The 109536-nt window shown below is 71.2% G+C and carries 117 protein-coding genes and 1 pseudogene (2 of these 118 cut by a window edge); 53 read left to right on the top strand and 65 right to left on the bottom strand.

Annotation, left to right across the window (positions count from 1 at the left end; genetic code table 11):
• Window positions 1-515 carry the 5' portion of an RNA polymerase sigma-70 factor gene (locus ACQPXG_RS10900; RefSeq protein ID WP_433467522.1) on the bottom strand. Its footprint begins 391 nt before the window's first position, so the window shows 515 of its 906 coding nt (coding positions 1-515); it begins with the start codon at window positions 513-515; the stop codon falls past the left edge of the window.
• Window positions 516-615: 100 nt separating this feature from the next.
• Between ACQPXG_RS10900 and ACQPXG_RS10895 the strand changes: the two genes are divergently transcribed.
• The gene (locus ACQPXG_RS10895; RefSeq protein WP_433467521.1) at window positions 616-1914 is read left to right on the top strand and encodes a magnesium transporter MgtE N-terminal domain-containing protein; all 1299 of its coding nucleotides are present in this window, start codon (window positions 616-618) and stop codon (window positions 1912-1914) included.
• On the top strand, window positions 1911-2408 hold the full coding sequence (locus tag ACQPXG_RS10890) for a DUF1003 domain-containing protein (protein ID WP_433467520.1): 498 nt from the start codon (window positions 1911-1913) through the stop codon (window positions 2406-2408). The genes ACQPXG_RS10895 and ACQPXG_RS10890 overlap by 4 nt, the downstream gene beginning before the upstream one ends.
• Here ACQPXG_RS10890 and ACQPXG_RS10885 read toward each other — a convergent pair.
• Window positions 2405-2863 carry a MarR family winged helix-turn-helix transcriptional regulator gene (locus ACQPXG_RS10885; RefSeq protein ID WP_433467519.1) on the bottom strand — a complete coding sequence of 153 codons (459 nt, stop codon included), beginning with the start codon at window positions 2861-2863 and terminating at the stop codon, window positions 2405-2407. The genes ACQPXG_RS10890 and ACQPXG_RS10885 overlap by 4 nt on opposite strands.
• A 110-nt stretch (window positions 2864-2973) precedes the next feature.
• Between ACQPXG_RS10885 and ACQPXG_RS10880 the strand changes: the two genes are divergently transcribed.
• Window positions 2974-4113, top strand: a complete 1140-nt coding sequence (locus ACQPXG_RS10880; RefSeq protein ID WP_433467518.1) for an Mrp/NBP35 family ATP-binding protein — start codon at window positions 2974-2976, stop codon at window positions 4111-4113.
• A gap of 156 nt (window positions 4114-4269) precedes the next feature.
• Here ACQPXG_RS10880 and ACQPXG_RS10875 read toward each other — a convergent pair whose 3' ends face one another.
• From ACQPXG_RS10875 to sigE, 5 genes are all read right to left on the bottom strand, one after another.
• Window positions 4270-4620, bottom strand: a complete 351-nt coding sequence (locus ACQPXG_RS10875; RefSeq protein ID WP_433467517.1) for a sec-independent translocase — start codon at window positions 4618-4620, stop codon at window positions 4270-4272.
• A gap of 130 nt (window positions 4621-4750) precedes the next feature.
• Window positions 4751-6556, bottom strand: a complete 1806-nt coding sequence (locus ACQPXG_RS10870) for a trypsin-like peptidase domain-containing protein (protein ID WP_433467516.1) — start codon at window positions 6554-6556, stop codon at window positions 4751-4753.
• A gap of 103 nt (window positions 6557-6659) precedes the next feature.
• Window positions 6660-7814 (bottom strand): sigma-E factor regulatory protein RseB domain-containing protein, encoded by a 1155-nt coding sequence (locus ACQPXG_RS10865; protein WP_433467515.1) that lies wholly within the window; start codon window positions 7812-7814, stop codon window positions 6660-6662.
• The gene (locus ACQPXG_RS10860; RefSeq protein WP_433467514.1) at window positions 7811-8452 is read right to left on the bottom strand and encodes a zf-HC2 domain-containing protein; all 642 of its coding nucleotides are present in this window, start codon (window positions 8450-8452) and stop codon (window positions 7811-7813) included. The genes ACQPXG_RS10865 and ACQPXG_RS10860 overlap by 4 nt, the downstream gene beginning before the upstream one ends.
• Window positions 8453-8515: 63 nt before the next feature.
• Complete coding sequence (gene sigE / locus ACQPXG_RS10855; RefSeq protein ID WP_433467513.1) at window positions 8516-9268, bottom strand: RNA polymerase sigma factor SigE; 753 nt, start codon at window positions 9266-9268, stop codon at window positions 8516-8518.
• A 171-nt stretch (window positions 9269-9439) separates the two neighbouring features.
• Between sigE and ACQPXG_RS10850 the strand changes: the two genes are divergently transcribed.
• Window positions 9440-10099, top strand: coding sequence for an O-methyltransferase (locus tag ACQPXG_RS10850; RefSeq protein WP_433467512.1), 660 nt, complete (start codon window positions 9440-9442; stop codon window positions 10097-10099).
• A gap of 19 nt (window positions 10100-10118) precedes the next feature.
• Entirely contained in the window at window positions 10119-10718 is a 600-nt protein-coding gene (locus tag ACQPXG_RS10845) for a hypothetical protein (RefSeq protein ID WP_433467511.1), read from the top strand.
• Here ACQPXG_RS10845 and ACQPXG_RS10840 read toward each other — a convergent pair whose 3' ends face one another.
• A complete protein-coding gene (locus ACQPXG_RS10840) occupies window positions 10719-12230 on the bottom strand; it encodes a leucyl aminopeptidase (RefSeq protein WP_433467510.1) in 1512 nt (503 codons plus the stop codon).
• Window positions 12231-12337: 107 nt separating this feature from the next.
• Window positions 12338-12505: a DUF3117 domain-containing protein gene (locus ACQPXG_RS10835; protein ID WP_083980698.1), complete on the bottom strand. Its 168-nt coding sequence runs from the start codon at window positions 12503-12505 to the stop codon at window positions 12338-12340.
• 260 nt (window positions 12506-12765) lie between these two features.
• Between ACQPXG_RS10835 and ACQPXG_RS10830 the strand changes: the two genes are divergently transcribed.
• From ACQPXG_RS10830 to ACQPXG_RS10815, 4 genes are all read left to right on the top strand, one after another.
• A complete protein-coding gene (locus ACQPXG_RS10830; RefSeq protein WP_433467509.1) occupies window positions 12766-13551 on the top strand; it encodes an enoyl-CoA hydratase-related protein in 786 nt (261 codons plus the stop codon).
• 127 nt (window positions 13552-13678) lie between these two features.
• Window positions 13679-14443 carry an ABC transporter ATP-binding protein gene (locus ACQPXG_RS10825; protein ID WP_433467508.1) on the top strand — a complete coding sequence of 255 codons (765 nt, stop codon included), beginning with the start codon at window positions 13679-13681 and terminating at the stop codon, window positions 14441-14443.
• A gap of 5 nt (window positions 14444-14448) precedes the next feature.
• Complete coding sequence (locus ACQPXG_RS10820; RefSeq protein ID WP_433467507.1) at window positions 14449-15783, top strand: ABC transporter permease; 1335 nt, start codon at window positions 14449-14451, stop codon at window positions 15781-15783.
• Complete coding sequence (locus tag ACQPXG_RS10815) at window positions 15705-17030, top strand: ABC transporter permease (protein WP_433467506.1); 1326 nt, start codon at window positions 15705-15707, stop codon at window positions 17028-17030. Before ACQPXG_RS10820 ends, ACQPXG_RS10815 begins: the two co-directional genes overlap by 79 nt.
• Window positions 17031-17062: 32 nt before the next feature.
• Here ACQPXG_RS10815 and ACQPXG_RS10810 read toward each other — a convergent pair whose 3' ends face one another.
• The 5 genes from ACQPXG_RS10810 to ACQPXG_RS10790 all read right to left on the bottom strand — a co-directional run bounded on the left by ACQPXG_RS10810 (window position 17063) and on the right by ACQPXG_RS10790 (window position 21065).
• Window positions 17063-17638 (bottom strand): DNA-3-methyladenine glycosylase I, encoded by a 576-nt coding sequence (locus tag ACQPXG_RS10810; RefSeq protein ID WP_433467505.1) that lies wholly within the window; start codon window positions 17636-17638, stop codon window positions 17063-17065.
• A gap of 14 nt (window positions 17639-17652) precedes the next feature.
• A complete protein-coding gene (locus ACQPXG_RS10805) occupies window positions 17653-18081 on the bottom strand; it encodes an SRPBCC family protein (RefSeq protein ID WP_433467504.1) in 429 nt (142 codons plus the stop codon).
• Window positions 18078-18509 (bottom strand): hypothetical protein, encoded by a 432-nt coding sequence (locus ACQPXG_RS10800; RefSeq protein ID WP_433467503.1) that lies wholly within the window; start codon window positions 18507-18509, stop codon window positions 18078-18080. The genes ACQPXG_RS10805 and ACQPXG_RS10800 overlap by 4 nt, the downstream gene beginning before the upstream one ends.
• Window positions 18510-18715: 206 nt before the next feature.
• On the bottom strand, window positions 18716-20032 hold the full coding sequence (locus ACQPXG_RS10795; protein ID WP_433467502.1) for an alkaline phosphatase PhoX: 1317 nt from the start codon (window positions 20030-20032) through the stop codon (window positions 18716-18718).
• 127 nt (window positions 20033-20159) lie between these two features.
• Window positions 20160-21065 carry a Cgl0159 family (beta/alpha)8-fold protein gene (locus tag ACQPXG_RS10790; RefSeq protein WP_433467501.1) on the bottom strand — a complete coding sequence of 302 codons (906 nt, stop codon included), beginning with the start codon at window positions 21063-21065 and terminating at the stop codon, window positions 20160-20162.
• A 115-nt stretch (window positions 21066-21180) separates the two neighbouring features.
• Here ACQPXG_RS10790 and ACQPXG_RS10785 point away from each other — a divergent pair, with 115 nt between their 5' ends.
• On the top strand, window positions 21181-21903 hold the full coding sequence (locus tag ACQPXG_RS10785; RefSeq protein WP_433467500.1) for a GntR family transcriptional regulator: 723 nt from the start codon (window positions 21181-21183) through the stop codon (window positions 21901-21903).
• A gap of 13 nt (window positions 21904-21916) precedes the next feature.
• On the opposite strand, the gene ACQPXG_RS10780 is transcribed toward ACQPXG_RS10785, so the two are convergent.
• Both ACQPXG_RS10780 and ACQPXG_RS10775 read right to left on the bottom strand, forming a co-directional pair.
• Window positions 21917-22738: an inositol monophosphatase family protein gene (locus ACQPXG_RS10780; RefSeq protein ID WP_433467499.1), complete on the bottom strand. Its 822-nt coding sequence runs from the start codon at window positions 22736-22738 to the stop codon at window positions 21917-21919.
• A gap of 33 nt (window positions 22739-22771) precedes the next feature.
• Window positions 22772-23245: a CBS domain-containing protein gene (locus ACQPXG_RS10775; RefSeq protein ID WP_433467498.1), complete on the bottom strand. Its 474-nt coding sequence runs from the start codon at window positions 23243-23245 to the stop codon at window positions 22772-22774.
• An 81-nt stretch (window positions 23246-23326) separates the two neighbouring features.
• Between ACQPXG_RS10775 and ACQPXG_RS10770 the strand changes: the two genes are divergently transcribed.
• Both ACQPXG_RS10770 and ACQPXG_RS10765 read left to right on the top strand, forming a co-directional pair.
• A complete protein-coding gene (locus ACQPXG_RS10770) occupies window positions 23327-24346 on the top strand; it encodes an SDR family oxidoreductase (protein WP_433467497.1) in 1020 nt (339 codons plus the stop codon).
• Window positions 24347-24398: 52 nt separating this feature from the next.
• Window positions 24399-26204 carry a thiamine pyrophosphate-requiring protein gene (locus ACQPXG_RS10765; protein ID WP_433467496.1) on the top strand — a complete coding sequence of 602 codons (1806 nt, stop codon included), beginning with the start codon at window positions 24399-24401 and terminating at the stop codon, window positions 26202-26204.
• A gap of 4 nt (window positions 26205-26208) precedes the next feature.
• Here the strand turns inward: ACQPXG_RS10765 and ACQPXG_RS10760 are convergent, their stop codons facing one another.
• From ACQPXG_RS10760 to ACQPXG_RS10740, 5 genes are all read right to left on the bottom strand, one after another.
• The gene (locus ACQPXG_RS10760) at window positions 26209-26811 is read right to left on the bottom strand and encodes a TIGR00730 family Rossman fold protein (protein ID WP_433467495.1); all 603 of its coding nucleotides are present in this window, start codon (window positions 26809-26811) and stop codon (window positions 26209-26211) included.
• A 26-nt stretch (window positions 26812-26837) separates the two neighbouring features.
• The gene (locus ACQPXG_RS10755) at window positions 26838-28496 is read right to left on the bottom strand and encodes an ABC transporter permease (RefSeq protein ID WP_433467494.1); all 1659 of its coding nucleotides are present in this window, start codon (window positions 28494-28496) and stop codon (window positions 26838-26840) included.
• Complete coding sequence (locus ACQPXG_RS10750; RefSeq protein WP_433467493.1) at window positions 28496-29419, bottom strand: ABC transporter ATP-binding protein; 924 nt, start codon at window positions 29417-29419, stop codon at window positions 28496-28498. Before ACQPXG_RS10750 ends, ACQPXG_RS10755 begins: the two co-directional genes overlap by 1 nt.
• Window positions 29416-30084 (bottom strand): TetR/AcrR family transcriptional regulator, encoded by a 669-nt coding sequence (locus ACQPXG_RS10745; RefSeq protein ID WP_433467492.1) that lies wholly within the window; start codon window positions 30082-30084, stop codon window positions 29416-29418. Before ACQPXG_RS10745 ends, ACQPXG_RS10750 begins: the two co-directional genes overlap by 4 nt.
• An 80-nt stretch (window positions 30085-30164) precedes the next feature.
• The gene (locus tag ACQPXG_RS10740) at window positions 30165-31232 is read right to left on the bottom strand and encodes a S1C family serine protease (protein WP_433467491.1); all 1068 of its coding nucleotides are present in this window, start codon (window positions 31230-31232) and stop codon (window positions 30165-30167) included.
• Window positions 31233-31413: 181 nt separating this feature from the next.
• Between ACQPXG_RS10740 and ACQPXG_RS10735 the strand changes: the two genes are divergently transcribed.
• The gene (locus ACQPXG_RS10735) at window positions 31414-32061 is read left to right on the top strand and encodes a fasciclin domain-containing protein (protein WP_433467490.1); all 648 of its coding nucleotides are present in this window, start codon (window positions 31414-31416) and stop codon (window positions 32059-32061) included.
• On the opposite strand, the gene ACQPXG_RS10730 is transcribed toward ACQPXG_RS10735, so the two are convergent.
• Window positions 32030-33229, bottom strand: a complete 1200-nt coding sequence (locus tag ACQPXG_RS10730) for an MFS transporter (RefSeq protein WP_433467489.1) — start codon at window positions 33227-33229, stop codon at window positions 32030-32032. The two genes, ACQPXG_RS10735 and ACQPXG_RS10730, sit on opposite strands and share 32 nt — an antisense overlap.
• 129 nt (window positions 33230-33358) lie before the next feature.
• Here ACQPXG_RS10730 and ACQPXG_RS10725 point away from each other — a divergent pair, with 129 nt between their 5' ends.
• Genes ACQPXG_RS10725 through ACQPXG_RS10715 form a run of 3 tightly spaced genes read left to right on the top strand, consistent with a single transcriptional unit; the run spans window position 33359 to window position 34870 of the window.
• Window positions 33359-33889, top strand: coding sequence for a hypothetical protein (locus tag ACQPXG_RS10725; protein WP_433467488.1), 531 nt, complete (start codon window positions 33359-33361; stop codon window positions 33887-33889).
• A 56-nt stretch (window positions 33890-33945) separates the two neighbouring features.
• Window positions 33946-34461, top strand: a complete 516-nt coding sequence (locus tag ACQPXG_RS10720) for a nitroreductase family protein (protein WP_433467487.1) — start codon at window positions 33946-33948, stop codon at window positions 34459-34461.
• Window positions 34445-34870, top strand: coding sequence for an archease (locus ACQPXG_RS10715; RefSeq protein ID WP_433467486.1), 426 nt, complete (start codon window positions 34445-34447; stop codon window positions 34868-34870). Before ACQPXG_RS10720 ends, ACQPXG_RS10715 begins: the two co-directional genes overlap by 17 nt.
• A 5-nt stretch (window positions 34871-34875) precedes the next feature.
• Here the strand turns inward: ACQPXG_RS10715 and ACQPXG_RS10710 are convergent, their stop codons facing one another.
• The gene (locus ACQPXG_RS10710) at window positions 34876-36294 is read right to left on the bottom strand and encodes an RtcB family protein (RefSeq protein ID WP_433467485.1); all 1419 of its coding nucleotides are present in this window, start codon (window positions 36292-36294) and stop codon (window positions 34876-34878) included.
• 74 nt (window positions 36295-36368) lie between these two features.
• Between ACQPXG_RS10710 and ACQPXG_RS10705 the strand changes: the two genes are divergently transcribed.
• On the top strand, window positions 36369-37334 hold the full coding sequence (locus ACQPXG_RS10705) for an SDR family NAD(P)-dependent oxidoreductase (RefSeq protein ID WP_433467484.1): 966 nt from the start codon (window positions 36369-36371) through the stop codon (window positions 37332-37334).
• Here the strand turns inward: ACQPXG_RS10705 and ACQPXG_RS10700 are convergent, their stop codons facing one another.
• From ACQPXG_RS10700 to dapE, 3 genes are read right to left on the bottom strand one after another with little or no spacing between them, the layout of a single operon-like run.
• Window positions 37335-38330, bottom strand: coding sequence for a LacI family DNA-binding transcriptional regulator (locus tag ACQPXG_RS10700; RefSeq protein WP_433467483.1), 996 nt, complete (start codon window positions 38328-38330; stop codon window positions 37335-37337). It abuts the gene before it with no gap.
• 54 nt (window positions 38331-38384) lie between these two features.
• The gene (locus ACQPXG_RS10695; RefSeq protein ID WP_433467482.1) at window positions 38385-39185 is read right to left on the bottom strand and encodes a TIGR00730 family Rossman fold protein; all 801 of its coding nucleotides are present in this window, start codon (window positions 39183-39185) and stop codon (window positions 38385-38387) included.
• Entirely contained in the window at window positions 39182-40258 is a 1077-nt protein-coding gene (gene dapE / locus ACQPXG_RS10690) for a succinyl-diaminopimelate desuccinylase (RefSeq protein ID WP_433467481.1), read from the bottom strand. The genes ACQPXG_RS10695 and dapE overlap by 4 nt, the downstream gene beginning before the upstream one ends.
• Before the next feature lie 29 nt (window positions 40259-40287).
• Here dapE and ACQPXG_RS10685 point away from each other — a divergent pair, with 29 nt between their 5' ends.
• The gene (locus ACQPXG_RS10685) at window positions 40288-40965 is read left to right on the top strand and encodes a 4'-phosphopantetheinyl transferase family protein (RefSeq protein WP_433469939.1); all 678 of its coding nucleotides are present in this window, start codon (window positions 40288-40290) and stop codon (window positions 40963-40965) included.
• On the opposite strand, the gene ACQPXG_RS10680 is transcribed toward ACQPXG_RS10685, so the two are convergent.
• Complete coding sequence (locus ACQPXG_RS10680) at window positions 40955-41791, bottom strand: 2,3,4,5-tetrahydropyridine-2,6-dicarboxylate N-succinyltransferase (protein ID WP_433467480.1); 837 nt, start codon at window positions 41789-41791, stop codon at window positions 40955-40957. The two genes, ACQPXG_RS10685 and ACQPXG_RS10680, sit on opposite strands and share 11 nt — an antisense overlap.
• A 44-nt stretch (window positions 41792-41835) precedes the next feature.
• Here ACQPXG_RS10680 and ACQPXG_RS10675 point away from each other — a divergent pair, with 44 nt between their 5' ends.
• The 5 genes from ACQPXG_RS10675 (at window position 41836) to ACQPXG_RS10655 (ending at window position 47032) form a co-directional block, all read left to right on the top strand.
• The gene (locus ACQPXG_RS10675; RefSeq protein WP_433467479.1) at window positions 41836-42753 is read left to right on the top strand and encodes a hypothetical protein; all 918 of its coding nucleotides are present in this window, start codon (window positions 41836-41838) and stop codon (window positions 42751-42753) included.
• A 427-nt stretch (window positions 42754-43180) separates the two neighbouring features.
• Window positions 43181-43558 (top strand): hypothetical protein, encoded by a 378-nt coding sequence (locus ACQPXG_RS10670; protein ID WP_433467478.1) that lies wholly within the window; start codon window positions 43181-43183, stop codon window positions 43556-43558.
• A gap of 381 nt (window positions 43559-43939) precedes the next feature.
• Window positions 43940-44473 (top strand): hypothetical protein, encoded by a 534-nt coding sequence (locus ACQPXG_RS10665; protein ID WP_433467477.1) that lies wholly within the window; start codon window positions 43940-43942, stop codon window positions 44471-44473.
• Window positions 44474-44606: 133 nt separating this feature from the next.
• Window positions 44607-45779 carry a glycosyltransferase family 4 protein gene (locus ACQPXG_RS10660; RefSeq protein WP_433467476.1) on the top strand — a complete coding sequence of 391 codons (1173 nt, stop codon included), beginning with the start codon at window positions 44607-44609 and terminating at the stop codon, window positions 45777-45779.
• Complete coding sequence (locus ACQPXG_RS10655) at window positions 45758-47032, top strand: MFS transporter (RefSeq protein ID WP_433467475.1); 1275 nt, start codon at window positions 45758-45760, stop codon at window positions 47030-47032. Before ACQPXG_RS10660 ends, ACQPXG_RS10655 begins: the two co-directional genes overlap by 22 nt.
• Here ACQPXG_RS10655 and ACQPXG_RS10650 read toward each other — a convergent pair.
• On the bottom strand, window positions 47025-48494 hold the full coding sequence (locus ACQPXG_RS10650) for an MFS transporter (protein WP_433467474.1): 1470 nt from the start codon (window positions 48492-48494) through the stop codon (window positions 47025-47027). The two genes, ACQPXG_RS10655 and ACQPXG_RS10650, sit on opposite strands and share 8 nt — an antisense overlap.
• A gap of 14 nt (window positions 48495-48508) precedes the next feature.
• A complete protein-coding gene (locus ACQPXG_RS10645; RefSeq protein WP_433467473.1) occupies window positions 48509-49141 on the bottom strand; it encodes a hemerythrin domain-containing protein in 633 nt (210 codons plus the stop codon).
• 164 nt (window positions 49142-49305) lie between these two features.
• On the opposite strand from ACQPXG_RS10645, the gene sigJ reads away from it, so the two are divergent.
• Window positions 49306-50208 (top strand): RNA polymerase sigma factor SigJ, encoded by a 903-nt coding sequence (gene sigJ / locus ACQPXG_RS10640; protein WP_433467472.1) that lies wholly within the window; start codon window positions 49306-49308, stop codon window positions 50206-50208.
• Between the two features lie 84 nt (window positions 50209-50292).
• Here sigJ and ACQPXG_RS10635 read toward each other — a convergent pair whose 3' ends face one another.
• The 3 genes from ACQPXG_RS10635 to ACQPXG_RS10625 are packed head-to-tail and all read right to left on the bottom strand — an operon-like array spanning window position 50293 to window position 52947.
• Window positions 50293-51135, bottom strand: a complete 843-nt coding sequence (locus tag ACQPXG_RS10635) for an ABC transporter permease (RefSeq protein WP_433467471.1) — start codon at window positions 51133-51135, stop codon at window positions 50293-50295.
• Window positions 51128-51907 carry an ABC transporter ATP-binding protein gene (locus ACQPXG_RS10630; protein ID WP_433467470.1) on the bottom strand — a complete coding sequence of 260 codons (780 nt, stop codon included), beginning with the start codon at window positions 51905-51907 and terminating at the stop codon, window positions 51128-51130. The genes ACQPXG_RS10635 and ACQPXG_RS10630 overlap by 8 nt, the downstream gene beginning before the upstream one ends.
• Window positions 51907-52947: an ABC transporter substrate-binding protein gene (locus ACQPXG_RS10625; RefSeq protein ID WP_433467469.1), complete on the bottom strand. Its 1041-nt coding sequence runs from the start codon at window positions 52945-52947 to the stop codon at window positions 51907-51909. The genes ACQPXG_RS10630 and ACQPXG_RS10625 overlap by 1 nt, the downstream gene beginning before the upstream one ends.
• A 149-nt stretch (window positions 52948-53096) precedes the next feature.
• On the opposite strand from ACQPXG_RS10625, the gene ACQPXG_RS10620 reads away from it, so the two are divergent.
• Complete coding sequence (locus ACQPXG_RS10620) at window positions 53097-54002, top strand: TauD/TfdA dioxygenase family protein (RefSeq protein WP_433467468.1); 906 nt, start codon at window positions 53097-53099, stop codon at window positions 54000-54002.
• A gap of 50 nt (window positions 54003-54052) precedes the next feature.
• On the opposite strand, the gene ACQPXG_RS10615 is transcribed toward ACQPXG_RS10620, so the two are convergent.
• Window positions 54053-54532, bottom strand: coding sequence for a carboxymuconolactone decarboxylase family protein (locus tag ACQPXG_RS10615; protein WP_433467467.1), 480 nt, complete (start codon window positions 54530-54532; stop codon window positions 54053-54055).
• Window positions 54529-55608 (bottom strand): NAD(P)H-dependent amine dehydrogenase family protein, encoded by a 1080-nt coding sequence (locus ACQPXG_RS10610; RefSeq protein WP_433467466.1) that lies wholly within the window; start codon window positions 55606-55608, stop codon window positions 54529-54531. Before ACQPXG_RS10610 ends, ACQPXG_RS10615 begins: the two co-directional genes overlap by 4 nt.
• A 137-nt stretch (window positions 55609-55745) precedes the next feature.
• On the opposite strand from ACQPXG_RS10610, the gene ACQPXG_RS10605 reads away from it, so the two are divergent.
• Entirely contained in the window at window positions 55746-57365 is a 1620-nt protein-coding gene (locus ACQPXG_RS10605) for a GMC oxidoreductase (protein WP_433467465.1), read from the top strand.
• A 60-nt stretch (window positions 57366-57425) separates the two neighbouring features.
• Here ACQPXG_RS10605 and ACQPXG_RS10600 read toward each other — a convergent pair whose 3' ends face one another.
• The 3 genes from ACQPXG_RS10600 to ACQPXG_RS10590 form a co-directional block, all read right to left on the bottom strand.
• Entirely contained in the window at window positions 57426-58769 is a 1344-nt protein-coding gene (locus ACQPXG_RS10600; protein ID WP_433467464.1) for a hypothetical protein, read from the bottom strand.
• Between the two features lie 102 nt (window positions 58770-58871).
• Entirely contained in the window at window positions 58872-59246 is a 375-nt protein-coding gene (locus ACQPXG_RS10595; RefSeq protein ID WP_433467463.1) for a glyoxalase superfamily protein, read from the bottom strand.
• 194 nt (window positions 59247-59440) lie between these two features.
• The gene (locus ACQPXG_RS10590; protein ID WP_433467462.1) at window positions 59441-60175 is read right to left on the bottom strand and encodes an AraC family transcriptional regulator; all 735 of its coding nucleotides are present in this window, start codon (window positions 60173-60175) and stop codon (window positions 59441-59443) included.
• Between the two features lie 67 nt (window positions 60176-60242).
• Between ACQPXG_RS10590 and ACQPXG_RS10585 the strand changes: the two genes are divergently transcribed.
• Window positions 60243-61607, top strand: coding sequence for an MFS transporter (locus ACQPXG_RS10585; protein ID WP_433469938.1), 1365 nt, complete (start codon window positions 60243-60245; stop codon window positions 61605-61607).
• Window positions 61608-61750: 143 nt separating this feature from the next.
• On the opposite strand, the gene ACQPXG_RS10580 is transcribed toward ACQPXG_RS10585, so the two are convergent.
• Window positions 61751-62719 (bottom strand): NAD(P)-dependent alcohol dehydrogenase, encoded by a 969-nt coding sequence (locus ACQPXG_RS10580; protein WP_433467461.1) that lies wholly within the window; start codon window positions 62717-62719, stop codon window positions 61751-61753.
• A 694-nt stretch (window positions 62720-63413) separates the two neighbouring features.
• Window positions 63414-63905: a hypothetical protein gene (locus tag ACQPXG_RS10575; protein ID WP_433467460.1), complete on the bottom strand. Its 492-nt coding sequence runs from the start codon at window positions 63903-63905 to the stop codon at window positions 63414-63416.
• A 60-nt stretch (window positions 63906-63965) separates the two neighbouring features.
• Between ACQPXG_RS10575 and ACQPXG_RS10570 the strand changes: the two genes are divergently transcribed.
• Both ACQPXG_RS10570 and ACQPXG_RS10565 read left to right on the top strand, forming a co-directional pair.
• Complete coding sequence (locus tag ACQPXG_RS10570; protein WP_433467459.1) at window positions 63966-64619, top strand: response regulator transcription factor; 654 nt, start codon at window positions 63966-63968, stop codon at window positions 64617-64619.
• A gap of 5 nt (window positions 64620-64624) precedes the next feature.
• A complete protein-coding gene (locus ACQPXG_RS10565) occupies window positions 64625-65905 on the top strand; it encodes a sensor histidine kinase (protein ID WP_433467458.1) in 1281 nt (426 codons plus the stop codon).
• On the opposite strand, the pseudogene ACQPXG_RS10560 reads toward ACQPXG_RS10565, so the two are convergent.
• The 3 genes and pseudogenes from ACQPXG_RS10560 to ACQPXG_RS10550 all read right to left on the bottom strand — a co-directional run.
• Window positions 65890-67497 (bottom strand): annotated as a pseudogene (locus tag ACQPXG_RS10560) (FtsX-like permease family protein); the annotation flags it as partial. The gene ACQPXG_RS10565 and the pseudogene ACQPXG_RS10560 sit on opposite strands and share 16 nt — an antisense overlap.
• 596 nt (window positions 67498-68093) lie before the next feature.
• Entirely contained in the window at window positions 68094-68852 is a 759-nt protein-coding gene (locus ACQPXG_RS10555; protein ID WP_433467457.1) for an ABC transporter ATP-binding protein, read from the bottom strand.
• A 165-nt stretch (window positions 68853-69017) separates the two neighbouring features.
• On the bottom strand, window positions 69018-70025 hold the full coding sequence (locus ACQPXG_RS10550) for a MarR family transcriptional regulator (protein WP_433467456.1): 1008 nt from the start codon (window positions 70023-70025) through the stop codon (window positions 69018-69020).
• A 117-nt stretch (window positions 70026-70142) separates the two neighbouring features.
• Between ACQPXG_RS10550 and ACQPXG_RS10545 the strand changes: the two genes are divergently transcribed.
• On the top strand, window positions 70143-70715 hold the full coding sequence (locus ACQPXG_RS10545; RefSeq protein ID WP_433467455.1) for a TetR/AcrR family transcriptional regulator: 573 nt from the start codon (window positions 70143-70145) through the stop codon (window positions 70713-70715).
• Here ACQPXG_RS10545 and ACQPXG_RS10540 read toward each other — a convergent pair.
• From ACQPXG_RS10540 to fdxA, 8 genes are all read right to left on the bottom strand, one after another.
• A complete protein-coding gene (locus ACQPXG_RS10540; RefSeq protein WP_433467454.1) occupies window positions 70712-71854 on the bottom strand; it encodes an acyl-CoA dehydrogenase family protein in 1143 nt (380 codons plus the stop codon). The genes ACQPXG_RS10545 and ACQPXG_RS10540 overlap by 4 nt on opposite strands.
• Window positions 71855-72002: 148 nt before the next feature.
• Complete coding sequence (locus ACQPXG_RS10535; RefSeq protein ID WP_433469937.1) at window positions 72003-73538, bottom strand: polyamine aminopropyltransferase; 1536 nt, start codon at window positions 73536-73538, stop codon at window positions 72003-72005.
• 86 nt (window positions 73539-73624) lie between these two features.
• Window positions 73625-74062, bottom strand: a complete 438-nt coding sequence (locus ACQPXG_RS10530; RefSeq protein WP_433467453.1) for a DUF350 domain-containing protein — start codon at window positions 74060-74062, stop codon at window positions 73625-73627.
• A 10-nt stretch (window positions 74063-74072) separates the two neighbouring features.
• Window positions 74073-74507 carry a DUF4247 domain-containing protein gene (locus ACQPXG_RS10525; protein ID WP_433467452.1) on the bottom strand — a complete coding sequence of 145 codons (435 nt, stop codon included), beginning with the start codon at window positions 74505-74507 and terminating at the stop codon, window positions 74073-74075.
• On the bottom strand, window positions 74504-75010 hold the full coding sequence (locus ACQPXG_RS10520) for a DUF2617 family protein (protein WP_433467451.1): 507 nt from the start codon (window positions 75008-75010) through the stop codon (window positions 74504-74506). Before ACQPXG_RS10520 ends, ACQPXG_RS10525 begins: the two co-directional genes overlap by 4 nt.
• 2 nt (window positions 75011-75012) lie before the next feature.
• On the bottom strand, window positions 75013-75633 hold the full coding sequence (locus ACQPXG_RS10515; RefSeq protein ID WP_433467450.1) for a DUF4178 domain-containing protein: 621 nt from the start codon (window positions 75631-75633) through the stop codon (window positions 75013-75015).
• 166 nt (window positions 75634-75799) lie between these two features.
• Window positions 75800-76885, bottom strand: coding sequence for a succinyldiaminopimelate transaminase (gene dapC, locus ACQPXG_RS10510; RefSeq protein WP_433467449.1), 1086 nt, complete (start codon window positions 76883-76885; stop codon window positions 75800-75802).
• 195 nt (window positions 76886-77080) lie between these two features.
• A complete protein-coding gene (gene fdxA / locus ACQPXG_RS10505; RefSeq protein ID WP_132203056.1) occupies window positions 77081-77407 on the bottom strand; it encodes a ferredoxin in 327 nt (108 codons plus the stop codon).
• Between the two features lie 113 nt (window positions 77408-77520).
• On the opposite strand from fdxA, the gene ACQPXG_RS10500 reads away from it, so the two are divergent.
• Window positions 77521-77781, top strand: a complete 261-nt coding sequence (locus ACQPXG_RS10500; RefSeq protein WP_433467448.1) for a hypothetical protein — start codon at window positions 77521-77523, stop codon at window positions 77779-77781.
• Here the strand turns inward: ACQPXG_RS10500 and ACQPXG_RS10495 are convergent.
• From ACQPXG_RS10495 to ACQPXG_RS10485, 3 genes are all read right to left on the bottom strand, one after another.
• Entirely contained in the window at window positions 77778-78668 is an 891-nt protein-coding gene (locus ACQPXG_RS10495; RefSeq protein ID WP_433467447.1) for a polysaccharide deacetylase family protein, read from the bottom strand. The genes ACQPXG_RS10500 and ACQPXG_RS10495 overlap by 4 nt on opposite strands.
• A gap of 110 nt (window positions 78669-78778) precedes the next feature.
• Complete coding sequence (locus ACQPXG_RS10490; protein WP_433467446.1) at window positions 78779-79651, bottom strand: enoyl-CoA hydratase-related protein; 873 nt, start codon at window positions 79649-79651, stop codon at window positions 78779-78781.
• A gap of 57 nt (window positions 79652-79708) precedes the next feature.
• On the bottom strand, window positions 79709-80047 hold the full coding sequence (locus ACQPXG_RS10485) for a hypothetical protein (RefSeq protein ID WP_433467445.1): 339 nt from the start codon (window positions 80045-80047) through the stop codon (window positions 79709-79711).
• 45 nt (window positions 80048-80092) lie between these two features.
• On the opposite strand from ACQPXG_RS10485, the gene ACQPXG_RS10480 reads away from it, so the two are divergent.
• Window positions 80093-80899, top strand: coding sequence for a class I SAM-dependent methyltransferase (locus ACQPXG_RS10480; protein ID WP_433467444.1), 807 nt, complete (start codon window positions 80093-80095; stop codon window positions 80897-80899).
• 20 nt (window positions 80900-80919) lie between these two features.
• Window positions 80920-81627 carry a hypothetical protein gene (locus ACQPXG_RS10475; protein WP_433467443.1) on the top strand — a complete coding sequence of 236 codons (708 nt, stop codon included), beginning with the start codon at window positions 80920-80922 and terminating at the stop codon, window positions 81625-81627.
• Here ACQPXG_RS10475 and ACQPXG_RS10470 read toward each other — a convergent pair whose 3' ends face one another.
• A complete protein-coding gene (locus tag ACQPXG_RS10470) occupies window positions 81628-83535 on the bottom strand; it encodes a glycohydrolase toxin TNT-related protein (RefSeq protein ID WP_433467442.1) in 1908 nt (635 codons plus the stop codon).
• 126 nt (window positions 83536-83661) lie between these two features.
• Here ACQPXG_RS10470 and ACQPXG_RS10465 point away from each other — a divergent pair, with 126 nt between their 5' ends.
• On the top strand, window positions 83662-84834 hold the full coding sequence (locus ACQPXG_RS10465; RefSeq protein WP_433467441.1) for an alpha/beta hydrolase family protein: 1173 nt from the start codon (window positions 83662-83664) through the stop codon (window positions 84832-84834).
• On the opposite strand, the gene ACQPXG_RS10460 is transcribed toward ACQPXG_RS10465, so the two are convergent.
• Window positions 84818-85774, bottom strand: coding sequence for a zinc-binding dehydrogenase (locus ACQPXG_RS10460; protein ID WP_433467440.1), 957 nt, complete (start codon window positions 85772-85774; stop codon window positions 84818-84820). The genes ACQPXG_RS10465 and ACQPXG_RS10460 overlap by 17 nt on opposite strands.
• 156 nt (window positions 85775-85930) lie before the next feature.
• On the opposite strand from ACQPXG_RS10460, the gene ACQPXG_RS10455 reads away from it, so the two are divergent.
• The 3 genes from ACQPXG_RS10455 to ACQPXG_RS10445 are packed head-to-tail and all read left to right on the top strand — an operon-like array spanning window position 85931 to window position 89063.
• Entirely contained in the window at window positions 85931-86524 is a 594-nt protein-coding gene (locus ACQPXG_RS10455) for a hypothetical protein (protein WP_433467439.1), read from the top strand.
• Window positions 86525-86544: 20 nt separating this feature from the next.
• Window positions 86545-87315, top strand: a complete 771-nt coding sequence (locus ACQPXG_RS10450) for a hypothetical protein (RefSeq protein ID WP_433467438.1) — start codon at window positions 86545-86547, stop codon at window positions 87313-87315.
• Window positions 87312-89063, top strand: a complete 1752-nt coding sequence (locus ACQPXG_RS10445; RefSeq protein ID WP_433467437.1) for a serine/threonine-protein kinase — start codon at window positions 87312-87314, stop codon at window positions 89061-89063. Before ACQPXG_RS10450 ends, ACQPXG_RS10445 begins: the two co-directional genes overlap by 4 nt.
• 55 nt (window positions 89064-89118) lie before the next feature.
• Here the strand turns inward: ACQPXG_RS10445 and ACQPXG_RS10440 are convergent, their stop codons facing one another.
• Window positions 89119-89436, bottom strand: coding sequence for a hypothetical protein (locus tag ACQPXG_RS10440; protein WP_433467436.1), 318 nt, complete (start codon window positions 89434-89436; stop codon window positions 89119-89121).
• A 183-nt stretch (window positions 89437-89619) separates the two neighbouring features.
• On the opposite strand from ACQPXG_RS10440, the gene ACQPXG_RS10435 reads away from it, so the two are divergent.
• Both ACQPXG_RS10435 and ACQPXG_RS10430 read left to right on the top strand, forming a co-directional pair.
• The gene (locus ACQPXG_RS10435) at window positions 89620-90399 is read left to right on the top strand and encodes a maleate cis-trans isomerase family protein (protein WP_433467435.1); all 780 of its coding nucleotides are present in this window, start codon (window positions 89620-89622) and stop codon (window positions 90397-90399) included.
• Window positions 90400-90521: 122 nt separating this feature from the next.
• On the top strand, window positions 90522-90860 hold the full coding sequence (locus ACQPXG_RS10430) for a hypothetical protein (RefSeq protein ID WP_433467434.1): 339 nt from the start codon (window positions 90522-90524) through the stop codon (window positions 90858-90860).
• Window positions 90861-90880: 20 nt separating this feature from the next.
• Here the strand turns inward: ACQPXG_RS10430 and ACQPXG_RS10425 are convergent, their stop codons facing one another.
• The gene (locus ACQPXG_RS10425; protein ID WP_433467433.1) at window positions 90881-91726 is read right to left on the bottom strand and encodes an NAD(P)H-binding protein; all 846 of its coding nucleotides are present in this window, start codon (window positions 91724-91726) and stop codon (window positions 90881-90883) included.
• Window positions 91727-91895: 169 nt separating this feature from the next.
• Here ACQPXG_RS10425 and ACQPXG_RS10420 point away from each other — a divergent pair, with 169 nt between their 5' ends.
• The 5 genes from ACQPXG_RS10420 (at window position 91896) to ACQPXG_RS10400 (ending at window position 95952) form a co-directional block, all read left to right on the top strand.
• Entirely contained in the window at window positions 91896-92759 is an 864-nt protein-coding gene (locus ACQPXG_RS10420) for an AraC family transcriptional regulator (protein WP_433467432.1), read from the top strand.
• Window positions 92760-93003: 244 nt separating this feature from the next.
• Window positions 93004-93336 carry a hypothetical protein gene (locus tag ACQPXG_RS10415; RefSeq protein WP_433467431.1) on the top strand — a complete coding sequence of 111 codons (333 nt, stop codon included), beginning with the start codon at window positions 93004-93006 and terminating at the stop codon, window positions 93334-93336.
• Window positions 93337-93524: 188 nt separating this feature from the next.
• Window positions 93525-94355 (top strand): NmrA family NAD(P)-binding protein, encoded by an 831-nt coding sequence (locus tag ACQPXG_RS10410; protein ID WP_433467430.1) that lies wholly within the window; start codon window positions 93525-93527, stop codon window positions 94353-94355.
• Window positions 94356-94404: 49 nt separating this feature from the next.
• Window positions 94405-95184, top strand: coding sequence for a class I SAM-dependent methyltransferase (locus ACQPXG_RS10405; protein ID WP_433467429.1), 780 nt, complete (start codon window positions 94405-94407; stop codon window positions 95182-95184).
• Window positions 95185-95214: 30 nt separating this feature from the next.
• Complete coding sequence (locus ACQPXG_RS10400; RefSeq protein ID WP_433467428.1) at window positions 95215-95952, top strand: VOC family protein; 738 nt, start codon at window positions 95215-95217, stop codon at window positions 95950-95952.
• Between the two features lie 40 nt (window positions 95953-95992).
• Here the strand turns inward: ACQPXG_RS10400 and ACQPXG_RS10395 are convergent, their stop codons facing one another.
• The 3 genes from ACQPXG_RS10395 to ACQPXG_RS10385 form a co-directional block, all read right to left on the bottom strand.
• Window positions 95993-96694: a hypothetical protein gene (locus ACQPXG_RS10395; protein ID WP_433467427.1), complete on the bottom strand. Its 702-nt coding sequence runs from the start codon at window positions 96692-96694 to the stop codon at window positions 95993-95995.
• Between the two features lie 128 nt (window positions 96695-96822).
• Window positions 96823-97995, bottom strand: coding sequence for an MFS transporter (locus tag ACQPXG_RS10390; RefSeq protein WP_433467426.1), 1173 nt, complete (start codon window positions 97993-97995; stop codon window positions 96823-96825).
• Window positions 97996-98041: 46 nt separating this feature from the next.
• Complete coding sequence (locus ACQPXG_RS10385; RefSeq protein WP_433467425.1) at window positions 98042-98386, bottom strand: VOC family protein; 345 nt, start codon at window positions 98384-98386, stop codon at window positions 98042-98044.
• Between the two features lie 55 nt (window positions 98387-98441).
• Between ACQPXG_RS10385 and ACQPXG_RS10380 the strand changes: the two genes are divergently transcribed.
• The gene (locus ACQPXG_RS10380; RefSeq protein ID WP_433467424.1) at window positions 98442-98885 is read left to right on the top strand and encodes a MarR family winged helix-turn-helix transcriptional regulator; all 444 of its coding nucleotides are present in this window, start codon (window positions 98442-98444) and stop codon (window positions 98883-98885) included.
• A 207-nt stretch (window positions 98886-99092) separates the two neighbouring features.
• Here the strand turns inward: ACQPXG_RS10380 and ACQPXG_RS10375 are convergent, their stop codons facing one another.
• Window positions 99093-99737, bottom strand: a complete 645-nt coding sequence (locus tag ACQPXG_RS10375) for a TetR/AcrR family transcriptional regulator (protein WP_433467423.1) — start codon at window positions 99735-99737, stop codon at window positions 99093-99095.
• A 94-nt stretch (window positions 99738-99831) separates the two neighbouring features.
• On the opposite strand from ACQPXG_RS10375, the gene ACQPXG_RS10370 reads away from it, so the two are divergent.
• Entirely contained in the window at window positions 99832-101283 is a 1452-nt protein-coding gene (locus ACQPXG_RS10370; RefSeq protein ID WP_433467422.1) for a DHA2 family efflux MFS transporter permease subunit, read from the top strand.
• Between the two features lie 297 nt (window positions 101284-101580).
• Window positions 101581-102462, top strand: coding sequence for a hypothetical protein (locus ACQPXG_RS10365; protein WP_433467421.1), 882 nt, complete (start codon window positions 101581-101583; stop codon window positions 102460-102462).
• Window positions 102463-102675: 213 nt separating this feature from the next.
• Here ACQPXG_RS10365 and ACQPXG_RS10360 read toward each other — a convergent pair whose 3' ends face one another.
• From ACQPXG_RS10360 to ACQPXG_RS10350, 3 genes are all read right to left on the bottom strand, one after another.
• Entirely contained in the window at window positions 102676-103152 is a 477-nt protein-coding gene (locus tag ACQPXG_RS10360; RefSeq protein ID WP_433467420.1) for a hypothetical protein, read from the bottom strand.
• A 224-nt stretch (window positions 103153-103376) separates the two neighbouring features.
• On the bottom strand, window positions 103377-103637 hold the full coding sequence (locus ACQPXG_RS10355; protein WP_433467419.1) for an ATP-binding protein: 261 nt from the start codon (window positions 103635-103637) through the stop codon (window positions 103377-103379).
• A gap of 44 nt (window positions 103638-103681) precedes the next feature.
• The gene (locus tag ACQPXG_RS10350; RefSeq protein WP_433467418.1) at window positions 103682-104593 is read right to left on the bottom strand and encodes a LysR family transcriptional regulator; all 912 of its coding nucleotides are present in this window, start codon (window positions 104591-104593) and stop codon (window positions 103682-103684) included.
• 305 nt (window positions 104594-104898) lie between these two features.
• Between ACQPXG_RS10350 and ACQPXG_RS10345 the strand changes: the two genes are divergently transcribed.
• From ACQPXG_RS10345 to ACQPXG_RS10325, 5 genes are all read left to right on the top strand, one after another.
• Window positions 104899-105372 (top strand): carboxymuconolactone decarboxylase family protein, encoded by a 474-nt coding sequence (locus ACQPXG_RS10345; protein WP_433467417.1) that lies wholly within the window; start codon window positions 104899-104901, stop codon window positions 105370-105372.
• A 100-nt stretch (window positions 105373-105472) separates the two neighbouring features.
• Window positions 105473-106048, top strand: a complete 576-nt coding sequence (locus ACQPXG_RS10340) for a YceI family protein (protein WP_433467416.1) — start codon at window positions 105473-105475, stop codon at window positions 106046-106048.
• 81 nt (window positions 106049-106129) lie between these two features.
• Complete coding sequence (locus ACQPXG_RS10335; RefSeq protein WP_433467415.1) at window positions 106130-106564, top strand: ester cyclase; 435 nt, start codon at window positions 106130-106132, stop codon at window positions 106562-106564.
• 123 nt (window positions 106565-106687) lie between these two features.
• On the top strand, window positions 106688-107149 hold the full coding sequence (locus tag ACQPXG_RS10330; protein WP_433467414.1) for a hypothetical protein: 462 nt from the start codon (window positions 106688-106690) through the stop codon (window positions 107147-107149).
• Complete coding sequence (locus ACQPXG_RS10325) at window positions 107142-108728, top strand: multicopper oxidase family protein (protein WP_433467413.1); 1587 nt, start codon at window positions 107142-107144, stop codon at window positions 108726-108728. Before ACQPXG_RS10330 ends, ACQPXG_RS10325 begins: the two co-directional genes overlap by 8 nt.
• Window positions 108729-108828: 100 nt before the next feature.
• Here the strand turns inward: ACQPXG_RS10325 and ACQPXG_RS10320 are convergent, their stop codons facing one another.
• On the bottom strand, window positions 108829-109380 hold the full coding sequence (locus ACQPXG_RS10320; RefSeq protein ID WP_433467412.1) for a TetR family transcriptional regulator C-terminal domain-containing protein: 552 nt from the start codon (window positions 109378-109380) through the stop codon (window positions 108829-108831).
• Window positions 109381-109517: 137 nt separating this feature from the next.
• Here ACQPXG_RS10320 and ACQPXG_RS10315 point away from each other — a divergent pair, with 137 nt between their 5' ends.
• On the top strand, window positions 109518-109536 hold the beginning of the coding sequence (locus tag ACQPXG_RS10315; protein WP_433467411.1) for a maleylpyruvate isomerase family mycothiol-dependent enzyme. 557 nt of this gene lie beyond the right edge of the window; the window shows 19 of its 576 coding nt (coding positions 1-19); the start codon lies at window positions 109518-109520; its stop codon lies off the right edge, out of view.

Below are 109536 nucleotides of genomic sequence, written 5' to 3'. Positions count from 1 at the left end.
TCGGCGCCGCCCGCCTCGAAGCGGGGCCGCCGCGCCTCCACGTGCTTGCGGGCGCGGGTGCCGAGCTGCCGCACCGACACCTCGGAGCGGTCCAGCGCCTTCGCGATCTCGGCGTAGGGGTAGCCGAAGACCTCCTTGAGGACGAACACGGCGCGTTCGAGGGGGCTCAGCGTCTCCAGGACGACCAGCATCGCCATCGACACCGACTCCGACAGCTCGGCGTCCTCGGCGACGTCCGGGGAGGTCAGCATCGGCTCGGGCAGCCACGGCCCCACATACGTCTCGCGCCGGACCTGTGCCGAGCGCAGCCGGTCGAGCGCGACGTTGGTGGTGATCCGGACGAGGTACGCCTTGGGGTCGGCCACGCCGGACCGGTCGGCCGCCGACCAGCGCAGCCAGGCGTCCTGCACGGCGTCCTCGGCGTCCGCCGCGGTGCCGAGCATCCGGTAGGCCACCGCGAAGAGCAGGTTCCGGTGCTCCTCGAAAGGTTCCTCGAACGCTTCGCTCACGGTCATCAACCCTTTCATGTCCCTCTCGCCACCAGGACGGCAGGGGCGGGCGCGATGTGACATACCGGTCCGGATCAGGCGGGAGATCATGGGTAGTGTCCTGGCCATGAGCGGAGCTCCGACACGGGTGTTCATCGCCCGGCTCGCGGGCATCGCGGTCTTCGACCCGGCGGGCGACCAGGTCGGCCGGGTGCGCGATGTCGTGGTCGCGCTGCGCCTGGCGCCGCGCCCGCCGCGGGTGCTCGGGCTGGTGGTGGAGGTCGCGTCCCGCCGCGCGGTGTTCCTGCCGATCACCCGCGTGACGGTGATCGAGGCGGACGCGATCATCTTCGACGGGCGGCTGAACGTGCGCCGGTTCCAGAAACGCGGGTCGGAGACGCTGGCCATCGCCGAGATGCTGGACCGGACGGTCCGGTTCCGCGATGACGGCGAGCAGGTCTCCGTCGTGGACGTGGCGATGGAGCCGACCCGGACCCGCGACTGGCATGTCACCAAGGTCGCCGTCCGCCGCCGGACCGGCCGGGGCCTGCGCAAACGCGGGGAGAGCCTGGTCGTGGACTGGGACGCCGTGGAGGGGTTCTCCGCCGTCGAGCACGGGCAGGGCGCCGCCGGGCTGATCGCCGCGTTCGAGCGGATGAAGCCCGCCGACCTCGCCAACATCGTGCACGAGCTGCCCGAGAAGCGCCGCACCGAGGTCGCGGTCGCGCTGGACGACGAGCGGCTCGCGGACGTCCTGGAGGAGCTGCCCGAGGACGACCAGGTCGAGATCCTCGGCAAGCTCGGCGTGGAGCGGGCCGCCGACGTCCTGGAGGCCATGGGCCCGGACGACGCCGCCGACCTGCTCGGGGAGCTGCCGACCGAGCAGCGGGAGCGGCTGCTGACGCTGATGGAGCCGCAGGACGCGGCGCCGGTGCGGCGGCTGCTCACCTACGCCGACCAGTCGGCGGGCGGGCTGATGACGACCGATCCGGTGATCGTCGCGCCGGACGCGACGGTCGCCGAGGCGCTCGCGCTGATCCGCAATCCCGACCTGAACCCGGCGCTGGCCGCGCAGGTGTACGTGTGCCGGCCGCCGACCGCGACGCCGACAGGCCGGTACCTCGGCACCGTCCACTTCCAGCGGCTGCTGCGGGAGCCGCCGCCGACGCTGGTCAGCGGGATCGTGGACGCCGAGCTGGATCCGCTGCGGCCCACCATGTCGCTGGAGGCCGTCGCGATGTTCCTGGCCACCTACAACCTGGTCGCGGGCGCCGTCGTGGACGAGACCGGGCATCTGCTCGGCTCGGTGACGATCGACGACGTCCTCGACCACCTGCTGCCCGAGGACTGGCGGGAGACCGCGATGGAAGCGAGCGCCGAGGGGTCCGCCGATCCCGAGGAAGAGGCTCTCCGGGGGACGACATGATGACGACACGCCAGCTGACCTCGCGCCTGGACCAGCCGCGGGAGCTCCGCCGGACGCTCCTGCCGCGCCCGCACTACGATCCCGAGTCGTTCGGGAGGCTGTCGGAACAGATCGCGCGGTTCCTCGGGACGGCCAGGTTCATCGTCTACATGACCGTGTTCGTCGCCGTGTGGATCGTGTGGAACCTGTTCGCGCCGCCGGCGCTGAAGTTCGACCCGTACCCGTTCATCTTCCTGACGCTGATGCTGTCGCTGCAGGCGTCCTACGCGGCGCCGTTGATCCTGCTGGCCCAGAACCGGCAGGACGACCGGGACCGCGTCCAGTACGAGCAGGACCGGGCCCGCAACGACCGGAGCATCGCCGACACCGAGTACCTCACGCGGGAGATCGCCGGGCTGCGCGTCGCGCTGAGCGAGGTCGTGACCCGCGACTTCCTGCGCTCGGAGCTCCAGCAGATCCTCAGGGAGCTGGACGCCAAGGAGCCGATCCCCTAGAGGGGAGCCCGCTCGTCGGCGAGCTTGTCCAGGATGTGCCGGAGGGTGCGGAGGTCGGGCTCGTCCAGCCTGCTCAGCACGTAGTCGCGGACGCCCTGCCGGTACGTGGGGGTGGCCTCGGCGAGCCGGTCCCGGCCGGGGCCCGTGAGGGCGGCGAACAGCCCGCGGGCGTCGCTCGGGCAGGACTGCCTGATCACCAGCCCGTCCCGCTGCAGCCGGTCGACGAGCCTGGTCAGCCCGCTGCGCGACAGAAGCACGCGGTCGGCGAGATCGTTCATCCGCAGCCGCCCGTCCGGTACCTCGCCGAGGTGCATGAGCACGTCGTAGGAGCCGAGCGCGAGGTCGTGGCGGGCCAGCAGGTCGGCCTGCAGCCGGCGGGAGATCAGCGCCTCGGCGCGCAGCATCGTCCGCCATGCGATCAGCTCGGCGGCGGCCGAGAGGGTACCGCTTGTCACGGACCGATGGTACGGCCGGGCGGCCGTCCGGCGCGATGGGGACGTACACGGCGTGTGAGGACGGACACCCTGATTGGCGAGCATCGGCTTCGGGTTCATACCATGGACGCATGGCCTCCCAGTTGACGACCGAGCGGGTGAACGCCGCGCTTGCCACGGTGCTCGATCCTGAGATCCGCAAGCCCATCACCGAGCTCGACATGGTCAAGAGCGTCGACATCGACGCGGACGGCACCGTCCGCGTCGGCGTCTACCTGACCGTGGCCGGATGTCCGATGAAGGACACCATCACCAAGAACGTCACGGAGGCCGTCGCCAAGCTCGACGGGGTGTCCTCGGTGCGCGTCGAGCTCGACGTGATGAGCGAGGAGCAGCGCAAGGAGCTGCAGACCAAGCTGCGCGGCGGGCAGCCCGCCAAGGAGATCCCGTTCGCCCGGCCGAACTCGCTGACCAAGGTGTACGCGGTGGCGAGCGGCAAGGGCGGCGTCGGCAAGTCGTCGGTGACGGTGAACCTGGCCGCCGCGCTGGCCGCGCAGGGCCGCAAGGTCGGGGTCGTGGACGCCGACATCTACGGCCACTCGGTGCCGCGGATGCTGGGCGTGGACAACCCGCCCACCAAGGTCGAAGACATGATCATGCCGCCGTCCGCGCACGACGTGAAGGTGATCTCGGTCGGCATGTTCACCGCCGGGAACCAGCCGGTCGTGTGGCGCGGGCCGATGCTGCACCGGGCGCTCCAGCAGTTCCTCGCGGACGTCTACTGGGGCGACCTCGACATCCTGCTGATGGACCTGCCGCCCGGCACCGGCGACATCGCGATCTCCGTCGCGCAGCTGCTGCCGTCCGCGGAGATCCTCGTCGTCACCACGCCGCAGCAGGCCGCCGCCGAGGTGGCCGAGCGGGCCGGCGCGATCGCCGCCCAGACCCACCAGCAGGTCGTCGGTGTGATCGAGAACATGTCCTACCTGACCTGCCCGCACTGCGGTGAGCAGCAGCACATCTTCGGCGAGGGCGGCGGCCAGACGGTCGCGGACGCGCTGACGAAGACGCTCGGGACCCGCGTCCCCATGCTCGGCCAGGTGCAGATCGACCCGCGCCTGCGCGAGGGCGGCGACAACGGCGTCCCCCTGGTGCTCTCCGACCCGGACGCCGGCGCCGCCAAGGAACTCCGCACCATCGCCGACGAACTCGGCGGCCGCACCCGAGGCCTGGCCGGCATGTCCCTCGGCATCAGCCCAAAGGGCCGGTAACGCCCGCAGCCCCGGCCACGGGCCGGGTGGCCGGAGGGCGTTCTACGCCCGGAGGTCGCCCGGCCCGCCGGGCGGGAGGCAGTTTCACGAGACGCGGAGCGGATCGGGAAGCGGTCTTCCGCCCGTAACGGGGGTTCCAGGGGGTCGCCCCCTGGGTTAAGTCGCCTCGTTGTCGAACGGGGGCTTTTCGCCGTGGTCCAGGTCGCCGGCGGTGGTGGCGTATGAGGGCTCGTCGTCGAAGAGGCCGGAGTCGTTCTTCAGGAAGGTGTCGTCGTCCTCAAGGAGGTGCTTGCGGACGAACGTCTTCGGGTTGAGGTCGTTGAGGTCGAAGTCCTTGAACTCGGGCCCGAGCCCTTCCTGCAGGTCGGCCTTGGCGGTGTTGGCCATCTCGCGGAACTGCCGCAGCATGCGGCCGGCCTGCCCGGCGACCTGCGGCAGTTTGTCCCCGAAGATGACCAGGGCCAGGACGACGAGCACCGCCATCTCACCGAGTCCGACGTCGAACAACCCGTCCTCCACACAGCCAAGGGGACCGGCCCTGCGGCGGGCCGGTCCCTTTAGCGTATCCCCAGCCCGGATGAACCAGGTCTGAACATTCGTGCCCTTCGTACGGGGACGCCCCCGCGCGCCGGGCCGGTCAGTCGGCGCCGAGCGTGACCTCGGCCGTGCTCTCCTTGCCGCCCCGCTGGTAGGTGATCTTGATGCGGTCGCCGGGGGCGCGGCTGCGGATCTGCGCGATCAGGTCGGTGGCGTCCTCGATCGGCTTGTCGTCGACCTTGGTGATCACGTCGCCGGGCTTCAGGCCGGCCTTGTCGGCCGGGCCGCCCTTGGTCACCGGGTCCTGCCCGTTGACCGGCTGCGGCATGATCCGGGCGCCGCCCTCCTGGTAGCGCGGGTCGGGCAGCACGCCGAGCTTGGCCTGCTTCACCGTCCCGCTCCGGATGATCTCCTCGGCGACCCGCTTGCCCTGGTTGATCGGGATCGCGAAGCCGAGGCCGATGCTGCCGCTCTGCTGCTCGCCGCCGAGCGACTGGCCGCCGAGCGTGGCGATCGCGGTGTTGATGCCGATCACGCGGCCCTTGGCGTCCACCAGCGGGCCGCCCGAGTTGCCGGGGTTGATCGCGGCGTCGGTCTGGATCGCGTTGAGGTAGGACGCGTCGGCGCCGCCCTCGCCCTGCGTCGGCACGGCCCGGTTCAGCGAGCTGACGATGCCGGTGGTGACCGAGCCCTGCAGGCCGAGCGGCGAGCCGATCGCGATCACCGGGTCGCCGACGGCGATGGCGCTGGAGTCGCCGACGGCCAGCGGGGGCAGCGAGTGCTGGCCCTCGGGCTTCAGCACGGCCACGTCCGAGCTCGGGTCGGCGCCCTTGACGGTGGCGGGCAGCGTCTTCTTGTCGTTGAAGACGATCTGGATCTGCCCGGAACCGCCGCCGGTGCCGGCGACGACGTGGTTGTTGGTGATGACGTAGCCGCCGTTGACGATGAAGCCGGTGCCGCCCACCTCGCCCTGCGAGGACTGGACGCGGATCATCACGACGCTCGGCAGCACCCGCTGCGCGACGCCCGCGACCGAGTCGGGCGGGCGGCTCTGCACCTTGGTGTCGTTGCTGTCGTTGCCGCCGAGGCTGACCGAGCCGCCGTTGTCGTCGTCGGTCGCGATGACGCCGATCCCGGCGCCGACGGCGCCGGCGACGAGCGCGACGATCAGCGCGACGACGGCGAGGAGCCCGAGGCCCGGGCCGCCGCGCGACGACGACGGGAGCGCCGGGACGGGCGCCCAGTTGGGGCCGGCGCCGCCGGGCGGCATCCCGAAGCCGGCCATGGGCCGGGGACCGCCTGGCGGCGGCGGGCCCGGTGGCGCGGGCGGCGGGCCCATCGGCGGGCGGCCGGGCGCGGGCGGCGGCGGGCCCTGGTGGGAGCGCTGCGGCCAGCCCCCGTACGGGGGCCCCTGCGCGGCCCGCGGGTCCTGGTTGTGCGGGACGAACCCGGGGCGCTGACGGTCGTCGGGGGTGTCCACCGGCGGCTTGTCGAGCTGGACGGGCGGCGGGGGCTGCGGCATGTCGTGCGACGCGACCTCCTGCAGCGGTACCTCCTGCGGCCCCATGTCGGCGCCGGACAGTACGTCCTCGCTGGTGTCGGGCGGGCCGCCGAGCGAGTCCGGCGGCGCGAATCCCCCGGCCACCAGGCGGTCCCCGTCCTCGCCCGTGTCGCGGGCGGGCTCCGGCTCGGCCTCGTCGGCGGCACCCGGCTCGGGGTCGTCGACCGCGTCGGCCGGGAAGCTCTGCCCGGGCTCGGGGTCGTCCGCCGGCTGCTCCAGGGGGATCTCCCGGTCGGTCACCGTCTCGGGAGGAGCCGCCGCCTCCTGCCGCTCAGGCTCCTGGCCGGGGACGACGTCGTCGTCCTCCGACGGCGCCCCGCTCGGGCCGCGGTTGTCTTCCGTCATCCCCATCTCTCCTACCGAGCATGGTCCTCGTTATCCGTGCTCATGCTGCCCCGTAAGGCATGTGGCGAGCATAAGACCTAATGCCAATTACTCTCATCTCGCCTTAATCGAAAGGATTCGCCTTCGATGCGAGGCGGCGGGCACCGCGGGAGAGCCTGGTCCAGAACGGGGCAGAGTCGCGCGGCATGCTCACCGCCACCGCCACGGCCGTGCTCTGCGGCGCGTCCGTCACGACGGTGTAGACGTAGCCGTTCCCGGCGGACACCGCCCAGTGCCGCAGGGACTCGCGGCGGAACACCGTCCGCCCCCTGCGGACGGTCTTCTGCCAGCCCGTCAGGCCGCGTTCGTCCAGGCTGCCGCGCTGCACGAACACCGAGACGGCGGCGAGGCCGTCGGAGTAGCTGAGGTGAAGGGCGCCGCCGCCGCTCTCCCGGCGGGCGTCGTAGAGGGCGAGCCGGCCCGGCAGGCCCTCTGGGACGGGCCAGCCCCGGTGGCGGAGGCCGGCGAGGACGGTCCGGTCGAGCGCCTCGCCCCACGGGCTCACGGTGTCCTGGGCGCCGGCGTTCTCGACGGGCCCGTCCGCACTGGACCCGGGGAAGCGGGACGGCCCGCCGCGCGGCCGGGCCAGCGTGACCGGCTCCGCCGCCGGTGTGAAGCTGATCTCGGTGAAGCCGGTGGCGATCACCGGGCGGCCGGTGGCGTCGATCAGCTCGCGGTGCAGCATCAGCCCGGTCTCGCGGTCGATCCAGAAGCGCCCGGCGGGGCTTCCGTCCGCCCGGCGCGCCTCCACGACGCGGGCGGAACGGCCGCAGACCGACGCGTCCGCGGCGCGGACCACCGAGTAGTTGCGGGTCAGCAGCGTCAGCGTCGCGGGGGTGAAGCCGGTCGTGTCGCCGGCGGCGGAGTCGGCGCGGTACGCCTCCCCGGTCGTCCCGGACCGGTACCGGACGCTCCCGCCGGGCGTGTGCGAGACGGCGACGCGGGACGTGACGGCCCGGCCGCGGTTCCGGGTGGTGAGGAACCGCCGGCCCTCGTAGGGGACGCGGCGTGCCGCGTCGGCGGCGGCGCGCAGCAGGCCGACGGCGCCCGGATCGCTGCGGGCGCCGCGCGCGGCGGCAGGGTCGCCGGGGAGCGTCCCGGCCAGCGCGAGAGCGCCCGCGAGCCCGCCGGCCAGCACCGCGCTGCGCCGGGCGCGCCGATCGGCGGAGCCGTCCCCAGAGGGCCTCCGGGGACGGCCCGGCGCGGTCGGCGCGGTCACGGCCCCGGGGAGACCTGGACCTGGTTGACCGGGTCGGTGAGCGGGTCCGTCATCGGCGCGTCACCGGACGTGAGCGCGTGCTCGACGGCGAACCGGTCGAACGCGGGGGTGACGGCAGGGGCGTCCTGCCGTCCGCCCGCGACGTAGGAGGCGGTGCCGAGGCCGAGGAACAGGGTGGCGGCGCCCACGACCAGGTAGCGGCGCCGGGGCTGCGCGCCGATGGCGGCGGCGTGCCCGGCCGGGCGGGTGTCGCGCGGCCGTCCGGCGGAAGCGGGCCGGACGGGGCGCGTCGATGATCGAAGGGGCCGGGACGGGCGCCGCGCCGGGGTTCCGGTGGGCGCCGCGGACTCCGGCGGTGCGCCGCCGGACGCGGGCGAAGAGGCGGACTCGGCGGGAAGGCCCGTGGACGCGGGCAGGGAACGCAGCCGGCTCAGGAAGTCGCCGGACGGGAGGTCGTCGGTGCCGTCCGAGGCGGGCATCCCGGACAGCCCCCGCAGCCGTCCCTTGAGCCGGCGCATCTGGTCCGCCTCGTCCCGGCAGCGAGCGCATCCCGCGAGATGGGCGAGGGCGCGTTCGCGCTCCTCATGCCCCAGCTCACCGTCGACCAGAGCGGTCAGACGCTCCCCCAGACAACTCACGCCGCCTCCGTCGGTTCCGTTCGGTCAGGCGCGCGGTCCCGCCCGCGCGCGGCAAGTACGGCTTTACACGCCCTCCGGCAGCGGCCTGACGCCGCCCGCCGCGTGCTGCTCCCGACGCGCCTCGCCCCGGACCTCCGCATCGCGTGCGGCCCCCTCGTCCTCGGCGAGCGCGGTCTGGTAGTCGTTCCGGGTCCCCGGCCGGCGCCGGGTGGGCGCCCGGTGCTCCAGCGCGGCCCGCAGCTGCGCCCGCCCCCGGTGGATGCGGCTGCGCACGGTGCCGAGCTTGACCCCGAGGGTCGCGGAGATCTCCTCGTAGGACAGGCCCTCGATGTCGCACAGCACGACGGCCGCGCGGTACTCGGGGGCCAGCGCGTCGAGCGCGGCCTGGACGTCGGCGTCGAAGTTGCTGTCGTCGAACGCCTGCGCCGGGGTCGGCTCGCGGCCCTGGAGGCGCTCGGCGGCGTCGTCGGCGAGCCCCTCGAAGCGGATGCGCTGGCGGCGCCGCGCCATGTCGAGGAAGAGGTTCGTGGTGATGCGGTGCAACCAGCCCTCGAACGTCCCCGGTGTGTAGTTCGACAGCGAACGGAACACGCGGACGAAGACCTCCTGCGTGAGGTCCTCGGCGTCATGCTGGTTACCGGTGAGGCGGTAGGCGAGCCGGTAGACGCGGGCCGAATGCTCGCGAACGACCTCGTCCCAGGACGGCGGTGCCCACTCGGCCTCGGGGGCGTTCTCGCGGGTGCGAGCGGCGTTCCCGAGCCCCTGCCTGGGGCCGACCCCCACAGCGCTTCTGAAACTGAGTGCTGCGACTCCCATGGTGCCGGGCTGTTCCTCTCTCGTGAGCCAAGGCTCTCGCCTTGGAACGGCACGGTCTCGCCTGGGCTGGGGCGGTTCTGGACCGACTCTGTGCTTGTGCTTGCGCTGGTTACAACGCGCTGAAACGCCAGTTGGTTCCCTGTCAACGATATGGTCTTTCCAGCATGAGCCATGCGGGGGTCCCGCGAGGAGGCAGCCATCGACGCCATTGAGGCCACCCGGGCCTATGTGGAGGATTTCCTCCCCGAAGACGAGCCGCTCCTGGACGCCAGGCGCCGCGGCACGGAGGTCGGCGCGATGCCGATCGGCCCGGCCGGCGGCGCGGCGCTGCGGTTCCTCGCGACGCTGATCGGTGCCCGGACGGTCGTGGAGGTCGGCTCCGGGTGCGGCGTGTCCGGAGTCTGGCTGATGCGCGGCATGCCGAAGGACGGGGTGCTCACGAGCGTCGACATCGAACCGGAGAACCAGCGGCTGGCGAAGCAGGCGTACCGGGAGGCGGGCCTGTCCGGCTTCCGCACCCGGATGATCATCGGGCCGGCACTGGAGGTGCTGCCGCGGCTCACCGACGGCGCCTACGACATGGTGTTCTGCGACGCTGCGAAGCGGGAGTACCCCGAGTACCTGACGGACGCGCTGCGGCTGCTGCGGCCGGGCGGCGTCGTCGCGTTCGACAACGCGCTGTGGCACGACCGGGTCGCCGACCCCGCCCGGCGCGACCCCGAGACCGAGGCGATCCGCGAGGTGCACCGCATGATCCGCGAGGACGATCGGCTCGTCCCGCTGCTGATCCCGGTCGGCGACGGCCTGATCTGCGCCGTGAAACGCGACTGACCCGCGACCGCTCATGGACGTGACCGGGACGCGCGAGGTCTTCGCGGTGCGGAACCGGGTCACGTGGCGCGGGATCTGGCAGCTGGCGGCGTTCGTGATCCTGTTCCTGGCGTCGGTGGCGTTCATCGCGGGCGGGGTGCTGCGCGGCGCCGGCGTGGGCAGCGTCGCGATCATGATTCTCGGGGTGGCCGGGCTCGTGCTGTTCGGCGCGGGCCTGCTCGTGTCGGCCGGCGGGATGCTGGCGCGCCGTCCCGTCCTGGAGTTGGACGGCGACGGGGTGCGGCGCCCGGCACGGTGGCCGCTGCCCCGGCGGGCCGGCCGGACGCTGGCCTGGGACGACGTGACGGCGATCACGGCGCTGCGGCGCGGCGTCGGCGGCACCCGCAGGGGCGAGCAGGACTATCTCGTGTTCCTGCCGACGCCGGAGCTGGCGGAGCTGGCCCGCACGTCGGAGCGGCCGCCGCTGGTGGCGCTGACGATGCGGGACGTGCCGTCCACGGCCGCGGCGGTGCCGTGGTGCTTCGCGGTCGAGGCGGGCTGGGACGCGACGCTCCCGGAGATCGTCAAGCAGGCCAGGCGGCGCCGCCGCGTCCCGGTGATCGACCGCCGGACGAAGTGATCAGGCGGATCGCCTCTGGGGGTACGACCCCCCAGACCCCCCGTCGCTTCGCGGGTCGAGGAGCCAGTCCAGCAGCAGCCGGGTGCCGAAGCCGGTGGCGCCGCGGGTGATCTCGGCGTCCTCGGCGGTGGAGCGGCCCGGACCGGCGATGTCGAGGTGCGCCCAGGTCCGGTCGCCGGCGAACTCGCGCAGGAACAGCGCCGCGGTGATGGATCCGCCACCGTAGCCGCCGCGCCCGATGTTGTTGATGTCGGCGAGGTCGGAGTCGATCGCGGCGCGGTAGTCCTCCACGAGCGGGAGCCGCCACACGGGCTCGCCCGCCGCCGTCCCGGACCGGGTGAGCGCGGCGGCGAGGGCGTCGTCGTTGGAGAACAGCGCGGCGTGCCGCAGCCCCAGGGCGACCTTCGCGGCGCCGGTCAGGGTGGCGACGTCCACGACCACGTCCGGGTCGAGTTCGGCGTCGGCGTACGCGAGGGCGTCGGCGAGCACGAGACGCCCCTCGGCGTCGGTGTTCAGCACCTCCGAGGTCGTCCCGCCGAAGTGGGTGATCACGTCGCCGGGGCGCATCGCCGACCCGGACGGCATGTTCTCCGCCGCGGCGACAAGGCCGGTGACGCGGGCGCGGACGCCGAGGCCGCGCAGCGCGCTCATGACGGCGATGACCACGCCGCCGCCCGCCATGTCGGTCTTCATCGTCTTCATGTTGTCGTTCGGCTTCAGCGACAGGCCGCCGCTGTCGAACGTGATGCCCTTGCCGACGAGCACCACATGCCGCCCGTCCGGCTCCTCCGGGTCGTACGAAAGCTCGATCAGCCGGGGTGGCCTGGACGACCCGCCGCCGACGGCCAGCAGCCCACCGAAACCCTCGTCCACCAGCTCCTTCTCCCCGCGCACGCGGACGGTGAGGCCGACCTCCGCGGCGACCCGCTCTGCCTGGGCGGCGAGCCACGACGGGTCCTTCTCCCGGGCCGGAGTGTTGGCGAGGTCGCGGGCGAGCGCGGTGGCCCCGGCCCGCGCGGTGCCGAGCTCGATCGCCGGGGCGTCGGAGTCGGGCCCGGCCTCGGTCAGCACGGCGAGGATGCCGAGCGCCTTCCGGGCGGGCGCGGCGCCGATCTTGAACTCGTAGCAGGCGAGCAGCGCGCCCTCGACGAAGGCGGCGAGGTCGCCGGCCGGCACGCCCGCGACCAGCGCCGTCCGGCCCCTGCCGCGGCGGGCCAGCGCGGCGCCGGCCCTGCGCAGGTCGGCCGGGGCCGCATCGCCCACCCCGTAGAGCAGCAGTTCGCGAACTTGGTCACCGACGCGCACCTGCGCGGCCGTGATCTCCCCGGGCTCGCCCTTCGCCCTGTGCAGCGCCAGCAGTTCGTCCAGCGTGAACGGCAGCGACGCCGCCACCTCGGCCGCCGGGGCGACCGGCCCTGAGCGGACCGGAACCGCCACCACCTCGGCCCCGAGGTCGGCCGCGGTCTGCGACACGGTGCCGCCGGCGCCGTGCACGCGGGTCTCGATGGGCATGGCGGTAGGTCCCCCCCTGATCGGTGACGCTGTCTTCTACGGGAAATGGCAAGGGCCCCGGCGGCATCGCCGGGACCGTCACCAACAGGCCGGAAGCGGCCGGGGCGTCAGCCCACGACGTCCTTGAGGGCCTCGCCGAGCTCCTTGGCCTCGTCCGCGGAGAGTTCGACCACGAGGCGGCCGCCGCCTTCCAGAGGGACCCGCATGACGATCCCGCGTCCCTCCTTGGTCACTTCGAGCGGACCGTCTCCCGTCCGCGGCTTCATCGCCGCCATGCGTGCATCCCCTTCCTGCGTAGGGCCGCGGCCTCGCGCACCTCTGGCCGCGTGGCCGCGTGTCGCATCCGCGTCATCAGTAGTGGTCCATTATCTCGTCTTCCGGGCGCGAAGTGGTAACGATCAGCCTCCAGATCAGCAGACCGTGCGCAGGAAAGGCCGCCGAGCGGGGGCGGCGCGTGCGGGCCGGGGCTTGCCCGCCGCGTCCTGGTTCGTCGATGGTTGCCGGGGAAGATCTGTCCAGGACCGGGAGGACGACGATGTCTGAGACCGTGCTTTACGACGTGAGCGACGGTGTGGGAACGATCACACTGAACCGTCCCGACGGGATGAACTCGCTTACCGCCGAGATGAAGGAGGCGCTGCGCGCGGCGGTCGTGCGCGCCGCCGCCGACCCGGCCGTCCGCGCGGTCGTCCTGACCGGTGCCGGACGCGCCTTCTGCGCGGGTCAGGACCTCCGGGAGCACGGCGACAACCTCGCCGCGGGCAAGGGCCTGGACGACACCGTCCGCAGGCACTACAACCCGATCGTGCTGGCGATCGCGGGGATGCGGAAGCCGGTGGTGGCGGCGGTGAACGGCGTGGCGGCGGGCGCGGGCGCGTCGCTGGCGTTCGCGTGCGACCTGATCGTCGCGTCCGACAGGGCCCGCTTCGCGACCGCCTTCACCGGCATCGGCCTCGCCCCCGACAGCGGCATGTCGTGGACGCTGCAGCGCCTCGTCGGCCGCGCGAAGGCCGCCGAACTGCTGCTGCTCGGCGAGCCGGTCAAGGCGCCGGAGGCCCTGGAGATGGGCCTGGTGACGCGGGTCGTCCCGGCGGACGAGCTGGCCCCGGCGTCGGTGGAACTGGCGCGGCGCCTCGCGTCCGGCCCGACGGTCTCCTACGGCGCGGTCAAGGCGGCGCTCGACTTCGCGGCGACGCACGACCTGTCGTCCGCCCTCGAACGGGAGGCCGAGCTCCAGGACGAGTGCGAGAAGACCAGCGACCACCACAACGCGACCGAGGCGTTCCTGAAGAAGCAGCAACCGGCCTTCGAGGGCCGTTAGCCGCCGTTCCCCCGGGGGCCACGTCTGCCTCGGGCCTTCCGTCGGGTGGAGGTAGGGCCTTCCCCCGCATGGGGAGGGGAGTCCGCGCCACTGTGGGTGAGGGGTCCGCGGCGGTTTGCTGGACGGCATGACGCAGACGACCGCCGCACCCCCTGCCGGGCAGGTTCACGACCATGTCGCCGTGGCGCGCGACGTGGTGAAGTCGTACGGGACGGGCGACGGCGCGGTGACCGCGCTGCGCGGTGTGTCCGCGGCCTTCCCGCGGGGCCGGTTCACCGCGATCATGGGCCCGTCCGGTTCCGGGAAGTCGACGTTCCTGCACTGCCTGGCCGGGCTGGACACCGTCTCGTCCGGCTCGGTGCTGATCGGGGACGTCGACATCACCAAGCTGTCCCGGACGCGGCTGACGAAGCTGCGCCGCGACCGTCTCGGGTTCGTGTTCCAGTCGTTCAACCTGCTGCCGATGCTGACGGCGGAGGAGAACATCCGGCTGACCGGGCGGCTCGGGAACCGGCGGGCCGACCGCGAGTGGTTCGCCGCGATCGTGGACGCGCTCGGGCTGCGGGAGCGGCTGGCGCACCGTCCGGCCGAGCTGTCGGGCGGGCAGCAGCAGCGGGTCGCGGTGGCGCGGGCGCTGCTGACCCGGCCGGAGGTCCTGTTCGCGGACGAGCCGACCGGCAACCTCGACTCCCGGTCGGGCGCCGAGGTGCTCGGGTTCCTGCGCACCGCCGTGGACGCCTACCGGCAGACGGTGATCATGGTGACGCACGATCCGGGGGCCGCCGCGCACGCCGACCGGGTGCTGTTCCTGGCCGACGGGGCGATCGTGCACGAACTGCTTCAGCCCACGATCGACCGGGTGCACGCCGTGATGCGCCGGATGGAGGGCTGACCGGCATGTGGCTGATCGCGCGCCGCTCCTTCGCCGAGGGCTGGATGCGGCTGGCCGCCACCCTGCTGGCGGCCGTCTTCTCGATCGGGCTGATCGCGGGCTCCCTGCAGTTCACGCTGCGGGCGCAGGAGGCGGTGTCGGGCAGCGACGCCAGCGAGTACTCCCGCGCGGACGTGCTCGTCCAGGGCGGGTCGGCCGACCCCGACGACCCGTACTCGGCGCCGGACGGCCGGGTCGCGCTCGCCGAGGTGGCGGGACGTCCCGGTGTGGCCGGGGTGGCGGGGGACGCGATGGTCCCGGTGACCGCGACCGGTTCCGGCGGCAAGACGATCCTGCCGCCGGCCGGCGCCCGGACGACGCTGCGGCCCTGGACGTCCGACGACCGCCTCAACCCGTACCACCTGGAGTCGGGCCGCGCGCCCGCCGCCGACGGCGAGGTCGCGGTCACCCGGCACGTCGCCCGCGCGGGGAAGCTGGACGTCGGCGACCCGCTGCAGGTGATGCTCCCGAAGCAGAGCCGGAAGATGCGGATCGTCGGGATCGTCACCGTGCAGGGGCACAGTGCCGTGGCGAGCGGGGATCTGCTGCTGGCACCGCCGGAGACCGTCCGGCAGGCGGCGGGGCTTCCGGCGGGGACGTGGCAGAGCGTCTGGGTGAGATCGGCGGGCGGTCCGCCGGCGAGGCTGCGCGGCGACCTGGCCCGCGACCTCGGCAAGGACGTGACCGTCCGGACGGCGGCGGGCGTCCGGCATGCCCAGTCGGCCGACCTGCAGGGCGCCGGCGCGTCGGTCGGCGGCGCCATCGGCATGCTCTCGTCCGTCGCCGTGTTCGTGGGGCTGTTCGTCGTCGCCAACACGTTCGGCACGCTCGTCCGGCAGCGGACCCGGCGCCTGGCGCTGCTGAGCGCGCTCGGCGCGACGCCGCGGCAGATCAAGCGGCTGATCCGGTTCGAGGCCCTCGCGCTCGGCGTCGTCGCCTCGGCCGGCGGCGTGCTGCTCGGCTACCCGGTGTCGGGCCTGCTCACCCGGCTGTTCGCCGAAGACGGCTTCGACATCACTGCGGCCGACGCGCAGTTCGGCTGGATCGCGCTCGCGGTCCCCGCCGCGGCGGGGGTCTTCGTCACGCAGCTGGCGGCCTGGCGGGCCGCGCGCCGGGCCGCCCGGATCTCGCCCATGCAGGCGCTGCGGGCCGCGAGCGCGGACACGCCCGGCCGCCGCTGGCCCCGCCTCCTCGGCGCGTTCGCGGTGTCGCCTGCGCGTGGATGTTCTTCGGCCCGGTGTGGGCGATCAGGGCCGAGGAACCGCCCGGCCCCGAACGCACCGTCGGCACCTGCGTGCTGATCCTGATGGGCTGCATGACGACGGTGGCGGCGCTCGCCGTCCTCGCCCCGTTCTTCGTCGGCCCCCTCGGCGGCCTGGTCGGGCGGCTCGGGACGGCCGTCAGCGGCGAGGCCGGGCGGCTCGCCCGCGCCACGATCACCCGCAGCCCGCGCCGCGTGTCGTCGGCCGCGTCGTCCCTCATGCTCGGCGTCGCGCTGGTCGGCGCGACCGCGCTGATCGTCCTGACGGTGGACGCGCGGTTCGACGCGACCGGCCGGCAGGTGATGCGGGCCGACCACGCGATCGCCGCGGCCGGCATGACGTCCGACGGCCCGGCGCCCCTCCCCCGCGACACGGTGGCGAAGGCCGCCGCCGTGCCCGGCGTGTCCGCCGCGGCGGCGCTCACGGTGTCGGACATCAAGCTCGTGTCGCCCGCGCCCAAGCGACCGTCGCCCGAGGAGGACCCGGAACCCGTCTACCTCACCGTGATGGGCGCCGACCAGGACGCGCTGCCCTCCGTCCTGAGGTTCGGCGGGCGCCTCCCCCGACTGGGCCCCGGCGAGATCGCGCTCACCTCCACGATCATGAAGGGGCAGAAGATCGGGAAGGGGCAGAAGATCGTCGTCCGCGGCGCCCAGGGCAGAGTCACGCTCACCGTCGCCGCCGCCTACCACGACCCGTCCCACCTGTTCGCGGACCAGGCGATCGTCTCGCCGGCCACGATGGACCGGCTGGACCCGGACGCGTCCACCCAGGCCGTCCTCGTCCGCGGCGGCTCCGAACGGGCCCTGACCCGCGCGTTCGCCGACGTTCCCGGCGTGGAGGTCCTGGACAGGTCCGGTTACGTGAAGACGGCGTCCAGCGCGATGACGAAGGGCATGCGGGTCATCTACGGCTTCATCGGGATGGCGCTCGTCCTCGCCCTCTTCGGCATGGCGACCACCGTCTCGATGAGCGTCGGCGAGCGGACCCGCGAGTTCGGGCTGCTCGGCGCGGTCGGCGCGACGATGGCGCAGATCCGCTCGATCGTCCGCTGGGAGGCCGCGACGGTCGTGCTGCTGGGCAGCCTGCTCGGCATCGGCACGGCCCTCGGCACCGTCTTCCTGATGCATGTGGCCACGGGCAGCTCGTTCCTGGCGCCGAACCCGCCGTGGTGGCTGTTCGCGGCGGTCGTCGCCGGCGCCGCCGCCGTCACCCTCGCGACCTCCGCCCTCCCGGCCCGCAGAGCCGCCGCGGTCCCCGTCCTCGAAGCCGCCAAAGCCGAGTAGTCACCTGTAGGCGTGGTCACCTGTAGGCGTGGTCACCTGTACGCGTGGTGGCGGTGGCATCCGGTGAGGTGGTCGTCCACCAGGCCGCAGGCCTGCATGAGGGCGTAGGCGGTGGTGGGGCCCACGAAGCGGAAGCCCTGTTTCTTGAGGTGCTTGGCAAGGGCCTTGGAGGCGTCGGTGGAGGCGGGGACGTCGGCCATGTCGGTGTAGGCCGGGGAGTCGGGGTCGGCGTAGCGCCAGACGGTCTCGGCGAGGCCGCCGGAAAGGTCGAGGGACGCGCGGGCGTTGCCGATGGCGGCGTCGATCTTCGCGCGGTTGCGGACGATCGCGGCGTCGCCCATCAGGCGGTCGACGTCGTCCGGGCCGAACGCGGCGACCTTCTCGGGGTCGAAGCCGCAGAACGCGGCCCGGAAGCCCTCGCGTTTGCGCAGGATCGTCAGCCACGACAGCCCCGACTGGAACGCCTCCAGGCACAGCCGCTCGTAAAGGCCCTGGTCGTCGCGGACCGGCCGGCCCCACTCCTCGTCGTGGTAGGCGACGTAGTCGGGTGCCGACAGGCCCCACGGGCAGCGGGCCAGCCCGTCCTCGCCCAGAATCGCGGTGCTCACCCGCCCGTTCTACCTCACGCCTGCGACAGAACGGCCAGCCGGCGGAGCCCGACGGTCATGAACGCCTTCACGACCGGTCCCGCGACCAGCCATCCGGCGCGCCCGAGCGGGCCGAGCGGAAGGTCGACGCGCTCCGCCCAGATGACGCGGCTGCCCGATCCCGCTGGGACGATCTTGAAGAACGCCTCGCCGCGCACCACCCGGCCGGTGTGCCGGACGGCGACGCGGCGCCCCTCCCGCCAGTCGGTGATCACCATGGTGTCGAGGAAGCCGACCGGGCCGATCCCCGTCCACGCCTTCAGCTCGTCGCCGGTCTTGTCGCCGCCTTCGGCGCGGGTGAACGGCATCCACTCGGCATGTCGCGGCCAGTCGGTCAGGACCTCGAAGACACGCTCGGGCGGAGCCTGCGAGAGCGCCTCGGCATGCACGGCGACCTGGCTCACTGCTGCTGTTCCTCCGTCGCGGTCTCCGGCTCCACGGTGTCCTTGCCGAGCAGTACCCCGTTCGCCGAGGGCTCCTCGATGCCGTGCAGCGCACCGACCGGGCGGGCCGACTCCCCCTCGCCGATGCGGCGCCGCAGGTCGCGCAGCTGCCGTTCCAGCTCGGCCACGCGGTCGTCACGCTCGTGCAGGGCTTCGGTGAGGCGGTCGACGGCCTCGTCCGTCACCTGCATCTGGTAGCCCCAGATGGTCGCGGGGAACCGGAACCGGGAGCCCACCCGGCCGAGGATCGGCCGTCCCCGGGCGTCCTCCCGGAGCGGCGCGTAGTCGGGATGGGTCTCGGCCAGCTCGCCGCCCCTGCCCATGGCGAGGACGACGACGGCGCCCAGCACGGCCACGCCGGCCAGGACGAGAACCACGACCACGATCACGCTCCGATCTCACGGCACCCCATAGGGGAGACGAATCCCAGTCCCCGATCGTGCCACGCCTGGCGGCAAGGGTCGCAAGAGCGGGCGGACCTTTCGCGGGACGCGCCGTCGGGCACCGGGCACGTTTGACGCGAACATGGACGCGGACGCGGGCGCGGGCGCGGCGCCCCGGCGAACCGTGCGGAACGGCCCGCCGGGGGTTCCGCCTAGCCTCGGAGCTGGTGCCAGGGACCGGTGATGGCGAACGTCGCGCCCGGGTCGGACTGGCGGTTGGCGAACAGGATGCGCCCGTCCGGGGAGAACGTGACGCCGGTGAACTCGCTGCCGTTGAGGGCGTTGCGCGCCATCGCGAACGGCTTGTTCTCGCGGGTGGTGCCGATGAGGTACTGCTCGCCGTCGCCGTCCTCGGCCAGAATCACGCCGCCGCCGTACGGGGAGACGGTGATGTTGTCGGGGCCGTCGAAACGCCCGCCCGGCTTGAAGATGAGCTGCAGCTCGATCTCGTTCTTGTGCGGGTCGTACGTCCAGACCTGTCCGGCGTGGTCGGCTGCGCCGCCGTCGGCCTTCTTGGAGTAGCTGCAGACGAAGTACGCCTTGCCGTGACCCCACCAGGCGCCTTCGAGCTTCTGGCTCCGGGTGATCGTGTCGAACTGCTTGCGGACGGACGTCGACTTCGCCGACGGGTCCGGGACCTCCACCCACTGGGCGCGCAGCCGCGTCCCGGGCTCCTGCACGGCCGACAGGTCCGGGACGCCGCGGACGTTGAGGGCCTCCAGCTTCCCGCCCGCCATGTAGGCGTGGTAGCCGCCGCGGTGGGCGCGGGGACGGAACCGGTAGAACAGCCCGAACGGCTTGGCGGCGTCCTCGGTCAGGTACGCGGTGAGGGTGTGCGGGTCGACGGCGACGGCCTCGTGCGCGAACCGGCCGAGCCCCGTCAGCGGAACCGGTTCGGTGCGCCGGCCCTCCGGGTCGACCTCGAACACCCAGCCGTGGCTCTTGGTCTCGCCGGTGAACCCCTCGGTCTCCTCGCAGGTCAGCCACGTTCCCCAGGGGGTGCGGCCGCCGGCGCAGTTCGTCGACGTCCCGGCGAGGCTGACGTACTGCGACAGCAGGTTGCCGCGGCTGTCGACCTCCAGCGTGGTGGTGCCGCCGTTGGCCGCCGGGTCGTAGGTCAGCTCGGCGGGCGCCACGGCGCGGGTGCCGTTGTTGCTCTGCTCGTGGTTGCGGACCAGCCGGGTGCGGCCGTGCCTGCCGCCGGGGAACGTGGCCGTCCCGTCGTGGTGCCCCGGGACGACGACGCCGTCGGAGATGGGATCGCCCTCGACCGACAGCGTCTTGTAAGAGAAACCCTTGGGCAGGTCCAGGACGCCTTTGGGGTCGGGAATGAGCGGGCCGTAGCCGTACGCCTCCCCTGTTTCAGCACCCGCGGAGGTCTGGAAGATTCCGTCCAGGCTTCCGGCGAGGGCGATGGACAGCGCGCCGGCCGCGCCGCCCTTGACGACTCCGCGACGGGTCACGGACATGGGCACTCCTTCGTGAGGGGATCACGCGGGAGCCTGGTCGCCGCCCCTGAACCGGCGGTGAACGAGCACCGGCCGGACGGCAAACCCCCAGGACAATCTTGCTCTGGGCGCCGCCCGGCCGTGCGTCCTACAGGGCCTCCACCGCGGCGTCCACGGCCGCCGCGACGTCACCGTCCGGGGGGTAGAGGAGCGAGCGGCCGACGACGAGGCCCCGGACGGTGGGGAGGCGCAGCGCGCGGCGCCACCCTTCGAGGGCGGCGCGCGGGTCGGCGGAGACTTCGCCGCCGAGGAGCAGGGCGGGCAGGGTGGAGGCGGCCATGACGCGCTCCATGTCCGGGACGACGGGGACCTTCAGCCAGGTGCGCGCCGAGGTGGCGCCGAGGCCGGAGGCGATGGCGATCGCACGCATCATCGCCTCGGGAGACAGGTCGTTGCGGACGCGGCCGTCGACGCGGCGGGAGACGAACGGCTCGACCATCGCCATGAGCCCGTGCCCGGCGAGGTCCGTCACCGCGCGGGCGCAGCCCTCCAGGGTGTCCGCGGTGGCCGGGTCGTCGGCGTCCACGCGCAGCAGCATCTTGCCGCCGTCGAAGCGGGACGCGGCGATGGCGCCGGCGCTGTAGGCGGTGAAGCGGTCGTCGATCTCGAAGGACGCCCCGGCGAGCCCGCCGCGGTTCATCGAGCCGATCACGATCTTGTGCTCCAGGACGCCGAGGAGCAGCAGGTCTTCGAGCACGTCGGGGGTGGCCATCACACCGTCCACGCCCGGCCGTTCCAGCGCGGTGCAGATCCGGTCGAGCAGCTCGCCGCGGTCGGCCATGGCGACCGGGTCGCCGCCGGCCGCGAGGGCGCCGCGCGCGGGATGGTCGGCGGCAATGATCATCAGCCGTCCGGTCTCACCGAGCAGCGCCGGGCGCCGGGCACGCCGCCCGGCCGCCTCGGCGATGGACTCCGGCCGCACGGCCCGGGTCTCGGTCAGCCCCGCGATCCGCCGGGCGCGCGTCCCGGCCGGGGACTCCGTGTCGAGCGTCATACCGCCACCTGCCTCACTGAAACTTTGTCATGACATTAGGAGGTAATAAGTTAAGCACACAACGGAAGGTACGATCGTCCCGGGACGAGAGGGGGCCTGGGTGTACCGACCGCGCGTGACCGTGGACCGCGGCAGCCCGGTGCCGCTGTACTACCAGCTCGCGCAGCACCTGGAGGCGGCGATCCGGGCCGGCGAGCTGACCCCGGGCACCCGGCTGGAGAACGAGGTCGAGCTCGCCGGCCGCTGCGGGCTGTCGCGCCCGACCGTCCGGCAGGCGATCCAGCACCTCGTCGACCGGGGGCTGCTCGTGCGCAAGCGGGGCGTCGGCACGCAGGTCGTGCAGTCGGAGATCCGCCGCCCGATCGAGCTGACCAGCCTGCACGACGACCTCGCGGCGGCCGGCCGGGAACCGCGCACCGAGGTGCTCGAACTCGGCCCGGTCCCCGCCTCGGACGGGGTGGCCAAGGAGCTGGGCGTTCCGCCCGGCGCCGAGGTCACCCGGATGCGCCGGATCCGTTTCACCGGTGACGAGCCGCTCGCCCTGCTCACCAACTACCTGCCGGGCGGCGTGCTCGCGGTGACCGAGGACGACCTCGCCGGGCACGGCCTGTACGAGCTGCTCCGCTCGACCGGCGTCAACCTGCGCATCGCGAACCAGACCATCGGCGCACGCGGCGCGACGGCGGCCGAGGCCCGGCTGCTGGACGAGCGGCGCGGCGTCCCGCTGCTGACCATGACCCGCACCGCCTACGACGACAAGGGCGCCGCGATCGAGCACGGCAGCCACGTCTACCGCGCCGACCGCTACTCCTTCGCGCTCACCCTCGTCGAGCGCTGACCGCCGGCGGTGCTCACACGCCCTTCAGGTCGGTGACGCCGGCCATGACGGAGCCCTCCAGGTCGAAGCCGCCCACGCACGCCAGGTATCCGGGAGCGTCCCAGTCGTCGCCGCCCGGCTCGCCGCGGAGCGGGACGTACGTGCCGCCGGCCTGCCTGACCAGCAGCATGCCCGCCGCGATGTCCCACGCGTTGATGGACGAGTCGTAGGCGACGTCGGTCCAGCCGGCGGCGACGTGCGCGAGGGTGAGCGCGGCGCTGCCGGGGCGGCGCACGGTGGCGAACGCGTCCACCATCAGGCCGAAGCGCCGCAGCGCCTCCTCCCGGTCACCGCTCAGGTCGTGCGCGCTCGGGAAGGACGTGGCCACGACGGCGGTCTCGTCGCGGGGCGCCCCGCGGCTCCGCATCGGCTCGCCGTTGCAGGTGGCGCCGCCGAGGGACGCGGTGAACATGTCGTCCCGCACCGGGTCGTACACCGCGCCGGCGACCAGCTCACCGCCCGCGACGGCGCCGATGGAGACGCAGAAGAACGGCAGGCCGACGGCGAAGTTGGCGGTCCCGTCGATCGGGTCCACGTACCAGCGGACGTCGTCGGACTCGCCGCGCGCGCCGCCCTCCTCGCCCACGACGACGCTGCCCGGCGTGTGCTTGCCGAGGACCTCCCGGATGGTCTCCTCCGCCGCGCGGTCGTGCTCGGTCACCGGGTCGTGCATGTCGCGCTTGGTGTCGACCTGGGGCCGCGAGCGGAACGCCGTCCGCAGCCGGTCGCCGGTGGCGCGGGCGGCGATCTCGGCGATTCCGGCGAGCTCCCGCGAGGCGGGGACATCGACGCTCATTCGTCTCCTTCGATGGCGTGGGTGAACGGCCGGTCAGGCGTCGCCGGCGGCCGGGAGCAGGCGGTCCAGCAGGTGGGCGGCGGTGACGACGCCGATCACCGCGCCCTTCTCGGGGTGCCGTTCGTCGTCGGAGACGGCGACCACGGGGCTGCGGGCGCCGGCCATGACGCTGGCGATCTCCATCACGGTCGCGTCCGCGTCGACGACCGGGAGCGGCGTCCGCTCGTCTTCCAGCAGGTCGGCGACGGTGCGGTCGGCGAGCTTGGCGCAGAGCCGGTCGGCGTGCCGCTCGTCGTAGACGCGGGCGAGGTTCGGATCGTCCCGGACGTGCGGCGGGACGATCTGGCGCAGCAGCCGCGAGCCCGGGACCACCGCGACCGCGCGGCGCCGATCGTCCACGACGACCAGGCCGGGCAGGCCCCGGCCCGCCAGGAGCCGGGCCGCGTCCATCGCGGTGTCGTCCGGTGTCACGGTGGGGTACTCGATGGCGAGGTCGCGGGCGCGCACACCACGACGGTATCCGAGCCGCGCCCGGCGCCATGGCGGGGCTTGCGTTACAGAGCCCTTGTCACGGGCAGTGGGGATGAGATGAAGCACAGGATCGGTAAGGACACCGTCGTCGCGGTGACGGGCGCCACCGGCGGCATCGGCCGCGCCACCGCGGTGGCGTTCGCGCGGCGCGGTGCACAGGTCGCCCTGCTCGCCCGCGGCGAGGAAGGGCTGGACGGCGCCGCCGACGACGTCACGTCCGCCGGCGGGCGCGCCCTCCCGATCGGCGTGGACGTGGCCGACCCCGGAGGCGTGGACGCGGCGGCGCAGCGGGCCGAGGACGAGCTGGGCCCGATCGACGTGTGGGTCAACGTGGCCTTCTCCTCGGTGTTCGCGCCGTTCTGGGAGATCGAGCCGGACGAGTTCAAGCGCACCACCGAGGTCACCTACCTCGGCTACGTCAACGGCACCCGCGCCGCGCTGAAGCGGATGATGCCGCGCGACCGCGGCGTGATCGTCCAGTGCGGGTCGGCGCTGGCCTACCGGGGCATCCCGCTGCAGAGCGCCTACTGCGGTTCCAAGCACGCCGTCCAGGGGATGCACGACTCCCTGCGGGCGGAGCTGATGCACGAGCGCAGCGGCGTGAAGGTAACGATGGTGCAGATGCCGGCGGTCAACACGCCGCAGTTCGACTGGGTGCTCAACCGGCTGCCGCGCCGCCCCCAGCCCGTCCCGCCCATCTACCAGCCGGAGGTCGCGGCGGACGCGCTCGTCTACGCCGCCGAGCATCCGGGGCGCCGCGAGTACTGGGTCGGCGGCAGCACGGTCGGGACGATCCTCGCGAACAAGGTCGCGGCCGGGCTCCTGGACCGCTACCTGGCGCGGACCGGGTTCAAGTCGCAGCAGACCGAGAAGCGCACCCGCGCGGACCAGCCCGCCAATCTCTGGGAACCCGCCGACGACACCGCCGACCACGGCGGCCACGGCCGGTTCGACGAGCAGGCCCACGCGCGCAGCCCGCAGGTCTGGGCGGGGCGCCACAAGTACCTGGTGGGGGCGGCGACGGCCGGCGCCGCCGCGGGCGCGGCGGCCGGCGCGGCGAAGCTGCTGCGGCGCTGACGGGCCGCTGCGGCGATGACGCACGACGAGTTGACGAGGAGAGGAGACTTCGATGGCGCAGCAAGTGGCCGACTACGTCCTCCACCGGCTGACCGAATGGGGCGTGGACCGGGTCTACGGGTACCCGGGCGACGGCATCAACGGAATGCTCGGCGCGTTCGACCGGGCCGAGGGGAAGCCGGAGTTCATCCAGGCGCGGCACGAGGAGATGTCCGCGTTCATGGCCTGCGGCCACGCCAAGTTCACCGGTGAGGTGGGCGTCTGCACGGCCACGTCGGGACCGGGCGCGATCCACCTGCTGAACGGCCTGTACGACGCCAAGCTGGACCACCAGCCCGTGGTCGCGATCGTCGGGCAGCAGAAGCGCCTCGCCCAGGGCACGCACTACCAGCAGGAAGTGAACCTGGAGAACCTGTTCTCCGACGTCTCGGAGTACTGCCAGATCGTGATGCACCCCGGGCAGATGCGGCACGTGATCGACCGGGCGTTCAAGACGGCGCTGACCACCCGCGGTGTCGCCGCGATCATCATCCCGGAGGACGTCCAGGAGTCGGACGCGATGCCGTCGCCGCCCAAGGAGCACGGCTCGGTTTACTCCAGCGTGGGCTGGAGCCGGCCCCGCGTCCTGCCGAACAAGGAGGAGCTGCGGAAGGCCGCGGACATCCTCAACGAGGGCGGCAAGGTCGCCATGCTCATCGGCCAGGGCGCCGCGGACGCCGAGGCCGAGGTGATCGAGACCGCCGAGCTGCTCGGCGCCGGGATCGCCAAGGCGCTGCTCGGCCGCGAGGTCGTCCCCGACGACCTGCCGTTCGTCACCGGGCCGATCGGGCTGCTCGGCTCCAAGGCCAGCGACGAGATGATGATGAACTGCGACACGCTGTTCATGATCGGCACGAGCTTCCCGTACGCCGAGTGGCTGCCGGACGAGGGCAGCTGCCGCGGCGTCGAGATCGACATCGACGGCCGCATGATCGGCATCCGCTACCCGATGGACGCGCACGTCGTCGGGGACGCCGCGGAGACGCTCCGGGAGCTGATCCCGCTGCTGCGGCGCAAGAAGGACCGCGCCTGGCGCGAGGAGATCGAGGAGAACGTCCGCGCCTGGGACGCCGTGATGGCGAAGCGGGCGGGCCAGAGCTTCGAGGGCAAGATCAATCCGCAGGCGGTCGCGCACGAGCTGTCCCCGCTGCTGCCGGACGGCGCCATCCTCACCGCGGACTCCGGGTCGGCCACCAACTGGTGGGCCCGGCACATCAAGCTCCGGGACGGGATGCGGGCGTCGCTGTCGGGCACCCTCGCCACGATGGGGCCCGGTGTCCCGTACGCGATCGCGGCCCGGTTCGCCTACCCCGGCCGCCCGGTCATCTGCTTCGTCGGCGACGGCGCGTTCCAGATGAACGGCATGAACGAGATGATCACCGTGAAGCGGTACGCCGAGCGGATGGCCGGCTCACCGCCGCTGATCTTCGCCGTCTTCAACAACCAGGACCTCAACCAGGTGACCTGGGAGCAGCGCGCGATGGGCGGCGACCCCAAGTACGAGGGGTCGCAGAGCATCCCGGACTTCCCGTACGCCAAGTACGCCGAGCTGGCGGGGCTCCGGGGCATCTACTGCGACGAGCCCGGGAAGGTGACCGACGCGTGGCGGGAGGCCCTCGCCAGTGACCGGCCCGTCGTGCTGGAGTTCGTGGTCGACAACGAGATCGCCCCGATCCCGCCGCACATCATGAAGGACCAGGCCAAGAAGGCGGTCAAGGCCGGGCTCAAGGACCCGCAGAAGATCGGCATCGCGGCCCGCGGCTTCCGCCAGAAGCTCACCGACATGTACGAGAACATGCCGGGCCGCAAACACGACTGACGGGCTAGAGTTCCGCCTCCGCGTAGTCCTCGGGGGAGAACTCGATGCGGGGCTGCGACCGCTCCAGGAGGTCGAACGCCTCGGGGACGGAGTTCGTCCAGCCGATGGCGTCCCAGATCTTGGGGCGGGCGAAGCCCTGCTCGGTCAGCCCGGTCATGAGCTCGCGGAGCGGCTCGTAGACGCCGGTCGGGTCGAGGATGACGACCGGCTTGTCGTGCATGGCGAGGGCGCGGGCCGTCCAGACCTCGAACAGCTCCTCCAGCGTGCCGATGCCGCCGGGCAGGATGAGGAACGCGTCGCTGCGCCGGTCCATCTCGCCCTTGCGGTCCCGCATGTCCGCGGTGACGATCAGCTCGTCGTTGTCCTCGTCGGAGATCTCGGCGCTGACGAGGCCCTCGGGGATCACGCCGACGGTACGGGCGCCGCCCTCCCGCGCGGCGCGGGCGACGGCGCCCATGCACGACACCCGGCCGCCGCCGCTGACGAGGCTGTGCCCGCGCCGGGCGAGCTCGGCGCCCGCCTCCGCGGCGAGATCGACGTAGCGGCGGTCGATCTTGCCGCTGGAGGAGCAGAACACACAGATGGCGAGGGGTTCAGGCGCTGTCACCCCGTCAATCTAACCGGTTCCCCCGGTCAGCTCGACGCAATATCGCGGCGGCGGAACCCGGCCATGCCCAGTGCGGCCAGGGCGGCCGTGAGCGCCACGAGCCAGATCATGGGCGTGGCCGTGAACGACCGTCCCGGCAGCTTCGGGATGTGGGTGAACGGCGAGACGTCCAGGGCCCACTGGTCCAGGTTCAGCCCGGCTCCGAAGAGCGTGATGACCGCGAACACGCCGACCGCGGCCCAGGCCGCGCCGGTGAACCGGGGCGCCAGCCCGAACACGGCGAGCGCGATCGCCGCGACCAGCCAGACGGCGGGCAGCTGTGCGAGCGCGGCGCCGAGGACGCACGGCACCTCGCGGCCGGGGTCGCCGGTGTCCAGGCCGTGCGCCACCCCGGCGGCCAGCCCCGCGACGCCGAGCGCCGCGACCGGCCCGAGCAGGGCGAACACCAGATGGCTCGCCGCCCACCGGAGCCGTCCCGCCGGGGTGGCGAGCAGCGGCTCGGCGCGCTCCCCGGACTCCTCGGTGCGGAGCCGCAGCGTGGCCGACACCGCGTAGGCGGCGGCGATCAGGCCGAGGGTGCTCATGATCGAGGCGAAGTACGCATCGGTGATCCCGCTCTGCCCGCCGATCCGGGTGAAGATCTTCTCCAGGTCGGGGTTGTCCTTCACCATGTCCCCCACGCCGCCCGCGACCGCGCCGTAAACGACGCCGAGCGCGGCGAACCCGGCGAGCCATCCGTAGAGGGGACGGCTCTGCAGCCGCCAGCCGAGACCGAACGGCCCCGACAGCCGGCGCGGCGCGTCGGCCGGGCCGAGGCTCGGCGGCAGCACCCCCGCGCCCACGTCGCGGCGGGCCGACAGCACTCCGGCGGCGGCCACCAGGACGGCCACGAGCGCGACGATCAGCAGGAACGTCCACCAGCGCTCCCCGCCGTAGGCGCGCACCCGGTTGCCCCAGCCGAGCGGCGACAGCCAGCCGAGCCACGACAGCCCGTTGCCGTCGCCGCCGACGTCGGCGGCCATCCGGACCACGAACGCGGTGCCGAGCACGGCGATGGCGGTCCCCCGCGCGGCGCCGGCGCTCTCGCTGAGCTGGGCGGTGACGCCCGCGACGGCGGCGAAGACGCATCCGGCGGCGGCGAACTGCAGCCCGACCGCCAGCGAGCCCGCGACGGGCAGGTCCTGCCCGGCCATGCCCGCGGTGAGCAGGACGGCGAGCACGAGGTTCGCCGCCATGGTCACGATGAGCGCGGCGGCCAGGCCCGCGCCGCGCCCGGTGACCGTGGCGCCGAGCAGCTCGCGGCGCCCCGCCTCCTCCTCGGTCCGGGTGTGCCGGACGACGGTGAGCGCGCTGATCAGCCCGATGACGACGGGGATGAAACCGACCCGCTGCGCGACGATGCCGCCGAGGTCGGAGCTGTACATCGGCCCGTACAGCGCGAGGAACGTCGGATTCGTTCCGGTGGTGTGCGCGTACTCCAGACGGTCCGCGGCCGCCGGGTAGAGGCTGTCGGTGGCCTTCACGAAGTTGACCGGGATCAGCGTCAGCAGAAGGACCCACGCCGGGAGGACGAACCGGTCGCGCCGCAGGATCAGCCTGATCAGGGCGCCGGTCCCGACCAGTGCGCCCAGCCGTGTCCGCCGCGGGGCGAGGACCTCCGCCCTCGTCTTCGCCACCGTGCTCATCAGACCGCCTTCCGGTGCCCGTTGTCCGCGGCGAGCTCGTCCTTGTAGTGGCGCAGGAACAGCTCCTCCAGCGTCGGCGGACGGCTGGTCAGGCTCCGCACGCCCGCCTCGGTGAGCTGCCGCAGCGCGGCGTCCAGGGCGGAGGTGTCGACCTCGAACCGGATCTTGTTGCCGTCGATGCGGACGTCGTGGGCACCGGGCAGCGGAAGCCCGTCGGGCGGCGACGCCAGCTCCGCGTCGATGGAGGTGCGGGTCAGGTGCCGCAGCTCGGCGAGCGTCCCGGACTCGGCGGCGACGCCCTTCCGGATGATCGTCACGCGGTCGCAGAGCGCCTCGACCTCGGACAGGATGTGGCTCGACAGCAGGATGGTCCGCCCTTCGCGCCGCTCCTCCCGGATGCACTCCTGGAACACCTCCTCCATGAGGGGGTCCAGGCCGGATGTGGGCTCGTCGAGGAGCAGCAGCTCGGCGTCGGACGCCAGCGCGGCGATCAGCCCGACCTTCTGCCGGTTGCCCTTGGAGTAGGCGCGGCCCTTCTTGCGCGGGTCGAGCTCGAACCGGTCGAGCAGCTCGGCCCTGCGGCGCGCGTTCGTCCCGCCGCGCATCCGGCCGAGCAGGTCGATCACCTCGCCGCCGGACAGGTTCGGCCACAGCGTCACGTCGCCGGGGACGTAGGCGAGCCGGCGGTGCAGCTCCGTCGCGTCCCGCCACGGGTCGCCGCCGAGCAGCCGGGCCGTGCCCCCGTCGGCGCGCAGCAGGCCGAGCAGGATCCGGATGGTGGTCGACTTCCCGGCGCCGTTCGGGCCGAGGAATCCGTGCACCTCGCCGGGCCGGACGGTCAGGTCCAGCCCGTCCAGCGCGCGGGTCCGGCCGAAGTTCTTGACCAGGCCGGACACGGATACGGGGGGCTCGTTCGTTGTCACCGTTTCTCCTCGTGGGGCGGCTGCCCACCGGCGGCGGGCAGGGATCTCAGCGCGGCGCGCACCTGCGCGGTCAGCTCGGGCGACATGATGTTGTCCTCGAGGACGTCCAGCATCGCGAGGGCCATCCGGGGGTAGCCCTCGCCCATCAGCACGTTGCCGCCCAGGCCGCGCGACAGGTGTTCGTGGAGGACGATGAGGCCGAAGCTCATGGCGGTCATGACGGTCGCGTAGCCGTGCAGGTCGTCGGTGTTCGGCGTGGAGATCCCGGGTCCTCCGCGTTTCAGGAAGTCCTCGCTGAACGCCACGGCGTCGTCGAACAGGGTGCGCGCGGCCGCCGAGTCGTCGGTCAGCACGCGGGCGATGTAGCGCTGGACGGGCAGCGCCGTCCGCATGGCGACCGACAGGAAGCCGGGGCTGGAGATCCCCCCGTCGAGCGCCTCCCGCTTGGTCTCGCCGATGGTCTCGATCACGTACTCGTCGCACGCCTCGCGCAGCGCGTCCTTGGTCCCGAAGTGGTGCTGGACGAGGGCGGGCGACACCCCGGCGGCCTTCGCGATGCCCCGGATCGTCGCGCCCTTCACCCCGTGCTCGGCGAACTCCAGCAGTGCCGCGTCCCTGATGCGGGCGCGTCCGGTCAGATCCTCGGCCCGCTCACTCGGCGCCATCCCCACCCCTGTACCAATGTTCAGCAACCTGTACGCTTGTACACTGTACCCGCGTACAGGCCCCTGTCAATGGCCGGGGATCAGGCCCCGCCGGGAAGTTCGCCGAGCTTCACGTCCACCTGCTTCTTGGAGCCGTCCTGCTTCTGGATCTCGACCTTCACGGTCTGGCCCGGCTGGAGGTTCGCCAGGATGGACGACAGCGCCGTCTGGTCGGGCGTCGCGGTGCCGTTCACCGAAAGGATCAGGTCCCCGGCCTGGATCCCCGCCGCGGCGGCGCCGCCGCCCTTCTCGACCTCGACCACGGCGACCGCCGACCGCTGCCCGCTCTGCGGGTCGACGATCGTGCGCACCACCACGCCGAGCGCCGCCCGGCCCGAGTTCGACACCTTCCCCGTCTGGATGAGCTGCGGGACGATCCGCTTCACGGTGTCGCTCGGCGTCGCGAAGCCGATGCCGGCCGCCGCACCGCCGATCTGCGGGTCGGACGCGGCCGCGGTGGGGACGCCGATCACCTGCCCGTCCAGGGTGACGAGGGCGCCGCCGCTGTTGCCCGGGTTGATCGCCGCGCTCGTCTGGATGGCGTCGGCGATCGTCGAGCCCTGGAAGGAGCCCTCCCCCTTGGTCGTCACCGTCCGGTGCAGCGCGGAGACGATGCCGTTGGTGACGCTCCCGGCCAGCCCCAGCGGGTTGCCCATCGCGAGGACGATCTGGCCCACTTCGGTCTTGCCGGAGTCACCCCACGACGCCGGTTTCAGCGACCCGCCGTGCACCTTGACGACGGCCAGGTCGTCGGCGGCGAACGCGCCGACGGGGGATGCGTCCAGCGGGGACCCGCCGCTGGAGGACGTGACCTGGATCCTCTTCGCGCCGGCGACCACGTGCGCGTTGGTCACAATGTCCCCCTGGCCGTCGAACACGACGCCGGACCCTTCCCCCTGGTCGGTCTGGATCTTCACGACCGACGGCAGGACGGCGTCCACGACCCTCTCGTACTGCTGCTGCAGGTCCGAAGCCCCGCCCGAGACCGGCGCCGACGTCCGCACCGCGGCCGACTCGGCGTTCTTGTCGTCCCCGCCGCTGCACCCGGCGAGCACCAGGACCGCCGCCACCACCGCCGCGCTCGCCTTGACCTTCGCGTTGCTGTCCACGCTCCACCTCCAGAGGGAACACTTCCCTCCCTCCGCGGAAACGCCCTGGTCAGGCCGCGATTTTGCGACGCCGTGCCACGGCCCGGAGTCGCAGCTGGGTTTGCGGGGAGGTGGCCACCGTGACCTGATCGCTGCAAGCTGTCCAGACCGGTAGTTCATCGACCGCCAGAGGAGTTCACCCATGCATCGCCTCGGAATCGCCGTCGGCATCCTGACCGCGGTGGCCCTGCCGGCCGCGCTCAGTGGCTGCGGTGACGACGCCTCCGGCGTAGTGTCGCCCAGCTCCTCCGCCCCGCCCAGCTCGTCCGCCCCGCCCAGCTCGTCCGCCCCGGCCGGCACCGGCGACAGCCCGATGGGCCTGCCGTTCGGCCCGGCGTGCGCGGGCATCTCGACGACCGGCCCGGACGGCTCCAGCGGCATGTCCGCCGAACCGGTCGCGACGGCCGCGTCGACCAACCCCATGCTGTCCAGGTTGGCCGACGCGATCGAGAAGGCGGGCCTCACCGGCACGCTCAACTCCGCCAAGGACATCACCGTGTTCGCGCCGGCCAACAGCGCCTTCGCGAAGATCCCGAAGAACAGGCTCGACAAGTTGCTGGCGGACAAGAAGACGCTGACCAGCATCGTCAACTACCACGTCGTCGGCCGGAGGATCTCGCCGAGCGGCCTGGGGACCGGCAGTTTCAAGACCCTGCAGGGCGGCACGCTCACCACCAGCGGCTCGGGCGACTCCTACACGGTCGGCGCCGCGAACGTGGTCTGCGGCAACGTCCAGACCGCCAACGCGACCGTGTACATCATCGACTCCGTCCTGATTCCGCCGACGTGAGCCGTGGACGGCCGACGGACGGCCAGAGCATGGCGAGCGCCACCGCCTGGACGGCGATCACCACCGGAGCCAGCGCGGCCGGCGCGTGCCCGTAGAGGGCTCCGAGCGCCGCCCCGCCGGCCAGCCACGCGACGCCGTAGACCGCCGCGAAGGCGCCGTAGGCCGTCGGTCTCCGCGCGGCCGGGACGAGGTCGGCGACGGCGGCGCGCATCGTGGACTCCTGGACGCCCATCGCCGCTCCCCACAGCCCCGCCCCGGCGAGGGCGAGGACGACCGAGCCGGTCAGCGCGAGGACCGTCCCGGCGCCCGCCAGCACCGGCAGCACCACCAGGACGCGCAGCCCCCACCGGTCGAACAGGCGGCCCGTGGCGAGCGCAGCGACCGCGTCCACCGCCATGGCCACCGCGTACACCACGGGGACCAGCTCCGGCCGGAGCAGCCCGGCGTCCACCAGATGGAACCCGATCAGGCCGAACGTGGCGAACCCCGCCATGGTCGCGGCCGAGAAGGCCGCGTAACGCCAGAAGACGCCGCCCAGTCCGGCGAGCGGCGCGCCCCGATGCCCGCCCGCCGCCCGCGGACCCTCGGCCCCGGTCTCGTAGACGGAGGGGTCGGGGACGCGGCGGGCGAGCCACACCAGCACGGCGAGAACCGCCACGCCGGGGAGCACGAGCACGCCGAATCCCGCGCCGTACCCGTGCCAGGCGATGGCTCCCGCCACGATCAGCGGGCCCGCGAAGGCGCCCGTCTGGTCCAGCGCCTCGTGTACGGCGAAGGCCGTCCCGCGCCCCATGGGGGTGCCGGCGTGCGAGAGCAGGGTGTCCTTGGCCGGGCTGCGCGTCGCCTTCCCGACCCGCTCGGCGATCACGAGCACGCAGGCGCCGGCCAGCCCGACCGGGAGCGCCAGCGCGGGCACCGCCACGACCGTCAGGCCGTAGCCGGCGATCGTCCAGGCCCAGTACCGGCCCGTCCGTTCCGCCCCCGGGCCGCTGACCAGCCGCAGCACCAGGCCCGCGGCCTCGCCCGCCCCGGTCACCACCCCGACCAGCGTGGCGCCGGCGCCGAGCGACCCGAGGAACGGGCCGGTGATCGACCGCGCGCCCTCGTACACGACGTCGGCCAGCATGCTGACCACGCCGAACACCACGACGAACCGCCACGGCGACATGGCTCCATGTTCGCCGAGGAAACCGATGATCGCCTCCGCGACGGCCGACGAGGCGGGACCGGTCCCGCGGCGGATGCCTAAGCTCGGCGGCCACGAACCTCCCGCGTCGAAAGGAGCGATGGACCTGCCATGACGACACACTCATCGCCCGGTCTGACCGTCCGCGCAGCGTGCAGTCTGCTGGCCGGTGTCGCGGTTCTGGCACTGCCGGGCTGCGGATCGGGCGGGGACGGATCCGGATCCGCCGACGGCACGACGTCCTCGACGCCCACATCGCGAGCGGCCGCGGACGGAACCGATCTGAACGCCTGCAAGGGCGGCACCTGCGAGGTGAAGGTGACCGGTCCGGCGACGCTCCCGGTGGACCGGAAGAAGTTCAAGATCGGCAAACTGGAGACCAAGGCGGTGAAGGGCGGCACGGTGTCGTTCACCATCACCGATTCCGGGAACTCCTTCACCGCCGTTCAGGTCTGCGGCACCAGCGGTAAGTGCCTCAACCTCGGCGGGGGCGGCTACTCCTCCGGAGGCGACGATCAGTCGGGGCGGTCGAGTACATGGTGGACGGCGGGCGTGGGTACGCGCGCCACGGCCAACGGGATCGTCATCACCGTGCTCTCAGCCGCCGACGGGTCCGCGATCCTCCACCTGACCCCGGCGTAGCGCCGGGAGGCGCCCGGCTCCGGTTTCGGGGGGCCGGGGCCGGGTAGCCGACCGGCGTGGAGACTTGGGAAGCGCTCACCTCGCGGCGCAACGTGCGGGCCTACCAGGACGAATCGCTGCCGCGCGAGCAGCTCGACCGGATACTGGAGGCGGGCCGCCGGGCCCCTTCGGCGAACAACTGGCAGCCGTGGGACTTCGTCCTGGTCACCGACCAAGAGACGCTCCGGGAACTGTCGAAGGTATGGCAGGGGGCGGGCCACGTGGCCGGGTCGGCGGCCACGATCGTGCTGGTGGCGCAGATCGAGGAGGACGCCGGGCGGCGCGACAGGCTGCGCTTCGACCTCGGCCAGGCCACGATGGCGATGATGCTGGCCGCCGCGGACCTCGGCATCGGCAGCGGCCACGCGAACGTCTCCGACCAGGAGCGGACCCGTGAGCTGCTCGGGATCCCGGACGACCGGTTCGCCGCCGTGATGATCGCGCTCGGCCGCCCGGCGGACCGTCCGCTGCGGCCGATCGGGCGGCCCGACCGCAGGGCGTTCGACGATGTCGTCCATGCCGGAAGGTGGTAGCGGGCATCGCGGTGTTCCGCATGCGGCGGATCTGCGGATCGAGGCGTGGGCGCCGACGCGGGAGGGGTGCGTCGGCGAGGCGGTCGCCGGGCTCGTGGAGTCCTTCGCCGACGTCTCCGGTGTCCCATCGTCGCGCGAGATCCGGGTGGACGTCCCCCCGGCGCCGGACGCCGACCTGCTCGTGGCCGTGCTGGACGAGGTGATCTACCGGCTGGACGCCGACGGGTCCCTCGTCCTCGGCGCCGAGATCACCTCGACGCCGGACGGCGGGCTGCACGTCTGGCTGGCGGCCGGAGACGCCGGGGCGGCCACCGGGGTGGGCGCGGTGCCCAAGGCGGTGTCACTGCACGAACTGCGTTTCGGCCGGGACGCCCGCGGCTGGTCCTGCGTGGTGACGATCGACGTGTGACGCCATCAGCCCTTGACGACCCCGAGGGGCACGAGACGGGCGATCTTCCGGCAGAGCCCCGCCCCCTCACCGGCCTCCACCACGGCGGACACGTCCTTGTAGGCGTCCGGCCCCTCCTCGGCCAGGCCGCGCCAGGACGACGGCCGCACCGCGATGCCCTGCCCCTCCAGCGTCGACCGCAGCCGCTCGCCGCTAACGCCGCGGGCGGCCTGGTGGCGGCTCAGCACGCGTCCGGCGCCGTGGCAGGCCGACGCGAAGGCGGGCCCTCCCGGTACCCCGGTGAGCACGTAGGACGAGGTGCCCATCGTCCCGGGGACCAGCACCGGCTGGCCCGCCTCGCGCAGGTCGGGCGGCAGGTCGGGATGGCCGGGCGGCAGCGCCCGGGTGGCGCCCTTGCGGTGCACGCACAGCCGCCGCCGTTCCCCGTCCACGACGTGCTCTTCGAGCTTGGCCAGGTTGTGCGAGACGTCGTAGACCAGGTCGAGCCGGACCCCGGCGGCCCGCTGGAAGACCCTCCGCGCCGCCTGGGCGAGCAGTTGCCGGTTGGCGCGGCCGTAGTTGGCCGCCGCCGCCATCGCGCCGAGGTAGGCGCGGCCCTCGCCGGAGCCGACCGGGACGCAGGCGAGCTGCCGGTCCGGCACCTCGATGCCGTACCGCGGCATCCGCCGCTCCATCGCCCGGACGTGGTCGGTGCAGATCTGGTGTCCCAGCCCGCGCGAGCCGCAGTGGATCATCACGCAGACCTGGTGCGGGCGCAGCCCGAACGCCTCGGCCACGTCCGGGTCGTACACCTCCGCGACCTGCTGCACCTCAAGGAAGTGGTTGCCCGACCCGAGGCTGCCGACCTGCCGGGCGCCGCGCTCCACCGCCCGCTCGCTCACCTGCCCCGGGTCGGCGCCGGCGACCGACCCGGCGTCCTCGCAGCGCAGCAGGTCGCGCTCGTCCCCGTGGCCCTGCTCCACCGCGTACCGCGATCCGCCGGTGAGGATGCCGGTCAGCTCCCGCCGTCCGGGCAGATGCCAGACGGCGCCCTTGCCCATGCCACGCGGAATGACGGGGTCGAGCCCGTCCATCACGGTCTCCAGGACGGGCTTGAGCCCGGACGCGTCGATGTCCGCCGCCATCAGCCGGACGCCGCACGAGATGTCGAAGCCGACGCCCCCAGGCGAGATCACACCGCCGTCGTCCGGGTCCGTGGCCGCCACGCCGCCGATCGCGAAGCCGTACCCGAGATGGATGTCGGGCATGGCGTACGAGGCGTCCACCACCCCGGGGAGCGTGGCGACGTTGGCGACCTGCTGGATCGCGTTCGCGGCCGGTTCCAGCAGTTCCCGTGACGCGAACACGACCCCGGGCACGCGCATGGCTCCGGCCGGCTCGATCCGGAACCGGTACGGCCCGTCCTCCACGACGTCCACGTCCACAGGCCGGGAGTACCCGCCGGCCGGTCTCCCATGCGGTTGACCTGGAGTGTGCTCCAGCTCGTACGTTCGGTCCCATGACGACTCGGCAGCACAAGATCGGTTCAGGTTTCGTCGCGCACAGCACCGCCGCGGACGTCCTCGCGGGCATCGACCTGTCGGGGCGGCTCGCGATCGTCACCGGCGGCTACTCCGGACTGGGCCTGGAGACCACCCGGGCGCTGGCCGCCGCCGGAGCGCGGGTGGTCGTGCCCGCCCGGCGGCGCGAGGTCGCCGAGGAGGCCGCCGGCGGGATCGACGGCGTCGAGGTGGACGAGCTCGATCTCGCGGACCAGCGGAGCGTGACCGCCTTCGCCGAGCGCTTCCTCGGGACCGGGCGCGCAATCGATCTGATGATCGGCAACGCCGGGATCATGGCCGCCCCGGAGACGCGTGTCGGCCCGGGCTGGGAGAGCCAGTTCGCCGTCAACCACCTCGGCCACTTCGCCCTGGTGAACCGGCTCTGGCCGGCGATCCGGGAAGGGCGGGGACGGGTCGTGTCGGTCTCCTCCAGAGGCCATCAGCTGTCCGGCATCCGCTGGGACGACGTCCACTTCGAGCGCGGCTACGACAAATGGGAGGCCTACGGTCAGGCGAAGACGGCCAACGTCCTGTTCGCCCTGCACCTGGACTCCCTCGCCCGGGATGCGGGGGTGCGGGCCTTCTCGCTCCACCCGGGCACCATCAGGACCGCCCTGGGCCGCCACATGTCGGAGGACGAAATCGCCGGGCTGAGCACGAGGATCGACGAGGGCGCGTCCGGCAGCGTGTGGAAGACCCCCGAGCAGGGCGCGGCGACGCAGGTGTGGGCGGCGACGTCCCCGCAGCTGGACGGCATGGGCGGCCTGTACTGCGAGGACTGCGACATCGCCGAGCCCGCCGAACCCGGCACCGTCCTCGGCTACGGGGTCAACACGTGGGCCACCGACCCGGACCAGGCCGCACGGCTGTGGCGGCTCTCGGCCGACCTCACGGGAGTGGACGCCTTCGCAACGGCCGGTTGATCAGCGAGGCGGCGCGGTGGAGGCCCGGACGACCAGTTCCGGCGCGATCGTGATGACGTCGGGGGCGGGCGCGCCGAGCAGCTCCCAGGCCCGCCGGCCGAGGTCCTGCTTGCTGACCCGGACGGTGGTCAGCCGCGGGCTGACCAGCCGGCTGAGCGAGGTGTCGTCGAAGCCGGTGAGGGAGACCTCGCCGGGGACGCCGACCCCCAGCTCGTCCAGCCGGGCCAGCACGCCCAGCGCCACGTGGTCGCTGAACGCGACGACGGCGGTCGCACCGGTGGCGAGGGCGGCGTCGGCGGCGCGGTACCCGTCCAGGTCGCCCGACCCGCACGGGACCTGGGCGACCTCGAAACCGGGACCGGCCGCCGCGCGCAGCGCCCGCTGGCGGGCACGCTCCGACCAGGCCCTGGACGGCCCGCGCAGGTAGACGACGCGGTGGTGGCCCAGGCCGCGCAGGTGCCGGCACACTGCGGCGACCCCGGCCTCGAAGTCGACGACGACGGCCGGGACCGTCCGTCCCCGGCCGAGCCGGTTCACGCACACCAGGCGGGGCGCCCGGTCCGCGAGTGCGGCCAGGTCGGCGTCGGGCATGCGCGGGGAGCACAGCACCACGCCGTCCGTCCAGCGCGCCAGCTCCAGGGCGGCCGCGCACTCGGCGTCCGGGTTCTCGCCCGTGTCGGAGACGAGCGTGCGGAAGTCCGCCGCCTCCGCCGCGGTCGTGACCCCCTTGAGGACCTCCGCGAAGTACGGGTTGCCGAGGTCGGGGACGACCATCCCGATCGTGTGCGTGGCGCCCCGGAGCAGGCCCTGCGCCGCCGGATTGGGGCGGTACCCCAGCCGCTCGACGGCCGCGCGGACCCGCCGCTCCAGATCGGCGGAGACCGCCTTGGTGCCCGTCAGCACCCGGGAGACGGTCGCCGGCGAGACGGCGGCCTCCCGCGCCACGTCGTTGATCGTCGCCCGGAACGGCCGCTCCCCGGCGCGCTCACTCCCCATGGCCGAATTGAACCGCATGCCCTGCCGCGCCACCGCTGGCGCGACGGCCACGGGTCACTCGCCGGCCGTCTCCGCGGCCTCGGCCTGGGCGCGGGCCTCGATGATCTCCTGCTCGGCCCGGGTGTGCCCCTCGTGGATGATCTTGACGACCTCCTCGGGGTCGTCGGTCAGGTGGATCAGGTCGATGTCCTGCGGCGAGATCTTGGCGCTGGTCAGCATGGACTTCTTGATCCACTCGATCAGCCCGCCCCAGAACTCCGTGCCGACCAGGACGATCGGGAACCGGGTGATCTTCCCGGTCTGGACGAGGGTGATCGCCTCGAACAGCTCGTCGAGCGTCCCGAAGCCGCCGGGGAGGACGACGAACGCCTGCGAGTACTTCACGAACATCGTCTTGCGGACGAAGAAGTAGCGGAACTCCAGGCCGATGTCGAGATGGTCGTTGAGCCGCTGCTCGAACGGCAGCTCGATGCCGAGCCCGACCGACAGGCCGCCGTTCTCGTCGCAGCCCTTGTTGGCCGCCTCCATAATCCCCGGCCCGCCCCCGGTGATGACGGCGTAGCCGGCGTCGTGCAGCCGGGCGCCGATGTCCACGGCGAGCTCGTACTCCGGGGAGTCCGGCTTCGTGCGGGCGCTGCCGAAGACGCTGACGGCCTTCGGCAGCTCGGCGAGGAGGCCGAAGCCCTCGACGAACTCCGCCTGGATCCGCAGCACCCGCCACGGGTCGGCGTGCACCCAGTCGGCCGGGCCGCGGCTGTCGAGGAGGCGCTGGTCGGTCGTCGTCGGCGGGACGGCCCGCCCCCGCAGCATGGCCGGACCCTGCCGGCGCGATCGGGGATTCACTTCCATGGTCATGGAGCCACGGTAGTCGGAGCCTCCAGCCACGTGCGCATACGTTGCTCACACTCGGCGATCAGCGGGATCTCGACGTACTCGTCCTTCGTGTGGGCGAGGGTGGGCTCGCCGGGGCCGAAGTTGACGGCCGGGACGCCGAGCTCGGCGAAGCGGGCGACGTCCGTCCAGCCGAGTTTGGCGCGGACCTCGGCCCCGCTGGACGCGGTGAACGCGGCGGCGGCCGGGTGTGTCAGCCCAGGCCGGGCGGCGGACGCGGAGTCGGTGATGGTCACCTGGAAGCCGGCGAAGGTTTCCCGAAGGTACGCCTCGGCGTCGGCCGGCGACTTGTCGGGCGCGAACCGGTAGTTCACGGTGACGATGCATTCGTCGGGGATGACGTTTCCGGCGACGCCCCCGGAGATGAAAACGGCGTTCAGGCCTTCGTGGTACTCAAGGCCGTCCACAACCGGCCGGGCCGGTTCGTAGGCGCGCAGCACGTCCAGGATCCGCCCGGCGGTGTGGATCGCGTTGGACCCCATCCAGGCGCGGGCACTGTGCGCCCGCTCCCCCGTCGCGGTGACCTCGGCCCGCATCGTGCCCTGGCAGCCGCCCTCGATCAGCGCGCCCGTCGGCTCCATCAGCACGGCGAAGTCGCCCGCGAGCAGCTCGGGCCGCGCCGCCGCGAGCTTCCGCAGCCCGTTGCGCTCGGCCTCGATCTCCTCGCACTCGTAGAAGACGTAGGTGACGTCGCGGGTCGGCTCGGTGACGGTGGCGGCGAGCCGCAGCGCGACCGCGACACCGCTCTTCATGTCCGTGGTGCCGCAGCCGTAGAGCCGGTCGCCCTCGACCCGGGACGGAAGGTTGCCGTTCAGCGGGACGGTGTCGAGGTGCCCCGCCAGCACCACCCGCTCGTCCCGTCCGAGATCGGTGCGGGCCACCACGTTGTGGCCCTCGCGCTCCACCACCAGGTGCGGGAGCGCCCGCAGCGCCTCCTCGACGGCGTCGGCGAGAGGCTCCTCCGCGCCGCTCACCGACTCGATGTCGACGATCGCCGCCGTCAGGTCCGCCACGTCCGAGAAGAGATCCAGGCCCATGCTCAAGTCCTATCATCGCGTTCGTGGAGATGCCTGTGCTGGAGTGCGCCGTCCACTGGGCGCGTCCCGCGGACGAGCCCGAGATGCGCGCGCTTCTGGACGACCGGGAACGCGAGCGCTACGACCGCTTCATGCGGCCCGAGGACAAGGCCCGCTTCGTCACCGGCCGCCACCTGGCCCGCACCGTTCTGGCCGACGCCGCCGGCCTGCGCCCGCAGGGCATCCGGTTCACCACCGACTGCCCGCACTGCGGCGGCACGCACGGCAAGCCCCGCCTTCCGGGCAGCGACCTGGACTTCTCGCTCTCCCACTCGGGCGACCGCGTCGTTCTCGTCCTCGTCGAGGGCGCCGAGGTCGGCGTCGACGTGGAACGCCGCAGCGACCGCGAAATCGACCGCCTCGCCGAGATGGTGCTGACCGCCCCCGAGCGCGAGGCCCTCGCCGCCATGGCCGACCGCAAACGCGGCTTCCACATCTACTGGAGCCGCAAGGAGGCCCTTCTGAAGGCGACGGGCCACGGACTGGCCGCCCCCATGACGTCCATCCACGTCTCCTCCCCCGACGACCCGCCGGAGGTGGTCGCCTGGGAGGGCGAGGCGGCGGTCTCCCCCGTCCGCCTCGCCGACCTGGACCCGGGCCCCGGCTACGCCGCCGCGGTCGCCGTCCTCACCGCCCGCCCCCTGAAGATCACCGAGCTCAGGTGTTGATGCCGTGGTCGCGGAGGATGTCGTTCAGGGACGCCTTGTCGTGCCGCCGGCCCTCCTCCAGGCGCTTGAGGATCAGCACCGCCGGCAGGCCGAACGTGCCGCCCTTGAACTCCTTGTAGCGGGTGCCGCCGACGGCGACGCACCAGTCGGGGATGCGGCCGCGGCTGATCTCCTCGCCGGTCTCGACGTCGATGACGGGCATGGAGGCGGACAGGTTCGTCCCTGACCCGACGACGGCGCCGCGGCCGACCCGGGCACCCTCGACGATCATCGAGCGGCTGCCGATCATCGCCTCGTCCTCGACGATCACGGGCTTGGCGTTCGGCGGCTCCAGCACGCCGCCGATGCCGACGCCGCCGGACAGGTGGACGTTCTTGCCGATCTGCGCGCACGACCCCACGGTGGCCCACGTGTCGACCATGGTGCCGGAGTCGACGTAGGCGCCGATGTTGGTGAAGGACGGCATCAGGACCACGCCGGGCGCGAGGTAGGCGCCCCAGCGGGCGATGGCGCCGGGGACGACGCGGACTCCGTCCAGCCGGCTCTTCAGCGGGATGCGGTCGTGGTACCGGAAGTCGCCCACCTGGGAGCGCGCCATGCCGAGGACCTTGAAGCTCAGCAGGATGGCCCGCTTGGCCCGCTCGTCGACGAGCACCTCGTCGGAGTCGGGGTCGATGCGGGCGACGCGGGCCTCGCCGGCGTCGATCTGGTCGACGGCGGCCACGATGGCGGCGCGCGCGTCGGCGTCGTCCGGTGTCAGGTCGGCGCGCCGCTCCCACAGCTCGTCGATGCCGCCGGAGATCGGGCTGGTGAACGTGTCGGTCATGGCTCCTGAGCTTAGTAGGGCCCATCTCCCGGTACCTTCTTCGCGTGGCTGTTTGGTCGAGGTTGAAGCCCCGTCCCGAGGAGGGGACGGACGGCGGCGGGCGCCGCCGCGGCCGCCGCTGGGCGGTGGGCGTGTTCGTCGTGGCCCTGCTGGCGGGCGTCGGCGCCTACGTGGCCTTCGACAGGGCGCGGCCGTATCTGCACGGATCCGGCTGCGAGGTGCGGACGAGCCTCGGCACGATGCCGCTCGACCTGGAGCAGGGTGCGAACGCCGCGACGATCGCCGCGGTCGCGTTCCGCAAGCAGCTGCCCGAGCGGGCCTCGGTGATCGCCTACGCGACGGCGATCCAGGAGTCGCACATCCACAACCTGCCGGGCGGCGACCGCGACTCGGTCGGCATGTTCCAGCAGCGCCCGTCGCAGGGCTGGGGCACGCCGGACAAGCTCCGCGACCCCGTCCAGGCCACCAGCAAGTTCTTCGACGCCCTGGTGAGGATCAAGGACTACCTCGACCGCGACCTGCACGACGCGGCGCAGCTGGTGCAGCGCAGCGCGGACGGCGACGCCTACGCCCAGCACGAGCCGGACGGCAAGCTCCTCGCGACGGCGTTCACCGGCCGCGAGCCCGCCACCGCCCGCTGCTGGTACCCGCCCGACGAGAAGACGACGTCCCGCCGCCCGGAGGCGCTCCGCGAGATGCGCCGCGCTTTCGGCAGCCGCCTGAAGGTCGGCGGCCCGGGCCCCCTCAAGGCGGGCGCCCCGTCCCGCGCGGACTCCTGGAACGCGATCAAGGCGACGAACCCGCGAGCGGGCTGGGCGGTCGCGACCTGGGCCGTGACGCACGCCCAGGCCTACGGCCTGACCGAGGTCCGCTACGCGGGCAAACGCTGGCAAGCCGAAGCCGGCCACGACGGCTGGACCCCCGACAAGGACGCCACAGAGACCGCCATCATCGTCCGCTGACCCACCAGAAGAAGACCCTCCAGCGGACCCGGCGTAAAGGCGCTCTCTATGCGGGACGGCTGCCGGAGGAACCGGGGTTGTCGGGCGGGAGCCGCGGGCGGCTTGTCGGACGGGAATTGCACGTTTGGCTGATCAGCGGTTTCCGGCCGGAGTGGAGCGAGTGGCTCTTGACAGCTGTTCCGCATCGTGGACTGTACGGGACAGATGTCGCTAGGCGCTTCACCTGCCCACAGGGAGGGAACAACCCATGGCTGAAAACGTTACTCCGACCGATGTCGCAGCGATCCGTCGTCGTCGCCTGGAGCGGGAAGGCTCCGCCACGCAAACCCCTCGCCCGGAGCGAGGCCGCACGCCGAGGTCGAGCCGGAAGGGTCGCCAGTTCGCCGACTCCGACCGCCAGCGTCACCAGTCGCAAGAAGCGGCTTGGATGGCGGCGGCGCAAGCCCCAACCGTCCAGCCGGGAGAGGTCGTCCTGGCTGGGCTGCTCATCAAGTACCTCACAGAGGCCGCCGGCTCGCAGAAGCCGGACCGTGCCGTCAAGGAGGTACGACGCATTCTTCCGTCCATCTGGACGAGGCTGCAGTCGCTCGCCGCCGCTGAACCGGAGGACGCGCTGTACTCGCACCTCGTCGAGACGTGGCGGGAGTTCTACGAGCTCAACCTGCCGGAAGACCGGCGGCACAACCTCCACGATCTGCTGGAGACGGGGGGTGAGTCCGCCATCGGGCTGGCGCGACTGGCCCGGATCATTCTGGAAGAGAAGTGCCCCAACGGGGCGCTCGGTGCCGCCCTGCTGAACCTCTGACGGGGAGGCGCCAGCACCTGGGAGCGCGGCACACTCGTGCCGCGCTCCCGCCTTCTCCGCAGGCGCTGCCTTCACCTGGGCCCGGAGAGCCCCGGCGGTCGGTCGAGCAGGCCGGCTCGTGCGTTCGGGCGCGCGGGACCGTGCGGCTCACTGGGAAGGATTGGTCTACGGGTGTTCGGGAATTCCGTACGGCCAACCCAGATCACGGTCACTATACGCGACGGTGATCTACCTCAATGCTACCAATTGTGGGCCAGGTGAACTCAGAGAGAACACCAATCAAAGTAGGTAAGCACCGGCCGACGAGCCGTTAAGCGCAATCACTTTCGTTGCCGACTCGTGATGTTGATCTCTTGATCATATTCGGTACAGTTTCCCCAGATGGCGGAAGCCAGCGCGCGGACGAATCTCCTGTCCGCGCGTGGAGAAAAGCCCTGGGGGGCACGCATGAACACGGCTCTGCGCCGAACCGTGCTGTCATTTACAGCACTCACCGTCACCACTGTCGGAACCCTGTCCCTCATGAGTCCAGCCAACGCCGCCGCGGCCTACTCTGTGCCCGGTGTCTGCGGCAGCAGCTACAGGGAAGTGCGAAGCATCGCACTTTCAGGCTATGACAAGAGCGCGGACGGCTGGGGAACCGTCGCATACGTGAAGATCGGTTACAACCCCAGCAATGGCAAGAACTGCGCCTTCACGCAAAAGTCCACGACGAACAACAGCTACGGCAAATTGTCCGACGTCAGCGTCAAACTGCGGGAGCTGCGCTACGGGGACACGTCTTACGACGTGAACGGACCTTACAGGTACTACGCGGGACCGGTCTACGTGTCCGCCCGCGACACCTGCATCGATGTCTGGGGCTGGGAAGACTGGGCAGGCTCGTATGACTTCGGGCCGATAGCCTGCGGCTGAGCGCACCCGATTCATCCCCTGTGGCCGCACCGTCCACGACGGTGCGGCCACAGCGGTGTCTCGAACGGCAGCGCGCGGGCGTCGCTCCTGATCAGGGTGGTTGGTCTACGGCTGTGCGGGAAGTTCGTGACGCATGGAGATCCCACGGACCTTGGTGCTGACCGGGCACTTTCCACCCGAGCCCGGCGGTGTGCAGACGTTCACGTGGGAGCTCGTGCGGCGGCTGCCCGCCGACCGGCTGCTGGTCGTGGCGCCCGCGCGGGCCGGGAGTGCGGAGTACGACGCGGGGCTGGGGTTCCCCGTCGTGCGGCGGCACGGTTACCTGCTGTTCCGCGGGCTGCGGCGGCTCATCGTCCGGCACCGTGTCGAGGCGGGGTGGATCACCGCGGCCGCGCCGTTCGGGATGTACGCGCCGCTGGTGCGCGCCGCCGGGGTGCGGTGGCTGGTCGGGTCGGCGCACGGTCAGGAGCTCGGCTGGTTCCGGGCGCCGCCGACCCGGGCGGCGCTGCGGGTGGCGGCACGGTCGTTCGACGTCCTCACCCATCTCAGCGCGACGACGCTGCCGGAGCTGGCGAACGCCGTCGGGGACCGGACGCGGCTGGTCCGGCTCGCCGGCGCCGTGGACACCGTGCGGTTCCGCCCCGGCCTTGACGGTTCGGCGGTCCGCCGCCGGCACGGCCTCGGCGGCGGGCCGGTCGTGCTCAGCGTCGCCCGGCTCGTCCGCCGCAAGGGCCACGACATGCTGATCCGCGCGTGGGCCGACGTGGTGCGGCGCCGCCCGGACGCGCGCCTCGTCATCGTCGGGGACGGCCCGATGCGGCGTCGGCTCACCGAGCTGGCGGACCGGGACACACCCGGGACGGTCACGCTGACCGGGCACGTCTCCGCCGCCGACCTGCCGCGCTACTACGCCGCCGCCGACGTGTTCGCGCTGCCGTGCCGCGACGACCGGCGCGGGCTGCAGACCGAGGGGCTCGGCCTGTCGGTGCTGGAGGCGTCCGCGGCCGGGCTGCCGGTCGTGGTCGGCCGGTCCGGCGGCAGCCCCGAGTCCCTGATCGACGGGCGGACGGGCGTCCTCGTCGACGCCGCCCACTCCGACGAGCTGTCCCTGACCCTGCACCGGCTGCTCGCCTCCCCCGGCCGGCGCGCCGCGATGGGCGCCGCCGGACGGCGGTGGACGTGCGCGCACTGGAGCTGGGACGCCGCCGCGGCCCGGCTCGCCGCCCTGCTGAACGACTCCGCCCTCGCCGCGCCGCTGCCCGACACCCCGGGGATGGAGCCCGCATGGGACTCAGGGAGCAGCTGAACCGGCCCGACTTCCGGCGGCTCATCGTCGGCCAGACCGTGTCCTCGTTCGGCGACTGGATGGGCACCCTCGCGCTGATGTACTTCGTCCTGGAGCTGAGCGGCTCCACGACGGCGGTCGGCGGTGTGCTGGTGCTGCGGCTGCTCCCGTCCGCGCTGGGGGCGCCGATCGCGGCGCGGGTGGTGACCCGGTGGCGGCGGCGCAGCGTGATGCTCTGGTCGGACCTGATCCGGGCCGGCATGGCGCTGGCGCTGCCGGTCGTGCCGTGGCTGTGGTGGGTGTACTTCTGGGCGTTCCTGATCGAGGTGGTGGGGCTGATGTTCCTGCCGGCCAGGGACGCCTCCATCCCGTTCCTCATCGAGGACGAGGAGAACCGGCACGACACCCGCACGCTGGAGCTCGCCAACGGCATCACGATGGCCACCTCGTACGGGATGATCCCCATCGGCGCGGGGGCGTTCGGGCTGATCGAGTGGGTGTCGGGGCAGGCGGGGTGGGAGGGGCACTGGCGGTACTTCGTCGTCTTCTGGCTGGACGCCCTGACGTACCTGATCTCCTACCTCGCGGTGAAGGGAATCCCCGATCTCGGGCCGGGCCCCGCGGAGAAGCGGGAGATGGAGCGCACCGAGCGGGACCCGCTGCACGCCGGCTTCCTCTCGGCGCTGCGGCTCCCGGTGGTGCGCGCCGTCCTGCCGGGCATCGCGGTCGTCGCGCTCGGGCTCGGCGCGCTGTTCTCGCTGGGCGTGGTGTTCGTGAAGAACGTCCTGGACGCGGGCGCCGTCGGGTTCGGGGTGCTGGTGGTGCTGTTCGGGGTGGGCGCGCTCGCGGGCCTGCTGCTCATCCACCGCAAGGCAGGGAGCCTGATGACGCAGATCCGGCTCGGGACGGCCGCGCAGGGCACGGTGATCGCCCTGATGGCCGGGCTGGGCTCCACGATCTGGTCGTTCGTCGGGGCGGTGGTGTTCGGCGCGGCCGCGACCAGCGCCCTGGTGGGCGGGATCACCTATCTCCAGGAGGCGCTCGGCGGTGTCCAGCGGAACCTGGCCCTCACCGCGTTCCACGCCGTCCTGCGGTTCGGGCTGGCGCTCGCCGCGCTGCTGTCGGGAGCCGCGGCCGACCTCCTGAAGGAGGCCGGCGCTTCCCCGCTCGGCATGGCCCCGGGCCAGTTCGTGCTCGCGGCGTCCGGACTGGTCGTCCTGCTGGGGACGTTCCTCATCCGCACCCCGGGCGCCGCGAGCATGTCCCCTACTTGACCGGGACGGGCTCGGCCTCCGCCTCCACTCCCTCCGCCGAGGACGCCTCGCCATGGCTGTTGGCGGCGCGGAGCGCGACCACCGCGGCGCCGGCCAGGAAGATGCTGCATGCGAGCAGAGCCCTGGAGAACCCGGAGGTGAGCGCCTCCGGAACCGGCGTCCGGGCCGCGAGCAGGCCGTCGGTGCGGGACGTGGCGACCGCGGAGAAGATCGCGAGCCCGAGCGCGCCGCCGAGCTGCTGCGAGGCGTTGAGCAGCGCCGCGGCGAGCCCCGCCTTGTCCGGCGGGACGTTGGCGTTGGCGGCGGTGGTGACGGACACGAACGCGGCGCCGAGCCCCAGTGACGCGATCATCAGTCCGGGCAGCAGGTCGGTCAGGTACGCACCGTCCACCGGGATGCGCGACAGCCAGTAGACGCCCCCGGCCGACATGAGCAGCCCCACGACCATGACCGGGCGCGTCCCGACCCTGGTGAGCAGCTGGGACGAGACGCCGGCGGCGATCGCGACGCCGAAGCACAGCGGCAGGTAGGCCGACCCGGTCTTCATCGGCGAGTAGTGGAGGACGTTCTCCATGTAGAGGCTGAGGAAGAAGAACATCGAGCCGATGCCCGCGACGGCGACGAGCTGGGTGACGTCCGCCGCGGCCAGCCCCCGGATCCGGAAGATCGACAGCGGCAGCAGCGGGTTGCGGCCGCGCTGCTCGTTGACCAGGAACGCCAGCAGCAGGACCAGGGCGCCGGCGAGGCCGCCGATCGTCCGTCCCGCGTCCCAGCCGACCTCCGGCGCCTTGACCAGGGTGAACACGAGCAGCAGCATCCCGCCGGTGACGAGGACCGTGCCGAGAACGTCGAAGTTCGCGAGCCGGGCGCTGCGCCGGTCGCCCTCGACGAGCAGGAACAGCCCGGCGATCACGAGGACGCAGACCGGGACGTTCACGAGCATCACCCAGCGCCAGCCGGGCCCGTCGGTGAGCAGCCCGCCGAGCAGCACCCCGGCGGCTGAGGCGCCGCCCGCGACGCCGCCCCAGACGCCGAGCGCCTTGTTGCGGTCGCCGCCCTCCTTGAACATGGTGGTGAGGATCGACAGCGTGCCCGGCAGCATCAGCGCGGCCCCGGCGCCCTGGACGAGCCGCGCGCCGATCAGCATCCCGGACGTGGTGGCGAGGCCGCCGACGACCGAGGACAGCGAGAAGACCACCGTCCCCGCGACCACGACGCGGCGGCGCCCGAGCAGGTCGGCGAGCCGGCCGCCGAGCAGCATGAACCCGCCGTAGGTGAGCAGGTAGCCGGACGGCACCCACTGCAGGTCCTGGACGGTGAAGTCCAGGTCCGAGCGGATCGCGGGCAGCGCCACGTTGACGATCGAGGCGTCGATGAAGTCCAGGAACGCGATGGCGCACAGCAGCGTCAAGGTGATCTTGCCGCGTCCGGTCGCGAGGAACGATCGTTGAGGGTTCGTCATGGGAGGACCTCCGGTCAGTGGGCGCCCGCGGGCGCCTGCCAGCGGGGAGCGCGCAGGTAGCGGGGCCGCCACACCGCGCGGTAGAGGAGCCGGACGGGCGGCGGGACGACACCGAGCACCTTGCGCCGGGTGGCCTCCTCCGCGCCGTCCAGCAGCCAGGGGAAGAACGCGGCGGCACCGCTGACGCCGAGCCTCCGGCGCTGCTCGTTGCCGAACGCGTCCCATTCGGCCTTGGTGAGCAGGTCCTGGACGAGCGGCAGCGCCAGTTCCTCCTCGTGCTCGCAGTGCGCGCCGAGCTCCTCGGCGAGCCGTGCCGCGCCGTCCGCCAGCCGGGCGGCGGAGCCGGCGGCGACGGCCGCGCCGACGATGTCGAGCAGTTCGTCCAGCCGGTCGTGCTCGGCCTGCATCCGGTCCAGGACGGCCGGATCCGCCGCCTTGGCCCGCAGGACGGGCCACAGGTGCGTGTCCTCTGCGGTGTGGTGGATGTGCAGGAACCGCTTGAACCGGTCCCATCCGGCCCCGACCGCCGGTCCGGAGGCGTCTCCGGCCTCCGCCATCGCCGTGAGGCGGTCGAGGTCGCGCTGGAACGCGTCGTGGACGGCGTACATGAACGTCACGTCGACGCGGTCGCGCCCTTGGTCGCTCATTTCAGTCCCCCTGTCGGAGCTGTTTCGCGACCAATGAGCGAATCGGAACCCGCGAGTGTGACGCCGTTGCGTGCAGATGAGGCCCACATCACATTTCCGCCACCGATGTCACACTCGGGATGTCGGCGGCCCTCTGAGGGGGTGAGCGCACAGGAGGTCGAGCCATGCCCGAAGGCACCACCGACGACACGGCGACCAGGGTGTTCGCCGGTCACCGGGAGCTGCTGTTCTCGGTCGTCTACAACATGCTGGGAAGCGTCGCCGACACCGAGGACGTCCTGCAGGACACATGGCTGGCGTGGGCGTCCCGCAGCGGCGGCGGCGGAATCGAGAATCCGCGCGCCTACCTGGTCCGGATCGCCGTCAACACCGCGCTCTCACGGCAGGCCGCGATCAGCCGCCGCCGCGAGACCTATGTGGGGCCGTGGCTGCCCGAGCCGCTGGTGTCGGACGGCGACGAAGGCGACACCGCCGAACGCTCGGAGGCGGTGTCGATGGCGCTCCTCGTCGTCATGGAGACTCTGACGCCGCTGGAGCGGGCCGTTTTCGTGCTGCACGAGGTGTTCGGCTACGCGCACACCGAGATCGCGCCGATCCTGGACCGCAGCCCGTCCGCCGTCAGGCAGCTCGCGCACCGCGCCCGGGAGCACGTGCACGCCCGCCGCCCCCGCTACCAGGCCGACCCCAAGGTGCAGCGGGAGGCGACGGAGCGCTTCCTCAAGGCCGCCCTGGGAGGCGACATGGAGTCGCTGCTGGACATCCTCGCCCCGGAGGTGACGCTGTGGACGGACGGCGGCGGAAAGGGCCGGGGCAAGGCGGCTCTGCGTCCCATCGAAGGCCGGGACAAGGTCGCCCGCGTCATCGTGGCCACGACCGCCCGCCACAGCCCCAAGGCGCTGGACATCCGCTACCGGACCGTCAACGGCGACCCGTCCGCGGTGCTGTTCGACGAGGACGCGCCGTTCGCCGTCATGGTCCTCGACCTCGCCCCGGACGGCGACCGCGTCCGGGGCGTCTACGCCGTCACCAACCCGGACAAGCTCGCCCACATCGACGAGGAGGGCTGAGCCGTCCGGGCCGGCGACCGGGTCAGCCGTCCGGGCCGGCGACCGGGTCAGCCGTCCGGGCCGGCGACCGGGTCAGCCGTCCCGTCAGCGGTCGGGGGCCGCCCGCCACCGGGTGAAGCGGCGTTCCAGCAGGACGAGCGCGTAGTTGAACACGAGCCCGAGAGCGGAGATCGCCACGATCCCGGCGTACATGTCGGCGATCGCGAAGTTCTGCTGGGACGAGTTGATCAGGAACCCGAGCCCCTCCTTCGCGCCGACCATCTCCGCGACGATCATCACCAGCACCGCGGTCGCGCCGGCCAGCCGGACGCCGGTGAAGATCGACGGCACCGCGGCGGGCAGGATCACCTTCTGGAAGATGCGCGGTGCGGGCAGCCCGAGCGACCGCGCGGACTTGACCAGCGTCGGGTCCACGGTGCGGACGGCGGTGATCGTGTTGAGCAGGATCGGCCAGGTGCACGCGTACAGCACGATCGCGACCTTGGACGTCTCGCCGATGCCGAGGATCAGCACGAAGACCGGCAGCAGCGCAATCGCGGCGGTGTTGCGGAACACCTCCAGCAGCGGGTTCAGCAGCTCGGCGACCGGCCGGTACCAGCCGATCAGCAGGCCGAGCGGCACCGCGACGACGATCGACAGCCCGAACCCCGCCAGGGACCGGACCAGGCTGGCCTCGGCGTCGCTCCACAGCTCGCCGCCGCGGGCCAGCTCCCACAGCGCCGGGACGACCTCCGAGACCGGCGGCAGGAAGATCCGGTCGACCAGTCCCGCGCGGGGCGCCAGTTCCCAGACGGCGAAGAACGCGATGAGCGCGATCGTCCGGCGGAACACCCCGGCCGCCGCCCCGGCGAGCCGGGACGGACGCGGGAGCGGTGCCCGCCGGGCGGCTGTCGCGACCTGCGCCGGGGCCTGCGTGGTGCTAGCCAACGTGGACCGCCTCCTTGTGCAGCAGCGACCACACCTGGTGCCGGTGCGCCGCGAACTCGGGACTGGAGCGGACGTCCTCGCGCTCGTCGCGGGAGCCGAGGTCGATGTCGACGATCTCCTTGACCCGGCCGGGCCGCGGCGTCAGCACCGCCACGCGTCCGCCCAGGTAGACGGCCTCGTCTATCCCGTGGGTGATGAACACGACGGTCTTGCGCGTGCGCGCCCAGATCCGCAGGAGCTCCTCCTGGAGCGACTCGCGGGTCTGCGCGTCGAGCGCGGCGAACGGCTCGTCCATGAGCAGGACGTCCGGGTCGTAGGCGAGGCTGCGGGCGATCGCGACCCGCTGCTTCATCCCGCCGGACAGCTCGTGCGGGTAGCGGTCCTCGAACCCGGACAGGCCGACGAGGTCCAGGTGGTGGCGGGCGGTCTCCACGCGTTCCCGCCGGCCGAGCCCCTTGGCCTCCAGGCCGAACTCGACGTTGCGCAGCGCCGTCCGCCAAGGGAACAGCGCGTACTGCTGGAACACGATGCCCCGGTCGAGCGCGGGCCCGGTCACCTCGGCCCCGTCGATGAGGACACGGCCGCTCGTGGGGCGTGTCAGCCCGCCGATCAGGTCCAGCAGAGTGGACTTGCCGCAACCTGACGGCCCGACCACGACGAGGAACTCGCCCTCCGCGACGTCCAGGCCGACGTCCTGGAGCGCGGTGAACTCACCGCCGCCCCGCACGGGGAAGGTCTTGCCGACCCCCGTGACACTGATCTTCGCGCTCATCACCGGCCTCCCCCGGACGCGTAGGGGTTGTACTCGTTCGTGTAAAGGTCGGAGACCTTGACCTTGCCCTTGGGGATCTGGCCGACCTGCTCCAGCCAGGTCCGCCAGGTGTCGAACTCCCGGTCGGTCAGCACGCCGCCCTTCTCGGCGACGCCCGCCGACTTCCAGTACTGCAGCGCGTCGGCGTTCTCGTTGCGGCCCCGCGCCTTGAGGATCTTCGTCATGCGGGCGACGACCTCGGCGCGCGGCGTGGTCCGCGTCCACTCGATCGTCTTGGCGATCCCGGCGGTGAAGGCCCGGACGGTGCCGGGGTTCCGCTTGATGAAGTCGTCGCGGAAGACGTAGGACCCGGCCGTGAAGGCGCCGAGGAAGTCGTAGTCCTTGAAGACCGGGCGGATTCCGCCCGCGGCGATCGCCTTGTCCTGGAAGATGCCGCTCAGCGCGGCGACGTCGATCTGCCCCTGCCGCAGCGACTGCTCCGTGGTGACCGGCGGCACGGCGAGCGCCTCGACCTTCTCGATGTCGGCCGTGGACAGCCCGTTGCGCCGCAGGTAGAGGTCCAGGACGGCCTGGGAGTGGCCGCCCAGCGTGTTCATCCCGATCTTCTTGCCGATCAGGTCGCGCGGGCCCTTGATCGGGCTGCCGTTCAGGACGAAGAAGCCGTTGTAGTACTTCTTGTCGGTGCCGTAGTAGCCGATGACGGACGTGATCGGCGCGCCCGCCGCCTGGAGTTTGATCACCGCGCCGTTGAAGGCGCCGCCGAAGTCGACCTGGCCGGTCGCGGCGGACTGGACGTCCTGCGGCCCGCTGATGGTGTTGCCGATCCACTTCAGCCGGACGTCGCCGAGGTACCCCAGGTCGGCGGCGAGCTCGGGCAAGGTGACCTGGCCGGTCCAGCCCTGGTAGCGCAGGGTGCGGGTGTGTCCCGCGCTCCCCGCCGCGCTGCCACACGCCGCCGTGACGGGCACCGCCGTCGCGGCGACCGCCAGGGTGGTGATGAATCGTCGTCTTGTCGTTCCCGTGATGCTCGAAGCGCTCAACACGATCTCCCTGGATGGATGGACTGGTGCGACTATGACGCCTATTTCCTACTAAGTCAATCGGAATAGTTGACTTTGGATTCCAGGTCGTGGTTCGCTACGGCTCGGTGGAGCTCCACGGTGTCCGTCCCCCTGAGAAGAGGTAGCCAATGTCCGAGTTCGACATCCGCAAGGTCGGGGGTCGCATCGGCGCCGAGGTCGTCGGCGTCGACGTGCGCGACCTGTCCGACGAGATCTTCGGTGAGATCCATTCCGCGCTGCTGGAGCACAAGGTCCTGGGCTTCCGCGGCCAGGAGCTGTCCGACGACGACCAGCTCGCGTTCGCCGGCCGGTTCGGGCCGCTCACCGGCGCGCATCCCACCGTGCCGGCCGTCGACGGACGGCCCGAGATCCTGCCGGTGGACAGCGAGTCGGGGCGGTCCAACCAGTGGCACACCGACGTCACGTTCATCCAGTCCCCACCGAAGATCAGCACGCTGCGCGGCCTCGTCATCCCGCCCTACGGCGGCAACACCCTGATCGCCAACACGGCCGCCGCCTACAAGGACCTGCCGGAGGAGCTGCGTGCGCTCGCCGACCGCCTGTGGGCCGTCCACACCAACGACTACGACTACGTCCGGCCCGGCGGCAGCGGCGGCGACCCCGACAAGGTGGCCGAGCACCGCAAGGCGTTCGTGTCCCGGACGTGGAAGACCGCGCATCCGGTCGTCCGGGTGCACCCGGAGTCGAGCGAGCGGAACCTCTACATCGGGGGATTCGCGCAGAAGATCGTCGGGCTCTCGTCACGCGAGGGACGGGCGATCCTGGACATCCTGCAGTCGTACGTCACCCGTCCGGAGAACGTCCTGCGCTGGGTGTGGCAGCCGGGCGACCTCGTCGTGTTCGACAACCGGATCACCCAGCACTACGCGCCGGACGACTACGGCGACCTGCCGCGGCTGCTGCACCGGGTCACCGTCGCCGGCGGCATCCCGGTGGGCGTGGACGGCAAGGAGAGCTACCGGCTGGAGGGCGACGACGCGTCCCACTACACCCCTGCGGAGAAGGCCGCCTGACCTACCGGAGACTCGGGCCCGGCGCGGGGTGGCGCCGGGCCCGGCCCATGTCAGGGTTTGGGCAGAATGCACATGGCGTCCAGGCCGAGGATGCGGTTGAGGCGGCCGAACGCCAGCCAGGAGCCGATGCACATGCTCAGCTCCACGATCTCGGTCTGGGTGTAGTGCGCGGTCATCCGGGTCCAGAACTCCTCGTCCAGGCCGTGGTGGTCGAGGGCGTAGCGTTCGGCGTACTCGGCGGCGAGGCGGGTGCGGTCGTCGAAGGCGGCGGTGGTGCGCCATTCGGTCACCGCGTCGGCGAACTCCTCCTCGACCTTCTCGCCTTCGCGTTCCGTCCGCCAGTCGAGGCAGAACATGCAGCCGTTGATCTGGGCGATGCGCAGCCGGGCGGCCTCGAACTCGCGGAGGCCGAGGGTGGTGTGCGCGTAGACGGCGAGGGAGAGCTTCGAGGCGGCGGGGCCGATGCCGGGCACCATCTCGCCCCACACGTACTGGATCGGGTCCTTGCCCTCGGGGACGTCGATGTTCACGGGCGGGTCCTTCCGAGCTTGCCGACGGCGGGACGTACGGGAACGTCGAGCGCGTCGTAGAGGCCGGGTTCGGCGTCCACGAGCCAGTCGACGGCGTTCACCAGGCGTCCGACGGCGGTCGCGTTGCCGCCCGCGGCCCGGTTCCCGTGCTCGTCGGTGGCCTCGACCGTGACCTCGATGCGCGGAACGCCCTCGATGATGACGCGGTGCGCCCCGTCGCCGTCCGGTGGCCTGGGCCAGTCGGGCGCACAGGACGGGTGGATGCGGGTGACGTGCTCGACCACGATGCGGGGTTCACCGTCGACGATGCCCTGCACCTCGAACCGCACCGCGCCCTGCGTGCCCTTCTCGAAGTCGCCCATGGACGCGGTGGTCACGGTGTCGTCGAGCGGGCGCCGGTCGAGGGTCTCGCGGATCTCGTCCAGTTCGACGCCCAGCGCGCGGGCCATCAGCCTGACCTGCCCGCCCCACACCATGGTCGGGACGGTCGCCGCGAGCATCGGCGGCTCGTAGTCCATCGGCTGCCCCATGCCGACCAGGTAGCGGACGGAGTCGGGCTGGTCATAGGTGGAGTAGTCGAAGATCTCCTGGCAGCGGACGACGTCGATGGTGCCGCCGAGTCCACTGATCAGCAGAGGCAGGACGTCGTTGCCCCAGCCGGGGTCGATCCCCGAGACGAACAGGGAGCCGCCGCCCTCGGCGACGGCGTCCAGCACCTCGCCCCGCATCTCGGGCGGCGCGTTGCGCTGGTCGTAGAGCGCGTACAGCGCCGGGGTGACGACCGCGGCGCCGGCGCGGACCGCCTTGAGGACGTCGGCGAGAGCGTCGTCCGGGCGGATGTCGCCTGAGGCCGCGTACACCACGGCCTGCGGGCCGGTCGCGAGGACTGCGTCGACATCGGCGGTCGCGACGACGCCCAGGGTGTGGCCGAGGCCGGCGAGGTCGCCCGCGTCCCGGCCGATCTTGCCGGGATCGTGCACGATCACGCCGGTGAGCTTCAGCGTGGGGTGGGCCTCGACGGCCCGGACGGCCAGCCGTCCCACGTTGCCCGTGCCCCAGACGATCGCGGAGATCATGCGCGGAATGTAACACATTCCCAAGCAAGCACTTGGTAGCCACTTGTGGACACGAATCTACCTTTCGGTAGCCGGTGACGTACCTCACGTTTCCAGGTAGAACACGTTTCAATCTCATTCAGAGTGAGGGAGGTCACATGCGTGACTCCACCGCGCCTCCCGGCGTGTCCCGTCGCGGGTTCATCGTTGGAACCGGTTCTATCCTCGGGCTGGGGATGATGGGCCGGACCGCCGCCGCGGCGGCCCCGGCACCGGCGCCGATCGGCAACGGCGCCCACGTCCCGGTCCTGGTCATCGGCACCGGCTACGGCGGCTCGGTCGCCGCGCTGCGCCTCGCCCAGGCGGGCGTCGACGTCCACATGGTCGAGATGGGCATGGCCTGGGACACCCCCGGCTCGGACGGCAAGATCTTCGCCAACACCCGTTCGCCCGACTACCGGTCCTTCTGGCTGAGGACGCGGACCAAGCAGCCGATCAGCAACTTCCTCGGCTTCCCCATCGACAAGGACGTCCCCCGCTACACCGGGATCCTCGACGCCGAGGACTTCGGCGGCATCCTCGTCTACCAGGGGCGCGGCGTCGGCGGCGGCTCGCTCGTCAACGGCGGGATGGCGGTCACGCCCAAGCGCTCGCGGTTCAGCGCGGTACTCCCCTCGGTGAACGCCGATGAGATGTACAACGTCTACTACCCGCGCGCCAACTCCGGGCTCGGCGTCAACGAGATCGACCGGGCCTGGTTCGACACCACCGACTGCTACCAGTTCGCGCGGGTCGGACGGAAGCACGCCCAGCGGTCCGGGTTCGAGTTCGTCTACGTCCCGAACGTGTACGACTTCAACTACATGAAGCAGGAGGCGGCGGGCGCCGTGCCGAAGTCCGCGCTGGACGCGGAGATCCTCTACGGCAACAACTACGGCAAGAAGTCACTGCAGAAGACCTATCTGGCGCAGGCGAAGGCGACGGGCCGGGTCGCCATCTCGCCGCAGCACAGGGTGACGTCGGTGTCCCCCGCGTCCGGCGGCGGGTACACGGTCGTCATCGAGCAGATCGACACGACCGGGACCGTCGTGGCCACAAAGACGGTGACCGCCGACCGGGTGTTCTTCGCGGCCGGCAGCGTCGGCACCAGCAAGCTGCTGGTCAAGCTGAAGGCGACCGGCGCGCTGCCCGCCCTGAACGCCGAGATCGGCAAGGGCTGGGGCGACAACGGCAACGTCATGTGCGGCCGCGCCAACCACCTGTGGGACCCGACCGGCAGCCTGCAGTCGGCCATGCCCACCGGCGGCATCGACAACTGGGACGCCGGCGGGGCGTTCGCCGAGGTCGCGCCGCTGCCCACCGGGATCGAGACGTACGCCTCGTTCTACCTGTCGATCACCAACACCCCGCGCCGCGCCGAGTTCTCCTGGAACGCGGCGACCGGGCAGGTCGGGCTGAACTGGCAGACCGCCTGGAAGCAGACCAGCATCGACATGGCCAAGACGATCTTCGACAAGATCAACAGCAAGGAGGGCACGATCTACCGAACCGACCTCTTCGGCGCCTACAAGATTTGGGGCGACCACCTCACCTACCATCCGCTCGGCGGCGCCGTCCTGAACAAGGCGACCGACAACTACGGCCGGCTGCGCGGCTACTCCGGCCTCTACGCCATCGACGGCTCGCTCATCCCGGGCAACACCAGCGTCAACCCGTTCGTCACGATCACCGCCCTCGCCGAACGCAACATCGAGAAGATCATCGCCACCGACCTGTGATCCGGCGGATCCGGCCACGGGCGCGTGTGGCCGGACCCTCCCAGGGGCAGGCGGGGAACCCTAGGGGCAGGCGGGGAACAGCCGCCGCGTCCCCGTCCCGGCCGCGTAGGCGGCGGGATCGCTGAACCGGCAGCCATAGTCCGGACGCGCCACCACCGACGGCTTCGTGGTCACGTCACCGGCGGGGCGCCTCCCCCTGTCGATCCAGCGGACGAGATCGTCCCAGGCCGTCCCCGCTTCCACGTTCGAGAACTCGCAGTGCTGGGTCGTGCGGATGGCGCGCTGGACGAGCAGGCCCGACCGGCGGTTCCGCGCGACCTCCTTCGCGTAGATCTGCTCCATGGAGAACGGGACGAACATGTCCCCCAGCCCATGCAGGCTCAGCACGGGCACGGTCGGACGCCCGTTGATGCGCGGCACCTGCGACAGCCGGTTCGACAGCCGCGCCGGCAGGTTCGCGGCCCGCACCCGCTGCACCGTCGCGTTGACGTTCACCGGCTCGTTCGGCTCATAACGGGTGAACAGGTTGGTCGACAGTTGCGCCGGATACTCGGCCAGGGTTGCGTCCGGTGGCTCGGGCGTAGCGAGCGTGAACGGGAAGTCCTTCCAAACCGCGAATGACTGGACGTCGCCGGGGCGCTTGCCACCCGTCCGGTTGATGACGACCGAGCGGAACTGCTTGCCGCGCTCGTTCGTGGTGTCCGGCCCGCCCGGCCGCAGACCGGTCAGCCCGAGCGCCGCCTCGATCTTCGGGACGGTCACCGTCGCGTACTGGTCCGTGACCGGGTATTCGCGGATGCCGGACAAATCCTGGGCGACCACGTTGTAGTCGAGGAAGAAGTCGAACAGTTCGTCGTCGCCGAGCACCCCGCACATGGGCAGCGCGCCGTCGTAGTAGCCCGGGAACTGTTCGAGCGAGCGTCCGATGACGTGCCCGCCCATCGAGACGCCGGCGATAATGCGCTGCTTGGGCCGTCCCACCTTGTCGGCGAACAACTCGGCCACGTCGCGGGTGCTCAGCACACCCGCCCGGACGTCGTAACCGTTGTCGTAGTAGGAGGACGCCGCCCACGCGTACCCCTGGTCGAGCAGCCGCTGCCGCAGCCCGAACGGCGGCGGCCCGACCGTCAGTACGAACCCCTGCCCGGCATAACCGTGCGCATAGAGGGCCAGCTTGCCGTTCCAGTGCGGCGGTACCTCGATGTCATAGGCGGCATGGCGGTGGACGCCCTGCAGCACCCGTGACGGCTTCCCATGCACCAGGACGGGCGCGAGCGGCGGATTGTCGATCGTGTACCCGGGAAGCGGCTGGTCGTCGGGAACCCGATCGGCATGCGCCGCGCTCGTCGGAACGACCGAGGCGAGAACGAGAGCGGCAAGGGCGGCAAGGGAACGGACGCGCATGATCCTCCTCTGGCAGACCCCCGCATTACATACCGTCCAGTCGGTCTGCAGAACTCCCAAGACCGCATCCGGCCTCTCACCGCCTCAGGCGCCTCCGGAGACTCAGGCGGGGACGATCGGCTGCTGGATGTTCCAGCCGTTGCCGTCCGGGTCCTTGAAGAAGACGAAGCGACCCCAGGGAAAGTCCTGCACCTCGCTGACCTCGACGCCTCGGGCGGCCAGTTCCGCGCGGGCGGCCTCGGCGTCCTCGACGACCATCTGCAGGCCCTGGACGGAGCCCGGCGTCATCTCCACACCCAGCCCGGTGCCAATGGAGATCGAGCAGGCCGACCCGGGCGGCGTCAGCTGGACGAAGCGGATCTCCTCGTTCACCTGGTGGTCGTGGTCGGCGTTGAACCCGACCTTGTCGGTGTAGAAGGTCTTCGCACGGTCGACGTCCGAGACGGGGACCTGCACCAGTTCCAGCTTGAAGTCCATGGCTGTCCTTCCCAGCGAGTATGCCGCCACCAATGGTCGCACCTCGGCTCCGGGGCCCTCTGACGTCCGGGGGAGCTCAGTCGAACTGACTGACGGCGGCCAGCCCGCACGGCGCGTGCAGGAGTAGAACTCCGCGTCGATCAGGCGCAGGAGGTGCGGGCGCAGCCGCCGGAGCACGCGGATCCCAGTGCGGGTCAGCGACTGAGCAGGTAGCGCCGGGGTGTGGTGCCGACCGTACGGCGGAATGCCGCCAGGAACGCGCTCGCCGTGGCATACCCCACGTCGTGCGCCACCCGCGATACCGGCCGCCCCTCGGCCAGCAGCGGCAGGGCGGCGCGCAGCCGTACCCGCGTGCGCCACTGGTCGAAGCTCATGCCCGTGTCGCGCACGAACAGCCGCGTCATCGTTCGCCTGCTGACCCCCGCCGCACGGGCGTGGGCCTCCAGGCTGCGCGGGTCGGCCGGGTCTGACAGCAACGCGGCCGCCACCACCCGGACGCGCTCGTCGGTGGGGTGCGGCACATCGATGGGACGTGTAGGCAGCGGGAGCAGCAGATCGGGCAGGAGAGCCTCGGCGCGCCGCCGCGCGTCATCGGCGAGGTCGGTGCGGGCCAGGTACTCGATCAGCTCGGCCAGCAGGCCGTTGATGCCGACCACCGTTGGCTCGGGCCAGTCCAGCGGGCAGCGTTCCGGCGCGAGGTAGAGGCTGCACAGGACCGCTTCGCGGGTCGCGCCGGTCGTATGGGTGACCCCCGCGGGCAGCCACAGCGCCCGGGCAGGCGGCAGGACCCAGTACACCTCGCCCACACCGACGCCGAGGACGCCGCGCCGGGTCCAGGCGAGCTGGTGATGGGTGTGGCTGTGCGGAGGGATCCACTCCCCAGAGGCCAGCGGGAACCGGCCGACGATGATCGCACCGATGTCCTCCATGCGACATAGTCTGGCCTCACGGCGGATTGTGGCCAAATGGAGCGCGCCATAGCGTCGTCGGGTGCCAATGATCGTGTTGTGCCTCGTCCAGTTCATGCTCGTGCTCGATGACACCGTCGTGAGCGTCGCCTTGCCCAGCATCCGCGATGAGCTGGGCTTCAGCGCCTCCGATCTGCCCTGGGTCGTCAACGCCTACTTCCTGGCCTTCGGCGGGCTGCTCCTGTTGTGCGGGCGGATGGCGGATCTGCTGGGCCGCCGCCGCGTCTTTCTCATCGGCGTGGCGCTGTTCGGGGTGGCCAGCCTGGTCTGCGGGCTCGCGCAGGAGCCGTGGCAACTCGTCATCGGGCGGTTCGTACAGGGCATGGGTTCGGCGATGGCCGGTCCGGCGGCGATGTCGATGGTCACGTTGCTGTATCCGGGACCGAAGGAGCGGGCCAGGGCACTGGGCATCTGGGGCGGGCTCGCGGCCCTGGGCGGAACCTCGGGTCTGGTGCTGTCGGGAGCGCTGACCGACCTGGTGTCCTGGCGCGGGATCTTCCTCATCAACCTTCCCGTCGTCGTCGTGGCTCTGCTGCTGCTTCCCCGCCTGATCTCCGAGTCGTGCGCCGCCGGCCGGGGCGGCCTCGACGTCCCCGGCGCGGTCCTGGCCACCGCTGCCGCGGTGTCGCTGGTGTACGGGCTGCTACGGGTCGCAGAGACCGGCTGGGGCGATCCGGTCGTCATCGGTGCCGTCGCGCTGTCCACCGCCTTGGCGGTGGCGTTCCTGGCAGTGGAGTCGAGAGCGGCGACGCCACTGGTGCCCGGAGCGTTCCTGGCCTCGCGGACGCGGACGGTCGCCAACGGCGCGACCCTGCTGTTCTCGATGGCGATGTACGCGATGTCGTTCCTGCTGATGATCCAGATTCAAACCGCTCTGGGGTACCGCCCGTTCCTGGCCGGCGTCGCCTACCTGCCCTATGGCGCCGGCATCCTGGCGGGCATGTGGCTGTCCTCTCGCGTCTCGCTCAGGATCGGGACACGGTGGGCGCTCATGTCGGCCTTCCTGGTCAACATCGTCGGCCTCCTGCTGCTGTCCGGCGTAGCGGCCGGCGACTCCTACGCCGCCCACGTCCTGCCCGGCATGCTCATACTGAGCATGGGCAACGGGCTGAGCCTGCCCGTCATGGCCGCAGCCGCGGTCGACGGCACCACCGACGAGAACGCCGGTCTCGGCTCAGCCCTGTTCACCTCCGTCCAGCAGATCGGCGGCGCCGTCGGGGTGGCCACACTGACCGTCCTGGGATACTCGGGAGGCCTCACCGCAGGCGCGGTCTGCGTGGCGCTCGGCGCCGCTCTCGTCGCCGCCCTGCCCCCGTCGCGGACCCGCGGCCCGCGACAGCCCGGCGACCACAGGGCCGGCGGCCCGAGCACGGCGATCACGGCTCCGCAGTAGACCACCACCGAACCCCGCCTCAGCCACTGGTCGGTCTTCGGCTGGAAGCCCCGGGCCGTCGCCTCCAGCAGCACCCCGTACCCGGCACGTTCAGGTCGGCTCAGCGGAGCCGGACCGGGCCGTTGCCGAACCGTCCGTTGAGGTCAGTCCGGGACGATGGTGATGACGACGTTGCCGATCTTCCGGCCGGTCTCGACGTACCGGTAGGCGTCGACGATCTGGTCCAGCGGGTAGCGGCGGTCGATGACGGGTCTGAACTCTCCTGTTTCGATCAGGTCCCGGAAGCTCTGCACCATGTCCTGACCCTGCTTCGGCAGGGGGAACTTCACCTTCCTGCCCCGGAACAGGGGTGTGACCAACGGCAAGAGTATGTTCTGCCACCAGGGCCCCAGATCCGAGGACAGATATACCCCGCGTGGCTTTAACAGCCGCCTGCAACGCCCGAACGTGCTCTTGCCGACCGCGTCGAACACCGCGTCGTAGCTCTGCTCATCTTTGGTGAAGTCCCGCGTCGTGTAGTCGACGACCCGGTCCGCGCCCAGGCCTTTCACCAGCTCCAAGTGCGCCGTTTCACACACCGCTGTCACGGTGGCCCCGCGATGCTTCAGGAGCTGCACCGCCGCCGAGCCTATGGCTCCGGTCGCGCCATAGACGAGCACGTCGTACCCAGCCCGGACGCCCGCCGTCTCAATGAATGACAGTGCGTAATGCGCGCCCTCGGTACCAGGAGCGACCTCCTCGAAGGTCACACCTGTCGGCATGGTCGCAATGGCCCCGCCCTGCGGAACGGACAGATACTCGGCATGGGTTCCGAAGGCGCCTTCGTTGTACCCGAATACACGGTCGCCGACGGTGAAGGCCGTGACGCCCGCTCCGGCTGCTTCCACCACTCCCGCGTACTCGGTCCCGAGGACACGACGCCGCGGCTTGGCAAGTCCGGTGATCAAGCGGATGAAGAAGGGTTTGGCCGACCGGTAGCCACAATCCGTCCGGTTGACGGTCGTCGCGTGAACCCGCACAAGAACGTCTTGATCTCCGATCGAGGGGTCATCCACCTCGACGACCCGAACGACTTCCGGAGGCCCGTACCGGTCGTGCACCGCTGCCTTCATGCGGGCGAATTCTAGCTTCGATGAACGGGAAGAGGGCCGGCATCCGCGTCCGGGCAAAGACAAACGGCAGGGAGTAGCCCCTGCCGTTGTAGTTGGGAAGCGCTGAGGAGGAGTGCCCTCCCCGACGCCGGGGTCTATGACGATGGGGAGTGACATCTCCCCATCGAAGGGAAGGTCAGCGGCCAGGCCGCCGACCTCATCGGGGGGTTCCAAACCCACCGTTGTGCATGAAGCCTCAGGTCAGGCGGACCTTTGGCCTCACGTTCGGTGTCTCCGCCTGAGACACCGATTACAGATGCGAGGCGAGGGTTTTGCCCGACCCTCATTCGCATCCACCACACCCGTGTCTTGACCGGACACGGACGTTTCCCCGGATGGAGGCGAGGGCAGTCAGCCCAAGCTCACACATGAGCACCATGCCTTGACCGGACATGGACGGGTCTCCGAGTGGGAGAGGAGGATCATCGACCCTCATCCGCACTCGAAATACACACCCATGTCTTGACCGGACACGGATGCTTCCCCGGACGCGAGAGAACACGCACGTGCCTTAACCGCACACGTACGGAGTGCTCACAAGAGTTGACCTGACCCTTGCGGCCCGCGCTATACAGCGATCACGGAAAGCAGGCCACCCAGACCGCGTGGCCGGGTGGCGACGCCGGCGCGCAGCTCTTTCGCGGCGCCCGCAGGCTCAGGCGATGAACTGGTCCACCTTGCGGCGTTCCTCCGAGGAGAGGAGGTCCCAGGGGAGGAAGGGGATCGTCTCGCGGTTGGCAGGGAGGTAGGTCAGGGTGACGGCCCGGTTGCCCTGTTCGTCCTTGAGGAGCATCCAGTGGCCCAGGTCGACCTCGCCGGCGGAGAATCCCGACGAGTGCAGGATCGGGTCCAGCAGGGCGAGGTAGCCGGACGGCAGCAGCTCTTTGCGGATCTTCCGGTACTTGACGGTCGGGAAGTGGCTGACCACGAGGAAGAGGCGGCCGAACGCTCGGTTCCGGTGGGCGATCAGACGGCCGGGCGGCGGGGTGAGGTCGGCGTTCACGACGTAGTCGAGGACGTCCGGGTGCCCGAGCCGCTGCCAGGTCTCACGCGTGGTGATCGCGGAGGTGAGCTCGGCGCCATGGCGTTCGAGGTGCTTCAGCATCAGCTCGCGGGCCCACTCGTTCCGGGCGGCCGTCCCCTCCATGCCCGTGATCTTAGCGGAGCGTTAACCGTCGGCTTATAAGTGTTCTGCGGGAATGGGACGATGCGGATACTCGTGGCCGAGGACGAGCGGTTTCTGGCCGATCTGGTGGCCGAAGGGCTGCGCAAGCGGGCGATGGCGGTCGACGTCGCCTACGACGGGGCCGGGGCCATGGAGCGGCTCACGGTCAATGACTACGACGTTCTCGTGCTGGACCGGGATCTGCCCAAGATGCACGGCGACGACATCTGCCGCGAGCTGGCTCGGCGCGGCGAGCCGGTGCGCATCCTGATGCTGACCGCGTCGGGGGCGGTGCACGAGCGGGTCGACGGGCTGAATCTGGGCGCGGACGACTATCTGGCCAAGCCCTTCGCTTTCGACGAGCTGGTGGCGCGGGTCAACGCGCTGGGCCGGCGAAGCGTCCCGCCGTTGCCGCCGGTGCTGGAGCACGGCGGCATCACGCTGGACACGGCGCGGCAGCAGGTGCACCGCGACGGACGCCATGTGCCCCTGTCCCGCAAGGAGTACGCGGTGCTGGAGGTGCTGATGCAGGCGCGGGGCACGGTCGTCAGCACCGAGACCCTGCTGGAGCGGGCCTGGGACGAGAACACCGACCCGTTCACCACCGTCGTGAAGGTGACCATGAGCAAGCTGCGGGCCAAGCTCGGCCGGCCGTCCGTCATCGTCACCGTGCCGGGAAGCGGGTACCGGTTGTGAGGCCGATGACCGTGCGGGCCAGGATGACGCTGCTCTACGGCGGGCTTTTCGCCGTGATCACCCTGGGGGTGCTCAGCGCCGTGCTGTGGTACCAGCGGAGGATCGTCAATGACCGGGTGCGGGACGTCCCCTTCGTGAGGCCGAGCGACGGGGTCCCGTGCGTTCGGCGCGCCCCCGGCCCCTGCACCGTCATCGTGCCGTCGCCGCCGTCCCCTCCGCAGCCGGGAGCGAAGGCGCCCGTCGGGCCGGAGGAGTTCCAGGAAAGCCTGGTGGTCTCGCAGCGGCTCGTCATCCTGGTCGCCATCGTGGTGATCGTCGTGCTGGCGTTCGCGGTGTCGTGGTGGCTCACCGGGCGGCTGCTGCGGCCGCTGCACCGCGTCACCGCCACGGCCCGCCGGCTGTCGCTGTCCACCCTGCACGAACGCATCGCGCTGGACGGACCCCAGAACGAGCTGAAGGAGCTCGCCGACACCTTCGACGCCATGCTCGACCGGCTGGAGAAGGCGATCGACAGCCAGCGCCGCTTCGTCGCCAACGCGTCGCACGAGCTGCGCACGCCCCTCTCCATCCAGCGGACCGCAATCGAGGTCGGGCTGGCCGATCCCTCGCCCGGAAGGCTCGCCACGGTCCGGGCCGAGATGCTGCGCAACACCCTGCGGTCCGAGCGGCTGATCGAGGGGCTGCTCGTCCTGGCGCAGGGCGAACGCGGGCTCGACGCGCGAAGCCCGGTGGATCTCGAAGTGGTGGCCGGGCAGGTCGTCGAGGACAACCTGACGCTCGCGGAGCAGGACGGTGTCACCGTCACCGCCGTTCTGGAACCGGTCACGATTCCCGGCGACGAAGTCCTGCTCACCCGGATGGTCGCCAACCTGGTGCAGAACGCGATCCGGTACAACCATCCCGGCGGGAGCGTCTCCGTCGAACTGTCGCAGGATGCCGGGCTGGTCGTCCGCAACACCGGTCCAGACGTTCCGCCCGGCAAGGTGGACGAGCTCTTCGAGCCGTTCCGGAGGCTGCACGCGGACCGGACGGGGCCCGCCGACGGGGCGGGGCTCGGCCTGTCGATCGTCGCCGCCATCGCCGGCGCCCACGACTGCACCGTGGAGGCCAAGGCGAACCCCGGCGGCGGGCTCTCGGTGACCGTGGCCTCCACGATGCCGCCTCATTCGCTGCGGAGCACCGAGGCGGTGCGGGTGGCGGCGGCCCAGCCGGCGGGCAGCCAGGCTCCGAGGACGGCGACGAGCAGTCCGGCGCAGGCGAGCGGCGTGAGGAGGGGCCAGGAGTAGACGTGGATCCACGACGCGGCCATCCCGCTGGCGAGCACGTCACCGGTGAGCGCCACGACACCGTGGTGGGCGAGCACCCCGAGCGGGACCCCGATCGCGCCGCCGATGATCCCCAGGGCGGCCATCGACGTCACCATCATCAGGACGACCTGCCGCGGAGACATCCCGATGGCCTTGAGCACACCGAGGTCCCGGCTGCGCTCGCGGGCGCTCAGCACGACGCTGTTCAGCACCCCGAGCCCTGCCGCCGTGCAGATGATCAGCGAGAACAGCAGGAAGAGACCGCTGAAGATCACCCTGCCGCCTAGATCGGGCGAGCTGACCTCGGCGAACAGTCCGCTGGACGGCGTCGTCGCGTTGATCCGGCCGGCGTAGCCGGTCGGATCGGTCCCCGGTTTCACGATCACCGAGACCGGCCGCGGTCCGGGCTCGTTCCCGGCGGGAACGCTCGCCGCGTCGAGCATCAGCCGGTCGGTGTCCGGGTGGGCGAACGAGCCCACGATCCGGGCCGTGACCTGCTTCTTGTTCACCTGCATGGTCAGGGTGTCGCCCACGTCCAGGTGCTGGAGCCGCAGGAACGCCTCGCTGGGCACGACCTCGCCGGGGCGGTTGAACCAGCGTCCGCGGACGAGGTTGTCGCCGAGGAACGGGCGGTAATCCCCGCTGTAGGTCTCGGCCTCCATCTTTGAAGGGAACCCCGCGATCGTCACGGCCGCGACGCCGGACGACATCACATGGGCGGTCCCCGGCTGGGAGCGCACCACGGCGAACATCTGCTGCTCGGACGGCCCCGACGCCCCATCGGCGCGAGGGATGGCCCCCACCCGGACGGACGTGTGCCCCTCGGTGTCCGCCGTCATGATGCCCGTGGCCGTCTGCTGCAGCCCCGCCCCCATGGTCACCGCGGTCACGCCCAGGCAGAGCCCCGCGAGCGTGAGCGCCGACCGGGCGGGACGCGCCACGGGCAGGCTCAGCCCCAGCCCGAGCGGAGCGGGCAGCCGGGTCCGGGCCAGCCACCGCTGCGCCCGCCGTCCGCTCCCCCGCCGCGACACGGTTCCCAAGCTGATCGCCTGGACCGCCGGAAGCCGTCCGGCCCGCAGCGCCGGAAGGAGGCAGGCCAGCACCACCACCGCGAGGACGCCTCCGCCCGCCGCCGCGTCCAGCACGGGGGCGGCGCCGCCCGTGGACGGCAGGTCGAAGCCGGCCGCCAGGTCGGCCGCCATCCGCGCGGCGAGCAGGTGGCCGGCCACCAGGCCCGTCGCGCAGCCGAGCACCGCCGGGATCATGACCATCGAGACGTAGGCGGCGGTCACCTGAGCCGGGGTGAAGCCGATCGCCTTCATGACGCCGATGCGCCGGTACCCGGAGATGACCGCGCCGCTGACCACGTTGGCGATGAGGAACACCGACACGGCCATGGCGAGGGCGCCGAAGACGGTGACGAACGGGATCAGCTGGTCGAACCTCGTCTCGAACGCCCGCTTGACGATCACGTAGGACTCGTAGCCCCGCGTCGGCAGCCCGGCGGTCGCCGTGGCCAGGCTCTGCCGGACCTGGGCCGCGTCGGCGGCGCGGGCGAACCGGTACTCCATCAGCAGCCCGTCCGGCCGGAGCGCGCCGATCTGGCTCGGCGTCACCCAGCCGCCCGGCCCGGAGTCGCCGGGCCGGGCGTTCGTCACCGACGTGGCGAAACCGACGACGGTGAGCTCCGGCAGCCCCGGGGACGCCACCTTGCTTCCCAGCCGCAGCGGACCGATGGGCTTGCCCCGGAGCACGATCTCGCCGGGCGCCCGGGCCCACCGTCCGGACGTGACCGTCAGCCTGTCCACCGGCCCGCCGGGGTCGGCCCGCCCGGCGACGAGGAGACCGCCGCCTCCGTCCTCCACCGGGCCACCGCCTCGCGTCCGCTGCAGAGTGGCCGTCCGGAAGGGGCCCGCGGCGGCGGTGACGCCGGACGCGTCCGCGGTCGCTGCGGCCCGCTCGGACGTCACCTTGGCGGCGTCGAAGGTGACGGTCGCGTGCGCTCCGCGGGCCTTGCCGAAGGCGTCGTCGAACAGCGAGTTCGAGGCGGCCAGCAGGCCGAGCCCGAACACGAGGGTCGCGCTGGACAGTGCCACGACGACGCCGATGCTGACCGTCTGCAGGCGCCGGCGCCGCACCCCGGCCCGCGAGGCCGCCCAGACCGCGCTCATCGGACGGGCCGCCGAGCGGAGCTCGTCGATTGATTGGTGGTGGGTGGGGGCTGGAGGACGGTCCCGCGCTCGGGCACGGTCTCCCGGACGATCCGGCCGTCCATGAAGTCGACCAGCCGGGTCGCGCACCGCATGGCGAGGGCCTGGTCATGGGTGACCAGCAGCACCGTCTGCCCCTTCTGGTTGAGGTCGAGCAGCAGGTCGACGACCTGCTCGCCGGTGGCGCTGTCGAGCGCCCCGGTCGGCTCGTCCGCCAGCAGCAGCGCCGGCCGGTTCACCAGCGCCCGCGCCACCCCGACGCGCTGCCGCTCGCCGCCGCTCAGCACCGCCGGGTAGGCGTCGCGCCGGTCGGCGATGCCGAGCTCGTCCAGCAGGTCCAGCGCCCGGGCCCGCGCCTTGCGCGCCGGGACGCCGACCAGCCGCGCGACCAGCGCGACGTTCTCCAGCGCCGGCAGATCGTCGATCAGGTTGAAGAACTGGAAGACCATGCCGACCCGGCGGCGCCGGAAGCGGGCCAGCGCCGCCTCGCCCATCCGGGTGACGTCCTCGCCGTCCACCGTCACCGTGCCGGACGTGGGCCTGTCCAGTCCCGCGACCATATTGAGCAGCGTCGACTTGCCGCTGCCGGACGGCCCCATCACCGCGACGGCGTCACCGCGCCGGATCTCCAGGTTCACCCCGTCCAGCGCGGCGACGTCGCCGTATGCCTTGAGTACGGAACCGAGCCGCACGACCACATCCTCATGTGTGTTCACGCGCCCCAACCTGACACCCGAGCGGTTTCACCGCGGTGAGCACCGTGCCCGAAGCGCGACTTCACCGTGTGCGACAAGCGCAAGGACGGTGGGACACCTGCGTCGAGCACGGCATCACCTGGGAGTGAGAAACAGCACCGGGCCGCACGGGGGCGGCCCGGTGCTTCAGGCCGGCAGGTCCCGCTTCGCGGGGGCGTCGATCAGCGACGCGCCGGCCGGTTGCAGGGAGTGGACGACGTGGCCTCCCCGGCGGACGGTGGTGATGAGGCCGGCGTCGCGGAGCACGCCGGTGTGCTGGCTCGCCGAGGCCAGGGAGATCCCGGTGCGGCGGGCCAGTTCGGTGGTGGTGCAGCCGCCGTGGGCGGCCAGCGCGGTCAGCACCCTGGTGCGGGTGCGGCCCAGCAGCGCGGCCAGGGGGCGTCTGGGGTCCCGCCGCGGGTGCGGGGCCAGCCAGTCCAGGTCGTGCTCGACGGGGAAGGCGATGACCGGGGGCAGCCCGGCGTCGTGGAAGGTGAAGGGCCGTCCCCAGCAGAAGAAGGACGGAAGCAGGCGCACCCCGCGGCCGTCCAGGTGGATGTCGTGGTCCCTGCTGTAGGGCAGCTTCAGCACCGGCGGATCCCACCGCGCCTGGGGATGCAGATCGGTGAGGACCGCCTCGATCCCCGAGTGCACGAAGGTCTTGCCTCGGACGGTGAGGTCGGCCTGCACGCAGGTGCGGATGCGGCTCCAGAACGGGGCCAGGGCGTGCGCGTGATAGTCGCGCAGCGCTTGCCCGAGCCGGTGCAGCGCCCTGCGGGATCCGTCGGCCAGTTCGGCGACGGGACCGCGCAGCGGTTGCTGGGCCGCCAGCGTGGTCAGATCGTGGCGGATGCGCCGCCGCGGCGTCGCCAGCACCAGGTCCAGGCCCGTGCCCAGGTCGCCCGCCTGCCGCGCGGGAGTCAGGAAGTCTGGAGAGTAGCCGACCGGTGGCGCGAGGTGCGGAAGCCATCGCGCCGACGCGGGCAGCCCCGCCCCGGTCCCGGACCGGACGCGCCCTCGCCAGCAGTCGAAGACCATCCGCCCCTCGGCGTCGGTCAGTTTGTGCAGGCTGAGCAGGAGCTCCCACATCGGTTCCGGGCCCGTGGCCAGCCGCGTCCGGCCCAGATCCTCACTTGTGAAGTGGATACGCAGCATGGAGCAGACCCTTCCCCCGTCGGGTGCACTGCCGCCAAAGGCGAGAACGAGCGTTCTTCCTGAGAAAGGTATGATCGAGAACGATCGTTTTCAAGAAGATGTGGAAGATGGCCGGATATGGACACCAGCTCCGTTGAAAAGGACCGTGTCCGGGTGCTAGACGCCGCTGACGCCCTGTTTTATGCCCACGGCGTCCAGGCGGTGGGAATGGACCGCATTCGCGACGCCGCCCAGGTTCCCCTCAAGCGCCTGTACCGGGCCTTTCCTTCGAAGGCCGCCCTGGTGGAGGCGTACCTGCGAAGGCGTGACGAGCGGGCGCGCGCCGCGCTGCGCGCCTACACCGCCGACCGCCCCACCCCGGAGGCACGCGTCCTCGCGGTCTTCGACTGGCTGTACGAGTGGTACCAGCAGCCCGAATTCCGTGGATGCGCGTTCAACAACGCCTTCGGCGAACTGGGCGAGGACTCCGAATCGGTCGCCCAGGCGGTCGCCGACCACATGACCGCCATCCACGACTATCTGCGCGTCCTGACCGCCGAGATCACCGCCTCCGAGACCCTGGCCGGCCAGCTCCACATCCTGATCAGCGGCGCGACCGTCCTGGCCGCCGTCCACCACACCCCCGAACCGGCCCGCCAGGCCCGCACCGCCGCCCAAGCCCTCCTGACCGCCACTTCGGTGGGGGGTTAGACGCCGAGACCGCGGCCGATGATCTCTTTCATGATCTCGGTGGTGCCGCCGAAGATGGTCTGGATGCGGACGTCCTGGTAGGCCTTGGCGATCGGGTACTCGGTCATGTAGCCGTAGCCGCCGTGCAGCTGGACGCAACGGTCCACGACACGCTTGAGCAGCTCGGTGTTCCACCACTTGAGCATCGCGGCCTCGTCGGCGGTCAGCTCGCCCTCGCTCTCCTTGACGATGCACTCGTCGGTGAAGGCGCGGGAGACCGTCAGCTCGGTCTTCATCTCCGCGAGCGTGAAGCGGGGGTGCTGGAACTTGCCGATGGGACGTCCGAACGCCTCGCGGGTCTTGCAGTATTCGAGGGTCTGCTCGAACGCGGTCTCGGCGGCGGCCTGCGCGGTGGCGCCGATGGACAGGCGCTCGCGGGCGAGGTTCCGCATCAGGTAGACGAACCCCATGCCCTCCTCGCCGAGGAGGTTCGACGCGGGGACGCGGACGTTGTCGAAGAACAGCTCCGCGGTGTCCTGGGCGTGCATGCCGACCTTGTCGAGGTTGCGGCCGCGCTCGAAGCCGTCCATGCCGCGCTCGACGGCGAGGAGGCTGACGCCCTTCGCGCCGACGGACGGGTCCGTCTTCGCGACGACGATGACCAGGTCGGCGAGGATGCCGTTGGAGATGAACGTCTTCGAGCCGTTCACCACGTAGTGGTCGCCGTCCCGGACCGCGGTGGTCTTGATGCCCTGCAGGTCGGAACCGGCGGCGGGCTCGGTCATCGCGATCGCGGTGATGATCTCGCCGGTGCAGTAGCCCGGGAACCAGCGCTTCTTCTGCTCGGGAGTGCAGAGCTGGCGCAGGTAGCCGCCGTTGATGTCGTTGTGGACGGCGAAGCCGGGGCCGTGGACGCCGGCCTTCGCCAGCTCCTCGTTCATGATCACGTAGTAGCGGTAGTCGGGGTTGCCGCCGCCCCCGAACTCCTCCGGCATGTCGATGCCGAGCAGGCCCGCGCGTCCCGCCGCCAGCCACACCTCGCGCGAGACGATCCCGTCCTTCTCCCACTGCTCGTGGTGGGGCGCGGCCTCCTTGGCGATGAAGGAGCGCACCATGTCGCGGAAGGCCTCGTGCTCCTCGGTGTAGATGTCCCGTCCCATCCGCCGGTCTCCCTCGGTAAGTGATTACTGATACAGGAGCAATGTAACCACGCGGTTCTACGCCGGCCGCGGCCTGCTCCCCTCCGAGGCTGCGCGGCCGGACGGGCCTCTACGGCTGGTCGCGTCCCACGAGACCGTCGGTTCCCGACTAGGAGTTCTTCCACTCCTGGCCCTCGTACTCCACCAGGCGAGGGTGGACGAGAGTGTTGACCTCGACATCCCGGCTGCGGCGGTCCTTGGGGAAGACCGTCGACGCCTGGAGGACCGACGCGTCGAGGAAGCGGAGCGAAGGGGCGTCCGGCGAGAGGCTGAGCGCGGGCGCCTTCTTCGTGGGGGACGCCAGGACGTATCCCCAGTCGCCGAAGCTCGGCACGTCCACGTGGTACGGAGTGGTCGCGAGACCGGCCGCCGCTATCGACTTCTGGATGCTCCAGAAGGACTTGGGCGCGAAGTACGGCGAACCCGACTGGACGACCATCCGCCCGCCCGGCGCCAGCGCCCGCTTCACCATGCCGTAGAACTCGACCGAGTACAGCTTGGCCGTGGACACGTCGTCGGGGTCGGGCATGTCCACGATGACCGCGTCGTACTGCTCTTTCAGGCCGCGCAGCCAGGAGAACGCGTCGGCGTTGACGACCTTGGCCCGCGGGTCCTCGAACGAGTGCCGGTTGAGGGACACCAGGGGCTTGTACGTCCGGGCCAGATGGATCATCTCCGGATCCAGCTCGACCAGCGTCGCGCTCCGGACGTCCTTGTACCGCAGCACCTCGCGCAGCGCCAGACCGTCCCCGCCGCCGAGGATCAGCACCCGCCCGTGCGGCCCCGACATCAGCGGGTGGACGAGCGACTCGTGGTACCGGTACTCGTCCACCGACGAGAACTGCAGGTCGCCGTTCAGGAACAGGCGCAGATCCGAAGCCCCCCCGAGCCCGGCCTGCCGGGTGATCACGATCTCCTGGTACTTCGTGCGCTTCGACACCGCGATGGGGTCGGCGTACAGCGCCTGCCGCGCCGTGACCTCGAACCGGTCCGCGAGCGCGTACGTCCCGCCGAGGACGGTGAGGACCGCGACCATGCCCAGGGCGAGCCCGATCCGGGCGACGCGCCCGACCTGGCGGCGGAACAGCCACAGCACGACCGCCATCCCGGCGACCGCGTTCACGACGCCGACGAGCAGCGCCCCCTTGATGTGCCCGAACGTGGGCAGCAGCAGGAACGGGAAAGCCAGCCCGCCGATCAGCGCGCCGACGTAGTCGGCCGCGAACAGGTCGGCGACCGCGGACCCCGCGTCCTGCTTGCGGATCCGCTGCAGCAGCGTCATCAGCAGCGGGATCTCGGCGCCGATCAGCGCGCCGACCGCGAACGACACCACCACCAGCGCCGGAACGTACAGGTCGAGCCACGCGAACGCCGCGTACAGCGCCAGGACGGACACGCCGCCGACCAGCGCCAGCGCGCCCTCGACGACCGCGAACGCCACCACCGCCCGGCCCTGCAGCGGCTTGGCCAGCAGTGACCCGACGCCCATGGCGAAGACCATGACCGACAGCACGATCGACGCCTGGGTGACGGAGTTGCCGACCAGATAGCTGCCCAGCGCGACCAGGGCCAGCTCGTACACCAGCCCGCACGCCGCACAGGTGAACACGGCGGCGAGGACCAGCGCCCGCGCCGCCCGCGGCAGGACGCGCGGACGCCCCGGACCGCCGGTCTCGGGCGCGGACGTGTCCGGGGCGACCGGCTGGACGGCCTGGTCCAGGTCGCGGGGCGTCAGGAGACCGCCCCGGCCACGATCGCGGCGACGCCGAGGTCGGCGGCGGCGACCACCCAGCCGGCCGGGTGGATCGCGGTGCCCGCGCCGCCCGTCCCGACGAGCGTCGCGCCGAGCTTGCCCGGCGTCAGCACGTCCAGCAGCAGGAACGCGACGACCATCAGCACGATGCCGATGCCGCCGAACACCGCGGTGTCGACCAGGCCGTCGCTCAGGTCGTTGTCGCTGGTGACGATCGCGGTGGTGACGATGATGCCGACGCTGAACAGCTTGACCGCCAGCAGGAGTGCGGCGCCGCGGTTGGCCTCGGTCCAGATCTGCTTGCCGAGCCTGCCGGGCGTCGTCACCTCCACCACCAGGTAGCCGAGCGCCATCAGCGCGATGCCGACCGCGCCGTAGGCGAAGGTGGCGCCGATCTCGTGCAGGATGTCGTTCATCTGTCGCTCCTCATTTACCCGACCCTGGCCCGCCGCCGCGGAAGGATGCGGCGCCGCTGCTCGTCCATCCGTTGCTGCCGGGGCTGGCCCAGCGACCGCTCACGTGGTTGTAGTGGCGGTTGTAGCCGCTGCGGGCGTTGTCGACAGTGATCCGGCTGCCCGTCCCGTTCGGCAGTACGCCGACGACCAGCTTCGGGTAGCGCATGAAGATGCCGCCGTTCGCGCCCATGGTGGTCATGTCGTCCACCCGGTCGATCGGCTTGAACTTGCGGCCGATCTCCGAGGCGACCGTCTGCGGGGGTTTCCCGGACCGGTACGTGCCCGACCCGGTCTTGGTGTACTTGTCGGCGATCCACGACGACTGCGAGGTTCCGCAGCCCCCGAGCGCCGCGACGGTCACGGTGGCGGCGGCAACGGCCCCGGCCACCCGGTATCTGCTGTTCACGATGGTCTCACCAGCCGGCTCCGCGTCATGACGATCTCCCGGGTCTGCGGGTAGGCGTGCCAGGTCCGCCATCCGAGCCCGGCTTCTTCCTGCGCTGTGTCTTCCAAGGCCAGTGCGGTGACGGCGTGCGGCGATCCGGGGAAGGCCCCGGTCAGCGCGTCACCGCGGTCCGCGAGCCGCGCGCACACGGCCTCGACGGCGCGGGCGAACGCGGTCGCGTCGCTGTGCGCGGCGGTCGTCGCGGCGAAGTCGTACGTCCAGCCGGGTACGGAGGTCGTCGCACGCCCGGGCAGCGGCTCGGTGACGTCCGGCAGGCACGCCACCGTCTCGCTCAGCGGCCCGGCGATGACCTGGTGGGACGCGCCGAGCAGGCGCAGCTCCACGGTCAGGCCGGCGCGCTCCACCGGCAGGACGGCGAGGGCGTCCAGCGGCGGCAGTCCGAGCGCGAACGACAGCCCGTCGGCGCGCGCGTCCGCGTAGGGGGTTTCGAGAGTGGCGCGCAAGGTCAGCTACCGCCACCGGGGTAGATCGTCATCGAGCCGGTCGGGACGCGTTCGCCGAGGCCCGCCTCCCACTGCCCGCCGCCGTACTGCTCGAACGACAGGTACTTCCCGCGCGGGCCCTCGTAGTCGACGTACTCGACCCGGCCCTGGACGCCGACGCCGGTCGTGCCCTCGCTGGTGTAGTCGGCGGTGCCGTGCTCGTCGCGGCGGTACTCGACGCCGTCCACGACGACGGTCTTCTCGCCGGGCCTGAGGTCGCCCGCGTCGTGCTCGGTCCACCAGACGACCTCGAGATCGGGGTCCTCCTCGACGGAGATCCACACCTTGGTGCCCTCGATGGTGTCGGCGTCGAGGAGGTGCTCGCTCCAGGTGAAGCCGCCCTCCTTCAGCCGCAGCGAACCGCGGACGAAGTAGCGGGTGCCGAGGTACTCGACCATGTCGCCGGCCTTGAGGGTCCGCGGGTCGCCGGCCACCTGGTCCTCGGGGGCGAACGGGTCGTGCGGGACGGCCCGCGCGGGGGCGGGGGCCGTCGTGCCCGAACGGCGCCGCAGCAGGACGACGATCAGCACGACCAAGGCGACCAGGATCAGCGCCAGCAGGATCACTATCGCCGCTTTGTCCACGGACACCTCCATCGTTTCGTCCGCATCTGACGTCACAGACCAGCGGATCCTACCGACTGTGGCGTCTCATGCCCATATCGCGATCAGACGTATCAAATGAACAGCCGGTTTCATGCGGAAACCACGGAATCCGTAGACAACGGTCAGGTTCCGCGAAGGACGGGTGTCAGAGGCGGGCGGCGGCGGCACCGACACGGTCGTCGGTCGCGGTGAAGGCGATCCGGACGTGCCGGGCGCCGGCCGGGCCGTAGAACTCGCCGGGTCCGACGAGGATGCCGAGGGACGCCAGGTGGGCGACGGTCTCCCAGCACGGCTCGTCCCGCGTGGCCCACAGGTAGAGGGACGCCTCGGAGTGGTCGATGCGGAACCCGTGCCGCTCGAACGCGGCGCGCAGCGTGGCGCGGCGCCGCGCGTACCGTGCGCGCTGCTCGTCCACGTGCGCGTCGTCGCCGAACGCGACGGTCATCGCGGCCTGCACCGGTGCTGGGACGATCATGCCCGCGTGCTTGCGGACCTCCAGCAGCCGCTTGACGAGCGCGAGGTCGCCGGTGACGATCCCGGCGCGGTAGCCCGCCATGTTGGAGCGCTTGGACAGGGAGTTGACCGCGAGCAGCCCCTCGTGGGAGCCCTCGCACACGTCCGGGTGCAGGATCGAGATCGGCGGCCTGCCCTCGTCCCAGCCGAACTCCAGGTAGCACTCGTCGCTCACGACGATCGCGCCCCGGCCGCGCGCCCAGGCGACGACCTTGCGCAGGTGCTCGGCGGGCAGCACCTTGCCGGTCGGGTTGGACGGCGAGTTCACCCACACGATCTTCGGGTTGACCGGGCCGAGGGACAGCAGCCCGTCCGTCGCGACGGGCGCCGCACCGGCCAGCCGGGCACCCACGTCGTAGGTCGGGTAGGCCAGCTCGGGGAAGACGACCTTGTCGCCGGGACCGGCGCCGAGCAAGGTCGGCAGCCAGGCGACCAGCTCCTTGGTGCCGATGACGGGGAGCACCGCGTCGGGGTCGGCGCCGGCCACGCCCACGCGGCGGCGCAGCCATCCCGCGACCGACTCGCGGAGCCGCGGCGTCCCGTAGGTCTGCGGGTAGCCGGGCGCGTCGGCGGCGCCTGCCAGGGCTTCCCGGATGGGGTCGGGCGTGGGGTCCACGGGCGTGCCGACGGACAGGTCGACGATGCCGTCCGCGTGCGCCAAGGCCCGCTCCTTGTAGGGCGCGAGCCGATCCCACGGAAAGTCCGGCAACGTGAACAAGACCCCATCCCTCCTCAGAAATCAGCCGGGCCGTGGTCGTTCGCCCGACCACGGCCCGTTTCGACACAAGCGGCCCTACGAGACGCGCCCTCGCGGGCGCCCCCGCCGACCGACCCGGCCGTTTCGCCCTGGGGGCGACCCCCAGACCCCCGAGAGGGGACTGACAGGCAATCCTCGCTCCGCTGCGGTTGCCTGTCAGTCCTCCTGGCTCTGCGGAGGCAGCGCGGCGACGAGCGGGTGGTCCTTGTCGATCTTCCCGACCTTGGACGCGCCGCCGGGCGAGCCCAGGTCGTCGAAGAACTCCACGTTCGCCTTGTAGAAGTCCTTCCACTGGTCGGGCGTGTCGTCCTCGTAGTAGATCGCCTCAACCGGGCAGACCGGCTCGCACGCACCGCAGTCGACGCACTCGTCCGGGTGGATGTACAGCATGCGCTTGCCCTCGTAGATGCAGTCGACCGGGCACTCCTCGATGCATGCCTTGTCGAGCAGGTCCACGCAGGGCTGCGCAATGACGTAGGTCACGTCAGTGACTCCTCTCGGATATCCGGCCCCGCCGCACGTCACGGGTCACCGCAAGCTCGCTGTGAATAGTATGGCCACCCCGGCACCGTCGATTCGACATGGGGGGTCCTCACATGTCAGGCCGCTTCGCCGCACGCCTGGTGGTGGCCATCAGTAGCGCGGACGTGGGTCAGCGGATCTCGCTGCGCCGTCGTCTGCCAACGGGAGAGTACAGCGACGTCGTGGGCATGCTCGAATCGTGGTCCGGCGGGACGCTGGCGGTGCGCCGTCGCACCGGCGAACTGGTCGAGGTGCCCGAGGACGCCATGGTCGCGGCGAAGGTCGTCCCGCCGCAGCCGCCGCCCCGGCGCCGCCCCCGCCGGGAGGACGACTAGCGGGGACTCCCCGGGGCCGGGCTCGCGGGCGCAGGGCTCGGCGGCACCGGGCTCGCGGGCGGCGGGCCGGTGGATGAGCCGGACGGCGTCGGGCCGGCCGTGACCTGCTTGGGCTTCGGGACGCGCTCAAGGTAGGACCCACCCGGCTTGAGCCGCACCCCCTCGAACAGCTCCGACACGGTGACGAACGTGAAGCCGCGCTTCTTCAACCCGTCCACCACCTTCGGGATGGACTCGACGCTCGGCTTGTGGATGTCGTGGAAGAGGACGATCCCGCCGCTCTTCGGCTCCTTGATCCCGACCCGCGTGTCGCGGGCCACGTCGCGGTAGCGCCAGTCGAGCGTGTCCACGCTCCACATGATCAGCGGCATGCCGACGGCCTGGCCGACGTGCTTGTTCGTCGCCCCGTACGGCGGCCGCACCAGCGTCGGACGGATCCCGCCGGACGCCTCCCCGATGACCTTCTGCGTCCGCTGGATCTGCGAGCGCACCTCGGCGGACGACAGCCCGGTCAGCTGCGGGTGGGACCAGGTGTGGTTGCCGAGTTCGTGGCCCTCCAGCGCCATCCTGCGGACGAGATCACGATGGGCTCCGACGTTCTCCCCGAGCATGAAGAACGTGGCCCGGACGCCGTCCTTCTTGAGCGTGTCGAGAAGCCGCGCCGTGTACGGGCCGGGTCCGTCGTCGAACGTCAGCGCGACGCATTTCACCTGGTCGCAGTTGATGTTCCTGGGCGGGGGCGGTGTCGGGCTCGGTGCCCGGGTGGCGGGCGCCTTGCGTCCCAGCGTGGCGTGCTCGCCGGCGGTCCGCGCCTGGCGTTCCGCGTGGCTGCATCCCCCCGCGAGCAGCAGTCCGGCACCGACGATGGCGATATTCCTGATCCGCACCACGCACCCCCGAACGTGTTGCCTAGGGGCGCTTGATACCCTCCGTCACACTGGCAACACATATCCCCATGGTCCGGAAAATCAAGATCGTCCTTTGACCTCGCCCGGGCCTACCGGACGGGCCAGTCGGGCACTTCGGGCGGAAGATCCTTGCCGACGCGCAGGGGGAAGTCGGCGTCGCGCTTCTCCAGGAAGGACGAGACGCCCTCGATCGCGTCGGCGCCGCCGCCAAGGGTGGCCATCAGGCGGGAGTCGGCGATGTGCGCGTCCCACGGGGACGGCGCGGACAGGCCCGACCACATGAGGCGGCGGATCGCGGCGACGGAGATCGCGGAGGTGTTGCCCGCGATCTCGCGGGCGAGCGCGTAGGCGGCGGGCAGGAGCTCGTCCGGAGCGTAGAGGCGGGAGACGAGACGTCCGGCGAGGGCCTCCTGGGCGTCGAAGACGCGGCCTGTCGCGGCCCATTCCATGGCCTGCGAGATGCCGACGATGCGCGGCAGGAACCAGCTGGACGCGGCCTCGGTGACGATGCCGCGGCGCGCGAAGACGAAGCCGAACCTGGCCTTCTCGCTGGCGAGCCGGACGTCCATCGGGAGGGTCATGGTCACGCCGACGCCGACCGCGGCGCCGTTGAACGCGCCGATGACGGGCTTGAGGCAGCGCGCGATCCGGAGCGCGACCGTGCCGCCGCCGTCGCGCAGGGTGCCGTCCTCCAGGACGTCGTCCTCGCCGGCGAACATGTCCTTCGACTTCTCCTTGTCGAAGGTGCCGCCGCCACCGCTCAGGTCGGCGCCCGCGCAGAAGGCGCGCCCGGCGCCGGTCACCACGACCACCCGCACGTCGTCGTCGGCGTCGATACTGTCGAAGACGTCGAGCAGCTCCTTGCGCATGACGAACGTGAAGGCGTTCAGCTTCTCCGGCCGGTTCAGCGTGACCGTGGCGATCCCGTCCCGAACCTCGTACTCGATCTCTGCGTACGGCACCCTGTGCACCCTTCTCCCGGCCCGGCAGCTGGTCAGAATCCGATTCTAGAACGACTTTCAGATCCTGGCCTCGGGAAACAGCCGGAGCAGAACGTCCCGGCGCCACTCGGCGAGGTCGCGGCCCGGCGGCGGTACGGGCGCCAGCGTGCCGTCGTCCGCGGGTGTGAGACGGATCTCAACACCGGGCGCGATCTCTCCGCCGGGGATCTCGCCGGTGGCCGCGAGGCGCCGTGCGAGTTCGGCGAGGACGCGCGCCCACCCCTGCCCCAGATAGGGCGGCAGCCCCGAAGCGCGCAGTTCCGGCAGACCCCGCGCGGACAGGCCGGAGGTGCGGAGGGTCAGGCCGTCCGGCCCCTCGGCCCCCACGATGCGGACCTCCGACGTGACGTCCGCCACTGCAACGCCACCTCCCGAGCAGGCATTGTCCGATAAATTATGACAGTGAATTGGGCCGTGACGACGTACGACTCCGCCTTCGGGTATGTGTCCGCGCACGGTGCCCCCCTGGTCGATCTGCTCGATCCGCAGCCCGGCGAACGAGTCATCGACCTCGGCTGCGGCACCGGCTCGTTCAGCGCCGAGATCGCGGAGCGGGGCGCCGAGGTGATGGGCATCGACGGCAGCCCGGAGATGGTCGCGCAGGCGACCTCGACGCACCCCGGGCTGTCGTTCATCGTCGGCGACGCCCACGACTTCGCCGTCGGCGAGTCGTTCGACGCGGTCGCCTCGAACGCGGCCCTGCACTGGATGACCCGCGACCCCGACGCCGTGATCGGCCGCGTGCACGCGGCGCTGCGTCCCGGCGGCCGGTTCGTCGGCGAGCTGGGCGGGGCCGGGAACTGCGCCGAGCTGATCGTCGCGATGCAGACGGCCTGGCGGGTGTTCGGCCTCGGCGAGCCCGAGCTGCCCTGGTACTTCCCGTCGCCGGCCGAGTACGCGACCAAGCTGGAGGAGGCCGGGTTCACGCTGCGGCTGCTGGAGCACGCCGAACGTCCGACCCGGATGACCGAGGGGCCGAACGGCGCCGCCGACTGGGTCCGCGCCTATGCCGCGCGCGCTCTGGCCGAAGTCCCGGCGGAGATGGTCGACCCGCTGCTCGACCGGGTGAACGACCTGGCCGCGCCCGCGCTGCGCCGGGAGTCCGGCTGGGTGGCCGACTACGTGCGGCTCCGGTTCGCGGCCGTCCGCCGGTCCGACGGCGCCGCGCCCGCGACCTTCGGCCCCCTGGCCTCCGACCGCCCGCTGTAGCCCCGCCCTAGGGTGGAGGCATGCTGCGGCTTCACGACCATCGGACGGGACGTGCGGAGGCGCTGCCGGCCGGGCGCGGGCTGCGCATCCAGGTCACAGGCGGCGCCGCAGGCGCGTCGGGGGGCGTGGGGGGGCGTCCCCCCTCGAACGGCACAGGCGGCGGATATCGCCGGGCGGTCGTCGCCGACCTGCTGCGGCGGGTCGCGGAACGGGCCGGGCGCCACGTCCAGGTGATGAGCACGGGCGTCTCCGCGAAGGGTCTGGACGACTACAACATCCAGCCGTTCCAGGACGCTTCGACCCCGGACGCCGACGTCTACGTGTCCGGTGCGGCCGATATGGACGCGCTGTGCCTGGTCGTGCCTCAGGAGACCGGGGGGTGGGCGTCGTCGGACGCGCTCGCCGCGCGTCTGGCGATGCTGGAGGTCCCCTACCGGGAGCCGCTGGAGCTGTCGCCCGTCCGGTTGTCGTCCGCCAAGGAGCGGCTGGACGTGTGGCGCGGCAAGGTCGCCGAATGGGCGACGTCGCCGGGGCGTCCCATGAACCGCGCGTACGCGGCCGAGGCCGAGGCCGCGCTGGCGGACGACCTGGACTCCCCCGCCGCGCTCGCCGTCCTCGACCGGCTCGCCGCCGACCCGGACGTCCCGCCCGGCGCGAAGCTGGAGACGTTCATCCACCTCGACCTGGTGCTGGCGCTGGGGCTGGTCTCGGCGATCGGCGGCGTGTGATCAGCCGTCAGGCACCTCGATGAGGCTGCCGTCGGCGAGCAGGTTGGCGAGGGACCGGCGGAACACGTGCGCCGTCCCGCCGCCCGGCTGCCCGAACCACGGGACGGCCGTGCCGGTCAGCGTCTCCGTCGCCCGCTGCAACCGGTAGACGTGGTACGGGCGGTCCTGCCATTCGGGTGGAAGCGACCTCTGCGGATACGGCGTGCGGGCCGTGTAGGTCACATTGCCGCTTGGGCCGCCGTAGCGGTCCACTTCCGTGCCTGCGGTCAGCTCCATCACGTGGCGGTCGCGCAGAAGGGAGAGCGGAGGCTCGCCCGGGAGCGGTTCGAAGGGCCCGTCCTGGACGGTGTGGCGCGGGTCTATGAGAAGCCGTCCGAGCAGATGCGCGGACGCCTGCTCGGTGTCGTCGAAGACGACCTCCTTGCGACGCTCACCGTCCCGCACCTGGAAGACCGACCAGCGGTCTGCCTGAGCCAGAAGGCACCAGACCCCTTCGGCCGTGTCGTTGACGCGGTATGCGGCGCGGTCCACACGGAGCTGGTCCAGGCGGTGCTGGAGCCTGCTCACCCAATCGGGCTCTGCCTCCGTACGGACGCGTTCGGGGGCGGGCCGGCCCGTCACGTCGGCGTTCGCTGCGTCCAGGGTGTCGTCGTCCACCGCCGGTACACGGAACTCGTTGGCCCTTATGTGCGCGACCAGGTCGGGCTCTGGCGGGATGCCGTGCTCGCTCAGGTAATAGGCCACCGCGCCCGACCACACCCACGTCCCGTCGGTGTGGAACGTCAGCGGGACCGACGCGCCGCGCGAGGGGTCGAGCCTGTCGGGGGCGTTCGAGCGGGCGGCCATGACGGTCGGGGCCTCCCGCAGGTACTCGGCGACGCGGTCGGTCTCGTCCGGCGGGATGGGCGGGCGCGACACGGCCGGACGTCCCCCCTCTGGGGCGGCATGGTCGAAGATCCGGGCCCGCCGGAGGCCGGTCCGCGGCATGGGAGGCGGTGTGTCGGCCACCGTGACCGGGTGCGGACGCGTGCGGAGCCGCCGCGTCATCCACTCGGGAACGTCGTCGCGCGGGAAGCGTTCAAGCTCGCGCCGGACGTCGTCGGCGGACGGCTCCCGGTCCCAGCGCGGCTCGTCGTCGTTGTTGAATCTCGCCCGGCAGCGGACGGCGCCGTCCTCGTACACGACCTCGAAGTCGATCCGGAACCAGGTGGAGCCCTGGAACGCGTGCGTCCCTGCGCGGAGCCGGTCGAGGAGCCCGGTGATCGCCGCGGGGGCCGTCCAGGACGCCTGGGAGCCGTCGGCGCGCCGGCACGTCGTCGCGGGCAGTTCCACGTGCCCGCCGACCGCCTGGTAGTGCCCGGAGATCTTCTCCCACAGCGGCGGCGCGTGATCGGCGACCAGGACGGCGACCTGGTCGGACAGCAACTCCATCTGCTCGACCGGGTCCATCGGCCCGGGGTCGTGGGCGGGTCTACCGACGGGCTCGCGGCCGTCCAGGCGGTCGCTCAGCCAGCCGGGCACGTTGGCGCCCTCCCGAGGCATGACGATCTGGTCGCGCCGCCAGGCGTCCCCCGGTATCGGCGGGTTCCACAGCGGATCGAAGTCGAGGTTGTAGAGCGGGCGCGCGGAATCGGGCTCGATGATCGCGATCATCGAGAACCAGGTGCCCCGCTCGGGCACGTAGTGGGCGCGGCGCAGCTCCATCAGCATGCCGGTCAGCTCCGGCGGGACGGTCTCGGCCGTCACGGTCTTGCCGTCCCCGGTCAGCACGGTCAGCGCGACGTCGTTCACGGCGACGGTCGCGACGCAGTGCAGATCGATCCGCCGCCAGCCCGGCGGGGCCATCTGCCGGGCGAACCCGACGATCCGGCTCTCGAGTTCCGCGATGCGGTCGTGCTGCCCCGTCACCGGCTCCGTCCCTCCGTCCCGATGGCTTCCCCGATGGCACCTGCCCGGCAGGTTAACCGCACGGATCAATCTATTGCGGAGTGCCCCGGGCGTTCGCGACGCTCGCGGGAGGCTAACTTCGATGTCGTGTCGACCGCAGCGCCAGAGTCATCCGCCTCGGCGGCCCCCCGGCCGCCGGACCGCCCACGCCGCCGCAGTGCCCGCCGGCTGATGGCCGCGGCCGTCGCGATCATCGTGCTTCTGGGCGCGGTCGTCGGCGGCGTCGCCTGGTATTTCGCCGGCGTCGCCATCGAGGTCGATCATTCGGCCGAGTACCCGTTCACGATCGAGGACACGGGGAACGGCACGGTCACGCTGCCCCGCGATCCGGCGACGGAACGTTCCGGAACCTGGGCGCTCGTCTGGAAGGGCGGACGCGCCATGCTCGGGCCCGTCGTCGGCGGTGACGATTCGCACGTGGTGCGGAAGGTGACGTCCGTCAAGGAAGGCGCCTTGGAGAAGGGTGCGCCGGTCGAGATCGACCACTGGCTGTATGACGGCGATCCGAAGACGGCGCTCGGGCTGCCTTTCCAGGACGTCCTGTATCCGTCGGAAGTCGGGCCCATGCCCGCCTGGCTGATACCCGGAACGTCCTACAAAGGGACATGGGTCATCGGCGTCCATGGACGGAACGCCGACAAGGCCGAGACGTTCCGCGTCATGCGGGCCGTTCACGCGCAGGGCCTGCCGATGATGTCCATCGCCTACCGGAACGACGTGGGCGCGCCGCCGTCCCGCGACCGGAAGAACCATCTCGGCGCCACCGAATGGCATGACGTCGTCTCCGCCATGGGCTACGCGCGTGCGCACGGCGCGACGGGCGTCGTCCTGTACGGGTGGTCCATGGGCGGCGCCATGGTGATGACGACGCTGCGGAAGGACCCGTCGTTCGTCCGAGGGGTCGTGCTCGATTCCCCCGTGATGGACTGGAGCGACACCTTTGACAAGCAGGGCGACGCCCGTCACCTGCCCGGCTTCATCACGAACCTGGCCAAGCGCATCGTGGAGTGGCGCATCGGCATCGACCTGTCCGACTTCGACCAGCGCCGGTACGCGCCCGATCTCCGCACACCGGTGCTCATGTTCACCACGAAGGACGACGAGATGGTCGCGAACAGGCCGGCCTTCGCGTTCGCCCGGACGGCGCCGCCCGGCATGGTCACGCACATCGCCACGCCGGGCGACCACACCCAGTCCTGGAACGTCGACCCGGCCGCCTACGAACGTTCGCTGGACGCATTTCTCAAGAAGGTCGGCTGACCTCAAGGAGGGTCTTGCCGACGCTTCGGCGCGACTGGATCGCGGCATGCGCTCCGGCGGCGTCGTCGAGCGGGAACCGCTGGCCGATCAGCGGCTTGAGCCTCTTCCGGGCCGCTTCCTCCAGCGCGCTGATCGTGAACTCGCGAAGCTCCTCGGGAGTGGCCGACGGGCGGACGATCGTCACACCGCGCTCCTGCGCGTCCTCCTCGGGGATGCTCGCCCATTCGCCGCTAGCGAGCCCGAAGCTGACCATGCGCCCGCCTTGCCGGAGCAGCGTGAACGCCTCACGGGCCACGTCGCCGCCGACACCGTCGAAGACGACGTCCACCTTCCCGACCTTCCGCGCCCAGCCGGGCTCGCTGTAGTCGACCGTCTCGTCCGCGCCGAGCCGCACGGCCGTCTCGGTCTTGCGCGCGCCCCCGGCCGCCGCGACCACCCGCGCGCCATTGGCCTTCGCCAGCTGGACGAGGAGCGTGCCGACACCACCGGCCGCCGCCTCCACCAGCACACGCTCACCGGGACGGGGGCGCGCGGCCCGCAGCATCATCGTCGCCGTCCGTCCGTCGGCCAGGAGGGCCACCGCGTCGTCGAGCGCCAGGCCGCCGGGAACCTCGAACAGGCCGTCCGCGGCCACGACCGCCTTCTCCGCATAGGCGCCGGTGCCGCCGGTGCTGCTGACGACCCTCCGCCCGACGAGCGTCCCGTCGACACCGTCCCCGACCGCGCTGACCACGCCGCCGACCCCGTTGCCCGGGATGACCGGCGGCTCCAGCCGCACCGGCGCCGGACCGGTGCCCGACCGGAGCTGCGTCTCCACGAACGTGATGTTGACGAACTCGACCTCGATGAGGGCCTGCCCCTCCCCCGGCACCGGATCAGGCGCGTCCCCCGGCACCAGCACCTCCGGACCGCCGAACTTCGTCAGCCACACCGCACGCATCAAAACCCCTCTCATCTGCGGTAGTAGCTTCAGCGTGGTACCTCAAGCATGGTCGAGGTCAAGTCATTCGCAACGAATGGCTTTTCTCGCCCCACGCGGCTCTGTAAGCTTTCGCGCGTATTCCGCCCCGTTGTCTGCTGCCGCTCAGGGATGGCGATGCGCACCCGGTTGGTCCGTTCCTCCCCGCTGAGATCTCGCCGCGCCGCCTTTCTGCCCGTCCTCCTGGCCCTGGGCGCGGCCGCGGGATGCGGTTCGTCCGGCTCTTCCTCCAGCGGCGAGCTCGCCCCCAACGGCCAGTTCGACACCGGCGGCACCGCCCCGGCATCGGCCGCCGTCGCCCCGTCCGCCATCCCCACGGCGCAGCTTTACAAGACGGTGCTCGACCGCTACCGCGCCTACCAGGACGCCTACAAGAAGGCGTACGACACGAACGACGCCGGCGCCCTGCCAGACGTCGCCATGGATCCCCTCCTCACCGAGGTCACCAACGATGTCGAGGCCACCAAGGCCAAGGGCGAGATCTGGCGCTTCACGAAGACCGTCAATCCCCGGGTCTACGCCCGTTCCAAAGACAGCACGAAGATCTACTTGATCGACTGCGTCAGAACCCTCGCCGGGTACCGCTTCTCCGCCAAGACCGGCAAACGGACGGGCGGAGGACCGGGCGGTGCCTTCATGTATCGGTACACCGTTCAATACGACGGTGGTTCCTGGAAGGTCGCCGCCTCCGTCCGGGACGGCACATGCTGACATTCCGCAGAGGACATGCGATGTCTCACAACAACCTCGCCCAGCGCCGAGCAGCGTCAGGCGTCATCGTCGCGACCGCCCTGCTCGCCTCCGCTCTCGCATTCCCGGCTCAGGCTGCGGCCTACGGATGCGGCGGCAACAAGGGCCTCGACTGCAATCTGTCCGGTGTGACCCGGGGAGGCTCCCCTGGCGGCGGTGGTGGGACGCGCGGAGGGCCGGGCGGTGCCGGCGGGCCGGTGCAGCCACCCCCGCCCGTGGGCCTGACGGCGGACGAGGGGGCGGACGTCGCCAATGACCCCACCTACAACGCACCGCCGGCGGCCGCACCTCCCAACACGTGGCAATTGGTGCAGCAGGCGAGAGACTCGGCCGAGCTTCCCGTACCAACGGCGCACACGGCTCCCAAGGGCAAGACCTTCGTGCGGGTGCGGACATCCCTTTGGGTGGACGCCTTCAATGTCGTCCAGACCCAGCCGATCACGGTGGGCGCGCAAACGGTCCAGGCCACGGCGAGACCCGCGTCCGTCACATGGAATCTTGGCGAGGACAATCTGGTCTGCCCTGGAGCAGGCAGCAGCGACGGGAAGACCTGCAACTACATGTACAAGCGATCCTCGGCTGGGCAACCGGGTGGACTGTACAAAGTCACCGCCACGATCACCTGGAAGGTCAGCTGGACGTGTGACGGCGCCGACTGCGATTCCCCCGGCGGAGTCCTCGACGACCAGACCATGACCTCCCAGCCCACGCCACTGGTCGTCAGCGAGATCCAGACCAACACCGGGCAATGACCTCGGCCGCTCACCGGTTACCGGGGTTCGTCCAGCTGGCCGAGCTGGGATCCGGAGCCCAGGGCGAGGTAGTCCTCGCACGGCATGAGTCCGGCGGCGGACCGGTGGCGATCAAGTACCTGGCCGCTGGCCTGCTCGGAGACACGAACGCCCGGAACACCTTCCGGGATGAGGCGCAGATGCTCAAGCGGGTGAACGACCCGCACGTCGCGCGGCTCCTGGACTATCTGGAATCGCCCCGGGGCGCGGCGATCATCCTGGAGGCGGTGCCTGGCCGTCCGCTCCGCAAGATGCTGGACGAGCATGACGGGCCGCTCACACCCGAAGCCGCGCTGGCGACGCTGAAAGGCTCCCTGCTCGGGTTGGCGGCGGCACATGCGGTCGGCGTCGTCCATCGCGACTACAAGCCCGCGAACGTGCTCGTCCAGGACGATGGGCAGAGCAGGCTGATCGACTTCGGCATCGCCGTCCTCACCGGTCAGGGCGGTCAAGCCGGGACGCCGGCGTACATGGCACCGGAACAATGGGCCGGCGAACCCGCCACTCCCGCGACCGACCTCTACGCGGCCACCGGCGTGTTCGTCGAATGCGTCACCGGTAGGAAGCCATTTCACGGAACGACGCTCGCCGAGTTGAAAACGGCGCACACTCAGGGCTTCGCATCGTTCGAGCAGGTGCCTGAACCCCTGCGTCCACTCGTCCGGCGGGGCCTGGCCCAGACGCCGTCCGAACGGGTCTGGAACGCCTACGAGTTCGTCAGCGAGTTGGAGGACATCGCGGTCCGGACGTACGGCGCGGACTGGGAGCGCCAAGGAATCCTCGCGTTGGGCGCGGTCGCCGCGACCGTGGTCACCGCGGTTCCGCTGGCGATGCTCGGAGGTGCCCTGCTGGCTCCCGGCGCATCGACCACCGCAGTGGGCACCGCCGCATCCGGCGTGGCGGGTCACACCTCCTTGGGCTCCGCCCAGGGCGCCGTGACATCGGACGTACTGGCGAAGACCGGAACGTCGGCGTCCAAGGGCGTCCTGGGCAAGGTCGGCGGAGCGAAGGGCGCGGCGGCCATCGGAACGGCCGGTGTCGGCGCAGTGATCGCCGCCTGGGTGTTCTGGCCTGCGGGGCCGGGCGTCGGCGGAGAGAGCCACGGCGGCATCCATGCGTATTGGACCCGGCCGGGCGTCCTGACCGGGCAGATCAACATGCCCGCCTCCGACACTCCCTACATGGACGTGACCATGACGGTGACCCCGGCCAGGGTCAAACGCGGAACGAGCCTGCGGTTCGTTCAGCGGTTCAAAGCCCGGACCCCGGAAGGTGCGAAGTACTTCCCGGGCGGGCGCCGCCAATGCTTCGGCAAAGACCCGAAGCGTGCGGACACCGTGGGCGGCTTCGAGTTCGGCTGGCATGGGGACGATGCGCCCTTCGAAGGCGACTATCTCGCCTTCTACCGCGTCCCGCCCGCAAAACCGAAGGAACTCCCCACGGGCACGGGCGCCATCTTCGTGCGGGCGAAGTTCACACGGCCGGAAATGGCGCAACCCTATGTGGCGGCAGAATGCGCCTACCTGAGCACTCAGACGGCCACCGCCACACTCCGGATCCCGGGGCCGAAGGTCCTGGAACCCGGGACCTATCTCGTGACGCCGATCTCCCCCATGCGCATCACGGGCACCAGGGACGGCGTGTCCCAGGAGGCCATGGGCACGGTCAACGAAGGGGCGGCCCCGCTGATCGAGGTTCTGGACGACTGATGCGGGCCACTGGGGTACGGGTCAGACCATGTACTGGTCGTGGCGGTGGTAGAGGTCAGCCCACTCCTGCTCGCTGAGTTGTCGGCCGCTCTCCACGATCTCGCCAGTCTTCGCCGTTGTACAGGCTGACCGTCCCGCTCAGGACGAAGAACGATTCGGAAAAGGTCCGGTGGAAGTGCGCCCCGGAACCTGACGGCTCAGTGCCCATCTCCCACCGGTAGAGCCCGTAATGGCCGCCGGTACTGGCGCCGGTGGCCAGGTAGTGCACGTTCGTGCGTCCGCCGATCGACAGTTCCGGCGCGGTGCCCGCGGTTCGGAGCGCACCGCTGATCTCGCCCTTGTCTCCCAGGTAGAAGGCGTCTGGATAGGACATGAGTTCCTCCTCATCGAGCGCGCGCCGTCGCCGCGTGATCTCCTGCTTTGTTAGCGACAGCTTCCCAGGATTGCGAACGACGTATCTCCCGTCCGTGCACGTCCAGGGCCGTGTGCCGAGGTGTGTCCGGGCCGCCTCTGGTGAAGAAACAGGCAGGCCAGAGCGTGCGTGAGGGGATGGATCATGTGGAGACCTGACGGCTGGGATGTGACCGGCCGGATCGGTGTGCTGACGCCCCATGCGGACGTCGGTCCGGAGTCCGAACTGCGGGCCATGGCGCCTAACGGTGTCGGCGTGCACGCCTCCCGGGTGGAGTTCGGCGCCATGAGGGCCGGCGGCGGGATGGATCCGACGATTCCGCTTGAGCCGGTCCGGGCGTTCGCCCGGCCACCGCACGTGGACCGGGCGGCCGAACTCCTGGCCGGCGCGCCGCTCCAGGTGATCGCGTTCGGCTTCACGAGTTCGGGGTACCTGCTGGGGGCGGACGGCGAGGCGGAGATGATCGACCGGCTCGAAGGGCGTACCGGCGGGATTCCCGTGGTCGCCACCTGCACCGCCGCGCTGCGCGCCCTCCGCATGCTGGAGGCGCGGAGCATCGTGCTGCTCGACCCGCCATGGTTCGACGAGGATCTAAACGCCTCCGGTGCCCGGTTCTTCACCGGCGAGGGATTCGACGTGGTCCACCATGCGCCGTGCGGTGTGCGGAGCGACCAGCGTGCCGTCACCCCGGCCGGGCTGTACGAGTGGATCCGGGGGAACGTGCCCGCGGGAGTCGACGCGCTGTTCATCGGCGGGAACGGATTCCGGGCCGTGGGAGTGATCGAGGCGCTCGAAGAGGCCCTCGGCTGTGCCGTTCTCACGGCCAACCAGGTGCTCTTCTGGCACGCCCTGCGCAGGGGCCGGATCTCCCTGCCGGTCAGCGGCTACGGACGCCTGTTCGACCTCGACGGCCCCACCGCCTGACGACAAGGAGCCCCTGAACCTGCGACTCCAGGACGCGAATGCCGTTGCAGTACTGCGGATCGCTCGCCGGCTCGGACGGTCTAGAGCGAGCCCCATGTCCGGCTAGCCAAAAACAGGCGACCATGCCCTCCAAGATTTCCCTCGGAATCATCACGCTCTTCGCACTCGCCGTGGCGGACGTGATCTCGGCCGTGGCGGGATGGTGGCTGCTGTTCACCTGCCTTTCCACCGCGACGGCGATCACAGTGTCCATTGCCGTCAAGGAGTGGCCCTGGCTCCGCTTCCCGCTGAAGGGCGCACTGGCCATCGCGCTGGCCATCGCCGTCGTGCTGACGCTCGTGTACATGGGCATCGAATTGCCGTGGCTGCTGGGCATCCTCGTGGTGCTCTTCGGCATCGGCTTCATTTGGGCCAACCACAAGCGACCCGGCATCGAGTCGCTCCGCAACACCAGGCGATGACGCCGACGTTCCAGTGACGGTCAGGCCGGCCAACCGCCCGCAGCGGCAGTGGACTTGGCGAAGTCGGCGAAGGTCCGTGGCCGGCGGCCGATGGCACGCTCCACGCCGTCGGAGACGTACGCGTCCGTCCCCTCCCTGAGCGGCTCAATGACGTCGGCGAAGGCTTCGGCGTCAGCGGGCGGCGATCCCTGCTGAACGAGTTCCGCGACGTACTCCTCGACTGAAAGCGGCACGTAGCGGATTTCGCGGCCGGTGACCTCGGAGATCGTGGCGACCACCTCGGTCAGTGTCACCGCCCGGGATCCGGACAATTCATAGATCTGGCCCGCGTGCCGGTCGTCGGTGAGGGCGGCGGCCACGACCGCGGCGATGTCCTCGGCGTCGACGAAGCTTGCGGCCCCGTCGCCGGCGGGTAGCCGCAACTCACCGTCACGGATGGCGTCGGCGAAGAAGCCCTCGCTGAAGTTCTGCGCGAACCAGCCTGGCCTGCTGATCGTCCACTCCACGCCACTCTCGCGTACTGCGGCCTCACTGTCGCGGATGCCCTCCAGGACACCGCCGACGTCCTTGGCGTAACCCGGATCGTCGATGCCGCGTCCGGACGCCAGCACGATCCGCTGTACCCCGTGCCGCACAGCCCGCTCGACGAACGGGCGAACAAGCTTCGTGCCGTCCAGCTGCACGATGTAGACGGACCGCACGCTCTCCAGCGCCGAATCCCAGGTGCGCCTGCTGGTCCACTCGAAGTGGTGCTCCCCGTTGCGGGACGCCGCGCGAACCGGCAGCCCTTCGGCCCGCAGCCGGCTGACGACGCGGCGGCCAGACTTACCGGTCGCCCCGGTGACCAGAATTGGATGTTCAGACATGGCCCCAGTCAACCGGCTGCCTCCGAGACGATCCATGGCTTGAACGCTCCATCTGATGTCCAGACGTCTACGCTGAGGCCATGGACGCCGTGTCGGAGTTGTTGGCTGGGATACGGGCGCGCGGTGCCGTCTTCCGACAGACGATCATGCAACCCCCTGGGCCCTTCGGATGGCCAGCGGTGCCCCGCTGACGCTGGCCACGATGCTGCGCGGCCATGCCTGGATCGTTCCTGACGGGCACGAGCCGGCGCTCATCGAAGCCGGAGACATCGCCGTCATCCGCGGCGACGCGCCCTACACGGTGGCCGACGACCCCGCGACCACACCCTCGCTGGAGGTGACCAGCGCCGACTACTGCTCGGCGACCGAGGGCGTCGAGCACGCCCTCGGGCCCGCCCGAACGTGCGGAACGGATGCCGAGGGAGCCGCCGTGCTGCTCAGCGGTGCTTTCGAGCGCCGGGGAGAGCTCAGCGAACGGCTCCTGAAGGCGCTTCCCGCCGTGCTGGTGGCGCCGGCCGGAGACGGCACCTTCCCGGCGGTGGAGACGGTGGCCGAGGAGGTCGCCAGAGCCCGGCCGGGACAGCAGCTGGTGCTGGACCGGTTGCTGGACCTGATGCTGGTCTCCGCGCTGCGCGACTGGTTCGACGACCCCGATGCCGATGCCCCGGCCTGGTGCCGCGCGCTGGACGACCCGGTAGCGGGTGCCGCGCTGCGGCTGCTCCACGACGCACCCGCCCACCCGTGGACGGTGGCGGGCCTGGCGGCCAAGGTGGGCGTCTCGCGGGCGGCACTCGCCCGGCGCTTCACCGCTCTGGTCGGCGAACCGCCGATGGCCTATCTCGCCGGTTGGAGGATCGCCCTGGCGGCAGACCTGCTGCGCGAGACCGACCACACGGTGCACACGATCGCGAGGAAGGTGGGCTACTCCAACGGCTACGCGCTGAGCGTGGCCTGCGGAGCAGAGCGGCGGCGCCTGACCTCAAGCGCGAGAGATCCACTACAAGCCGGGCTGCAAATGCCGTTGCGGCACTAAGGCGGGGGTCGGAAAAGGGGCCGCGCAATCCACACGTGAGGCTCTGGCCCGGCTCGCCATTGTTGGAAGATCTCAGATACCGGACGTCGGCGCGACGGCCCGCCTTCTTGATGCCGAACGCTCTCGGGTTCCCTGTTGCGGATCGCTCACCGTCCCGGACAGTCTAGGGCAAGGCCTGTATCCAACCAGGCGTAAAAATAAACCCAACCCTACAAACCAGAACACAAACAAGAAAGAGGCAGTCATGTTCTCCAATTCTTTCGTCGCCGGTATCCTCACGCCCTTCGTGCTCGTCATGGCGGCCGTGATCTCGGCTGCGAATGGACAGTGGCTGCTGTTCACCTTCTTCTCCTGCGTGACCGCGATGACAGTTGCGGGCGTCGTCAAGCAGTGGCCCTACCTCCGCTTCGTGATGTGGGGTGCAGTGGTCATCGCCTGCGTGGTGGTGGCCGTGTTCATGTGCATCGAACTGCCGTGGTGGGTGACGGGCGTCATCATGGTGCTCTTCACCGCCCGCGGCGTTGCAGCCATCAACAAGCGGCCCGGCAAAGAGTCGCTTCGTATCAACCGGCGATGACGTCAACGTCGTCGCTCCCCAGTCACGGCCCCCAGGTTTCACACGGGGGCCGTATTACTTTGGAGCCCTCAGCCTGAGCGATGGCCTCCACGCGCCCCACCGAGGCGGTACTCGGCCGCCGGTGACGGCGGGCTTGACCTCAAGGGCGGTTGAGTTCCTAGCGTCGTCGGCGACGAAAGGAATCAACTGTGACGACACTGGTTACAGGTGCCACCGGGAACACCGGCCGGCACGTAGTGGCGGAGCTGGTCCGCCGAGGAGAGCGGGTCCGGGCCCTGACGCGGAATCCGGCCGAGGCCGCGGGAAGGTTTCCGGCCGAGGTGGAGCTGGTGGACGGGACGCACACCGCACCAGCGAAGCTGGGCACCGCTCTTGATGGTGTCAGCCGGTTGCACATCACTGTGACGGCGGGGCTCGCCGAGGTCGGGCCCGAGCTCGTGCGGCGGGCGGTCGATGCGGGGGTGCGGCGCATCACCGTGGTCTGGGGCGGCGGTGTGGGGCCGGTCGAGCAGGCCGTGGCCGACTCGGGTGTGGAGTGGACGCGCCTGGAACCCCAGGAGTTCATGTCCAACACCCTGACCTGGATCGAGCCGATCCAGGCCGAGGGGATCGTCCGCGAGCCGTACGACTTTCCCAGCGCTCTCGTCCACGAGGCCGACATCGGGGCGGTGGCGGCGATCGCGCTGCTCGACGACGGCCACACGGGGCGTGCCTACAACCTCACCGGGCCTGAGACGCTGACACCACGCGAACGGATCGCCGTCCTGTCGCAGGCGACCGGCCACGACATCGCCTTCGCCACGATCACGCACGAACAAGCCGTCGACAGGCTGATGGCCACCGGTGTCTCTCGGGCGGACGCCGAGTTCGTCATCGGCTGGTACGCCGCTTCCGACGACGCCTCCAGAACCGTAGACGACACCGTTGAGCGCGTGACGGGCCGCCCGGCGCGCACGTTCGCGCAGTGGGCGGCCGAGCACGCGGAACGCTTCAAGAAGCCCCGCGTCACGGCCGACTGATGCGCTGACGGCCTGGCCACGCCCTCGCGCGTCCTGGTTGGCTTGGATCATGGATTGGGTTCGCGAGTTCTACTCGAAGACCGGTCAATGGTGGGGGCGGGCCGACGCGCGGATCACCGAACGCGACCACCGCCGGGTGCGGCTCCTGCGTGAGCATGGCGCCGAGGCGGGACGGGTTCTGGAGTTGGGATCGGGTTACGGCGCGACGGCGGCGGCCGTCGCAAAGGCGGGCTTCGCGGTGACGGCGGTCGAGGTCAGCGATCGCGCGGATCTGTCCGGCGAACTGCTCCGGAACGTGGCTCCGGGCTCGCTGACCGTCCACAAGGCCGACTTCTACGAGGTGGACTTGGCGGACCGGTATGACGTGGTCTGCTACTGGAACGGCTTTGGTGTAGGGACCGACGACGACCAGCGCCGGCTCCTGGTACGGATCGCCTCCGAGTGGCTCGGGCCGGGCGGGGTCGCGTTGATCGATGTCTTCAACCCTTTCGTCTGGGCTCGCTGGGACGGAGACCAGGAGCACCGGACACCGGACGCCGCCGCCGGGTATGACCGCGAACTCGATGAGCGGACGCGTTTCGACCCCGTCACGTGCACGGCGATCGACACCTGGTGGGAGACGTCGAGCCCCGATCAGCGGATCAGCCAGGTCCTGCGGTGCTACACGCCCGCCGACCTCCGGCTCCTGCTCACCGGGACCGGTCTGGCGTTGACGAAGATCGTGGTGGGGGACCGGACGCTGCCGCTGTCACCGCATCCCAGCCTGGGCGACCTCCTGCGGGAGCAGCATGAGTACCTTGCGGTGCTCACCCATGAGCCTGGGCGGTGAGACCTCCCACCCGGGCCTATGATCGGCGGCATGGCGCTACGGCTTGTTCAGGTGAACTTCAAGGCTCAGGACGACTCGGCGCTCGGCCGGTTCTGGGCGGAGGTGCTCGGCTGGGGTGTTGACAGCGAGGGACCCGGTGTTACCAACATCGCACCCGTGGGCTTCGACTGGCCGGACCCCGCCGCCTTCTACATCGATTTCGTCGCCGTTCCGGACCCGGAGACGGTGAAGTACCGCGTGCACCTCGATCTCGCCACGACCTCTGCGGCCCATCAGGCGGAGTTGGTCGCGCGCCTCAAGGATCTCGGTGCGACGCCTGCGGATGTGGGCCAGGGCGACGTCCCGTGGACGGTTCTGGCCGACCCGGAGGGCAATGTGTTCTGTGTGCTGGAGCCTCGGGAGATCTACCGGGATACCGGGCCGATCGCCGCGGTCGTGGTCGACTGTGAGGATCCGCGTGCCATGGCCCGGTTCTGGGACGAGGCGATCGAGTGGACCCTGCACGAGGTGACCGATGATCATGCGGTGCTGCGCTCGCCCGAAGGGGTCGGGCCGTATCTGGAGCTCCTTCGCACATCCGGTGCGAGGACATGGTGGAACCGCGCGCATGTCGACCTGATTCCGGACCCCATTGACGACAAGGAGCCGGAGGTGGCCCGGCTGCGGGCTCTCGGCGCCACCGACGTCGACCTCGGCCAGGGCGACGTCCCGTGGACGGTCCTGGCCGACACGGAAGGCAACGAGTTCTGCGTCCTCGGCCGCGGCTGACGCAGGGGTTGGAGTGATCGGGCGGTGAGGTCGTCCGAGATCATCCCCGCACGATCACCCGCAGGTTCAGGTCTGTGCCATCCCGGCCCTGTCCCGGTGCCCGCACCAAAGCTCCCGATCTGACCTTGGCGGGCATTTCGAACGTGACCGCACGGCCGTCGACCATCACCGTCATCCGGCCGCCGGCCAGCGCCGCCTCTCCCGACAGGTAAAGGGGGTGAACCCGACCGCGCCGGATCTTGACGACCATCCACACCGCCAGTCCCGTCCCTACCGCGAGGTAGAAGAAGAGGTGTCCGGCCGCCTCACCGCCCATTCCGGCCACGACGGCCCCCGCCACCAGGAAGAGCAGCCCGCCGACGAACCACGAGGTGTTCTGCATCGGCGCGCCCATGAACTCGTGCCGATTGTGGAACACCCGGCCCCGCGGCGTGACCGTCGAGTTCAGCCGAATGCCCACCAGGTGGTTGACGGCCGCGCCCGCCAGGAAACTGGGCACCGCCGCGACGATGACGGGCATGCCGGTCAGCGACAGCACTCCGGCAAGCGGCAGCGGCGCACTGAACAAGATCAGCGGACTCAGCCAGCCGTGTCCTCGGTAGGAGATCACCGTCGCCATCGCGTGGCCCCTCTCCGGTGCCGACGGCGGCCCCGGGGCACCGTCGGAACGTCCATCGGTCAAACAAACAATAGCGTCTACTAGAAAGGGAAGGCCTCCCAACAAGTGCGTCTCGACCTCCACGTCGACGACCCGCGGGCCGCGCATGAGGAGGCCATCGCTCGCGGCGCATGTCGCCGACCGCTTGGGGCGGACAGAGCCAAGTCGGAGCGCCTTGTGAGCAGCCGCGCTCACGAGCCCATGGCCTTGCGCTACTGGGAATACTCGGGTTCGACGGCCGAGATTTTCGCCCGGTCGTCGGCCCGCCCCTCGGCGAAGGTGACCGTGGTGGCGAGCAGCGCCAGGACGGCGGCGGGAACGCCGAGCAGGGTGATCGAGAGCCAGTCTTGGGACAGACCGCCAAGTACGCCTCCTATCGCGACGCCGACGTAGATCGCGGAGGAGTTGAGGCCAAAGAGCAATGGTGCTGAGGCGGGCGCGATCGTCACCAGCCGGTGTTGCTGCACCACCGAGGCCATTCCGTCGGTGGCTCCCCAGACGGCGGCCCAGGCGGTGGCGATGATCAGGTGGCCGACCGTGAGTGGGCTGATCGCGAGCAGCACGGTGCCGCCGCCGAGCGCGGCGAGCGAGACTCCAAGCGCTGGACGCTTGTCCGCCAGGTAGCCGGCGAGGACGTTGCCGGCCAGGACGCCGACACCCCAGGCGAAAAGGATCATGGTGAGCGCCTGGGGGAACGACCCTGTCGTGGCTTCGGCGGTCATCGCGCCGATGTAGGTGTAGACGGCGTAGTGGCCGGCCATCACCAGCAGCGTTGCCACCAAGATGGTGAGCACCCTGGTCTGGCGCAGCGGAGCCAGACGTGCGGTCAGGCTCGTCGCAGGCAACGCCACCTTGGGCAACGACACCGAGATACCGATGGCGGCAACGACGCCCAGGGCAGCGACGGCCCACAGCGTGAGGCGCCAATCGACGCTGCCGATCAAGTTGCCCAGTGGCATGCCCAGCGCGGTGGACAGGGTCAATCCGCCGATGACCAGCGCCATCGCACGGCCCCGGCGTTCTTCGGGCGTGATCGCGACAGCCGCGCTCGAGGCGGAGGCCGTGATCGTGGCGGCACCGAGAGCGGTGAGAATCCGAGCTGCCAGCGCGATCGCATAGTTCGAGCTGAGCGCGGTCGCGACGTTGCCGAGGACGAACACGATCAGCGCCAGTTGCAGAGCCCTGCGGCGATCCAGCGGGCTCAGCAGCCAGCTCAACACCGGCGCCGCGACGGCAAGGGTCAGCGCGAACACCGTCACCAGCTGTCCGGCCGCAGGGATGCTCACATCAAGGTCGGCGGCGATGGCCGGCAGGAGCCCGGCCATCACGAAGGCGTCGGTACCGACCGCGAAGGTGGCCAACGCCAGCGGAAGCAGCGGCCTCACGAGGTGCCGGCCCCCTGTGGCCCCGGCTCGCCGGCATCGATGCGATTCAAGCATGCTTTCCCGCCTCTTGGGAGAGGCTGAACTCCACGCCCTGGTCATCGGTGCAATGGGCGTACGCACCGGATGGGATCGTCACGGGGTCCTCTGCCGTACCGCCGAGTTCGCGCACCCGAGCGACAGCGGCTTCGATGTCATCGACGGCGAAGAAGATCCGCGGGTGTCGCGACGAGTCGTCGTGCGGCGCGCCGCCCATCGGCTCGGGCCCCTGGATCATCGAGTAGCCCGGGAAGTTGCCCTCGTAGAACGTCCAGCCGAACAGCGAGCCCCAGAACCGCCGGGTCGCTGCGATGTCGCTGCTCGGCACCTCGAAGTACGTGACGTTTCCACCCATGCCCTCGCCCCCTCATGTCAATGTGCTGACATCCACGCTATGTCAGAATGCTGACATGGAGCAAGAGGCAGTCGGCGATCTAGAGCTATCTGTGGGCTACGTCCTCAAACAGGTGCACGCATCCATGCGCACCGCGATGGACGAAGCCCTGCGGCCGCTGGACCTGACCGTTCCCCAATACGCGTGCCTCGAGTTGCTCGGCCAGAACCCCGGGCTGTCCAACGCGGAACTCGCCCGCCGCGCCTTCGTCACCCGCCAGTCGATGAACCTCGTCCTACGCCGGCTACAAGAGCGCGGCCTGCTCACCCGGCCTGATCAGGCACCCCATGGGCGAGCGCTGCCGACCGAACTCACCGGGGACGGCCGGACACTGCTGCGCCAGGCCAGCGTGACCGTCCGCGCCGTCGAAAAGCAGCTGTTCTCACCTTTGTCCCGGGAGCAGCAGCTCCGCCTACGTGAGGACCTCGCCGCATGCCTGGCCTCCTCCCCCGAAAGCTAGCCCCGCGGTGTCCGGCACGTCGCTGCCGTTCACGGCGTGGCTTCGGGCACCGAACCGGCACAACGGTCTCCGCGGGGGCCCGGGGGGATCCAGCGTTGTCGGCGCTGGCTTCGGACGGCAATGCGGCCCCCGGCAAGCGTGTCCCACCCCCGTACACCTGGAGTGCCTCTCCACCGGCCCCAGGGACGGAGCGTGCCACGCCGGCGGTCAGCCGTCCGCGTCCGGTGCGCCGCCCCCGCACAGAAGCTTGATCATGAGCCGAAGCTGCTCGCCGTACCGCTTCTCGAACTCGGGTGAGCCGGGATCGAGGCCGAACGCCACGCGGACCACGTGCGGCATGAGCATCGGCGCGGCCGTCATCGCGTTGACCGCGAGCCGCACCGAGGCGGGATCGAGTTCGGCGGGCAACTCGCCGCGCTCCTGGCGCTTCTTGATCTGGTCGAGGTCGTCGCGGATCGACTGCGCGACCGGGGTGTCCTCCGGTTTGGGTCCGTCCTCGAGGCCGTTCCACAGCATCAGGCGGGTGGGGCGTGGATCGTCGACACAGCGCCGCAGGTAGCGGACGGCCACCTCGTCAAGAGGTACGTCCTCGCCTGCGAATTCCCTCTCATGCTCCACCCAGCGCCGCTGCAGCTCGCGGTAAAGCCCCTCCTTGCCGCCGAAGTAGTAGCTGATCAGATGCTTGTTGACGCCTGCCCGGTCAGCGATGTCCTGGACGCGGGCGCCCGCCTGGCCCTTGGCCGCGAACTCCTCCAGGGCGGCCTCCAGGAGCGCGGCGCGGGTCCGCTCGGCGTCGCGTTGCCGTTCCTCGGGTGCCGGGGCACGCCAGCGCTTCGCAGAGTTCTCCGCCATATGCCCAGTCTAGGTGACCGTTGCCCGGCTGGATAATCGTATTGATTGTCCAGTCGGTTGACAGAATTGTCTATCTGGATAAATGCTGTCGACCATGACTGCAGAGATCCGCGAAGACCCCCCACCGACCCTGGCCGCCGCGGCTTCCACCGGCTTTCCGCCCGAGCTGCGCCGCGTGATCATCGTCGCGATGCTCGGCGGGTTGGTGGTGATGCTCGACTCCACGATCGTCAACATCGCGCTGCAGACGCTGTCGGCAGATCTGCACGCTTCTCTCACCATCGTCCAATGGGTGGTGACGGCCTACACGCTGGCCATGGGCATGGTGATCCCGGTGAGCGGCTGGCTGGCCCGGCGACTCGGCGCGCGGCGGGTCCTGGCCGCGGCGACCGCCGCTTTCACCCTCGCCTCGCTCGCCTGCGGCCTCGCCCAGAACACCGAGCAGCTCGTGGCGTTCCGTGTCCTGCAAGGCCTGGCGGGCGGCCTGATGACGCCGGTCGGGCAGATCATCATCGTCCGCGCGGCGGGCCCACGGCGGCTCGCCCGCGTGATGGCGCTGATCGGGATCCCGACCATCATGGCGCCGGTGGCCGGCCCGACCTTGGGCGGACTGCTGCTGGAGCACGCCTCCTGGGAGTGGATCTTCCTGGTGAACGTGCCGATCGGAGCGGTGGCGGCCTGGCTGGCCTTGCGCATGCTGCCGCGCGACGCACAGGAGGAAGCCGGGACGCTGGACGTGCCGGGGCTGGTCTTGGCGGTGGCCGGGTCGGTCTGCGTCACATACGGCCTGGCCAAGGTCGGCGAGCGGGGCGACGCCGCCCTCGGAACGGCGTGGACAGCGGGCGGCGCCGTGCTGCTCGGCCTCTTCGTGCTGCGCTCCCTGCGGGTGGAGCGCCCGCTGCTGGACGTGCGCCTGTTCCGCAACCCCGCCTTCAGCGCGGCCTCACTCGTCACCTTCGGCGTCGGTGCATCGATCTTCGGCGGCATGATCCTGCTGCCGATCTACTTTCAGGTCGTACGGCACGAGAGCACGGTCGCGACCGGCCTGCTGCTCGTGCCGCAGGGGCTGGGGGCGCTGGCCTCGATCTGGGCATCCGGCCGGATCACCGAGCGGTTCGGCCCCGGGCGGACGTCGCTGGTCGGCGGGGTGATCGCCGTCGTGACCACCGCGCCGTTCCTCTTCATAAGCGCGGACGTCCCGTACCCGCTGCTGGACGCGGGCCTGGTCGCGCGCGGCCTGGGCATCGGCCTCTCGGGCATGCCCGCCATGACCGCCGCCTTCAACGCCCTCGGCCGCGCCAAGATCGCCGACGCGACCCCGCAGCTCAACGTCGTCCAGCGGTTCGGAGCGTCGGTCGGCACGGCGATCTTCGCTGTCGTCCTCCAGCACGGCCTGGACGGTGCCGGAGGAATGGCTTCACGCCAGGCGGACGCGTTCGGGACCGCCTTCGCCTGGGTCCTCGCCGCCACGGTCGTCGCCGCAGTGCCGACCGTCCTGCTGATCGCCACCGAGCGCCACCGGTCGGTGTTCGGCAGCGATCAGTAGCAACGCCTCTCCGGCGCGCTGATGGCACGTCGCCCGGCTGCCGACCAGTTCCGAGTTGTGAAGGAAGGTGACTCCGAAGCCGGCGAGCCCGCGCGGGTGATCAGAGCGTCCACCAGCCGCCACGCGGTGGCGGCGGGCCGCCGTCGGCGACGACCCGAAGGCGGCCAGGAGCGCCGCCGAACAACTGGCCGCTCTGGACGAACACGTCACGCAGCTGTTCGGACTCGCCGAAGTACGGGCCCGGCGGGGCGCAGCCCCGCTCTGGCGGCGGCCCACCTGGCGAAGGTCGCCGCCGCGATGACCGGCCACGACCCGGGCCGCGCCAGCACCCTTTTCACCGAGGCCGGCGGCATCGCGCTGACCATCCCCGACCCGTCGGAGCGCGGCCGCGCTCTCGTCCTCCTCGCCGAGGTTCTTCAAGACCACGCTCCCGAAGACGCCGCCGCCTGCCTGCGCGACGCCGAGGCCGCCGCCGACACCGCTCCCGACGTCGGGATGCGCGAGATCCTCCTGCATCGCGTAGCCGAGGTGACCGCGTGGCAGGACGCCGCCGACGCCGAACGCATCGTCCGCGACCTGCCGACCGCCTCGCCCTGGTACGCCGTCGAGGTCCTGACCGCGGCCGCCGTGGCGTTTCCGCCCGGCGACGCCGAACGTTCCCGGCTGGCGGCAGAGATGCGCGGCATCGCCCTCGCCCTCAAAGGAGCATCCCAGGCCACCGCCAGGACGCGAATCGCCTCCGTCGTCGCCGGGACCGACCCGGCCGCCGCAAACGGACTCCTCGACCGAGCCGAAGCCGCGCTCCGCTCCGGCCCTCCGGGTGCGGGCTCCGGTTTGATGTTCCTCGCCGAGACGGTCGCCGACGGCGAGCCGGACCGAGCCCAGGCTCTGCTGCGCGAAGCCGAGTCCCACATCCTTGCGTCGGATGACACCGGTGTCGGCCGCGATCTTCACCTGCCCCGGCTCGCCTCGCTGATGGCCCGGTACGCTCCGGCGGAAGCCGAACGCATCGCCCGCACCCTCGACCCCGCCGACTGGCCGGGCGCCCTGCTCATCGCCGCCAAGGCGATCGCGACCCGCGACCTGGCCGAGGTGAGCCGCATCATCGGGGACCTGGACGACCCGCTGCTGCGCTGCGACGTGTACCTCACGATCGCCGAATCCTTCCTCGGCAAGTGACCGCATGGAGACCGAGTTGTCACAAGCGCCGTTGTACGCGGTCTGATCGCTGTCATCGGAACGCTGCCCGGCCTCCTTCCCCGCTGCGGAGGTAGGTGAGGACGGCCAGGACTCTACGGATGGTCTTTGACGCGCTGGCAAGAGCCGGCATTCGCGACACCACCGGAAACCCGCTGTGCACCAGGTCTAGAGGTGTCCGCTCATCGGCGTTGATCAGCTCCTGGGCGAAAGCCAGCGGTCTGTCGCGCGGTGACGGCCGAGTCCGACCGCGTCGAACTCGTCAACGTGAGCGCCTTTGGTAGCCCCGAGTCGTCGGAGCGCTTGGGAGATCGGACTGCCGATCGCCGGCGACGGTTCTCCCTCGGCCAGATGCAGGGGGCCGAGGACCACCTTCCCCGCATCCCAGACCTGCGCGTCCTGTGTTCCCGTCCCGCCGAAGTAGTCAGCCTCGACATAGGCCACCGGTCCCATCGCCGAACAGGCGGCCAGCACACCAGCGAAGCCTGCGGGCGCCTTCCAGAACCCGTCGAGTCCAGCTGCTCCGGCGACCGTGACCGCTTCGAACAGCGCGTCGGTCATCGGCAAGAGCGAAAGACGCTGGCCGAGAGGAACGATGCGCGCCTCAGCGGCGGTGACGGCCAGCTCGCGGAGCACGGGTTCGGTGGCTATGACCGCCTGCAGGCAATACATACCTTCATTCTCGCGTGGTCGCCGGTGGAGACGGGACGTCAGGCATCTGCCACCAGCCCGCCGTTCTGCACTCGCAGCAGGCCGAGTAACACGGAAGGCAGAGATACACCGAGCCCACGCTCAGCATCCCTGATCATGTCCTCGGTCAGAGGTGGCTGGACACCGTGGTCGCCGGGCCCCAGAAGGTCGCCATGATGTCATCGAGGTGCGCCATGGCCAAGAGTTCACGGCGCGGTTTCGGGCAGTAACGCCCACACGGCCTTTCCGCCGCCGCCGAGTGGCTGGACGTCCCACTCCTTGACCAGGGCACCGAGCATCGCCAGCCCTCGTCCTCCCTCGGACATCAGGTCCGCCGGAGCGGTGACCGGCAGGACGTCGCAGGAGTCGAAGACCTCCACGACCGTCCCTTTGTCCGCCTGGACGACCCGCACGGTCGCCGTCACGCTTCCGGTGTGGCGGAGGACGTTCGTCACCAACTCCGACACCACGACCTTTGCGACGTAGGCGTCCTGGCCCAGCCGTGGGAGGCCTAGGAAGTGGGGGGCGTAGGCAGATCAGGCGCGACGAGTTGTGCGGTTTGGTCGAAGGCGCGAATTCGGGCGGTCTCGCGTGTGCCGAGCCAGATCAGTCCCCATTCGATGGGCGGGGTGTCGCGGAAGGGCACGTAGGTGATGTCGGGACGGACGTAGAACCGCATCGCCCGGCCTCCTTCGGGGTAGACGCCCTTGCCGGCGCCGACGAGTGCGAGCATCCCCATGAAGGTCTCGGCGCCCGGTATGTGTGGGATGGGTCGGCCGCTCGGGGTGACTTTGGGGGAATGGAATTCGTCCCAGCTGTCCAAGACGGCGCTGGGGTTCTGCAGCACCTGGACGTCGGCAAGGTCTTCGAGGGACACCGATGTGCGGCGTGCGAAGGGGTGATACGAGGAGACCGCGAGCACCTTCGGCTCGGTGAACAGCACTGGCCCGCCGGCGAGCTCGGGGTGGTCGGCGGGGAGGCGGGCCAGCTCCATGTCCACCTGGCCGGTCTGCAGCGCCGCTACGCCGTTGTTGAGATGTAGTTCCACGATCTGCACGTCGCACTCGGGGTACCGGCGGCGAAACGCATCAGTCGCCGCATGCAGGAAGAGTGCTGCGTCGGATCCGAAGTATCCGACGTGCAGGACGCCGGTGATGCCGCGTCCGGCGGCGATGGCGTTCCGGAGGCTCTGCTGGACCTGATCCCAGGCCGGTCGTAGTTCGTCGCGCAGCTGGCTTCCGATCGGGGTGAGCGTGACCCGGCGGCTGGTGCGCTCGAACAGTGGGACTCCGACGGCTCGCTCCAGTTTCCTGATCGTCTGGCTGACCCGGGTGGTGGAGACGTGCAGCCGCTCTGCGGTGCGGCCGAAGTGCAGCTCCTCGGCCAGTGTCAAGAACGCCTCGATCTCGTGCCGCTCCGGCATGACACCTCCGCATCGTGAACCTCAGCTTCACGATCTTCGCGCAGTTGCGCGTTGATCGGCAAGGGGGCCGCGTAGGAGTCTGGACATGTTCGCAGACGGCACTACCTGCAGAAAGAGTCACAAGGAGGCCGGCACCTGCTCGCCGCGGGGGCGCAGTAGACGCGCGCTGCTGACCAGCCCCCATGACGTCGAGCGCCGGCTGATCCGCTGGCTGCGCATCGACAACACCTGGCCACCGGCGATCTCCGATCGCCATGTTCGGGCTGCCCCCGAGGGCCATCAAACGACCACGAAAGGAGCACACCGTGAACGCACGCTTGGACCTGTCCGCCGATCCGGTCGCGACCAAGGTCCTCAAGCAGATCATCGGGGCGGGCAAGGCGATCGAGGACTCGAGGCTGCCGGCCGCGACGATCGCGCTGGTGGAGATCCGCGCCAGCCAGATCAACGGTTGCGGTTTCTGCACCGACATGCACACCAAGGACGCCGCGCATGCCGGGGAGACCTCCACCCGCCTCAACCTGGTCGCGGTCTGGCGGGAGGCGACGGTCTTCACCGAGGCCGAGCGCGCCGCCCTGGAGTTGACCGAGCAGGGCACCCGCATCGCCGACGCCGTCGGCGGCGTCAGCGACGAGGTCTGGGCGAACGCGGCCCAGCACTACGACGAGGACCAGCTCGCCGCCCTGGTGTCCCAGATCGCCGTCATCAACGCCTTCAACCGCGTGAACGTCATGTGTCAACTGCCCGCCGGCGACTACCGGGTCGGCCAGTTCGGGTAATCGGACTCGGCTGAGCACGACCGTCCGGTCCGGACGGCTCCACACCACTGGTGAAGATCCCACCACGTCCCGCGCCGGCATCACATTTATGGAGGAAACCATGAACTCTGTCCCCACGACCGCCTCAGCGACGGTCGCGATCCCGGGCTATCTGGCCGGTATCTGGAAGGTCGACCCGTCGCATTCGGAGATCGGCTTCTCTGCCCGGCACCTCATGATCAGCAAGGTGCGCGGCCGGTTCACCGCCTACGACGTCACCATCGTCACGGGCGAGAGCCTCCTTGACTCCACGGTCGCCGCGACGATCGACCTGGCGTCCATCGACACCGGCAACGACATGCGTGACAACCACCTTCGCGCCGCCGACTACCTCCAGGTCGAGAAGTACCCGACGATGACCTACCGCTCGACCGGCATCCGCCAGACCCGCGGTGGCTGGGTCATCGACGGTGAGCTGACGTTGCACGGCGTCACGCGGCAGGTCCCACTGACGGTCGAGGTGAACGGGTTCGGCTCGGACCAGTGGGGCGGACGGCGGGCCGGCTTCTCCGCGACCGCGGAGATCAACCGGCGCGACTTCGGCATCGACATCAGCATCCCGCTGGACGCGGGAGGCGTCACGGTCGGCGACAAGGTGTCGATCAGCCTGGAGATCCAGGCCGTCCTCCAGAAGTGACCCGGACCGGCGGCCAGAGCCCTCGATGTGAGCGGCGATAGCGACCCGAACGATTCTCAATCGATCCGAGGAGACAGCGAGATGTCAACAGATCAGATCGCACGCAACAAAGCTGCGTTCAGCCGTCTGCACGACGCCCAGAGCACCGGCGACGTGGAGATCTTCTGGAAGATGGTCGACGAGGTCGTCGACCCGGACGTGCTGATCCGCACGCCACTGCCGATCGACGCGACGGGGGCCGAAGCACTCAAGCAGGTGGGCGCGATGCTCCTGCGCGCATTCCCCGATCTTCACGTCGAGGTCGAGGACATGATCGCCGAAGGCGACAAGGTCGTCTTCAGGAACACCGTCACCGGGACCCACCAGGGCGAGTACATGGGCGTCCCGCCGACCGGCAAGACCATCACCTACAGAGAGATCATCATCGTCCGCTTCACCGACGGCCGAATCGCCGAGACGTGGGGGATCGTCGACGTTCTCGCTCAGATGAAACAGCTCGGCGTGATTCCGGCTTAGCAAGCCCCGTCCGCTGCTCGCGCGGCGTCCCGATTCCGCGGCTCGACCCGAGCGGGGATCGGGCCGCCGCCAGGCGGTCCAGCAGCACGGCCTCATCCCACACTTCCCGAGAAAGGCCCTGAGATGGCAGTGCCTGCCAGGTCCGGTGACGCGCTACGGACGAGACCCTCCGCGTGGGTTCTGCGGGGCTTCGTCACCGCACATGTGGTCGCGATCGTCGGTCAGCCGGTGTTCGCCGGCGTGTATCTGAGCGGTGACTACGACGGCCTGCGCCTGCACGAGGCCGGCGCGAACGTCACCACCTCGGTCGGCTACCTGCAGCTGATCGTGGCGATCGTGGTCTGGGTCCGGCTGCGCCGGCCCGGACCGTTCGTCGCCACGCTGGCGGTGGTGGTGGCCGAGACGGTGCAGTACTTCGCCGGGATGCAAGGCGCGTTGTGGCTGCACCTGCCGCTGGGCGTACTGACCGTCGTCGGGCTCGTCGTGCAGTTCATCGCGGTGTGGCGCCGTCCCGCCGGACCACGGCCGCAGGAGCACACGATGCAGGCGCGCGAGGCGCGGGAGCGGGAGGCCGACGATGCCTAAGCGGGACATGACCAGACGGCGGGTGCTGGGCATCGGCGGGACGCTCGGGGCGATGGCGGCCGCCGGGCTCGCGACCTCGGCCAAACTGTCGCGGCGTCCGGCGGTCACCGGTGACCAACTGACCAGCCGGGTGCCGCTGCCGCCCGCGTTCCAGGTGCCGCTGCCGATCCCCGGCGTGCTGAAACCGGTCGCCACCTCAGGCGGGATCGACCGTTACCAGATCACCCAGCGGGAGGCGACCCTGGAGATCCTGCCCGGCGTCCGGACGCCGGCGTGGACCTACGAGGGCACCTTCCCGGGGCCGACGATCGAGTCGCGCCGCGGCCGGCCGGTCAACGTGACACACCGCAACCAGCTGCCCGTACCGACCGTCGTCCACCTGCACGGCGGACGGACCCCGGCGGCCTCCGACGGCTACCCGACCGACCTCGTCCTGCCCGACGGCTGGCGGGAGACCGCGCACGGCATGCCCGGCATGGGCGCGATGCACGACCCGCGAGCGGTGACGTCCAAGCTGACGCGCGACTACACCTTCCCGCTGGACCAGCGGCCGACCCTGCTGTGGTACCACGACCACCGGATGGACTTCACCGCCCCCGCCATCTGGCGGGGACTGGCCGGGCTGCACCTCGTCCGTGACGACGCCGAAGAGTCGCTCGGCCTGCCCGCGGGCCCGCGCGAGCTGCCCCTCATGATCGCCGACCGGGCGTTCGACGAGCACGGCAACCTCGCCTATCCCGCGCTCGACGGCACCCTGCGCGAGCACCCGGGCGTCCTTGAGCCCTACCTCGGCGGCGTCCTCGGCGACGTGATCCTGGTCAACGGCGCGCCGTGGCCCGTGCACGAGGTGGACGCGGCCCGCCACCGGCTGCGCGTCCTGAACGCCTCCAACGCCCGGCACTACGACCTCCAAGCGGTCACCGGCGACGGCCGACGGCTCGACTTCATCCAGGTCGGCGCCGACCAGGGGCTGCTCACCGCACCGGTCGTCCACCAGAACCTGCCGATCGCGCCGGCCGAACGCTACGACGTGGTCATCGACTTCGCACCGGTCCCGGTGGGCGGGCTCGTCAAGATCGTCAACCGCCTGGGCTCCGGGCGCACCCGTGAGGTGATGGCCTTCCGCGTCGCGCGCAAGGCCGCCGACCACAGCCGCGTACCGCGCATCCTGTCGCACGACCTGCCGACGTGGCACCGGTCCGACGCCACACGGGTGCGCGACTTCTCCTTCCGCGCCGGGCGGATGCGCCACGGCCACGGCTGGCTGATCGGCGGCCGGGCGTTCGACCCCGCCCGCACCGACGTCACCGCCCGGCTCGGCGACGTCGAGGTGTGGCGGCTGATCGCCGACGTCCACCACCCCGTCCATCTGCACCTGGTCGGCTTCCGCGTGCTCACGCGCGGCGGCAAGGCACCTCTGCCGCACGACGCGGGTCTGAAGGACACCGTGTCACTGCGGCCCGGCGAGTCGACGGAGATCATCACCCGCTTCGACGGCTATCGCGGCCGCTATCTCTTCCACTGCCACAACGCCGAACACGAGGACATGGGCATGATGGCCAACCTCGAAATCACCTGAAGCGGCCGCGTCGTGTCACTGAAGGCACCACGTTGTTGAGATCAGCGAAGCGCTCCGCGCGGATGTTCAGAGCCGTCAGGACACCAGGGCTGCCGCAGGGTCATCGGTCGAGACCCGCCGCGTTACGCATGGCCTTTCGGGCGCGGGTCGCGGCCGACGGGTCCTCGAGTAGTTGGATCTCCTGGTTGGCGGCCATGGAGAGTCCGATCAGCGTGGTGACGACCTCCTCGGGCGGCCGGTGCGGCCCAGGCATCTCGGGTTGGGCGGCGACGACCTCGGCGATCAGCACTTTGCGCCAGGAGACCACGATGCCTTGCAGCCGGTCGTGCAGGGCGCCGGGACGTCCGTCGAGTTCGGATGACGCGGCGGTGACGAAGCATCCACCGGGGAAAGGGCAGTCGGCCAGGTAATCCACCCACAAGGTGATCAGCTGTTCGAGACGGCGGCGGCCGGGCGGCACGTCCGCCAACGGCTCAAGGACCGCCGCACGGAAGACCACGCCGGCCTGTTCGAGCGCGGTTTCGAGCAATCGCTCGCGGGAGCCGAAGGGACCGATCAGCCCGGCTTTGCTCATACCGAGATGCTGTGCGAGAGACCCGACCGTCAGGCCTTCCAGGCCCAGCCGAGATGCCTCGTCGATCGCGGTCCGCACGATCCGCGCGCGGGTCCGCTCTGCTTCGAGCGCCGAGTGACGGGGAGACATACGACCAGCATAGCGAACGAGCGTACGCTATGTTGGCGTCCGATCGTTCGCCATTTGTCCGATGCCTCCGATGGGGAGTGGAACCCGTGAATGTGACCGACCTCC

Origin of the sequence: Spirillospora sp. CA-128828 (genome assembly GCF_050945415.1) — a bacterium.
Lineage (GTDB): Bacteria > Actinomycetota > Actinomycetes > Streptosporangiales > Streptosporangiaceae > Spirillospora.
This window is presented reverse-complemented; position numbering and strand designations above follow the sequence as displayed.

Bases quoted from the DNA above. Each gene is read 5' to 3' on its own strand.
- sigE (WP_433467513.1), bottom strand. From the start codon at position 9,268: ATGGGAGTCGCAGCACTCAGTTTCAGAAGCGCTGTGGGGGTCGGCCCC.
- ACQPXG_RS10670 (WP_433467478.1), top strand. From the start codon at position 43,181: ATGGCGGCGGCGCAAGCCCCAACCGTCCAGCCGGGAGAGGTCGTCCTG.
- ACQPXG_RS10540 (WP_433467454.1), bottom strand. From the start codon at position 71,854: ATGGGACGGGACATCTACACCGAGGAGCACGAGGCCTTCCGCGACATG.
- ACQPXG_RS10815 (WP_433467506.1), top strand. From the start codon at position 15,705: ATGTTCTTCGGCCCGGTGTGGGCGATCAGGGCCGAGGAACCGCCCGGC.
- ACQPXG_RS10450 (WP_433467438.1), top strand. From the start codon at position 86,545: ATGTCTCACAACAACCTCGCCCAGCGCCGAGCAGCGTCAGGCGTCATC.
- ACQPXG_RS10665 (WP_433467477.1), top strand. From the start codon at position 43,940: ATGGCGGAAGCCAGCGCGCGGACGAATCTCCTGTCCGCGCGTGGAGAA.
- ACQPXG_RS10605 (WP_433467465.1), top strand. From the start codon at position 55,746: ATGCGTGACTCCACCGCGCCTCCCGGCGTGTCCCGTCGCGGGTTCATC.
- ACQPXG_RS10565 (WP_433467458.1), top strand. From the start codon at position 64,625: ATGACCGTGCGGGCCAGGATGACGCTGCTCTACGGCGGGCTTTTCGCC.
- ACQPXG_RS10880 (WP_433467518.1), top strand. From the start codon at position 2,974: ATGGCCTCCCAGTTGACGACCGAGCGGGTGAACGCCGCGCTTGCCACG.
- ACQPXG_RS10570 (WP_433467459.1), top strand. From the start codon at position 63,966: ATGCGGATACTCGTGGCCGAGGACGAGCGGTTTCTGGCCGATCTGGTG.
- ACQPXG_RS10325 (WP_433467413.1), top strand. From the start codon at position 107,142: ATGCCTAAGCGGGACATGACCAGACGGCGGGTGCTGGGCATCGGCGGG.
- ACQPXG_RS10825 (WP_433467508.1), top strand. From the start codon at position 13,679: ATGACGCAGACGACCGCCGCACCCCCTGCCGGGCAGGTTCACGACCAT.
- sigJ (WP_433467472.1), top strand. From the start codon at position 49,306: ATGCCCGAAGGCACCACCGACGACACGGCGACCAGGGTGTTCGCCGGT.
- ACQPXG_RS10680 (WP_433467480.1), bottom strand. From the start codon at position 41,791: ATGACCGACACGTTCACCAGCCCGATCTCCGGCGGCATCGACGAGCTG.
- ACQPXG_RS10660 (WP_433467476.1), top strand. From the start codon at position 44,607: ATGGAGATCCCACGGACCTTGGTGCTGACCGGGCACTTTCCACCCGAG.
- ACQPXG_RS10610 (WP_433467466.1), bottom strand. From the start codon at position 55,608: ATGATCTCCGCGATCGTCTGGGGCACGGGCAACGTGGGACGGCTGGCC.
- ACQPXG_RS10330 (WP_433467414.1), top strand. From the start codon at position 106,688: ATGGCAGTGCCTGCCAGGTCCGGTGACGCGCTACGGACGAGACCCTCC.
- ACQPXG_RS10340 (WP_433467416.1), top strand. From the start codon at position 105,473: ATGAACTCTGTCCCCACGACCGCCTCAGCGACGGTCGCGATCCCGGGC.
- ACQPXG_RS10405 (WP_433467429.1), top strand. From the start codon at position 94,405: ATGGATTGGGTTCGCGAGTTCTACTCGAAGACCGGTCAATGGTGGGGG.
- ACQPXG_RS10435 (WP_433467435.1), top strand. From the start codon at position 89,620: ATGTGGAGACCTGACGGCTGGGATGTGACCGGCCGGATCGGTGTGCTG.
- ACQPXG_RS10460 (WP_433467440.1), bottom strand. From the start codon at position 85,774: ATGCGTGCGGTGTGGCTGACGAAGTTCGGCGGTCCGGAGGTGCTGGTG.
- ACQPXG_RS10645 (WP_433467473.1), bottom strand. From the start codon at position 49,141: ATGAGCGACCAAGGGCGCGACCGCGTCGACGTGACGTTCATGTACGCC.
- ACQPXG_RS10420 (WP_433467432.1), top strand. From the start codon at position 91,896: ATGGCCAGCGGTGCCCCGCTGACGCTGGCCACGATGCTGCGCGGCCAT.
- ACQPXG_RS10545 (WP_433467455.1), top strand. From the start codon at position 70,143: ATGGACACCAGCTCCGTTGAAAAGGACCGTGTCCGGGTGCTAGACGCC.
- ACQPXG_RS10620 (WP_433467468.1), top strand. From the start codon at position 53,097: ATGTCCGAGTTCGACATCCGCAAGGTCGGGGGTCGCATCGGCGCCGAG.
- ACQPXG_RS10735 (WP_433467490.1), top strand. From the start codon at position 31,414: ATGCATCGCCTCGGAATCGCCGTCGGCATCCTGACCGCGGTGGCCCTG.
- ACQPXG_RS10770 (WP_433467497.1), top strand. From the start codon at position 23,327: ATGAAGCACAGGATCGGTAAGGACACCGTCGTCGCGGTGACGGGCGCC.
- ACQPXG_RS10835 (WP_083980698.1), bottom strand. From the start codon at position 12,505: ATGGCGGCGATGAAGCCGCGGACGGGAGACGGTCCGCTCGAAGTGACC.
- ACQPXG_RS10765 (WP_433467496.1), top strand. From the start codon at position 24,399: ATGGCGCAGCAAGTGGCCGACTACGTCCTCCACCGGCTGACCGAATGG.
- ACQPXG_RS10630 (WP_433467470.1), bottom strand. From the start codon at position 51,907: ATGAGCGCGAAGATCAGTGTCACGGGGGTCGGCAAGACCTTCCCCGTG.
- ACQPXG_RS10650 (WP_433467474.1), bottom strand. From the start codon at position 48,494: ATGACGAACCCTCAACGATCGTTCCTCGCGACCGGACGCGGCAAGATC.
- ACQPXG_RS10745 (WP_433467492.1), bottom strand. From the start codon at position 30,084: ATGGCGCCGAGTGAGCGGGCCGAGGATCTGACCGGACGCGCCCGCATC.
- ACQPXG_RS10600 (WP_433467464.1), bottom strand. From the start codon at position 58,769: ATGCGCGTCCGTTCCCTTGCCGCCCTTGCCGCTCTCGTTCTCGCCTCG.
- ACQPXG_RS10700 (WP_433467483.1), bottom strand. From the start codon at position 38,330: ATGGGGAGTGAGCGCGCCGGGGAGCGGCCGTTCCGGGCGACGATCAAC.
- ACQPXG_RS10715 (WP_433467486.1), top strand. From the start codon at position 34,445: ATGCCGGAAGGTGGTAGCGGGCATCGCGGTGTTCCGCATGCGGCGGAT.
- ACQPXG_RS10655 (WP_433467475.1), top strand. From the start codon at position 45,758: ATGGGACTCAGGGAGCAGCTGAACCGGCCCGACTTCCGGCGGCTCATC.
- ACQPXG_RS10440 (WP_433467436.1), bottom strand. From the start codon at position 89,436: ATGTCCTATCCAGACGCCTTCTACCTGGGAGACAAGGGCGAGATCAGC.
- ACQPXG_RS10780 (WP_433467499.1), bottom strand. From the start codon at position 22,738: ATGAGCGTCGATGTCCCCGCCTCGCGGGAGCTCGCCGGAATCGCCGAG.
- ACQPXG_RS10430 (WP_433467434.1), top strand. From the start codon at position 90,522: ATGCCCTCCAAGATTTCCCTCGGAATCATCACGCTCTTCGCACTCGCC.
- ACQPXG_RS10375 (WP_433467423.1), bottom strand. From the start codon at position 99,737: ATGGCGGAGAACTCTGCGAAGCGCTGGCGTGCCCCGGCACCCGAGGAA.
- dapE (WP_433467481.1), bottom strand. From the start codon at position 40,258: ATGGGCCTGGATCTCTTCTCGGACGTGGCGGACCTGACGGCGGCGATC.
- ACQPXG_RS10840 (WP_433467510.1), bottom strand. From the start codon at position 12,230: ATGCCCATCGAGACCCGCGTGCACGGCGCCGGCGGCACCGTGTCGCAG.
- ACQPXG_RS10590 (WP_433467462.1), bottom strand. From the start codon at position 60,175: ATGGAGGACATCGGTGCGATCATCGTCGGCCGGTTCCCGCTGGCCTCT.
- ACQPXG_RS10895 (WP_433467521.1), top strand. From the start codon at position 616: ATGAGCGGAGCTCCGACACGGGTGTTCATCGCCCGGCTCGCGGGCATC.
- ACQPXG_RS10400 (WP_433467428.1), top strand. From the start codon at position 95,215: ATGGCGCTACGGCTTGTTCAGGTGAACTTCAAGGCTCAGGACGACTCG.
- ACQPXG_RS10530 (WP_433467453.1), bottom strand. From the start codon at position 74,062: ATGAACGACATCCTGCACGAGATCGGCGCCACCTTCGCCTACGGCGCG.
- ACQPXG_RS10385 (WP_433467425.1), bottom strand. From the start codon at position 98,386: ATGGGTGGAAACGTCACGTACTTCGAGGTGCCGAGCAGCGACATCGCA.
- ACQPXG_RS10350 (WP_433467418.1), bottom strand. From the start codon at position 104,593: ATGCCGGAGCGGCACGAGATCGAGGCGTTCTTGACACTGGCCGAGGAG.
- ACQPXG_RS10755 (WP_433467494.1), bottom strand. From the start codon at position 28,496: ATGAGCACGGTGGCGAAGACGAGGGCGGAGGTCCTCGCCCCGCGGCGG.
- ACQPXG_RS10830 (WP_433467509.1), top strand. From the start codon at position 12,766: ATGTCTGAGACCGTGCTTTACGACGTGAGCGACGGTGTGGGAACGATC.
- ACQPXG_RS10370 (WP_433467422.1), top strand. From the start codon at position 99,832: ATGACTGCAGAGATCCGCGAAGACCCCCCACCGACCCTGGCCGCCGCG.
- ACQPXG_RS10455 (WP_433467439.1), top strand. From the start codon at position 85,931: ATGCGCACCCGGTTGGTCCGTTCCTCCCCGCTGAGATCTCGCCGCGCC.
- ACQPXG_RS10365 (WP_433467421.1), top strand. From the start codon at position 101,581: ATGACCGGCCACGACCCGGGCCGCGCCAGCACCCTTTTCACCGAGGCC.
- ACQPXG_RS10685 (WP_433469939.1), top strand. From the start codon at position 40,288: ATGCCTGTGCTGGAGTGCGCCGTCCACTGGGCGCGTCCCGCGGACGAG.
- ACQPXG_RS10705 (WP_433467484.1), top strand. From the start codon at position 36,369: ATGACGACTCGGCAGCACAAGATCGGTTCAGGTTTCGTCGCGCACAGC.
- ACQPXG_RS10595 (WP_433467463.1), bottom strand. From the start codon at position 59,246: ATGGACTTCAAGCTGGAACTGGTGCAGGTCCCCGTCTCGGACGTCGAC.
- ACQPXG_RS10790 (WP_433467501.1), bottom strand. From the start codon at position 21,065: ATGACGCTCGACACGGAGTCCCCGGCCGGGACGCGCGCCCGGCGGATC.
- ACQPXG_RS10475 (WP_433467443.1), top strand. From the start codon at position 80,920: ATGCTGCGGCTTCACGACCATCGGACGGGACGTGCGGAGGCGCTGCCG.
- ACQPXG_RS10380 (WP_433467424.1), top strand. From the start codon at position 98,442: ATGGAGCAAGAGGCAGTCGGCGATCTAGAGCTATCTGTGGGCTACGTC.
- ACQPXG_RS10725 (WP_433467488.1), top strand. From the start codon at position 33,359: ATGACGACACACTCATCGCCCGGTCTGACCGTCCGCGCAGCGTGCAGT.
- ACQPXG_RS10795 (WP_433467502.1), bottom strand. From the start codon at position 20,032: ATGTCCGTGACCCGTCGCGGAGTCGTCAAGGGCGGCGCGGCCGGCGCG.
- ACQPXG_RS10585 (WP_433469938.1), top strand. From the start codon at position 60,243: ATGATCGTGTTGTGCCTCGTCCAGTTCATGCTCGTGCTCGATGACACC.
- ACQPXG_RS10890 (WP_433467520.1), top strand. From the start codon at position 1,911: ATGATGACGACACGCCAGCTGACCTCGCGCCTGGACCAGCCGCGGGAG.
- ACQPXG_RS10850 (WP_433467512.1), top strand. From the start codon at position 9,440: ATGCGGGGGTCCCGCGAGGAGGCAGCCATCGACGCCATTGAGGCCACC.
- ACQPXG_RS10870 (WP_433467516.1), bottom strand. From the start codon at position 6,556: ATGACGGAAGACAACCGCGGCCCGAGCGGGGCGCCGTCGGAGGACGAC.
- ACQPXG_RS10425 (WP_433467433.1), bottom strand. From the start codon at position 91,726: ATGTCTGAACATCCAATTCTGGTCACCGGGGCGACCGGTAAGTCTGGC.
- ACQPXG_RS10415 (WP_433467431.1), top strand. From the start codon at position 93,004: ATGTTCTCCAATTCTTTCGTCGCCGGTATCCTCACGCCCTTCGTGCTC.
- ACQPXG_RS10335 (WP_433467415.1), top strand. From the start codon at position 106,130: ATGTCAACAGATCAGATCGCACGCAACAAAGCTGCGTTCAGCCGTCTG.
- ACQPXG_RS10550 (WP_433467456.1), bottom strand. From the start codon at position 70,025: ATGCTGCGTATCCACTTCACAAGTGAGGATCTGGGCCGGACGCGGCTG.
- ACQPXG_RS10695 (WP_433467482.1), bottom strand. From the start codon at position 39,185: ATGACCATGGAAGTGAATCCCCGATCGCGCCGGCAGGGTCCGGCCATG.
- ACQPXG_RS10730 (WP_433467489.1), bottom strand. From the start codon at position 33,229: ATGTCGCCGTGGCGGTTCGTCGTGGTGTTCGGCGTGGTCAGCATGCTG.
- ACQPXG_RS10445 (WP_433467437.1), top strand. From the start codon at position 87,312: ATGACCTCGGCCGCTCACCGGTTACCGGGGTTCGTCCAGCTGGCCGAG.
- ACQPXG_RS10580 (WP_433467461.1), bottom strand. From the start codon at position 62,719: ATGAAGGCAGCGGTGCACGACCGGTACGGGCCTCCGGAAGTCGTTCGG.
- ACQPXG_RS10820 (WP_433467507.1), top strand. From the start codon at position 14,449: ATGTGGCTGATCGCGCGCCGCTCCTTCGCCGAGGGCTGGATGCGGCTG.
- ACQPXG_RS10360 (WP_433467420.1), bottom strand. From the start codon at position 103,152: ATGTATTGCCTGCAGGCGGTCATAGCCACCGAACCCGTGCTCCGCGAG.
- ACQPXG_RS10575 (WP_433467460.1), bottom strand. From the start codon at position 63,905: ATGGAGGGGACGGCCGCCCGGAACGAGTGGGCCCGCGAGCTGATGCTG.
- ACQPXG_RS10500 (WP_433467448.1), top strand. From the start codon at position 77,521: ATGTCAGGCCGCTTCGCCGCACGCCTGGTGGTGGCCATCAGTAGCGCG.